We start from the raw sequence: 111,117 nt of genomic DNA, 5'->3' as shown, positions 1-111,117 counted from the left end.
GGTGTTCGTCGCCGGGGACTCGACCGCCGCCACCTACGCCACTGCCGACATCCCGCGGGCCGGGTGGGGGCAGGCGCTGCCGGTCTTCCTGCGGCCCGAGATCACCGTGGTCAACGCGGCGCTGTCCGGTGCGAGCTCCAAGAGCTTCGCCGACCTGGGCCGCCTCGACCTGATCCGGGCCGCGATCCGGCCGGGCGACGTGCTGCTGATCTCGTTCGGCCACAACGACGAGAAAACCGAGGACCCGGCCCGTTACACCGAGCCGTGGACCACCTTCCAGGAATACCTGCGCCGGTACCTCGACGGTGCCCGGGCCCGGCATGCGCGGCCGATCCTGGTCACTCCGGTCGAGCGGCGCCGCTTCCGCACCGACGGCACGCCCTACGAGTCCCACGGCGAATACCCGGCCGCGATGCGAGCCCTGGCCGAGGCGACCGGAACGCCGCTGATCGACCTGACCGCGCTGTCCTTCGCGCTGTGGAGCCGGCTCGGCCCGGAGGCGACCAAGGACTACTTCCTGTGGTCCGAGCCGCAGGGCCTGGCCGACAACACCCACTTCCAGGCCCACGGCGCCATCGAGGTGGCTCGGCTCGTCGCCGCCGCCGGACCGCAGATCCCCGGGCGCGACCGTCATGCCCTGCACGATCCCGCCATCCCCGACGACGTGCTGGTCTGGCCACCCACCCGCCCAGCCGAGAGCTGACCGCAGTTCCGTCCGCCCACTCGTCCGTCCGCCCGGCCGGCTGAGTGCTGGTCCGGCGCCGGCTGCTCGCCACCCACCTCGCTCGGGCAGGAGCGTCCGGCGGCGGCTGCTCGCGACCCACCTTGCTCGGGCGGGAGCGTCCGGCGCCGGCTGCGCGCCACCCGCCTTGCTCGGGCGGGAGCGTCCGGCGGCGGCTGCTCGCTACTTACCTTGCTCGGGCGGGAGGCTGGTCCGGCGGCGGCCGCATGTCTACCTTGGAGTGATGGGGGATCTGAGGCTTACTCGCAGGTTGTTGTTCACTGCCGGGGCCGGCGCGCTCGGCGTGACCGTGCTCGGCTCGTGCTCGTCGTCGTCGCCGCCGGCTTCGTCCACGCCGTCTTCCGCGTCGCCGGAGGCACCGGTCCCGGCGGCCAGCGGTGCGGTGGCGGGCGACTGGCGGCGGGTGGACATCTCCTACGTGGCCGCATACATCCTGGTGCGCGAGGGTGAGGCGGCGATCGTCGACCTCGGCATCCCGGGTTCGCAGGCCGCGATCGAGGACGGTCTCAAGGCCGCCGGTGCCGGCTGGGGCTCGGTCAAGCACATCGTGCTCACCCACCTGCACGACGACCACGTCGGCGGCCTCGCCGAGATCGCCCCGCTGGTCAAGGCGAACATCTACGCCGGGACGGGCGACCTGAGTTCGATCATCTCGCCCAAGCCGCTGAAACCCCTGGCCGACGGCGACGAGGTCTTCGGCATGCGCATCGTCGACACGCCGGGCCACACGCTCGGACACATTTCCGTCTTCGAACCGTCGACCGGCGTCCTGGTGGCCGGCGACGCACTGCGCTTCGCCGGGCGGCTCGAGAACTCCGACCCGCAGTACACGGCCGACCTGGTCAAGGCCGACGAAACCGTCCGCAAGCTGGCCGCCATGGACATCCGGGCCATCCTGCCCGGCCACGGCGAGCCGGTCGTGGCCGGCGCCTCCGCGGCACTCAAGGAGCTGGTCACCCGCCTGCCCTCGTGACCTGAGCGAGGCTAAGGCCTGCTTCATAACTGAGGCGGGGCTGCGGAGGGGCCCAGATCCCGTCTGGCGGCGTCCCGTGGAAGCCCGGTTCCAACACCGGGAGCCGGACTTCCACGGGCCACCACCAGACGAAATCTGGACCCCGCCTCACTCCCACCCCAGTTATGAAGCAGGCCTTAGGGGCCGGGCCGGCAGTCGGCCTGCGTCCGTCGCCCGCGCTATCCGCGCTTCTTGCGGCCCCGGGCCGGGGAGACGGTCAGTTGGTCGGACACGTCGCGCACCCCGGGCGTCTCACGGGCGCGGTCGGCGGCGGCGTCGCACGCCTCCCGCGAACTGAGCGAACCGGACAGGATGGCGACCCCGTTCTGCACCTCGATGTGCAGGTGGCCGCTCTCCACCAGCGGCGCCTGCAGGATGGCTTCGGCCACGCGCTGCGCCAGCGCTTCGTCGACCGTGACGTGATCGTCGTCGGGCGGAGTCGAGCGGCGGGGCGAGTCGTCCCCGTACGGCCAAAACGGGTACATCTGGCGCACCTCCCACCTAGCGCGACCTGGCGTGATCGGTCCAGGCTCGCCGCAAGATGTCGCACGGGTACCGCAGCCCGATGACGAACACATGACAGTCACCGGCGCCGCTACGGGTCAGCGTTGCAGGCGGTGCCGTCCGAGCCGGGGTCCCGTCCCTGATAGAGCAGCTGCAGGGGCGCACGCTCCGACGGACATCGTCTGGTCGGGGTCGGCTCGCACCAGGCCGCCGTGACTGATGTCGTTCGTCCAGGTGGTGTCGCTGTTGGCTTACCCGCGAATGGTCGCGGCCTGCGGCGTCACGTGCCGCCGGCCAACCAGGTAAATGGTCGTGCCGCCGGCGACGAACCGGCGATCGTGCCCGAGCACAGCGGCTGGTCGGCCGACCGGCCGGCGGCGTTGGTGGCGTCGCTCGACGTCTTGGAGACGAAGGTCGTCGCACCCCACTCTCCGGCCGGCACTCGGCGGGAAGCGCCACGCTCGCCGCTGCCGAGACTAGGGCGGGTTGTGTCAGGGCGTCGTCAGCGGTTCGCGAGGACGTCGTCGAGGATCCGCTCGGCGGCGTCGCCCGGCTCCTGTCCGAGTTCGGCCCGCAGCACCCGGACCAGGCCGCGGAGCTGATCCTCGGTCAGGCCGGTGTTGAGGCCGATGGCGAAGTGGGACCTCAACTGGGACCCGGTGCCGGTGAGGGCGGCCAGCGCCGAGATGGTGGCGATCTCGCGGCTCGGCCAGTCGAGGTTGTCGCGGGCGAAGATGTCGCCGAACAGGTGAGTCTTGAGGAACCGGTCGATGGCCGGGGCGAATTCGAACAGGGGCCCGGTGACCGGAGCACCGGACAATGCGGTCTGGTTGCGGGTGCCGAGTTCGAGCATGTCGGTGCCCGCCGGCAGCAGGGCCGGCTCAGGCCCGGTCTCGTCGGAGCCGCCGCGCTCGTCGACGACGGTCATGAAGGTGCCGATGGCGTTGAGCGCGCGCGGGAATCCGGCGTACGCGTACATCTGCACCAGCACCTCCTTGATCTGGTTGACCGTGAGGCCCGCGTCGAGGCCGGTCCGCAGGGCTACGCTCAGCCGGTCGAGGTCGCCGATCGCGGTGAAAGCGCCGATGGTGCCGATCGCGGCGTGCCGCGGGGTGATGTCATCCACGTCGCCACGCTACGACCGGCGCCGCCCACGAGAGATGCCCTGTCAGTACCTGCCAGACCGCGCAGAAGCAGCAGAGCAAGCTCAGTGCAGGCGCAGACTGCCCGCATAGCTCTCGGTCGCCGCCGACTTGAGCAACCGCCCCTGCGTACGAGTGACATCAGCCGGCCGCACCTGGCGCAGCAGCGCGTTGACCCCCGGGTCGAGGCTCCGCGTCACGATCACCGCAGGCGAGATCTGATGGCACACGGCTTTGGCGGCGGGCGTAACCAGCGGCTCGAGGCGCAACCCGGCCAGCTCGGGCGGGATCACCGTAGGCATCGAATGCCAGACCGCCGTGTCGATGTCGCCCGCCAGCACCGCCGCCGGGGCCAGCACGAACGGCACCTGCACGTATTCGGGGGAGGGGGAGCGGTCACCGAACTCCGCCTCGCTCAGCCGCTGGTGGTCGTACGAGTTGCGGTCGATCCCGACCCGCAGCGGCGTCCGCGGCGCACGGGTCGCGTGCGAGACGACGACCAGCGAACCGTGCGAGTAGAAGGTGGCCGGCCCGAGGTCGAGTCCGGTCAGGCCGGGCAGGTCGTCGCGGTGCCGTTCGAGCGCGCCGGCCGACGTCACCGTGGCGTGGACCCGCTCGTGATAGACGTCTTCGAGCCGGGTGCGGGCCCCGGGCCGGAAGTCGGCCACCACCGCCACGCCGAGCCCGGTCAGCGCGGTCTGCACCACCTCGAGGATGCCTTGCTGCTCGACCGGGCCCTGCGGCGGCAGGATCATCCGGAAGTTGCCCAGGGCGGCCGCGTTCCACAACTGGCCCACGTCGCGGCTGGTCACCACCGTGCCCTGGTGGCCGCGCGCGGTCAGGGTCACCGCCCCGGTGTCCTGCAGGGCGCGCAGCACCTTGACGACCGTGCCCGTGCCCGCCCCGGTGCTGCCCTGCAGTTCCTGCACCGTCGGGATGCGCTGGCCGATCTCGCGGGCCAGCAGCACCCGGGCCAGGTGGGCGCGGACGTCGAGTTTGGCGGGGACCGTCATGACCGCGTACCGAAACCGAGTTTTCCGGGGTTGAGGATGTGGTCCGGGTCGAGAGCCTGCTTGACGCGGGACAGCACCGGATAGCCCGTGCCCAGCGACTCCCGGACCCACGGCTGCCGGGCCAGGCCGCCGCCGTGGTGGTGCGAGATCTCGCCCTCGTGCGCGACCACCACCTTCATGGCGCGGGCCCAGATCTCCTCGAGCCGGCGCAGCGCGGTCTCGTCGTCGGCGGCCCGGCCGAGCAGGATCATGTAGAGCGAGGAGCCTTGGTCGTAGACGTGCGAGAAGTGCCCGAGCACCTCGTCGGCCAGCGGCGCCAGTTGTTCCTTGAGCTCGGCGTACATCGGGCCGATGCGGCTCCACAGGTTGGCCACCTCGACCGTCTCGGCGTAGCCGCCGGGCTCGGCGAGCAGGTTTTCCACCGAGGAGAAGTCGTAGCGACGCGCCATCCAGGCGTCCACCGGTGCCGCCCCCATGCTCGCCCCTCCATGCGCCGTCACGATCGCGGTCGCCGCGGCGTGCTCGGCGGTCGCGACACCGGCCAGACCCTCGTGTCCCAGGAACAATACCGGTGCCGTGGCCGGCCTGTCCGGCACTGCGTGGGCAGCCTCGTCGATGTCGTAGAAGCGCACCAGGTGCGGTCGCAGCCCGGCCTGGACGACCTCGCGCATCACGGCCAGGCCGGCCTCGACCGTCGGCAGCGTGAACGCCTCGGTGATCCGGAGTTCGGGGCGGGCGAAGACCTTGAGCGTCACCCGGGTGACGACGCCGAGGGTGCCTTCCGAGCCGAGGAAGAACTCCTTGAGGTCCGGTCCCATCGCCGCCCGCGGGCGCTGGCCCAGGTCGGCCACGGTGCCGTCGGCCAGCACCACCTGATAGCCGACGACCAGGTCCTCGATACCGCCGTAGCGGGAGGAGAACTGGCCGGTGGCCCGGGTGGCGATCCAGCCGCCGACGGTGGAGCGGCCGAGCGACTGGGGTGAGTGGTTCAGGGTCAGGTCCCGCTCACCGAGCCAGGATTCAAGGTCGCTTCCCCGTACGCCCGCAGCCACCGTGACGGTGCGATCCAGCTCGTCGAGTTCCGGCTCGGAGACCAGTCCGGCCAGGTCGAGCACGATGCCCCCGGCCACCGGCAGCGGCTGCCCGGTGACCGAGGAGCCCAGGCCCCACGCGGTGACCGGGGTGCCGGTCTCGCCGGCGATCCGGAGCACCTCGACCACGTCGGCCACGCTGCCGGCCCGCACCACGGCGTCGGGCCGGTGCGGGTGGCGGCCGAGCTTGGCCCACACCGTGGCGACCGGCCAGGTGTCGTGGCTGCGGGCGTCGAGGTCGCCCTCGCCGGTGAGCAGCGCGTCCGGGCCGAACGAGCGGCGCAGCTGATCGATCACCGCGGCAGCGGACATGACGTACTCCCTAGTTGACGTGGAACGATGGCGCTACTCAATCTTCAGAAAGCTGAATTGTCAAGACCGAGAAAACGCCCTGAGCCGGGCTCTTGACACGCTGGAAACATTGCTCTTAGCTTCGATCAACAAGCAGATTTCTGAATTTTCGAGGCCGGCAGGGCGGGGCTTCGAAGCCGGCGAGCCACTGGGAGGACGAGGAGCTGTGACGACGAACGCACTGCTCGAAGCGCGCGGGGTGCGGAAACGCTTCGGCGCCGTCGAGGCGCTCCGCGGGGCGAGCTTCTCGATCAACGCGGGCGAGGTCGTGGCGCTGATGGGCGACAACGGTGCCGGCAAGAGCACGCTGATCAAGACGATCTGCGGCGTGCACAGCCCGGACGAGGGCGAGATCCTCTTCCACGGGCAGTCGATCGCCGGCCGCACGCCCAGCGAGATCCACGGCATGGGCATCGAGACCGTCTATCAGGACCTGGCGCTGGCTCCCGACCTGGACACCGCGGCCAACCTCTACCTGGGCCGCGAGGTGCTGGCCAAGGGTGTGCTGGGCTGGTTCGGCGTGCTCAATCGCAAGAAGATGGCCGGCCACGCGCAGCAGGTGCTGACCGATCTCAACGTGAACATCAAGGACCCGGCGGCGCCGGTGGCCATGCTCTCCGGCGGCCAGCAGCAGAGCGTCGCCGTGGCTCGCGCGGTCACCTGGGCCAACGAGCTGGTGATCATGGACGAGCCGACCGCCGCGCTGGGTGTGCCGCAGACCCGGGCCGTGCTCGACCTGATCCGGCGCGTGCGCGACTCCGGCCGCTCGGTCGTGCTGATCAGCCACAGCCTGCCCGACGTGCTGGCCGTCTCCGACCGCATCGAGGTGCTCCGCCTGGGCACCCGGGTGGCCCGGCTGACCACCAAGGACACCACCGAGGAACAGATCGTCGGCGCCATGACCGGCGCCTTCACCAGCGAGGAAGCGGAATGACCAGCCTGCGACGCCGCCTCCTGCTCGGATCGGCCACCGACATCACCGCGATCCTGCTCGTGATCGTGGCGCTGTTCGCGATCCTCGACTTCGAGGCGTTCTTCACCAGCGCCAACCTGATCAACATCCTGATCAACGCCTCGCTGCTGATCGTGATGGCCGTCGGCGCCACCTTCGTGCTGATCACCGGCGGCGTCGACCTCTCGGTCGGCTCGGTGCTGGTCTTCTCGGGCGTCATCGCGGGCAAGGTGATGATCGCGATGGGCCCGCAGGGCTGGGCCGCCAGCATCGTCGGGATCGTCGTCTCGATGCTGGCCGGCGCCGCCTGGGGCGTGGTCAACGGCCTGGTCATCACCAAGATGCGGGTGCCACCCCTGATCACCACGCTCGGCTCGTTCGGCGCCGCGATGGGCCTGGCCCAGATCATCACCGACGGCAACGACCTCAAGGACGTCCCGAACGAGCTGATCGACACCCTCGGGGTCGGCCGGTTCCTCGGTCTGCCCTGGCTGGTCTGGGTGGCGCTGGTCGTCGCCCTGATCGGCGGGTTGTTCCTCGCACTGACCCGCTACGGCCGTCGTACGTACGCCATCGGCTCCAACGCCGAGGCCGCCCGGCGCGCCGGCATCAACGTCGACCGGCACCTGATCAGCGTCTACGCGATCGCCGGTCTGCTCTCCGGGCTGGCCGGAATCATGAGTTACGCCCAGTTCGGCTCGACCACCCTCAGCGGCCACGGCACCGACAACCTCTCGGTGATCGCCGCGGTCGTCATCGGCGGCACCAGTCTCTTCGGTGGCGTCGGCACCATGTTCGGCACTCTCGTCGGCACCATGATTCCCGCCGTGCTCGCGAACGGCCTGGTCATCGTGGGGCTCAACTCCTTCTGGCGCGATTTCGCGGTCGGCGTCGTCCTCGTCGCCGCCGTGTACCTCGACCAACTACGTCGCCGTTCCCGCACCAAACGATGAAGATTGGACCCCCCATGCGTACATACAAGTGGATGGCCGCCGCGACCGCGGTGCTCAGCCTGACCGCCCTGACCGCCTGTGGCGGCAACGACGACACGGCGGCCGGCGGCGACAAGACCGGCGGCTTCAAGATCGCCCTGATCCCGGGTGTCGCCAACGACGCCTACTACGGCTCGGTCGCCTGCGGCGTGCAGGCGGCGGCCAAGGCCAGCGGCTCCACCGTCGACGTGCAGGCCCCCAAGTCGTTCAGCCCGACCGACCAGATCCCGATCCTTCAGGCCGTCGTGGCCAAGAAGCCGGACGTCATCATCATCGCGCCGACCGACAGCAAGGCCCTCTACGCGCCGCTCAAGCAGGCCACCGCCCAGGGCATCAAGGTCGTGCTGGTCGACACCACGCTCGAGGACTCGTCACTGGCCGAGGCCGAGGTCACCTCGGACAACATCGAGGCCGGCAAGACCGCCGCGGCCAAGCTGCTCGAACTGCTCGGCGACAAGGCGGGCTCGGTGCTCACGGTGAACCTGTCGGCCGGCGTCACCACCACCGACGACCGGTTCAAGGGCTTCGCCGAGGGCCTCAAGGCCAACTCGAAGATCAAGGACCTGGGCCAGCAGTACAGCAACAACAGCGTGCAGACGGCGTCGTCGATCGTCTCGGCCACCGTCGCCTCGAACCCCGACCTGATCGGCATCTTCTCGACCGCCGCGTTCAACACCGAGGGTGCCGTCGCCGCGCTGCGCCAGGCCAAGGACGACCGGGTCACCATCGTCGGCTTCGACGCCAACCCGCCCGGCGTCAAGCAGATCCAGGACGGCGAGGTCGCGGCGCAGGTCGTGCTCAAGCCCTACGACGAGGGTGTGGCCGCCGGCGAGCAGGCGATCAACGCGCTCACCGGCAAGGAGGTCACCAAGAAGATCACCACCGGTGCCGTGGTGGCCACCAAGGACAACCTCGACAGCCCCGAGGTGCAGAAGTACCTCTACAGCTTCACCTGCCCCGCCGCCTGACGACTTTCGAGAAGAGAAGACATGGATTCCCGTACGGGAAAAAAGATCCGCCTCGGACGCCTGCTCAACCCGGTCACCGGCCGATCGGTCGTCATCGCCGCCTCGCACGGCGTGATGAGCGGCCCGCCGTCCGGGCTGCGCACCCGGGCCGAGATCGAGACCGCCTTCGCGCACCTGGGCGCGGCCGACGGGGTGATGGTCTCGCCGGGCATGCTGCCGCTGCTCGAGGACTTCTACGTCGGCCGCGGTCGCCCGGCCGCGGTGCTGCACCTGGACTGGAAGAACCACGGCCGCAAGATCTACACCCCGGGCTCGGACGGGCGTAGCGAAGGCGTGCTGGCCCAGCTCGCCTCGCTCGAGGAGGTGGCCGCGGCCGGCATCGACGCCGTCATGACCTACCTCTACGTCGGTCAGCGGGACAGCACCCTCGAGCGGGCCGAGATCGAGCGCAACGCCCGGATCGTGGCCGACGCGGCCAAGGTCGGCGTCGCGGTCATCATCGAGCCGCGCTCGGCCCTGGAGGCGGAGGGGGAGCACGCGCTCAGCACCGAGGTGCTCAGCCTGTACTGCCGCATCTCCGCCGACATCGGCGCCGACCTGGTCAAGGTCGTGTGGAATGGGTCGGTGGAAGCGTTCGCCCCGGTCGCCTCGACCTGCTACGCGCCGATCCTGGTGGCGGGCGGGCCCGGCGGCGAGGACGAGAAGAGCACGCTGCAACTGGCCGCCGACTCGATCGCGGCGGGTGCGGCCGGGGTGATGTTCGGGCGGCGGGTGTTCCGGGCCGAGCGTCCGGCCGCCGTGCTCGACGGTCTGCGCAGCGTCGTGCACGACGACATGCCGGTCGACGAGGCGCTCGCGCGGCTCTCCGGCTAAGGGACGGGAACCATGTTGCTGATCGTGGGCGAGGCGATCGTCGCCTTCCAACGGGTGGACGCCGAGCCGTACACCGGGCCCTGGCCGAGCGGCTCGCCCGCGATCGCCGCCTACGTCGCCGGGCGCCTCGGCGTACCGACCGTCTTCGTCGGCGGGATCGGGACCGACGAGCACGGCCGGGTGATGGCCGGGGGACTGGCGGCGGGCGGGGTGGACGTCGAGCACCTCGCGGTCATCGACGACGCGCCGACCGCCACCGCGTACATCACCTATCACGGCGCGGACCGCTCGTTCGACTTCCGGGTCGACGGTTCGGCCGCGACCCGGGTCACCGAGCGGCATCTGGGCGATCTGCCCGAGCGGGCCCGCTGGCTGCACCTGTCGGGCTCGGCCCTGATCTTCGGCGAGCCGCTGGCCGGCACCACCCTGGCCGCGGTGCGCCGGGCCCGGGCGGCCGGGGCGACCATCTCGATCGATCCCAACGTACGACCGGACGTGCTGAACGAGACGGCCCGGGACGCGCTGATCGAACTCCTGGGACTCGCGCACGTCGTGCTGCCCAGCGAGGGCGAGCTCGAGGCGCTCGGGGTTTCCGCATCGGCATTGGTGGCCGCGGGCGCGGTCGTGTGCACCACCTTCGGCGAGGGTGGCGCTACGGTGACCGACGCGTCCGGGTCCGTGCACGTCGAGGCGCTGAAGGTGGACGCGGTGGACACCGACGGGGCCGGCGACTCGTTCGCGGCCGGATTCATCGCCGCCGCGCTGGCCGGTGCCGACCCGGTCGACGCGGCCCGGGCCGGAGTGCGGGTGGCGGCCGCCGCCGTCCGCACCGAGGGGCCGATGACCGTCGTACCCGATCGCGGGCTGCTGGCCGGATGAGCGGCCGGCTTCTCGTGGTCGGGCTGGCCACCTCGCTCGACCGTTACGCCTGGCTGCCGACGTTCACGGCCGGGACGATCAACCGGCCGACCGAGGTGCTGGCCCGGGCCGGCGGCAAGGGGCTCAACGCGGCGCGGGCGGCGGCCGGGCTCGGCGTCGAGGTGCGCTCCATCGCGCTGATCGGGGGCGAGACCGGTCGTACGGTGAAAGCCCTCGGCCACCCGTCGGACGTCCGCTTCCTCGACAGCGGCGCCGAGACCCGGCAGTGCCTGTGCCTGCTCGACGCGGCCGGCGTGCTGACCGAGATCTACGAGCCCGTACGGCCGGTGCCGCCCGAGGTGTGGCCGTCAGTGCGCTCCGCCGTGGCCGACGAGCTCGCCGCGGCCGACCTGCTCGCGCTCTCCGGCCGGGTCCCGCCCGGGCTGGGCGACCACGTGCTGGCCGAGCTGGTCGACCTCGCCCATGCGGCCGGCGTCCCGGTCATCGTCGACTCGGACGGACCGGCCCTCGCCGCCGCCGTCCGGCGCGGACCCACCGTGGTCAAGGTGAACGAGGCCGAAGCCGCGGCGGTGACCGGCGGCGGCCCGGCCGGCCTGCGCGCGCTCGGTGCCCGGTCGGTGGTGGTCACCGGCGGCGCGACCGGCGCCCGCTACCTGGGCCAGGACGGCCGGGAACTGGTCGTCACCCACGACGCGATCGACGGTGCCATCCCGGTCGGCAGCGGCGACGCGTTCCTGGCCGGCTTCGCCGCGCAATGGCTGCTCGACCCGGCCGATCACGGCACCGCGTTGCGGGTCGCCGCGGCCGCCGCCCGGGCCAACGCCCGCCACCTGCCGGCGGGCGACATCACGGGGGAAACGGTGCGTTCCGAGCTGCCGGCCGTCCGGGTGTCGTAGCCGCTCAGGTGGTCACCCCTGCGGCCGAAGAGAGCAGTGATGCTGACCTGGATGCGAACCGGGCGGGCGGGTGCCGTGTGCGTACTCGTCTGTGCGGTTCTGCTCGTGGCCCAGCAGGCCTGGTTCTTCGGGGAGTGGGGCGGGCCCGAGGCGGTCACGCTGGTCTCGGACGCCACCTACATCCCACTGGCGCTGGTGTTCACCACGCTCGCCGCCCGGGTGGCGTTCTCGAAACGGCAGGAGCCCCGGACCCGGCGGGCCTGGCGGGTGATCACCCTCGCCTGCGGCTGGCAGCTCGCCGCGCACATCGCCTGGTTCGTCCAGTCGCACGTCCTGTTCACCAGCGACTACCCCTCGGTCGCGGACTACTGCCTGCTGATCTTCTCGCCGTTCATGTTCGCCGGGCTGCTGATGCTGCCCGGTCAGAACCGGCGCCGCCGGGACCGGCAGAAGCTGGCCCTGGACGCGCTGATCGTCGGGGCCGGCGGGTTCATGGCCATCTGGTTCCTGCTGCTCGGCCCGATCCTCAACGCGCCCGGGTTCACGCCGTGGCAGCGGACCTTCACCGCCGCGCTGCCGGTCGGCGACATGCTGCTCGTGCTGGCCATGTCGACCGCCATGCTGCGGCGGCACCAGCGCGAGACGCCGGCCCCGATCCGGCTGCTGGCCGGGTCGATCGCCCTGACCGTGTCGGCCGACGTGTCGTACAGCTGGATCCAGCTCAACGGCGGCTTCACCGGCGGCTCCTGGCCCGACCTGCTGTGGCTGGCCGGCTGCTTCCTGCTGGTGCTGGCGGCCGACCAGCAGTACCGCCGCCCGCGCCATCCCGAACCGAAACGGCGCGATCGCAGTGCGGTTTTCCTTCTCCCGTACGTGGCCGGGGCGGGCGCCTACCTTCTGCTCGCCGTCGAATCGGCCCACCTTCCGATCAACCCGTACGGCGGAATGATCTTCGGCTCGGTCGTGCTCACCCTGCTGGTGATGGCCCGGCAGTCGCACGCCCTGCGGGACAACCGCGAGATCGCGGCCACCGACGGGCTCACCGGCCTGGGCAACCGCATCCAGGTCACCGAGCGCCTGGAACAGCTCGCGGCCCAGCCGCTGCGCCCCGGGCAGCACACGGCGATCCTGCTCATCGACCTGGACCGGTTCAAGCCGATCAACGACACGTTCGGCCACGAGGCGGGCGACGCCGTGCTGCTGGCCGCGGCCGACGCCATGCGCGCCGTGATCCGCGACGGCGACCTGGCCGGGCGCCTCGGCGGCGACGAGTTCGCGGTCATCCTGCAGCACCTGCCCAGCCGCGAGGCCGCCGGTTCGGCCGCCACCCGGCTGCTGGAGGCGCTCCGGATGCCGGTGATCTTCGGCGAGCACGTGCTGATGGTCGAGGCGAGCATCGGCGTCGCCATCCGGGACGACGCCGACGTGTCCGGCGACACCCTGCTGCAGCAGGCCGACACCGCCCTGTACGCGGCCAAGCGCGGCGGCCGGGCCCGGTTCGAGTACTACTCGGACGTGATGGACACCAAGGCCCGCGAGGCCGAGCTGCGCCGGGCCGTGGCCCAGGACGAGCTGGTGGCCTACTTCCAGCCCATCGTCGCGCTGGCCACCGGCGAGCTGCGGGCGTTCGAGGCCCTGGTCCGCTGGAACCACCCGGTCCGCGGCCTGCTCGGACCGGGAGAGTTCATCGACCTGGCCGAGGAGACCGGGGCCGTGGTGCCGCTCGGCGCCTGGGTGCTGCGGGCGGCCTGCCGGGAGGCGGCGGACTGGCGTGCCACTGTTCCGGGCGCCGAACCGCTGCGACTGACCGTGAACCTCTCGCCCAAGCAGGTCGCCCAGGCCGATCTGGTGCAGACCGTCGAGGCGATCCTGGACGAGACCGGCTTCCCGCCCGAGCGGCTCACCCTGGAGATCACCGAGAGCGTCGTCCTGCAACCCGACCCGCTCACCGTGGGCCGGCTGCAGGCCCTGCGCGACCTGGGGATCCAGCTGGCCGTGGACGACTTCGGCACCGGCTACTCGGCGCTGAGCTACCTGCGCCGCCTGCCGGTGACCGTGCTCAAGATCGACCGCTCGTTCGTCACCGGCATCGCCGACGATCCGGAGGCGCGCTCGGTGTGCGAGGCCGTGGTGCACCTGGGTGAGGCGTTCAAGATGAACGTGGTGGCCGAGGGCATCGAGACCGCCGAGCAGGCGAGCGCCCTGATCGACATGGGCTGCGAGATCGGACAGGGCTTCTACTTCCACCGCCCGCTGCCCCCCGACGACGCGACCGCGCTGGTCGGCCGTCAGTTCGCCGACTTGGGGAACACGAACCAGCGGGCCGCCACGTAGACCAGCAGCGCGACGGCGACCGCCGAGGCGAGGCGGGACGTCCAGAACTCGACGCCGATCGCCGACAGGCCCGAGGTCAGGCCGACGGTCAACAGGTAGTCGGCGGCGGCCACCACCGCGTACCGGAGCGACTCCCGGCCCATCGGCGCGTGCGAGCGGAAATTAAAGGTGCGGTTGAGCAGGTAGTTCAGGCCGACCGCGGCGATATAGGCGACCGAGACGGCGGCCGGCACCGGCAGCGGGGTGGTGTGCCGGATCAGCCACAGCAGGGCCAGGTCGAAGGCGAACGTGCCGGCGCTGAGTATGGCGAACCCGATCAGCTCGCGCGAGACGAACCGGCGTAGGGGCGCGGGCAGGCGGTCACTCCACTCGCCGATGTGGCGGTCGGGCCGTGTCTCGGTCGTCATCAGTTCCTACAGGTTGTAGTTGAACGTCATCGAGATTAACGGGCCGAGGATGACAGCCCGGTGAATCGCGCCCGGCGGGCAGGTGGCGATCTTTGCGGGCCGCCCGACCGGCCGGTCTTCAGGGAACGCTCAGGTCCGGGCGGTCAGGATCCGCGGCCATGGCTCTCGCAACCCTGACCTATCCCGAGGCGATCGTCATCGGGCTCCTGCAAGGCGTCACCGAGCTCTTCCCGGTGTCGAGCCTCGGGCACAGCGTGCTGCTCCCGGCGGTGATCGGTGGTCGCTGGGCCCAGGACCTCAACATGAGCGCCGACCAGTCGCCCTACCTGGCCTTCCTGGTGGCGGTGCACGTCGCCACGGCGGTCGCGCTGGTCTGGTTCTACCGGGCCGACTGGGTCCGGATCGTCCGCGGGTTCGTCAGCTCGGTGCGGCAGCGCTCCATCACCGAACCCGACCAACGGCTGGCCTGGCTGCTGATCGTGGCCACGATCCCGGTCGGGCTGGTCGGCCTGGCCCTGGAACACACCGTCCGGACGATGTTCGGGCGTCCCCTCCCCGTGTCGCTGTTCCTCATCCTCAACGGCGTGCTGCTGGCCACGGTCGAACGGCTGCGGAGCCGGCGCCGGGCAGTGCCCGTGCCGGTGGGTGCGGGCGGTGTCTACGCGAGCACGACGGCCGACGACCCCGACCGCCGGATCGCCACCCAGAGCTGGCGCCAGGTGCTGCTGATCGGCTCGGCACAGATCCTCGCGCTGCTGCCCGGCGTGAGCCGCTCGGGCGCCGCGATCGGGGCCGGCCTGGTGCGGGGGCTGTCCCACGAGGACGCTGCCCGGTTCGCCTTCCTGCTGGCCACCCCGGTGATCGCCGCGGCCGGCGTGCTCAAGCTGCCCGAGCTGGCCGGTCCGGCCGGGCACGGCATCCTCGGACCGGTGCTGGCCGGCAGCTTGGTGGCCGGGCTGGCCGCGTACGTGTCGTTGCGCTTCCTCACCCGCTACTTCGAGACGCGGACGCTCACGCCGTTCGCGATCTACTGCGTGCTCGCGGGTCTCGGCGGCATCGCCGTCAGCCTCACCGCGTAACGCCGTGCGGCGTGCGGTGTTGCGGCGTGCGATGTTGCGGCGTTGCGGCGTTGCGGCGTCGCGGTGTGCGGCGTAGCGGCGTCGCGGCGTCGCGGCGTGCGGCGTAGCGGTGTTGCGGCGTGCGATGTTGCGGCGTAGCGGTGTTGCGACGTGCGGTGTTGCGACGTGCGGTGTTGCGACGTGGGACGTTGCGGCGTGCGGCGTGCGGCGTGCGGCGTTGCGACGTGCGGCGTTGCGGCGTGCGGCGTTGCGACGTGGGACGTTGCGGCGTGCGGCGTGCGGCGTTGCGACGTGCGGCGTTGCGGCGTGCGGCGTTGCGGTAGGCCAGGGCGGAGCTCGGGCGTCGCGCCGGCGGGGGCGTCAGGCGACCAGGCCGCGGCGGTAGGCGTACACCACGGCCTGCACCCGGTCGCGCAGGCCGAGCTTGGTCAGGATGCGCGAGACGTACGTCTTGACCGTCTCGTGGCTGATCACCAGCCGGTCGGCGATCTCCGCATTGGACAGTCCGTCAGCGATCAGGCACAGCACCTCGAGCTCGCGCGCGGTCAGTGGCACGTCGGCCGGCACGCCGCCGTCGGCCGGGCGGATCCGGGCCGCGTACCGGCCGACCAGCTGGCGGGTCACCTCGGGGGCCAGCAGGGCGGCGCCGCCGTGGATCGTCCGGATGCCGTGCAGCAGGTGGGCCGGGGGTGCGTCCTTAAGCAGGAAGCCGCTCGCCCCCGCCCGCAGCGCCCGATAGACGTACTCGTCCACGTTGAACGTCGTCACGATCAGAACCTTGGCCGGGTGGGGGACGCCCGCCCCGGCCAGTTGCCGGGTCGCCTCGATGCCGTCCAGGCCGGGCATCCGGACGTCCATCACCACCACGTCGGGCCGCAGGCGCCGGGTCTCGGCGACCGCGGTCAGCCCGTCGCCGCAGTCGCCGACCACCTCGAGATCGGGCTGGGCGCCGATGATGGTGGCGAACGCGGTCCGAATCATCGCCTGGTCATCACAGACCAGCACCCGGATCACGCGACGCTCCCGACTCGGTTCGCGCGGGCGCTCGCGGCTCGGTTTACGGGTGTGCTCGCGGCTTGGTTCGCGCGGGCGCTCGCGGCTCGGTTTGCGGGTGCGCTCGCGGCTCGGTTCGCGTGGGTGCTCCCGGCCCGGATCATGCGGCGCTCTCGGCTCGGTTCGCGCGGGCGCTCGCGGCTCGGTTTGCGGGTGTGCTCGCGGCCCGGGTCACGCGGCGCTCCCGACCGGGATGCGGGCCGCGACCTCGAAACCGGCCGGCGTCTGCGGTCCGGCCCGGAAGTCGCCGCCCAGCGTGCCGATGCGCTCTCGCAGCCCGTCCAGCCCGCGGCCGCTGCCGCCGGGCGACCCGCTGCTCGTGCCGCTGCCGTCGGTGCTGATCCGGACGTCGATCGCCCGCTCGCCGTAACTCACGCTGACTGTGGTGCGGGCGCCATGGTCGTACTTCAGGGCGTTGGTCAGAGCCTCCTGGGCGACGCGGTAGACGGTGACTTCGGCCCCGCCCGGCGCGGCCACCGAACGTCCCTCCTCGACCAGCTCCACCGGTTGCCCGGCCCGCCGCGTCTGAGCGACCAACGCCCGCAACTCGCCGCCGTGACCGGGATTGAGCAGATCGAGCAGATGCCGCAGCTCGGTGATCGCGGTCCGGCCGGTGTCGGTGACCGCGACCAGCGCCTCGTCGAGCCGGTCGGGTGCCGTGGCCAGATAGCGCGCGGCCTCGGTCTGCACGACCATCGCCGTGACGTGGTGGGTGACCACGTCGTGCAGCTCGCGGGCGATCCGGGTGCGTTCGGCCGTCCGGGCCGCCTCCGCCTCCGCCACCCGGCGTTGCGCCTCGATCCGGCGATTCTGCCGCAGGCCGGCCCCGACGGCCCACATCGCGGCCAGCACCACATAGAACAGCGCCAGGTCGGCCACGGGGAGCCGGAGCCGGACGGCCAGGGCGAGATAGGCGACGGTCGCGCCGATCACCACCGTTTTCCGGTACGCCGTCAGGTGCGCGCCCGCGCTGAACAGTGACACCGCCAGCGCGGTGCCGCCGATCGTGTGCAGCCCGAGCAGCTGGTCGAGCGCGAACCCGCCCGACACCAGCACCAGGCTCAGCGCCGGGAAGCGCCGCCGGACGGCCAGCGGCAGGCACTCGAGCCCGATCGCCAGCACGCCGATCCAGTCGAACGGCCGCTCCGGCACCAGGTCGCTGAGCCGGGTGCCGTGCTGATGCCACCCGGGCACCAGCGCCAGTGCGGTGAGCAGCAGCGCGAACGGCAGATCGCGGACGGCGACGTCGAAGCTCCGCCACCGGTCCACCATCGTCGATCCGTTCACCCGGCGAGCCTAGCCGCGGGTGCTTCTTCGTCACGGCGTACGAGGGGAAGGAAGTTGCCTCGGCGGCGGGCCAGCCACAGGAACACCGCGGTGACGACGATCCCGGCCATCAGCGTGGACAGGCTGGCCTCGGGACCGAACGCGCCGCCGCTGATCCAGGTGTTGCCGCTGAGCTCGGAGTCGAGGATCCCGGTCTTGAGGCCGTTGCCAGACACCTCGGTGCCGAAGATCGCCGACTGCGCGTAGTTCCATCCGAAGTGGAGCCCGATCGGCAGCCAAAGGCTGCGCGTGGCGATGTAGGCCGACGTCAGCATGCCGCCACCCGCGATCGCCACGCAGAGCGCGCCCCACAGCGTGGCGTTCGGGTTGAGCAGGTGGACGGCGCCGAACACCAGCGCGGACAGGGCCAGCGCGAGCCACGTGCCGATCAGACGCTCGATGTGCCGGAAGAGCACTCCGCGGTACAGCAGCTCTTCGGTGACCGCGGCTGCCGCCATGAACCCGATCAGCCCCACGGCCGCGATCGGCTCGTCACTGAGACCGAGCACGCGGTAGCCGCCGTTGACCGCGATGTTGCCGATCACGGCCGCGAACAGAACCGTGCCCAGCAATGTGCCCCGGAACAGGCCGGACGCCGCGGTGCCGGCCGAGGCCTCGGTCACCGTGCGTTTCTCGGTGAGCCGCACCGACCAGTAGTAGACGAGCATCGCGACCACGGACGCCGCCAGACCCGCGGCCAGGGCCGGCCACACGGTGCCGGTGGTGGCCGACACCGCCTGCCCGGCCAGGAACGAGATCGCGACGACCGCGACGAGCTGGATGACGAAACGCATGACGACCCTCCGGACCCGCGAGCCCGCCGCGGCTACGGAGAAAGGTACGAATCGCGGCGCCGTCCGTCGTCACCATCGAGCGGACAGTTCCGGTAGCTCGCGCGAGCTACGGCCGTGACCTCCCGGTTATCAGATGAACATTTCCGTGAGACACTCGACCACGCGTGTCAATACTTCTAACCTGACTTCTCGGACAACAGCGGGTGACGAAAGGCAGGCGATGGCCGGTACGAGAGTGGATGTCGACACCAGGCCCGACGGCACGGTCGTCATCCAGCCGCACGGCCGACTCGGCACCGAGGACGCCACCGAACTGCGTCACCTGCTCGTCCAGACCATCCGGCACGATCGCCCGGCCCGGCTGACGATCGACCTGGCCGACGTCACCCGGCTCGACCCGATCAGCCTGGGCACGATCGCCGCCGCCTGCCACCTCGGCGACGACCAGCGGGTGGCCGTCGAACTCGCCAACGTCACGGCCGACGTCGCCACCCAGTTGTTCGCCGCGGATGTCGCCCCCGAGCGGATCCGCCCCCAGGTCTCCGCGGTGCTTCCCCGGCCACGCCCCGGCGACTAAGGCCGCCGCACTCGGGCGTACTTGGCGCGGAACTTCTCGACCCGGCCCGCGGTGTCCGTCAGGCGGGTGCGGCCGGTCCAGAACGGGTGGCTGGCCGCGGAGATCTCGACGTCGATCACCGGGTAGGTGTTGCCGTCCTCCCACTCGACGGTCTTGCTGCTGGTCGCGGTCGAGCGGGTCAGGAACGCGTAGTCGGCACTGCGGTCGCGGAACACGACATAGCCGTACGCCGGATGGATCTCCTTCTTCATGGTCGTACTCCTTTGATCTGGGGAATTCGCTCGTCGTCGAGCGGGAAGAAGCCGTCGAACGGGTCGGGCAGCGTGCGCCACTGATCGGTGCCCTCAGCGAGTTCGGCGTCGGTGAGCAGGCAGCTCCGCAGCAGTGCGGTCATCCGGTCGACATCGAGGTCGAAGCCGACGAAGGACAGTGCGGTGGCGCGGTCGCCGTAGTAGGCATCCCACTGGGCGTCGGCGGCGAGCCGGCGCATGTCGCTCGCCTCGTCCCAGCGTTCGGTGGGCAGCGCGGCCAGCCAGAGACCGAGGTTGCCGAGCATCAGCCCGCCCCCGGAGGATTCCCAGGCCACGGCCACGTCGGGCTGCGAGGCGATCCACAGTTGGCCGCGGCCGCGCAGGGCCTCGGCGGTCAGGTCGTCCAGCGCGTCGTGCAGGCGCTGCGGATGGAACGGGCGCCGACTGTGGAAGAGCATCGCGCCGGCCGCGTCGTCGATTCCGATCGGGTAACCCTCCAGAGCACGTCCAGGCATTCCCGGTACGACGGGGTCGTGTCGCCCGGTCCGCAGCAGCTCGGCGGCCGGCGCCTGGACCGCCCACGGTGCGAGCCGGTGCAGCAGCGAGCTGACCCGATCGTCGGGGCCGTTCCGCAGGACGATCGTGTCGGCGAACTCGATCTGCCGGCAGACCACGTCGGCCACGCCCCGGTGGTCGTTCTCCGCCGCGTGCAGGTCACGGTGGTGCAGTTCGTCGGTGCTGGTCAGATCGTCGAGCAGGGTCTCGGCGTCGACGACGGTGACATAGGAGTCGAACCGCACCACGCCGTCGACCCCGGACGCGGCGCACACGGTGGCGACCGCCTCCGGCTCGATCGCCGGGGGCAGGGCCAGCAGCAGATCGCGGCCGGGATGCCGGCGGGCCAGCCGGACCAGGGTGGGGATGACGTCCTCGCGCAGGGTGCACGACACGCATCCGTGCACCAGCTCGGTGACTCCCTCCTCGAGCACCCGGTCCGCGGTGCGGACGGTGCGGCGGACCACGCCGTCGCGGACGCCGGTCAGGTCGTGCGCGACGAGGATCAGCGAAGGATCGGTGACCAGCAGGCTGCGGGCGACGGCGTCGGTGGCCGCCGGGGCGAAACCGGCGAGCACGGTCACGCGGGGTCGAAGATCGGTCATGCCCCCATCTTGTTGGAAACGGTTTTCATTGTAAAGTGACCCGCATGTCCTTCACCTGTGATGTCACCGGGAAGCAGCCCGGGTTCGGCAACAACGTGTCGCATTCCCACCGCCGTACGCGGAGAAGGTGGAACCCCAACGTCCAGCGGCGCCGCTATTTCGTGCCGTCCGAGGGCCGGAACGTGCGGCTGAATGTCAGCACCACCGGCATCAAAATCATCGACCGGGACGGCATCGACGCGGTCGTCGCCCGGCTGCATGCGCGGGGAGTGAAGCTCTGATGGCGCGCTCGACCGACGTCCGCCCGGTGATCAGGATGCGCAGCACGGGCGGCTCCGGCTACACCTATGTGACCCGCAAGAACCGCCGCAACGACCCCGACCGGTTGGTGCTCAGGAAGTACGACCCGGTGCTGCGCCGGCACGTCGACTTCCGGGAGGAGCGCTGATGGCCCGCCGTGCCCTGATCGAGCGGGAGAAACGGCGGGCCGAACTCAGCGCGCGCCTCTTCGGCCGCCGGGCCGAACTCAAGCGCGCGATCGCGGCGCCGTCGACCGATCCGGCCGAGAGAGCCGATGCCGTACGGCGGTTGGCCGCGATGCCGCGCGACGCGAGCCCCACTCGGCGGCGCAGCCGGGACCTGGTCGACGGGCGTCCGCGCGGGGTGCTCAGCCGGTTCGGGCTGTCCCGGGTGCGCTTCCGGCAGATGGCCCACGAGGGTCAGCTGCCCGGCATCCGTAAAGCTTCGTGGTGACGAGAACGGGTCAGTGTTCGTCGTAGTGGCCTGAGTGGACCGCGTGACGGTGGCCGTCGTGCTCGTAGTCCACGTGGTCTCCATGCGTGACCGCGGTGTGGCCGCAGCCGTCACCGTGCTGGTGGTCGTGCGCCTCGGCCTCGACGTGCGCCTCGGCGTGGCACTCGTCGTAGTGCCCGTCGTGGGCGTGGTGGCGGTGCCCGTCGTGCAGGAAGTCGACGTGCCCGTCGTGCGAAGTGGTGGCGTGACCGCATTCGGCGCCGTGCACGTGCTCGTGGGCGACATGGGTCTCGTGCAATGTGTCTGTCATTTTATTTATCCCTCTCCGGTGGTCGGCGGGCCGAGATTAACTGCTTCTATTCGAATATCGCAAGGCGCGCATATGTGCTGCTCAACACTGGTTTAACCAATGCGCAAATCATTACTTGCGCATCTGTTGAATCGATTTCAGCAACATCTCGCCATTAGTTGATGGGTGGTGACAGCGATTATCGTTCCCGGCACGGCAAAGGGAGCGGGAATTGACTAGATGGACGTGAACCCGGCCGCTCTGCAACGGGCGGCGGCAGCGCTGCGCGGCATGGCCTACGAGCACCGCTTGCACATCCTCGTGCTGCTGCGGGCCGGCGAGACGACCCCGACGGTGCTGGCCGGCGCCCTCGGCGTGCAGCAGACGCTGGTCGCCCACCACTTGCGTCACCTGATCGACGCCCGCCTGGTCTGCCGCCGTCGCCGTGGCCGCAACCTGTTCTACGCCCTGCCCGACGAGCCGACCCGCCGCCTCGTCGACGAGGCGCTGCGCTACATGGCGGACTGAGCCCCGACGCGCAGTCCGAGCGCCGGCCGCGGGTTGAGTGCCGGCCGTGGGTTGAGCGCCAGCCGCGGGTTGAGCGCCGGACGCGGGTTGAGTGCCGGACGCGGGTTGAGTGCCGGGCACGGGCGTGCTGGGCAAGTGAGGCCGGCTGAGGCCGCCCCGCGAGGGGTCAGGGGCCGACCAGGCCGGAGCGGTAGGCGGCGATCACCAACTGGGCGCGGTCGCGGGCGGCGGCCTTGGTCAGCAGCCGCCCGATGTGTGTCTTTGTCGTGGACAGGCTGATGTGCAGGCGGGCGGCGATCTCCTGGTTGGCCAGGCCCTCGCCGACCAAGCGGAGCACGTCGCGCTCGCGGTCGGTCAGGCCGGGCAGCGGCACCGGCGCGGGCTCGGCCGGCCGCCGCACGAAGGCCTCGATGAGCCGCCGGGTGGTCGTCGGGGCCAGCAGCGATTCTCCGGCGGCGACCACGCGGACCGCCTCGAGCAGGTCGGCCGGGCGGATGTCCTTGAGCAGGAAGCCGCTGGCCCCCGCGCGCAGCGCCGCGTAGACGTAGTCATCGATGTCGAACGTGGTGAGGATCAGCACCCGGGTGGCGGCGGTGGCCGGGTCGGCGGTGATGTGCCGGGTCGCCTCGATGCCGTCGAGCACGGGCATGCGGATGTCCATGAGAACGACGTCGGGACGCTGCTCGTGGGTCACCGCGATCGCCTCGGCCCCGGTGGCGGCCTGGCCCACCACCGTCAGATCGGCCGCGGTGTTGATGAGCAGGCTGAAGCTGCCCCGCACGAGCGCCTGATCGTCGGCGACAACGACCCGGATCACGCGACCACCCGGAATCGTGCGGTGGACCGGAGTGGCGCGGCGGCCCGGAATCTCCCCGCCCGGATTCGCGCGACGATCCGGATCATGTGGTGGCCGGTGTGGTTGGCAGGACTGCGGTCACGGTGAAGCCGCCCGACGGCCGGGGGCCGGCGGTCAGGTGCCCGCCGTAGACGGCCAGCCGCTCCCGCATGCCGAGCAGACCGTGCCCGGCGGCGGCGGTGGGCGGGCCGCCGCCGCGGCCGTCGTCGGTTACCTCGATGGTCAGCGCTGTCGGCGCCCACGTCAGCCGGACGTCGCATCGCGCGGTGCGAGCGTGCTTGAGGACGTTGGTCAGGGACTCTTGCACGATGCGGTAGGCGACCTGGTCGGGGCCCGGGGTCAGCTTTGCCGGCGGCCCCACGACGGTCAGCTCGACCGCCAGCCCGGCCGCCGCGTTGCGGTCGACCAACGCCAGGACCGCGGCCAGGCCCGGCGCCGGCTCGGTGGCTTCCTGTCCCGGTGCCGCGGCCCGCAGCAGATCGAGCAGCCCGCGCATCTCGCCGAGGGCGACCCGGCCGGTCTCCTCGATCGAGCCCAGCGCCCGCTGCGCCTCCTCGGGGTGCGAACGAGCCACGTGATGGGCCACCCCGGCCTCGACGGTGATGACCGCCAGGGTGTGCGCGACGACGTCGTGGACCTCGCGGGCGATGGTCAGCCGTTCCTCGGCCCACGCCTGGCGTTCTGCCGTGACCTGCTCGCGGAGGGCCAGCTCGGCCCGTGACCGTTGCTGCTCGGCGGCGTAGCCGGCCGCCCACGCGAGCACGACGATCAGCGCCGGCAGGGCCACCGAAGCGGCCCCTCCGCGGGGCGGGCGCGAGGCCAGGCCCAGGTAACCGTCGGCGGCCAGCAGGGCGGCCACGCCACTCGCGGCGAGCACGGCGACGGCCGGGGCCCGGGGGAGACGCGTGGGCACCAGATAGACCAGGAAGGCGGCCGCCACCACCGCCGCCGGGGCCGGGCCGGACAGGGCGGCCCCGACCGCACCCACGGCGAGCAGCGGTGCCGGTAGGAGACGCCGGACGGCGGCGAGCACCAGGGCGGCCAGCAACAGCACACCCGCAGGCCAGCCTGGCCCGCGACCCACAGACTGCCCCGGCCAGGCGAGAGTGGCCAGCACGGCGACCGCGGTCACCGCCGCCGCATCGATCGCCACCCACCGCTTCATGGCACAAACGCTATCGATGGCGGGCGCTGGGCGCGTCAACCCCAGGTACTACATGGACATCCGGCCTCGGTGCCATGCGGCCGGCCGAGCCGGAGCCCCAGGCCTGACGACGGGACGGTCGCTGCTGCGGGAGCGTCTTCGGGGACGGCGCACGAGGCGCCGCGCACCGAGGAGGAGGCGCCATGACCCCCGTACTCGAAGCAGCTGACTTGGGTAAACAGTTCCGGCGACGCTGGGCTCTACGGGACTGCCACCTAGCCGTCCCGTCCGGCCGGGTGGTCGGGCTCGTCGGACCCAACGGCGCCGGGAAGTCGACGCTGTTGTCCATCGCGGCCGGCCATGTCCGGCCGACAGCCGGGCGGATCCAGGTGCTCGGCGCCGAACCTGCGGCCGGACGCCAACGGGTCGGATACGTCGCCCAGGACGCACCCGTCTACCCCGGCCTGACCGTCGCCGAGCATCTCGGCCTGGGGCGCCGCCTCAACCGGCAGTGGGACGCCGGCCGGGCCCGGAGCCGGCTGGACACGCTGGGCATCGATCCGCGCCAGCGGGCCGGGCAGCTGTCCGGCGGTCAACGGGCCCAGCTCGCCCTCACCCTGGCCGTGTCCAAGGGACCCGAGCTCCTGCTGCTGGACGAGCCGGTCGCCAGCCTCGACCCGCTGGCCCGGCGCGAGTTCCTGACCGCGCTCACCGGCGCCGACGCGGACACCGTCGTGCTGTCCTCCCACGTCGTGGCCGACCTGGCCGCGGTCTGCGACTACCTGATCGTGCTCAGCGCGGCCCGGGTGGTCGCGGCGGGCCCGATCGGTGACCTGCTGTCCACGCACCGCGCGGACGACCTGGAAAGCCTGGTGCTGGCGCTGATAGCGGCGGGCCGCGAAGGCTTGGCGGGCCGCGAGAACCCGGTCGGCCGCGAGAACCCGGCGGGCCGCGAGGGCCCGGTCGGCCGCGAGGGCCCGGTCGGCCGCGAGGACTCGGTCGGCCGCGACGAACTGGAGGCGGCGGAATGATCTGGCTGACCTGGCGCCAGTCCCGGGCGGCCGCCGCCGCGATCGCCGGCTTCCTGAGCGTCGTCGCTGTCATCCTGGCGATCACCGGCCCGGGCCTGCGCGACGACTTCCGGGCCAGCGGCCTGGCCGCCTGCGCCGGCGACGGGTGCACGAACGCCCAGCACCTGTTCGCCGCATCGGTGAACGGCAACCCGGTCGCCGTCGGGGTGTACTTCCTGGCCCTGGTTTCCCTGTACGCGTTGCCGGCCCTGATCGGCATGTTCTGGGGAGCGCCGCTCATCGCCCGGGAGATCGAGTCCCGGACGCTGCGCCTGACCTGGAGCCAGACCGTGACGCGCGGGCGCTGGCTGGGGGTGAAACTCGGCCTGCTCGGGGCGGGCAGTGTCGTCGCTGCGGGCCTGTTCAGTCTCGCCGTCACCTGGTGGGCCCAGCCCTTCGACCAGGCCGCCGAACGACCGGCCCACGACCAGGGAATGGACCTGCCGAACCGGTTCGCCCCGCTCACGTTCGGCGCGCGCGGGCTCGTACCGGTCGGCTACGCGGTCTTCGCCTTCGTGCTCGGCCTGCTCGCCGGGGTCGTGCTGCGCCGGACGCTGGCCGCCATGGCGGTGACCCTGGCCGCGTTGGCGCTGGTCCAGTTGACAGTCCCGGCCACCGTACGTTCGAGCTACAACCGGCCCGTCCGAACCTCGGTAGCCTTGCAGTTGACTCCCGACCGGCCGCAGAACATCCTGCTCGACAACGGGCGGATGACCGTGTCGGAACCGGTCGACATCCCCGGGGCGTGGGTGCTGGCGGTCCGCACGATCGACCGTACGGGCAGCTCCCGGCCGGTCCCGGCGCCGGCCGCCTGCACGTCCACGACCGGCACGATCGCCGACTGCGACGCCGCGATCAACCGGCTCGCTCTGCGCCAGCAGGTCGCCTACCAGCCGCGCACCCGGTTCTGGTCGTTCCAGCTCATCGAGACGGCCGCCTATCTGCTGGCGGCGCTCGCCCTGGGCGGCCTGGTCCGTCGCCGGGTGCGCCGGCTGGACCTGTCCTGAGCGCCCGAGCGGCTGAGCGGCTGAGCGGCTTCAGCGGAGCTTCAGGTGCGGCGGGCTAGCCTCCGCCGCCATGCAGAGCATGCGCTGGCCCGGTGGGGTACGCCTTCGTTCCGCGGTCACCGCGGCGCTCGTCGTCGGCGTGGCCGTTGCCGTCGCGGCAGTGATCTTCACGGCGTCGGTGCGGTCCACGCTCACCCGCAACGCGGAGAGTGCGGCCAAGCAGCGGGCCGACAGTGTCGCGGTCGCGCTTCGGGCCGACGACGAGCTGGACGACGGGCTGCAACCGGGAGTCCCGGGCGCGGTGCAGGTGCTCAGCGGCTCCGGCACAGTGGTGGCCTCCTCGTCGAGCGCGCTTGATCAGGTGCCCCTGACCTCGCTGCGCCCGGTCGCGGGACAGCAGATGTGGGAGGACCGGGTGATCGGCGGCGCCTCGTTCCGGATTCTCGTACGGGGCGTCGCCACCGAGCGCGGGTTGCGCATCGTGGCCGTGTCGCAGTCGATGAAACCCGTGGCCGAGAGCACCGAGGCGCTGGCCCGGGCGCTCCTGTGGGGCACGCCGGCTCTGGTCGTGGTCATCGGGGTGGCCGTGTTCCTGCTGGTCGGGCGGACGCTGCGGCCGGTCGAGGCGATCCGGCGGCGGGTGGCCACGATCAGCGGGCAGGATCTGCGGTCGCGGGTGCCGGTGCCGCGTACGGGCGACGAGATCGCGGCGCTGGCCGAGACCATGAACGCCATGCTCGACCGGCTGGCCACGGCCGCCGACACGCAGCGGCGGTTCGTGGCCGACGCGAGTCACGAGCTGCGCAGCCCGCTGACGACCGTGCAGATCGGGCTCGATCACCTGGCCCGCGCGTCGGGGCCGGGGCAGCCGCAGCTGGACCGGCTGCGGGCCGAGGTCGAGCGCCTGGGTGGCCTGCTCAGCGACCTGCTGCTGCTTGCCCGCCTGGACGAGCGAGAGCTGGCCGAAACAAGAGGCGACGTCGACCTGGACGACCTCGCTTACAGCGAACGGGACCGGCTGCGGGCCCGGCACCCGGGCCTGGTGATCGAGACGCACATCCAGCCCGCGCAGGTGCCGGGGGACGCGTCGCGGATCGAGCGCGCGCTGCGCAACCTGGGCGACAACGCGGCGCGGCACGCCAAGAGCCGGGTGACCCTGACGACCTGGGCCGACGACGCCGGGGGACACCTGGTGGTCACCGACGACGGGCCGGGCATCCCGCCGGCCGACCGGGGCCGGGTCTTCGAGCGGTTCGTGCGGCTGGACGAGAGCCGGGCCCGCGAGGACGGCGGCGCCGGGCTGGGCCTGCCGATCACCCGGGAGATCGTGGCCGGGCACCGGGGCGAGATCACCGTCTCCGACGCCGCCGAGTTCCACATCCGGCTGCCGCTGCGGGTTCAGCCGCCGTCGGCCGCGATTCGGTAGCCGGCGCCACGGACCGTCTCGATGGCGGCCCGGCCGTACGGCTGGTCGATCTTCTTGCGCAGGTAGCTCACGTAGACCTCGACGATGTTCGGGTCGCCGTCGAAGTTCATGTCCCACACGTTCTCGATGATGTCGCGTTTGGACACCACGTCGCCCCGGCGCCGCATCAGGAACTCCAGCAGCGCGAACTCCCGGGTCGTCACGGTGACCGGCGCGCCGCCCCGGGTGACGTGCCGTCGGGCCGGGTCGACCACGAGGTCTCCGGCGCTGAGCACGGCCGGCCGCTGCGGGGCGCCGCGGCGCGTCAACGCCCGGATCCGCGCGATCAGGACCACGTACGAGAAAGGCTTGGTCAGATAGTCGTCGGCGCCCAGATCGAGCGCGTCGGCCAGGTCGTACTCGCCGTCCTTGGCCGTCAGCATGAGCACCGGGGTCCAGACGTCGCGTTCGCGCAGCTGCCGGCACACCTCGTAGCCGTTCAGGCCGGGCAGCATGATGTCGAGCACGACGACGTCGTACGGGTATTCGGTCGCCGCCCACAGCCCGTCCGGTCCGGTCCGTACGACGTCGACCGCGAAGCCCTCGTCGATGAGGGCTTCGCGGAGGGTGTCGCCCAGGGCGATCTCGTCTTCCACCACCAGGATGCGCACGGGACCTCAGGCCAGGTAGAGGGCGCCGCCGGCCATGGCCACCCACAGCAGACCGGAGCCGATCAGGAAGATGTCGGACGTCAGCACCCGTTCGGGGGCCTCGCCGGCGCCGTGCGCGACCAGCAGGCTGTAGCGCATCAGCGCGGCCAGGAACGGCACCAGCGACGCGGCCAGCAGGGGCAGCGCGACGTCGCCCCCGAGGTAGGGGAAGGCCCAGGCCGCGTACGCGAGAACGGTCCCGCTCAGGGTCATCGACGAGATCTGCTGCAGCCACGGCGCCGAGTAGCCGGCCAGCACCCGGCGCCCGGGCGCACCCTGGGCGGTCCGGTTGAGTTCGCCGATCCGCTTGGCGATGACCAGGTAGAGCGAACCGAGCAGGATCACCAGCAGGAACCAGTTGGACGTGGAGGTCGCGGTGGCCGCCCCGCCGCCGACCGCCCGCAGCAGGAAGCCGCCGGCCACGATCAGCACGTCGAGCACCGGCACGTGCTTGAGCCGGGCGCTGTAGGCCGCGGTCAGCGCGAGATAGGCCGCCACGCAGGCGGCGAACGACCAGCTGACCGCCACGGCCAGGCCGAGCGCGGCGATGGCACTGCCGTAGCCGATCCAGCGGGCGTCCGAGACGCCGAGTTCCCCCGCCGCGATCGGCCGGTGGCGCTTGACCGGATGCCGGCGGTCGGCTTCGACGTCGGCGGCGTCGTTGATGAAGTAGGTGCCGACGGCGGCCAGCGTGAACGCGACGAAGGCGAGGAGCACGCCGCGGAGAGCGCCGGTGGTGAACAGGGCTCCCGAGGCGCCCGGCACGGCGACGACGAGCAGGTTCTTGATCCATTGCCGGGGACGGGCCGTGCGCAGGAGAGAGGAGGCCAGTGACGTGTCGGGGAGAACTGCGGTGGCGGTCACGATGCGGCTCCGGCGGCGGTGAGGTAGAGGAAGTCCCGCTGGTCGGGGACCAGGTAGCGGTCGGCCGCACGGGTCATCTCGGGCAGCAGCTTGGTCGGCGTGCTGGTGCCACCGACGGGCTTCCAGGACGAGAAGGACGCCATGCCGGTGTGGATGTCGAGCTGCATGCCCCGGACCACCCCGGCGTCGGCCATCGCGGTGGCGAGCGCGGTCAGGTTCATGTGGTTGCCGGCGACGTAGATCAGGTTGCCGTGCGCGTCCACCCCGAGACCGGAGCGCCAGGTGTACTGCAGCTGGTTGCGCGGCGAACCCCAGCGGCCGAGCGCGTTGACCGACAATCCGTTCACCGGCTGCCCGTTTTCGACGATCAAAGCCAGGTTCTGCCGTACGGCGGCCACGTTCGCGGTCATCTTGACGTCCCGCCCCCACGAGCCGACCGTGATGCCACCCTGCTTGTCGATGACGATCGAGGCCTGCCCGTCCATCAGCGGACGCGCGTAGTTGCCGTCGAGATAGAACCCGCCGCTGATGTCGGCCATCTTGAACCCGGAGTTGAAGGTGGCGACCAGGTTGGGCAGTTCCGAGAAGGGCACCGACGAGCTGCCGGGCCAGGTGCCGCCGGGCTGGGTGGTGCCGGCGACCAGGTGGGCCACGCTGGAACCGGCCCGCATCCACGCGACCCCGGCGACCACGCTCTGATGGGCGGCGTCCGGGCGCAGGTAGCCGGTGTAGATGAGCGGCTTGCCGTTGCGGGCCAGCCGGCCCGCGTGCCAGGTCGACTCGCCCGGCAGCCTGGTGACGCCGGGCAGCAGGGGCAGCGCGGCCGGACCCTGGGTGTCCTTGACCGCGTTCCTGCTCGGAGCCGCCGCGGTCGGCAGCGTGGCCGAGTCGGGCGGGCCGGCGGCGGGCTTCTTGCGGGTGTAGTACCAGTTCTCGATCGCGTTGATCACCGGGTTACCGCCGTGCCCCCGGATCCAGTCCACCGTGCGCATGGTGAAGGTGGCGCTGCCGGGGGCGGTCAGGGCCTGGACGTAGGAGACTCCGGGCACGATCATCACGATGGCCAGGAAGAGGGCGACGAGGCCGAGCAAGCGGCGGCGGCGAGCCTTCATCGGGCACCCCGGGCCAGGTCGGGCAGCATCCGGTACGGGCGGACGCGTACGGGGAAATCGGCCAGGGCCAGCATCGGCCCGTCGGCGCGGCTGTCACCGTAGGCCCAGACGTTGTCGGCGGAATGACCGGCGAGGTAGGCGCTCACGCGTTCGGCTTTGCGCGGCCCGCGGCAGTTCGGGCCGGCCAGCGCGCCGGTGAGGCGTCCGTTGACCACCGTCATGCCGGTGCAGATCAGGTGGTCGGCGCCGAGCGTCGCGGCCAGCGGCTGCAGATAGAAGCTGAGCGAGGCCGAGGCGAGCACCAGCCGGTGGCCCTGCGTCCGGTGCCACTGCCAGCGGCGCAGCGAGTCGGGCCGGATCCGGCGCATGACCTCGACGGCCACGTAGTCGCGGGCCTGACGCTGCACCTCGGCCAGCGGACGCCCACCGAGCACCCGCTGCAGCACGACAGCCTTGGCGCTGCCGCGGTGGTCCGGCCCGGTCGAGCGGGCGAACGCGTCCAGCATGGTGGCGGCGAGCAGGCCGGCTCCGGTGAAGCGGCGCAGGAAGGGCAGCAGGGTGTCGCCGCGGACCAGGGTCCGGTCGACGTCCCAGACCGCGATGGCGGTGCCGTCCTGGGAGTACTCCGCCGGCAGCACTACCGGCGGTTCGACGAGGGTCAGTGGAGCACGCATCTCATGAGGTCCTTTCTTCTGACTCAGACGATGCCGGAGTGATCCTTGGAGCAGGCTTAACGGCGTTGAGCCGCTCGAAGACGGCCGGCGGGAGCAACCGCACACCGGCCATGACGGGACGCAGGACCGCCGGGGCGTAGGCGACGGCCGTCCGCCGCGAGAGCGCTGCGAGCACCCGCGTGGCGACCGCCTGCACGGTGGTGGTGAACGGTGCTTCGGGCAGTCCCCGGGTCATCCGGGTGCGGACGTGACCGGGCCGCACCACCAGCACCCGGGCCCCGCTGCCGCGCAGCTGGGCGCCGAGCCGCCGGGCGTACACGTCGAGGGCGGTCTTCGCGACCCCGTACGTGAGAAGGCCGGCCCGGGTCCGGACGGCCGCCACCGAGGACAGCACGACCAGCGTCCCGTGGCCCTGATCGCGCAGCCGCATGGCGGTGGCGTGCGCGGCCAGCATCGGGCCGAGCATGGTGGTGCGCAGCGCGGTCTCGACGGCCGTGGTGTCCGAGCCGAGCTGTCCCTCGTCGGTCAGCGCCCCGACGCTGAGCACCACCACGTCCAGATCGCCGCAGCGGGCGGTCGCGGCGGCGAGCACGTCGACGACCGTGGCGGCCGCGGCGGTGGCCTCGTAACACATCGTCTCGACGTGCCGGCCGGGCCGCGCGAGGTCGCCGGCCGCCTCCTTGAGCGCGATCGGGTCGCGCCCGGCCAGGATCAGGGTGTCCGGCCGCAGCGCGTCCGCGATCGCCGTTCCGATCTCCGATGTGCCGCCGAGCACCAGCACGGTCTGCGTCCGGCCCAGTCCGTCACGCACGGCCGCCTCCGCTGAGTCCGAGGCGGCGGTCCAGATCGGACACCATCACGCCGTCCGGGTCGAGCAGGGCCCGCTCGGCGCGCCACCGGCCCAGATCCGGATACATGGTCTCGAGCACGCCGGGCCGCAGCCGGCTGTCCTTGACCAGGTAGACCCGCCCACCCGCGGCCGCGACCCGTTCGTCGAGCGCGTCGAGCACCGGGGCCAGGTCGGCGACGGCTGGGAAGTCGAGGGCGAGGCTCCAGCCGGGAATGGGGAACGACAGGAACGCTTCGCTGGAGGCGCCGAACACCTTCAGCACGGCCAGGGTGGCCGGGAAGCCGGCCCGGCGGGTCTCGGTGAGGGCGGCGGCCAGCACGTCCTCGGCGCCGAACGGCACGACGAACTGGTATTGGATCAGGCCGCGCCGGCCGTGCAGGCGCGCCCAGTCGGGCAGGGCGTCCAGGGGGAAGAGCACCTGCGGGAACGACTGGTTGCGGCTGCGGGCGGCCAGCATCCGGGCGCGGTTCAGGACGGCGGTGACTCCGGGCAGGCCCAGACCCGTCGCGGGCAGCCCGGGAAGGCGCAGGCGGCGCTGGGACGGCCGCCCGTACGCGGGTGGGGTCGTTCCGGGCACCGGACGGGACGTGCTCAGCACCCCGCCGCCGAGGTGCCGCCCGCCACGTGTGGCGTCGATCCAGCCGACCGCGTACTCGCTGCCCGGCGCGGCCAGCCGCAGTGCGGTCATCAGCGCGTCGAGGTCGGGTGCGATCGTGTCGGTGGTCCGCCACTGCCACGAGTCGAGCGGGGTCAGGGCCAGCCGGGCCGACTGGATCACCCCGGTCAGGCCGAGCCCGCCGACCGTGGCCCGGAAGGCATCCGGATGCCGCTGCGGTCCCAGCACGAGCTCACCCTGTCCGGGCGTGAGGACCGTCATTTCCCGTACGTGGGAACCGAAGGACCCGGTGTGGATGTGGTTCTTCCCGTGCACGTCGGCCGCGATCGCCCCGCCGACGGTGACCCGGGCCGTCCCCGGGATGACGGGCAGCGTCCAGCCGAGCGGGGCGACCGACCGGATCAGCTCGCCGAGCGAGGTGCCCGCGTCGAGCAGCACCGTGCCGTCCTCGTCCACGAAGAGCTCGGTCAGGTCGTCCCGGTGGGCGGTCAGCGCGACCACACCCCCGGCGTTCTGGGCCGCGTCGCCGTAGCCACAACCGCCGCCCCGGGCGATCAGGCCCCGGGGCCCGGCCGGGCCCAGATCGTCCGGCCACCCGATCACCCGGCTTCGGCTGCTCGTCGCCCGGCCCCAGCCGCGGACTGTCGTCGTCTGCATGGTGGTCTCCCTTTCTGATCGGTTCAGGCTGGCCGGGAACGGCTTAACGCAGGCTGAAGCGGCCCCGGGCCGAGACCGTGCGCGCCGAGCGGGCCCACCTCGAATCCGCGCACCCGGCAGTGGGTGAGGATCGCGGGGAGCGCGCCGAGGGTGGCCTCCCAGGCCCGGGAAGCTGCCGCGTGGTCGCTGTCGTGCAGCAGGATGGTGCCGCCGCCGCGCAGACCCCGGCGGACCGCCCGGAAGACCGAGTCGGGGGTGGCGCCGGCCGTCCAGTCGCGGCCCCAGCAGGTCCACAGCACCGGGGTGAGCCCGAGCCGGCGGGCGCTGAACAGGGCGGCGGTGCTGGCCACCCCGTACGGTGGGCGCCACCAGCGCGGCGTGCGGCCGGTGACCGCGGCGATGGTCTCGCATGCGTGGGCCAGGTCGTCGAACGTCTCGGTCGGCCGTCGTTTCAGCAGCAGCCGGTGGTCGTACCCGTGCACCGCGATCTCGTGCCCCGCGGTGGCGATCGCGCGGGCCACCTTCGGGTGTTCGGCCGCCATCCGCCCGAGCAGAAAGAACGTCGCCCGTACGCCGCCCGAGTCGAGCAACCGCAGCAGCCGCGGGGTGGCCTCCGGGTGGGGTCCGTCGTCGAAGGTGAGCGCGACGTGCCCCGGATCGCCGCGTCCGGCCAGGCCGGGCAGCACCAGCCGGCGCAGCGGTCCGACGGCGGCCAGGGCGGGCGCGGCGTGCGCGGCGGCGAGCCCGGCCAGCGCCGCGGCGGCCTTCATGCGGCCACCGCCAGGGCCGTGATCGCGGGCGCGCCGGCCAGCTCGGCGATGACGTCGGCCGCATCGGGGCCGCCGGCCGGCAGCGAGCCCGTGGTCGTGTTCATGGCACACCTCAGTTCTGAGTTCAGCTCGTCGGGAGTGACGGGCCACGGCGAGAGGCCGGCCTTCTGCAGCACGGCGGCGTTGGCGGTGCCGTGGCCGGGCAGGCAGCGGTAGCTGATCACCGGTACGCCGCTGGCCATCGCCTCGACGCTGGACAGCCCGCCCGCGTTGTGCACCACCACGTCGGCGCTGCGCAGCAGTTCCGGCATGGCGTCGACCCAGCCCAGCGCGATCGCCGAGCCGCTCGCGGCCAGCCGGTGGCGCAGGGTGTCGTTGCGCCCGCACACCACGACCGGCAGGGCCGAGCCGCCGCGCGCGATGTCGGCCGCGGTGGCCGCGACGTCGCCCACACCCCACGACCCGGCGATGACGACGGCGAGCGGTTCGTCGGCGGGCAGGCCCAGGCGGCGCCGGGTGGCGTCGCGTTCGGCCCGGTCACGTACGGGCCGGAACGCCGGATCGACGATGGGGGAGACCTCGACCGCGGGGGCCGCCATGGCGTGGATCTGGTCGGCCGCGCTGCGCCCGGGAGCCAGGTGCAGGTCGACGCCGTCGGCGACGCAGAGCGGGTGCACCGATGGGTCGGTCATCACCGCCGCGACCGGCACGTCCAGGCGGCCGGTGCGGCGCAGGCGCCCGAGCACCTGACTGGCCAGGGGATAGGTGGAGACGACGGCGCTCGCACCGGGTTCGATCGCGGCCAGCATCCGGGTGGTGGCCAGCCCGGCCGACAGCCCGGCCGCGCCGGTCGCCATGCGGGGACCGGACATGGCCGCGAGCAGCCAGCCCCACGACTGCGGGACGGTGCGCAGCTGGCGGGCGTAGCCGTCGCGCAGGGTGGCGCCGAAGCGGGCCGGGAGCATGTCGAGGAAGTCGTGCCGCACCACGTCGAGCCCGTGGGCGGTCAGGCGGCGGCTCAGCTCGCGGGCCGCGCCGTCGTGGCCGGCGCCGATGCTCGCCGAGAAGATCACGACCGGGCCGTTCACCATGACGGCCGGGCCTGGGTGCGGGCTGCTGCGGCGTCGAGCGAGGGACGGTCCCGGCGCGTGATGGTCAGGTAGGCGACCGTGCACAGGATCGTGGCCAGGAACAGGACACTGGTCACCGCCGTTCCGAGGCCGAGACCGCCGTTGGCCGGGGGCTGCGCCAGCAGGTCGCCGAGTGAGGCGCCGAGCGGGCGGGTGGCGATGTAGGCGATCCAGAACGCCGCCACCGGGCCCAGGCCGTTCTTGACGAGCCAGACGGCCCCGATGACCGCCGCGAAGGCGAGGGCCGCGACGCCGTACCCGAGTCCGAGGGCCTCGGCCGCGAGGTCGCCGGCGGCGGTGCCGAGCGCGAAGGTGAACAGGATGGCGAGCCAGTAGAAGGCCTCCCGGCGGGGCGTGTCGATGGTGTGGATCGACAGCGTCCGCTCGTGGGCGTACCAGAGCCCGAAGGTGGCCGCGAGCAGCGTGGCGAACACGACGGTGGCCGACATGAGTGGAACCCCGAAGTTGTCGACCAGGCTGTCGGTGATCAGCGTGCCGACGATGCTGATCAGCACGACGACGAGCCAGTAGAGGGCCGGTACGTAACCCCGTACGCGAAACTGGATCGTCAAAGCGATGGCCAGCAGCGCGCTCATCACCACCGTGGTCAGGGTCAGGCCCAGACCAAGGGTCAGGTTGAGAAAATCGGCGAACGTCTCCCCGACCTTGGTCGCGAGGATCTTGATGATCCAGAAGAAGATCGTCACCTCCGGCACCTTGCTCAGGTAGTGCCGGAACGGCCGTGGCTCCAGGGGTGTCATGACCGCAGACTGGTCACGGCGAGCTAAGGAAACCCTGAAGGCCCGCTCGTTCAACGATTTCTCAGGAAGCCGTCCCTACCTTGCGGTCATGACCTCGTTGCTCGACCCCCAGTCCCTGATCGCCACGGTCGGCCTGATCGGCATCCTGGCGATCGTGTTCGCCGAGTCCGGCCTGCTGATCGGCTTCTTCCTGCCCGGCGACTCGCTGCTGTTCACCACCGGGCTGCTGGCCGCGGGCGGGGTGCTGCTGCACCAGCCGCTGTGGCTGATCTGCCTGCTCGTGTCGATCGCGGCCGTGGCCGGCGACCAGGTCGGCTATCTGTTCGGGCGGCGGGTCGGCCCGGCGCTGTTCCGGCGGCCCGACTCACGGCTGTTCAAGCAGGAGAACCTGGAGCGGGCCGGGTCGTTCTTCGAACGCTACGGCGCCCGGTCGATCGTGCTGGCCCGCTTCGTGCCGATCGTCCGCACGTTCACCCCGATCGTGGCCGGGGCCGGCCGGATGCACTACCGCACGTTCGTGCTGTTCAACGTCATCGGCGGCGTGCTCTGGGGCTGCGGCGTCACGATCGCAGGCTACTTCCTGGGCCAGATCGCCTTCGTCAAGGACCACATCGAGCTGATCCTGATCGGCATCGTGGTGGTCTCGCTGATCCCGGTGGCGCTCGAGCTGCTGCGCGCCCGGCGCCGTCAGCCCTCGTCGGCCAGCCGGTAACCGGCGCCGCGGACGGTCTCGATGGCGTTCCGGCCGAACGGGTGGTCGATCTTCTTGCGGAGGTAACCGATGTACACCTCGACGATGTTCGGATCGCCGTCGAAGTGCGCGTCCCACACGTTCTCGATGATCGCCGTCTTGGTCACCGCCTGGCCGCGGTGGCGCAGCAGGAACTCCAGCAGCGCGAACTCGCGCGGCGTGACCGCGATCGGGGTGTCGCCGCGCAGCACGCGCCGCTCGGCCGGGTCGAGGCGCAGGTCGCCCGCGCTGAGCACGGCCGGCCGCTCGGGGGCGCCGCGCCGGATCAGGGCCCGCAGATGCGCGATCAGCACCACGAACGAGAACGGCTTGATCAGATAGTCGTCGGCGCCCAGATCGAGGGCGTCGGCCTGGTCGTACTCGCCGTCCTTGGCCGTCAGCATGAGGATCGGGGTCCACACGCCCCGGCCGCGCAGCTGGCGGCACACCTCGTAACCACTGAGCCGGGGGAGCATGATGTCCAGCACGATCGCGTCGTACGCCCCGTGCGGCTGCTCGGTGGCGGTCCACAGTCCCTCGGCACCGTCATGGGTGAGGTCCACCGTGAAACCCGAACTCGTCAGCCCGTCGCGGATCGTCTCGGCCAGGCTGATCTCGTCCTCCACGACGAGCACACGCATGCTCTCCACCTTCCGGTCGGCCGCATTTCCGGCCGCGTCCTGGGCCGCTGGTTCGGCCGCTCTTTCGGCCGCGCCATGGTGCCTTGCTCGGGCTGAGGAAACGCTGAACCAGTGCGGTGCGGCGTGGATAGCCTGACCGCCATGCGACCACGTGTCCTGATGATGAGGTTACGGCGACGGCTCGGCGTGCGGATGCGGTCCGCGCTCGCGGCCGGGTTCGTCGTCGCCGTGGCCTCGGTGCTGGCCGGGGGCGTGCTGCTGGTCACCGCGCGCGGCATCCTGGTCGACAACGTCAACACCGCCGCCAACGACCGGATCAACCAGGTCACCGCCGCGCTCACCAGCGGCTCCGGTACGCAGCTGGAGTCGGCGCTGCGCCCGGCCGCCCCCGGCCGTACGGTCGTGCAGGTCCTCGACGCCGGCGGCACGGTCATCGGCGCGTCCGCCGCCATCACCGGGATCGGCCCGATGTCCGGCCTGCGGCCGCGGGCCGGCCAGCGCCAGCAGGAGACCCGGCACCTCGAGGTCGGCCAGGACGCGCCGTTCAAGATCTTCGCGGTCGGGGTCGCCACCTCGGACGGCCGGCGGACCGTGCTGGTGGCCGAGTCGATGGACGCGGTCGACGACGGCACCGAGGCGATCATCGCCGCGCTGCTGGTCGGCCTGCCGGTGCTGGCCCTGGTGGTCGGCGTGGCCACGTTCCTCTTCGTGGGCCGCACGCTGCGCCCGGTCGAGGCGATGCGCCGCCAGGCCGCCACGATCACTGCTACCAGCCTGCACACCCGCCTGCCGCGGCCGCCGGCCGACGATGAGATCGCGGCCCTCGCGACCACGATGAACACGATGCTCGACCGGATCGAGACCGCGTCCGAGGCGCAGCGCCGGTTCGTCGCCGACGCCAGCCACGAACTGCGCAGCCCCCTCGCCACCATCCACGCCAACGCCGACCTGCTGGCCGGGGCGGGCCTGGACGAGGGCCCGGCCCGGTCGGTGCAGCGCATCCACGCCGAGAGCCGGCGGATGGCCCGGCTCGTCGACGACCTGCTGCTGCTGGCCCGGGTCGACGACCACGGGCTGCGCATCCGGCACGACGAGGTCGACCTCGACGACCTGGTCTACCTGGAGCGTGAGCGGATCTCGGTCGAGCATCCGCACCTGCGGCTCGAGGGCGCGGTCGAGCCGGTCCGGGTCGGCGGTGACCCCGACCAGTTGCAACGGGTGCTGCGCAACCTGGTCGACAACGCGGTCCGGCACGCCCACGAGTCGGTGACGATCAGTCTGGCCGTACGCGACGGGTTCGGCGAGGTGGTGGTCGGCAACGACGGGCCGGCCATCGACGCCGCCGACCGCGACCGCATCTTCGACCGCTTCGTCCGGCTCGACGACAGCCGCTCCCGGCAGGGCGGTGGCACCGGGCTCGGGCTGCCCATCGCCCGCGACATCATCTCGGCCCACCGGGGGACGCTCACCGTCGACGACAGAACCGACGGCGCGGCGATGCGGGTCCGGATTCCGCTTTAAACCTACAATTTGTAGGAGAAGCGGACGAAGGAGACATCGTGGGCCGGATCGCGCGTACGGCAATGGCAGTTTCGACACTGGTGATGACCAGCCCCGGAGTAGCGGTCGCCGCGGCTTCTCCGCCCCGGCCCGACCATGTGGTGATCGTGGTGCTGGAGAACAAGCGCTACGACGCGGTGATCGGCGACTCCCGGACGCCGTGGGTCACCTCGCTGGCGGCGACTTCGGCCAACCTGACGAACTTCTACGCCGAGACGCATCCCAGTCAGCCCAACTATCTGGCGCTGTTCTCCGGCTCGACCCAGGGTGTGACCGACAACAAGTGCCCGCACAACCTGGGCAACCGGATCAACCTGGGCCGGCAGTTGCTCGACGCCGGTCATACTTTCGCCGGCTATTCCGAAGACCTTCCCCGTACGGGATGGCAGGGGTGCGGATCGCAGGGATACGTGCGCCGGCACAACCCGTGGGTCAACTTCGCCAACGTGCCGGCCACCGCGAACCGCCCGTACACCGACTTCCCCTCGGACTACCGCCGCCTGCCGACGCTCTCGTTCGTGATCCCGAACCTGTGCCACGACATGCACGACTGCCCCAAGGCCCAGGCCGACGCGTGGCTGAGAAGGGAGTTCGCCGGTTACGTGGCCTGGGCCAAGAGGAACAACAGCCTGTTCATCCTCACCTTCGACGAGGACAACCGGACCGGTGGCAATCACATCGCCACCGTCGTGGCCGGTGCCGGTGTCCGGGCCGGTGCCTATCGCACCCGGCTCGACCACTACGACCTGCTGCGCACGCTGCAGAAGATGTACGGACTGCCGCTCACCGGCGCGTCCCGCTGGCCGGACATGTGGACGCGCTAGCTCCTACAAATTGTAGGGGCTAGAGTCGTGCGATGGACGCGGATCTCGACGACCCACCGACTCTCACCGGCTCACTCAGCCTGAAGCTGGCCGCCCGCGCCGGTGCGGCCTTCGTGCTGCTGACCGTTCTGGTGGCGTCAAACTCGCCGGTGACGACGTTCGACGCGTGGGTCAGCCGCGGTGCGCACGCGCTGGCTCTGGCCGCTCCGCTCTGGCGCCAGACCATGGCGGTGGTGACCAACGCCGGCAGCACCACCATCATCCTGCCCCTGGCCGTCTTCGGCGGCCTGGTGCTGATCGTCCGGGGGCGCTGGCGGCAGGCCGTGTTCGTCGTGGTGGCGCTGACCGTGACGCTGTCGGCCCGCCTGATTGTTCTCGCGCTGGTGGCGCGTCCCCGCCCGGTCGACCAGCTGGCGCCCGCGGCGAACTACGCGTACCCCTCCGGGCACAGCATCGCCTCCGCGGCGGTGGCGCTGATCGTGGTCATGGTCGGCTGGCCCATGCTGCGCCGGCGGGGGGCTCGGATCGCGCTGGCCGTGGCGGCCGGAGTCGTGGCCCTGGCCGTGGGGGTGAGCCGGGTCGCGCTGGTCGTGCACTGGCCGACCGACGTGCTCGGGGCGTGGCTGTTCGTGCTCGCCGTGGTGCCGGCCGTCTGGTGGGTGCTGCGGCGCTGGCTCGGGCCGGCCCTCGTCGGCGCTTCGACCGCCGACCGCTAGGGCCGCGGCTCGGGTATCGGCCGTGGCTTGGGCACCGTCCGCGGCTCGGGTGGTGGCCGTTGCTTCGGTCGTCGGTGCTGGGCGCTCGGAAACCGGCGGCGGACGATCGGGCCACGGCCACAGTGGCCGGCGCTTCGCCGCTCGGGATCCGGCCGTGGCGGTCGTTACGGCTGGCGGCTCGCTGGTCGGGGTCCGGCCGTGGCGGGTGTGCCTGCTACGGCCGGCGACTGGCCGGTTCTCCGTCGACCGCGGCGGTGGGTGTGGCTTCTACGGCTTGTGGCCGGCCGCTCTGGTATCGGCCGTGGCTGGTCGGGGTGCGGTCGCGCGGTGGACGAAGGCGGGTGGCAGGTTGCGCCACACCACCCGGCTGGTGGTCGTGCGGCCGAAGCGCTGCTCCAACTCGGCGGCGAACCGGCGGCCGGGTGGTGTCCAGGCGGCGTGGGCGTACGCGAAGGTGGTGAAGGTGCCGGTGGGTGCGAGCACCTGAGTGACCGCGTCGAGGATGCGGTGGCGGACCGGCTCGGGCATCACGGTCCACGGGAGGCCGGACACCACGGCGTCGACCGGGCCGTCCACGAAGGCGGCTAGGTCGGTGGCGGAACCGTGCACGATGTCGACCGGTTCGGAGCGGTAGCGGTCGGTGAGGCGTACGGCGAAATGGGGGTTGATCTCGATCGCGATGATCCGGGTGCCCGGCCGGATCCGGCGGCGGATCGCCTTGGTGAACACGCCGGTGCCAGGGCCGAGCTCGACCACCGTGCGGGCCTGCTCGAGGCCGATGCCGTCAGTGATCATGCAGGCCAGGGCGGGCGAGCTTGCGGCGACGGCCCCGGTCAGCAGCGGGTGCCGGAGGAACTCGGTGAGGATCGACATGGCCGCCGACGCTAAGCGCCATGATCGTCGCCGCTCGTCCTCCCCGACGGCCGTCGTCGTCATCCCGTGGGAGGACGACCGGGCCGGACCGGGCTGCCTACCGTGGCGCCATGACATGGCGCCGGCTTGTGGTGGCCGTGGTTCTGGTGACGCCCGCGATCGTGGATCCGCCGGCCGGCCGGGCGTTCCCGGTGCAGGCGCTCGTGCTGGCCGGGCTGGTTCTCCCGCTGCTGAGCCGGCGCCGGCCGGTGGCGATGGCCTCGATCGTGCTCGCCGCCGCGTGGGCCGGGCTGATCATCGGCGCCTGGGCGGATCAGCTGCCGATGGCCCACCTGTCGATGGACGCCATGCTCTACCTGCTGGTCGTGGGCGGGCGGCGGCGGACGGCACTGGTGGCGGGCCCGGCGACGGTGGCCTTCTTCGCCGTCTGGTCGCTGGGCGTCGCGCCCGGGCCGGACGCCGGCTGGAGTGTGCTCACCCACCTTCTGCTGCTGGCCTCGGTGTGGTTGCTGGCCGAGTGGGTGCGGGCCCGGCGAAGCTATCTCGAGTCGGTCGAGCGGCGGGCCGAGCTGGCCGACTCCGAACGGCGGGCTTTGGCCCGGGCCGCGGCGGCCGAGGAGCGGACCCGGATCGCGCGGGAACTGCACGACGTGCTGGCCCACAGCGTGAGCGTGATGGTGGTGAACGCCGAGGGCGCGCAGCTGATGCGGGATCGGGACCCCGCCGTGGTGGACCGGACGCTGCAGTTCGTGAGCACGACCGGACGGGAGGCCCTGGCCGAGTTGCGCCGCTTGCTGACCGTGCTGGACGAGCCGGGCGAGGTGGACGACGGCGGACCTTCGCCGCAACCGGCGCTGGCCGATCTGCCCGCGCTGACGGCGGGAGTGGACCGAGCCACTCTGCGGATCACCGGGAGTTACGCCGGCGTGCCGGTCGGGGCGGCGATGCAGGTCTATCGGATCGTCCAGGAGGCCCTGACCAACGTGATCAAACACGCCGGAGACGGCGCGAGCGCTTCGGTCACGGTCGACCTCGGGCAATCCGGTCCACGGCGGCTGGTGCGGATCGAGGTGCGCGACGACGGGAACTCGCAGTCGTCAGGGCGGCCTTTCCCGGGACGGAGCGTTGCCGGGCTGCCCTCCTCGGGGCGAGGGATCGCCGGGATGCGTGAGCGCGTTGCCATGTTCGGCGGCACGCTCGCAGCCGGCCCGCGATCCGGGGGCGGGTTCCGGGTGCTCGCCACGCTGCCTATCGGCGCGGGGCCCTCGCGACGGCAGCCGGTCACAGCGGCTCCTCAGGCGGTCGGCGACACCATGTCCGGATGGCCGAGCAGTCACCGGCGCGGGTTCTGATCTGCGACGACCAGGAGATGATGCGGGTCGGGCTGCGCATGGTGGTGGAGAGCCAGCCCGACCTGACCGTGGCCGGCGAGGCGGCCGACGGGCTCCGGGCGGTCGCGGCCGCTGCCGAGCACCGGCCGGACGTGGTGCTGATGGATGTCCGCATGCCCGTCCTGGACGGGGTGACCGCGGCCGCCCGCATCCGGGCCGCGCACCCCGGTATCCGGATCCTGATGGTCACCACCTTCGACCTCGACGAGTACGCCTTCTCGGCGCTGCGCGCGGGGGCCGACGGCTTCCTCGTGAAGGACGCCCCGGCCGCGGAGATGCTGGTGGCGATCCGGGGTGTGCTGCGCGGTGACCCGATGCTCGCGCCGTCGGTCACCCGGAGGCTGATCGACCGCTATGTCACCGCCGGAAGCGAGCCGCGGCCCGACGACCGGCTGCGGCGGCTGACCGAGCGTGAGGCCGAGGTGCTCGGGCTGATCGCGCGGGGCCTGAGCAACGCCGAGATCGCCGGGCGGCTGTACCTGGGGGAGACCACGGTGAAGACCCACGTACGGCGGATCCTGCGCAAACTCGAGGTCCGGGACCGGATCGGGGCGGTCGTGGTCGCGTACGAGAGCGGGCTGTGCCGTCCCTCTTAGCGGGCTTGGCGGTCGCGGCGGCGGGCGCGCAGCAGCTCGATGCCGATCGGGACGACCGAGACGACGACGATCGCGATCAGGATGAACTCGATGTTGTTCTTGACGAACGGGATCTGGCCCAGGAAATAGCCGAGGATCGTGACGCCGCAGCCCCACAGGGCGCCGCCGATCACGTTGTAGATCAGGAACGTGCGGTAGTGCATGTGGCTCGCCCCGGCCACGATCGGGGTGAACGTGCGGACGATCGGCACGAAGCGGGCCAGCACGATCGAGCGGGCGCCGTACTTGTCGAAGAACTCGCGGGCCCGGGTCAGGTTCTCCTGCTTGAAGACGCGCGAGTCGGGGCGGCGGAACAGCGCGGGCCCGAAGCGGCGGCCGAACACGTAGCCGAACTGGTCGCCGGCGATCGCCGCCACCGAGATCAGCAGGCACATCAGCCACAGCGGCTGGTGCAGATAGGTGCCGTCGGCTACGAGCAGGCCGGTGGTGAACAGCAGCGAGTCGCCGGGCAGGAAGAACCCGATCAGCAGGCCGGACTCGGCGAACACGATGGCCAGGATGCCGATCAGCCCGAACGTGGAGATCAGCCACTCCGGATCGAGCCACGTTGGTCCCAGAGCCGTGGTCATCAAGGTTCCCTTTCCTGCCGGCTGCTTAGTCCTGTCCATGCCCGAGCCGGGCCCGGCCAAACCTACATGCTGTAGGTGCGGGAGGGGGCGATGAGGTCGGAGGGGCGTTGGTCAGGCGGTGACGGGGGTGCGTTTCGGGGCGGGGCGGAAGAACAGAAGCAGCACGACTACGGCGTACAGGAACCAGATTGTCGCCTCGAGAACCGTGGCGACGGGCGTGATGTTGATCGTCGCGGCCAGCAGAGTGCCGTACCAGGAGGCGGGCTCGACGGTGGTGGAGACGTCGTAGGCGAGGTTGGTGCCGCCGGGCAGCAGGCCGGCCATCTGGAAGCCGTGCACGGCGTACTTGGCGATGCCCGCCGCGACCAGGATCAGCAGCACGCCGGTCCAGGTGAACAGGCGGCCCAGGTTGACCCGGGCGACCGCCGCGTACATCAGCCAGCCGAGCAGGACGGCCGCGGCCACTCCGGCGATCATGCCGAGCAGAGGGGCCAGGGTCTCGCTGGCGGCCTGCGCGGCCGAGAAGACCAGCAGCACCATCTCGACGCCCTCACGGATGACGGCGACGAAGGCCAGCGCGGCGACCGCGGTCCGGCCGAGGCCCAGGGCTTCGGTGAGGCGTCCGGTCAGCTCGGTCTTGAGGGTGCGGGCGCTGCGCCGCATCCAGAAGATCATCCACGTCACCATGGCCACCGCGACGAGCGAGGTAAAAGCTTCAAACAGTTCCAGCCGTACGCCGGACAGGAGTGACGTGGCCACATAAGTGAGCACGACGCCGAGCGCGGCCGCGCACAGCACCGCCGCGGCGACTCCGGCCCACAGCGGCCGCAGCGCGTCGCGTCGCTCGGAGCGGGCCAGGACGGTCAGCAGGATGGAGACGACGAGTGCCGCCTCGAGACCGTCCCGCAGGCCGATGAGAAAACTGGCGAAGAAAGCGCCGCCCACGCGAACTCCCTGCTTGGTGAGCCTTACCTAACTCGCCCAAGCTCCTACAGTCTGTCGGAGATGTCAAGCCGGGCGGCGCCCAGGTGGCTGTTCAGCGACTTCTTAGCAACGGCGGGGGAGATTGCCGTCGTGAACTATCACCTCTTCGAACTGATCAACGGCGCGGCCGGCCGGCGCGACGGCGTGGACGACCTGATGGAGTTCGCGGCCACGTGGCTCGTCTACCCGGTCTTCGCGGTGCTCGCCGTGCTGGCCGGGCTGTCGCTGCGCCGGCGTCAGTGGCAGCCGGTGGCTCAGCTCGGGGCGGCGCTGGTCGCCGCGTTCGCCATGGCCCAGGTGCTCGCCCACGTGAGCAACCAGGTCCGCCCGTTCCAGAGCCACCCGGTGCACCAGCTGATCGCGCACGGTCCCGGCGTCTCGCTGCCGAGCGACCACGCCACGGCCGCGTTCGCGATCGCCTTCGGCGTGTACGCGTTCCTCAGCCACCGCTGGGGTCTGGCGCTGACCGGGGCCGCCCTGGTGATCGGATTCGCGCGGATCTGGGTCGGCGTGCACTACCCCGGCGACGTCCTCGCCGGCGCGGTCATCGCGCTGCTGGCGGTACTCGAGGTCCTGACCGCGGTTCGCATGTACGCCGTACGGGGCGACCGCCGCTACGAGCGCATCTAGACGGCGGACGCCGCGGTCAGGTTGCGGAGTGCGCGGGCGCGTCAGCTCGGCTCGCGGGGGCGCGGGCGTCGGCGGGGCCGGGTGCGGCGCCGGCTGCGGGTCGGGTCATTTCGAGTCGCGGGCCCGACTGCCGGGGTCTGGTCGCGGTGTGCGGCGGGTCGCGGGCCCGGCCGTCGGGGTCTGGTCGCGGTGTGTGGCGGCTTGAGCGGGTCGCGGGCCCGGAAGCCGGGGTCAGGCCGCGGGGTTGCGTCAGCTCGGCTCGCGGGTTCGGCCGTCGGGGTCAGGTCGCGGCGTGCAGTAGTTCGAGCAGGTCTCGGGCGGCCTCGAGGGTCCACACGAGGGAGAAGCCGGCCAGGGCGATCGGCAGGATCAGGAGTGACCGGGCGAGACGGCGCCGGCGCGGGCGGAGCAGTTCGCGGACGCGTCGCGGCACCACGCCGGGCTGGTCGGCCAGGTGCAGGCCCGGGCCGGCGCCCGTGCCGGCCAGCGCCGCCGTGCCGACGGCCAGGGCGACCGAGCGGCGGTCGCCGACCGAGACGGCGGCCGACTCGTCGGCGGCGCGCTCGATCAGATAGTCGACCCGGCGGGCCAGGATCCGCAGCAGCGGATGAAGTGCGCACGCGAGCTCGGCCATCCGGGCCAGGCGGTGGTGGCCGCCGCGCAGGTGTTCCCGCTCGTGGGCCAGCAGTGCGGCGATCTGGCGGTCGTCGAGCAGGTCGAGCATGCCGGTGGTGACCACGATGCGGGCGGGCGGCCCCTCGATGCTGAACGCCTCGGGTGCCGGGTCGGGCACGACCAGCACCTCGCGGTCACTGGGCAACCCGGCGAACCCGGCCGCGAACGCGAGGGCCGCGCGGTGGCGGTTCCGCGTACGGAAAAATGCTGTTGCCGCAATGGGAAGAAGCGCCAGCGACAGCCACGACACCCACGGGACCGCGCGAGTGTCGTTGGCCACGACGTCGCTCGACCAGCCGAACACCCGGCCCGCCGCGGGCAGTTCGGCCAGCGCCTTGACCGCGAACAGCACCAGGTTGGCCGTGCTCGCCGCGGCGGCCCCGGCCGCGGACCAGGCCAGCACGGCGGCGGCGCGGCGGGGCGGCATGAAATCGGACGCGAGCAACGCCACGGCGACCGTCAGGGCCGGCACGAGCAGCACCGACCAGGCGAAATGATCGAACATCCGCTCCCACCCGCCCGGCCGTCGGTCTGTGGCTGTTGCTGAAGAGGTTATCCTGACCGCGGAGGGCGGCCACTGTGACGACGAAGGACGGACGGCGAGCGCCGGGCACGCTGGAGGCGTCGGTCATGGCGGCTCTCTGGGCGGCCGGGCGGCCGATGTCCGCGACCGAGGTGCTCGACGAGGTCGGCGGCGACCTGGCCTACAACACGGTGCAGACCATCCTGATCCGCCTGCACGAAAAGGCGGTGCTCGACCGGCGGCGCGAAGGGCGCGGGCACGTCTACTGGCCGGTCGAGGACGCGTCGACCGCGGCCGCGTCCCAGATGCGGGCGGCCCTGGCCAACCGGCCCGACCGGCACGCTGTGCTGCAGCGCTTCGCCGCCTCGCTCGACCAGGCCGACGCCGACGCCCTGCGGCAGATGCTGGCCGAGACCGAGCACAAACGCGGCGCATGAGGTTCGCCGTCTATCTGCCGCTGCTGCTGGCTCTGCCGCTCACTTTGACGGCCCGGCGGATCGCCGCGCGTGGTCGTCCCGGGCCGGCGGCGTGGACCCTGACGGCGGTCGCCGTCGTGACCGCGGCCGCCTCGACGTGGTCGCTCCTGCTGCTGGCGCTCACCATGCTCGACGACGTGCCGCCGCTCTCGGCCCTCGACAACGACCCGGCCCTCGAGCTGCCCGAGCCCGTGCCCGGGCCGGTCGCCCTGCTCGCCGGGATCCTGCTGCTCTGGGCCGGGCTGCGGCTCTGCCGGGCGGTCCGGCTGCGCGTCACCACGGTCCGCGAGTTGCGCGCGATCGGCACGCCGGGCGAGGCGCTCGTGGTGGCCGACCTGACCGTGCCGATGGCGGTGGCCGTGCCCGGCACGATCCGCCGCCGAGGCTGGCTGCTGATGACCACCGGGATCCTGCGGCTGCTCGACGCCGAGGAGAGGCGGGTCGTCCTCGCGCACGAGCGCGCCCACCTCGAACGCGGGCATCACCGGCTCACCGCCGCCGCGGCCGCGGCCGCGGCCGTCAACCCACTGCTGATCCCGGTCCGGGAGGCGGTCGACTTCCTGGTCGAACGCTGGGCCGACGAGGACGCCGCGGTTGAGGTCGGCAGCCGTGAGCTCACCGCCCAGGCAGTGGCCCGGGCGTCGCTCGCCGCCAGTTCCGCGCCCGGGGCCGCGCTGGGCATCGGTGGTGGAGTCGCCGTCCAGCGGGTGCGCGCTCTGCTGGGCCCGCCACCCGGCCGGACCCGTCGCCGGCTCGTCACGCCCGTGCTCCTCGGGGCCGTGTTGCTCGCTGTCGTCGCGGTGACCACCGTCGAGTTCATCGCGCTGGCCCAGGCCTGGATCTGACCGGTTCGTGGCCCCGGGAGTCCGGCCGGCCCGGGACTGGATCTGATCGGTTCGTGGCCCCGGGAGTCCGGCCGGCCCGGGACTGGATCTGATCGGTTTGCGGCCCGTGAATCCGGCCCGCCCGGGACCGGGATCCGACCGGTTCGTTCCGTCCGGATTCCGCATGATCGGCCGGCTCCGGTCAGGCTGAGATCAGCGGATGGGCCGATCGGCAAGTCCGCGCATTCAGCGGACCTTAATGCGCTGGGCGGCAAGGTGAGGGTCCCCAGAGACGTCGACCCGATGAGGTGCCTCGTGACCGAGCTAGCCACCCGTAAACCTCCCGCCGAGCCCGATCCGGCCCGCGTCCGCTGCTCGGACGCCGACCGGGAGCGGGTGTCGGCCCGACTGCGCGACGCCGCGAGCGAGGGCCGGCTGACGATGGAGGAGCTCGACGAGCGCCTGGCCGGTGTCTACGCCGCCAAGCACCACGACGAGCTGAAGCCCCTGATGGCCGACCTGCCGGACGCCGAGCGCACCCGGACCGGCTGGCGGCGGATCTTCGACCTGCTGCGCGCCCAACTGATCATGGAATGGTTGATCCTGCGCGGTCGGGCCGAGGGTTCCAAGGTTCGCCGGTTGGTGGTGGCCGGCGCCCTTGTTCTCTTCGTTCTCTTCCTGCTCGGTAGCGCGGTCGGCGCCTTCGCCGGTGACGGTTTCGAACATCACGGGATCGAGCACAGCGGCGGATTCGAGCGCGGCGACTGATTCTCTTTACCTTCTCCAGCCCCAGGCCTTCTGGCCTGGGGTTTTCTTTGCTCAATGAATGCTTACATAAGAATCTCTTGAGAGCATTCTGCGCCCCTTTAAGAATCGTCGATGCCAGGCTGGTTCAAGGTTCCTGATAGCTCATTCATAGGCTTTCCGGCGATTCTTCGAGAACCAAGGAAATGCCGAACGAGAATCGGGAGAATCGATGCGATCGAGCAAACTGGTCAAGCGCGCGGGACTGGCGGCGGCCGGAGCCGTGGCGGCCGGCGCCTTCGTGCTGGGCGGAACCGCGATGGCCGACGCGGCCACCGGCAAGGCGTCGCCGGGCGCCTCGGCCGGCGCGACCGCCGAGGGCGGCCGGGGCGGCGGGTCCCACACCGCGGTGACCGGGGACGAACTGGTCAAGGTGACGGCGGCGGTTCAGGCCAAGGACTCCGCGGTGACGGTGACGAGCGTGCGCAAGGACGGCGACGGCTCGTACGACGTGTTCGGCACCAAGGCCGGCGCCGCGATCGGCTACGACGTGAGCGCCGACCTGAAGACGCTCACCGAACGGACCGGCCGGGGCGAGGGCAAGGGCCACGGCGGCGGGTCGAACGCCACCGCGGTGACCGGGGACGAGCTGGCCAAGGTGACGGCGGCGGCCAAGGCCCACGATGCCGCCCTCACGGTGACCGGCGTGCGCAAGGACCCCGACGGTTCCTACGACGTCGCCGGCACCAGGGGCGGGACGGAGGTCGACTACGACGTCAGCGCCGACCTGAAGACGTTCACCCAGCGCCAGGAGCGCGGATAGCCGAACGCCGGGGGCCGACAAAGGCCCCCGGCACCAGCACGTCGAGAGGTCTCAGACGCCGTCGTACGTGTTCAGCGTGCCGATCAGAGCGGTCAGCGCGGCCGTCGACTCGGTCTGGGTCGGCTTGCTCGCGCGCAGCGAGGTCAGCACGGTGTCGATCTCGCCGTCGAGCGTGCCCCACTTGGCCGGGTCGCGGGGTTTGAGGCCGGCCTCGGCCGAGTCCCAGGCCACCTCGAGCTCCTTCACGCTGGTCTTGCCGCCGGCCAGGTCGCCCGCGTCGACCTTTGTCTTGACGCCCTCGGCGATCACGACGAAGGAGCTCACGTCGCCCAGCGCCGTCGTCGGGTGCACGGCTGTCGTGGTGCCTGAGGAAACGGACGAACCGGAGGAGCCGGAGGGGGCGGCCATGGTGCTGAGCAGGAAGCCGGCGGCTGCGACGACCACGACCCCGGACGCGGCCCACGCGTAGTCGCTGCGGTAGCCGCCGGCCGGCTCGGCGCCCTTGGCGGTCAGCCCGTGCCGGCTGACCATCACCTGCTCGCGGGTCACCAGCACCAGGATCAGCGCGAAGAACAGCAGGCTGGTCGTGCTGGCCCCGAGGGCCAGGCCGCCGAAGTCCTTCGACTGGGTGAGCAGGTCGCCCAGGGAGGCGCCGAGCGGGCGGGTCAGCACGTACGCGATCCAGAATGTCAGCACCACGCCCGCCCCGGCCCGCTTGGCGATCCAGGTGAGCAGGATCAGCGCGCCGAAGATCAGGGTGCCGTTGCGGAATCCGAGGCTGAGCGCCTCGGTGGCCAGGTCGCCGGCGGCGGTGCCGAGGGCGAACGTGGTGAGGATGGCGCCCCAGTAGAAGGCCTCCCGCCGCGGCGTGTCGATCGAGGCGATGGCCAGGGTGCGCTCCTGGCGGTACCAGGCGAAGAAGACCACCGCGAGGATCACCGCGAAGGCGATCGTGCTGACGTGGAGCGGCACGCCCAGGGTGTCGGTGAGGAAATCGGTGATCTGAGTGCCGACGATGCTCACCAGCACCACGCACAGCCAGTAGATCCAGGGTGTGTATCGGGTGGTCCGGAACTGCACGGCCAGCGCCACCGCGAGCACGGTCAGCATGATGGCGTCGGTCACCAGCGGGCCCAGCCCGACGTTGACCGAGAGATAGTCGGCGAACGTCTCGCCGACCGTGGTGGACAGGACCTTGATGACCCAGAACGTCGCGGTGATCGCGGGAACCTTGGTCAGCCAGGAGGTCGGCATGCGGTGGGTTTCAATCATGACCGGAACGATCACGGTCCGGCGCTGAGCGTTTGCTGAACGACCCGAACGGGTCGAGTTCGGCGAATTCTCAGGTGCGGCGGCCTAGTTTCGCCACCGTGACACATCTGATCGACCTCATCGCCGCGGTTCCGCCCTGGCTGACCTATCTGCTGATCGGTCTGCTGGCCTTCGGGGAGGCGGCCGCGTTCGTCGGGCTCGTCCTGCCCGGCGAGACCGCGCTGATCGTCGGCGGCGTGCTGGCCGCGACCGGGCACATCAGCCTGCCGGTCCTGCTGGTCCTGGCCGTGCTGGCCGCGGTCGCCGGTGACTCGGTCGGGTACGAGATCGGCCGGCACGGCGGTCCGGCGATCATGTCGAGCCGGGCCGGCCGGTTCGTCGGTGCCAAGCGCTGGGCGGCCGCCGAGGCGTTCACCCGCCGGCACGGTGGCTGGTCGGTGTTCCTCGGCCGCTGGGTCGGGCTGGCCCGGGCGCTGACGCCGGCGCTGGCCGGGATGACGCGGATGCCGTACCGGAAATTCCTGCTCTTCAACGCGACCGGCGGGATCCTGTGGTCGGTCGCGGTGGTGCTCGCCGGCTACTTCGCCGGCGCCTCCTGGCCACACGTCTCGGCGCTGCTCGGCAACGTCACCTACGTCGTGGTCGCCGCCGTGCTCATCCTGCTGGCCGTCAAATATCGGAAGAGGCTTTCCCCGTACGTCCGTCCGGTGCTCGCCGCGGCCGCGCTGACCGCCGTACTGGCGGCCGGCGCGGCCCCGATCGTCGTCCCGCGCTGGCCCGCGGAGACCTCAGAGGTCGCGCAGCCGGGAAGCGTCGACCCGGCCGGTCCAGCGGGCTGACGCGGCCGCGGTGACGACGGCTGTGCCGATCACGGCGGCGACGGTCAGCCCGACGACCGTCCACGGCACGATCGGATGCTGCGGCGCCGGGTCGAAGATGCCGTTGAGCACCTTGATCAGCTGCCACGCCACGAGCCCGCCGGTCACCAGCCCGCCGGCGACGCCCAGGGTGATCAGCCACCGCGCCTCGGTCCAGAGGAAACCGGCCCGTTGCCGCGCGGTGGCGCCGAGCACGGCGAGGGCGGTGGTCGCCCGCCGGCGCTGGGTCGCGCCGACCACGAGCACCAGGCCCGCGCCCGCCCCGGCCAGCAGCAGCCCGAACGTCAGGCTCAACCGGGCCAGGCCCGACAGGCTGCCCGCGGCCAGCCCGGACGCCGACGTCACGGCCACCCGCGGCGCGGTGATGTCGTTGACCTGGGCGCCGGTCGGCGGGTGGAGGGCGGCCGCGACCCGGCGCGGATCGTCCGTGCGGACCAGCAGCGTCTCGACCGACGGGCGGCCGGTGGTCTCGGCCAGGTACGACCGGTTGGCCACCACGAAGCTGTCGCGGGGTGCGGTGGCGAACTCCGTGATGACGCCGACGACGTGGAACGCGACGGCGGCGTAGGAGCCTTTCGCCGTACGGAGTCGCAATTGGACTTTGTCCCCAGGATGCAGCTGATAGTCGTGCAGCGTCTCCTGCGACAGCAGCACACCGTCGCGGGTGGTGGCCAGTTTCCGCATCACCGCGTCGATCGAGCTGCCCGGCGTGAAGGCGTCCTCGAGCGGGGCGGCCCGGCCGATCGTGGCCGCGTCGACGCCGTACAGGTCCTGGAGGTCGGGTCCGACGTACACCAGGCGGTGGCTCACCTGCTCCACCGCGGTCACCCCGGGCACCGCGGCCAGTCCGGGGTCGAGCGTGTCGCCGCTGTCGGCCGGCAGGGTCATCGCGACGTCGGAGCCGACGGTCAGCGCGGTGTCGACGCGGGCCTGCCGGTCGTACGTGGTGGTGAAGACGGCGGCCGACACGGTGACCGCGACGGCGACGGCGAGACCGGTGGCACCGCGGGCGATGACGCGACGACGACGCCGTACGACGTCGTGCCGCAGGTCGGCCATCCGACCGGCCGGATCGGCGGTGGGGCGGCGTCCGCGACGGTTCAGCACCAGCGCCGAGATCCGCCAGATGAGCAGGGCCAGGCCGGGCCACAGCAGGGCCGGGGCCAGCAGGGCGGCGTAGTTGACCGACGCCACCGGGATGCCCTCGGGCACCACCACGACCTGGTAACCGCCGCGCGCGGTCAGCCAGAACACGACGGCCGAACCGCACAGCAGGATCACGTCGAGGCCGAGCCGCAGCGGGAGCGGGGAGCGGACCGGCGGCAGCGCGGTCGCCGCATCCTGGACCGTGGGCGAGCCGCCACGCAACAGGCGGGCCACCGGGGCCAGTTCGGTCAGCAACGCCAGCAGCATTCCGGCCGCGACGCCACCGGCGAGCCAGGGCAACGAGACGGTCCCGGCCGCGCGGGCCAGGACGGCACCGACGATCGTGCCGAGCAGCCCGTCGATCAGGGCCACCGCGCCCAGCAGCACGGCCGCGCGCCGGGGCGTCACCCCGCGCAGCCGCAGCAACGCCAGGTCGCGGCGCTGCCGGTCGTTGCGCAGCGAGATGAGCAGCAGGGCGATGGCCGCGGCCAGCACCAGCCCGGGCACGCCGAGCAGCAGGACCAGCAGCCGTGCGTAGATGGCGTCCTCGCGGGCCGCGGACAGGGCCACCTCGAGGTTGTCGCCGATCAGCGCGCCCCCGGCGACCTGGGCCACCAGGTGGTTGGCCTGGCGGGTGACCAGGTCGGCGGCCTTCGCGGGTTCGCTCGGCAGGGCCCGGTGATCGAGCCGGACGTGGAACTGCCGGACGATCGTGGCCGTGCCGGCCAGCGCGCGGAACTGCTGCGGGGCGACCAGCAGGACGTTGTCCGGGGGCGCGCTCGCACCGGATCCGGCGGGCGCGCCGACGACCTGGAAGAAGGAGTCGGCGGCGGACATCTCGACCACGCCGGTCAGGGTGACGTGCCGGCCGGTGCCGACCACGGTGACGGTGGAACCGGGGGCCGCGGCCAGGTTGGCCGCCGTCTGCTGCTGCACCATGGCGCCGGTGGGGGAGCCGACCAGCGTCCGGAGCTCGCCGCGGGCGAACGTCGCGTAGTCCGCGGGCAGCGCGACCACGTAGGCCGCCCCGGTGGTGCGGGTCTGGCCGTCCGGCGACACCGCGGTCAGGCCGGGGACCTTGGCGTAATCGACTTCCCGGAAACCCTGGACACCGGGGACGGAGGCCAGCGCCGTACGGGAAATGGTGGGATCGCTGCCCGGGGTGACCTGGACCTGCCAGTCGACCGGGACCCGGGCGGCGGCCCGCTCGGTGAGCCGGGCGCCGGTGCGGGCGGTGAACGAGCCCAGCGAGATCAGGAAGGCCACGGACAGGGCGACGGCCAGCGCCGCGGTGACCGTCTCGGCGGGACGTCGCCGCACCGCTTCCAGCACATACCGCAGTGTCATTCCACGAGTTCCTTGTCGTCGAGGGCGACCGTCAGCCGCCGGGGGAACCGCGCGGCGACCTCGGGATCGTGGGTGGCCACGACGACGGTGGCGTCGCGGCTCAGCAGAAGGTCGACGACACGGGCGCCGGTGGCCCGGTCGAGCGCGCCGGTGGGTTCGTCGGCCAGCAGCAGGGGCGGGTCGACGGCGAGCGCGCGGGCCAGGGCGACCCGCTGCTGCATGCCGCCGGACAGTTCGGCGGGCAGGGCGTCCTCGACACCGTCGAGACCGAGCGCGCGCAGTTCCTCGCGGGCCCGTTCGTCGGCCGCATCCGGGGCCACGCCACGGATCCGCAGGCCGAGCGCGGCGTTCTGCCGGGCCGACAGTTCCGGGACGAGGGACGGCGCCTGCGGCACGTAGACCGCGGGCACCTTCCGTTCGATCGAGCCGCCGGTGGGCGCGATCAGCCCGGCCAGCATCAGCAGCAGGCTGGTCTTCCCCGATCCCGACCGGCCGGTGAGCGCGAACCGGTCACCCTCGGCCAGCTCGATCGAGAAACCTTCGAGCACAAGCCTTTTCCCGTACGCGAGCTTGAGGTCCGCAGCCGCAAGAAGAGCTCCTGGACTCATGCGATGCGCCCGTCGACGAGGTGCACGACGCGATCGGCACGGTCGGCTACCACGGCCGAATGGGTGACGATCACGGTCGCGCCGGCCGGTGGGCGCCAGCGGTCGAGCAGGTCGAGCACGGTGTGTTCCTCGTCCGTGCTGACCTCGGCCGTCGGTTCGTCGGCGAGCAGCACGCTCGGCGACCCGGCGAGCGCCACGGCCAGCCCGGCCCGCGCGGTCTCCCCACCGGAGAGGGTGCGCGGCGCCGACCCGCGCACGGCGCTCAGGCCCAATGCCTCGATCAGCTCGTCGCCGCGGACGCCGCTCGCCCGGCTCAGTGACTCGGCGAACCGGACGTTCTCCCGCACGGTCAGGTGGGCGAAGAGCGCGCTGCCCTGGGTCAGCACGCCGATGTGCCGGGCCCGGAGGCGGGCGGCGGCCGCGGGCGTACGGTGGCTCAGCCGTTCACCGGCCACCCGCACCACGCCGCCGTCCGGGTCGTCCAGGCCGGCCAGCAGATTGAGCAGCGTGGACTTGCCGGATCCGGAGGGTCCGGTCACCGCCACCATCTCGCCCGGGTGGCAGGTCAGCGTGACGTCGAGCAGGGCCGGCACCTCGGTGTCGCCGCGGCGGAAGAAGCGGTGCAGCCCGTGCGCGTCCAGCGGCGGCGTCACAGCAGCCTCAGACTGGTGATCATCGTGCGGTACGCGTCGACGTTGTCCGCGCCGACCGGGCCGTAGAGCTCGACGATCACCTCGCGACCGCCCGAGACGAGCTCGTAGCGCTCGACCTCGTCGCGGTACTGGCGGCCGGTCACCTGGTCGGGGGCGGAATTGCGGCGGTAGACGATCTTCACGCCCGAACCGCCGGGCACCGTCGCGGGCTTGACGCTGCGCAGCTCGAACGCGGCCTGGGTGCGTTGCAGGGCGGGCACGGCGGTCTTCTCGGTGTCGCTGACCGTCGGCGCCGTGGTGGCCGGGCCGGTCATCGCCTGGACGCCGTTGAGCTTGTCGGTGAACGTGACCGTGCCCGACTGGGTCCGCTCGGCCCAGCCCTCGGGGTGGGTGAACCGGTAGCGCCCGGTCGTGTTGGTGTAGGCCACGAAGGCGACGTTGTCGGGGATGTCGCCCGGCGGATTCGACTCGGCCGGGACCGCCTTCTGCTGAGCCGGCGCCGCCGACTCCCCGGCGGACGCGGACGCCGTTGCACTTGTTGTCGTGGTTGCGGGCGGCGGGCTCGGCGTGACGCCGGTCGAACCGCATCCGGCGAGCAGCAGGACCGCCGCCGGCAGGATCATGCGTCGTCTCATGGGCCGGACGCTAGAGAGGGACCGGCCAGCAGCCCGCCAACGCCGGGTTAAGCGGGCGTTTGCCTTGCCCGGCCTACCGTTCGAGCATGAGTATGCGCCGTCGGGTGCGCAACGCGATCGTGCTGGTCGCGGTGCTGGCCCTGATGTTGTTCGGAGTTCCGCTGGCCGTCGTGCTCGATCGGCTGGCGACCAGTCAGGCGCTGACCACGTTGCAGCGCGACGCGACCCGCGGGGTGGCCGCGGTGCCCGACAACGTGCTCGAGGCCGGTTCCCGCGTACGCGTTCCGGCCGGCAGCCGCGGCATCCGGATCGCGGTCTACGACGCCCGGGGCGGCCTGGTCGCCGGCGCCGGTCCCGACCAGTCGGCGCTGGCCGCCCGGGTGACCGACGGCCGGGAGCACGACGGCCGCGACGGCGGCGATCTGAGCGTCGTTGTGCCGGTGCTGTCCGACACCACCATCGCCGGCAGCGTCCGCGCGGCGGTCCCGCTGGCCCGGCTGCGCGCCGCGACGTATCGGATGTGGGCCCTGCTGGCCGGTCTGGCCGGGCTGGTGCTGGGCATCGCCGTCCTGCTGGCCCGGCGGTCCGCCCGCCGCATCGCCGAACCGTTCGAGCGGCTCACGGTGGCCGCGCGCGGGCTGGGCGACGACCGCTACGACGTCGAGCTGCCGCGTTCGGGCATCGCCGAGGCCGACGCGGCCGGGGACGCGCTGCGCGACAGCGCCCGCGAGGTCGACCTGCTGCTGCGACAGGAGCGCGATTTCGTGCGGCACGCCTCGCACCAGTTGCGGACGCCGCTGTCCGGGGTGCTGCTGGCCCTCGACCGCCCGGCCCCGGACGTGCCGGCCGCGCTGGCCCGGGCCCGCGACCTGGAGACCACGATCGCCGACCTGCTGTCGTTGCGGTCGCGGACGGCGGGCTCGTGCGACCCGGGTGACATCGCGGCCGAGGCGGTGCGGCGCTGGACCACCCCGCAGCGCCCGATCGAGCTGCGCCGGGACGACACCGGTGACGTCGCGATCGCCGAACCCGCGTTGCGGCAGAGCCTGGACGTGCTGCTGGACAACGCCGTGCGGCACGGGGCGGGGGCCGTAACGGTGACTGTCGAGCCGTACGGGGAAACGGTTTTGATCGAAGTGGCCGACCGCGGTGCCGGCTTCACCGCCTCGGCCACGCCCGGGACCGGGCTGCGGCTGGCCGAGGGTATCGTGGAGCGGGCCGGCGGCTCGATCGTGATCCGGCAGCGGGCGCCCTATCCGCGGGTGGCGCTGCTGGTACCCGCCGCTCAGCCCGGCTCCCAGTCCGGCCCTCACTCCGGCCTTCAGCCCGGCTCTCAGTCCGGCTCTCAGTCCGGCTCGAACCGGTAGCCGAAACCGCGCAGCGTGGCGATCCGGTCCCACCGGTCACCGGCGTCGGCCAGCTTGCGCCGCAGGTTGGCCACGTGCACGTCGAGGGTCTTGGTCGAGCCCGACCAGAACTCGTCCCACACCTGCTCCATCAGGAACTCGCGCCGCACCGCCGAACCGGCCGAGGCCATCAGCACGGCCAGCAGTTCGTGCTCCTTGGGCCGCAGACCGACCTCGGCCTCGCCCACCCAGGCCCGGCGGGAGCGCTGGTCCAGACGGATCGGACCGGCCCGCAGCTCGGGCGGTCCCGAGTCGGCGCGGCGGCGCAGGTGGGCCCGCACCCGGGCGAGCAGCTCGACCGGCCGGAACGGTTTGGTCACGAAGTCGTCGCCGCCACCGTCGAGGGCCCGTACGGCGTCGGCCTCGTCGGTGCGGGCGGTCACCACCACGACCACGACGTCGGCGTCCCGCTCGCGGACGGCGGCGCACAGGGCCAGCCCGTCCTCGTCGGGCAGGCCGAGGTCGAGCAGGATCAGATCCGGCACGGCCTCGGCCAGCGCCGCCCGGGCCCGCGCTCCGGTGCGGGCCCAGCGCACCTCGTGACCGTCCGCGGCCAGCACGCCGACCAGCCCCGCGCCGACGCTCGCGTCGTCCTCCACCACCAGCACCCTGGTCCTGCTCATCGCCGCAGGCTAGGTCGCGGCTCCTGAGAAACCGTTGAACGTCACAGCAGCGTGGTGATGACCTCGCCGTCCGGGTCGTTGAGCACGTCGGCCACGCCGCAGAAGCGCCACTTCTTGTCGGTGCCCAGGATCAGGGTGATCTTCAGCGCGGTCGGCGGCAACTGGGCCTGGTCGGACAGCACGACCGTCTTGGTCGCGGTCTTGCGGTCCAGCACCTGCTCGGCCGGCCGCGAGGCCTGGATGTCGACGGTGACCTGCGAGCCGGCCACGGCCGGGGTGGAGCTGACCGGGCCGGAGACGGAGGAGAGCACGGGGGCGCTCGTCTTCATGTAGGCACCCTGGTCGACCAGCGACTGCAGCGAGCCGATCAGGGCATTGGCGCTGGCGCAGCCGGGCTCGGTGATGGTCGTGGCCAGGGCCGGGTTCGGGTTGGCCTCGAGCCACTGCCCGTACGCGATCATCGACCCGATCACCTTGGGCCAGGCGGTGCCGGTGTTGGTCAGGGCCGGGGCGCCGCTGCTGGGCTTGGCCGGCGTGGCCGCGGCCGTGGTCCACGCGGCTGGGTGGGCCTTCGCCGGCTGGGCCGCCGGGGTGCTGGTGGTGGCCACCGCACAACCGGCCAGGCCGGCCAGGGCGGCGGCACCGGCCGTCGTCAGCACGATGAGGCGTCTGATCATTTCGACTCGCTCCGGTGGTCGGCATCGGGAGTGTCGCGAGCCAGAATCGGCGGTCCCCGTGACGGGTTGAGGTTTCCGCCGTTACCACGGGTGACCATTACCTACATGTTGTAGGAGTAACTGTGAAAAAGTTGCCCGAAATCACTGTCGCCTTCTGGATCATGAAAATCGCCGCCACCACCCTGGGCGAGACGGCCGGAGACCTGTTCGCCCAGACGCTGAAGCTGGGCTACTTCCTGACCACCGTGGCGCTGCTGGCCATCTTCGTCGTCACCCTCGTCGTCCAGTTGCGGTCACGGCACTACAACCCGTTCTTCTACTGGACCGTCATCCTGACCACCAGCACGGCCGGCACCACCGTCTCCGACTTCATGAACCGGGACGCCAGCGGCGAATACCTCCCGGCCGGCACCACCTCGCTCGGCTGGGGCCCGCAGGGTCTGGGCCTCGGCTATCCGGCCGGCGCTACGATCCTCGTCTCGCTGCTGCTCGCCGTCTTCGCGGTGTGGAAGCTCAGCGGGCTGCCGTTCGCCCTGAACGACATCGACACCTTCCGGGGCGAGGTGCTGTTCTGGGTGGCGATCCTGGTCTCCAACACGCTGGGCACCTCGATGGGTGACTTCCTGTCGGACAGCTCCGGTCTCGGCTACGCCGGCGGCGCGGCCCTGATCGCCGGTCTGCTGGCCGTGCTGCTGGCCCTGAAATACGTGCCGTCGGTGCCGAACGTCCTCCTCTTCTGGGTGGCGTTCGTGCTCACCCGGCCGCTTGGCGCCACCGCGGGCGACTTCCTGACCAAGCCGATCGCCAAGGGCGGCCTGGCGCTGGGCACGCTCGGCTCGTCGGTCGTCCTGCTGGTCGTGCTGGTGGCCTTCATGGCGGTTACGGCCCGGCGGCAGCATGCTCTTCAGCATTCCTTCAGGCACGCGTTGCGACGCTGATTGCCCCGGTTGCGCCCGGTACCGCTATTGCCGCGGCGGCACCGGGCGGCCAGGCGGGGCGGCCGCAACGAACTACCTCTCGGCCCGGCCGCCCCGCTCTGCGCCGACCAGCGCGGCCGCCTCGCCGCTCTGCGCCACGCGGTGCGGTCGCTTTACTCTGCGTCACGCGGCGCGGGTCGCTTTGCTCTGCGCCGCGCGGCGTGGGTTGCTTTGCTCTGCGTCACGCTGCGCGGGTCGCCTTGCTCTGCGCCGGTCGCCTCGCTCTGCGCCGGCCGGCTCGGCCGCCCGCCTTGTGAGCGCGATCCCGGTCAGCCCGGCGGAAAAGTCGGGTGGTGACCAGGGTTCGGGCGTGCCGATCAGCCTGGCCCGGGACGTGGGTGGTGACCACGGCTCGGCCGTGCCGGTCAGTCCGGCGGTATGCGGGTGGCGAGCGCTATCCCGGTCAGCCGCAGACCGACCGACGTCCCCAGCTCCGGAACCAGGTGGGCCGCGCATCGGGCGGTGACCTCATTCTCGCCGTTCCGAAGGCGGATCAGGCCGTCGTGGCCCCGGAAGTCGGTGCCGGTGACGGTGGCGCGCGCCGGCGCGGCCTCGTCCACAGTGATCTGCTCGGGCCGGACGAGCACGAAACCCGCACCGAAGGCAGTCTGCGGCAGGGGCAGCGGGCCCAGCGCGGTCGACGCATGATCCCCGAGCAGCTTGGCCGGAATTTCGCAGACCTCCCCGGTGAAGGCGGCGATCGCGGCGTCGGCCGGCCGCAGATAGAGGTCGGCCGGTTCACCCACCTGGGCGATCGCGCCGTCCCGCAGCACCGCCACCCGAGTGGCCAGCGACATCGCTTCCGGCAGGTCGTGCGTGACCAGGATCGTCGTCGTCGACGTGGCGGCCAGAGCGGCGGTCACCGCCAGCCGGGTGCTCACCCGGATCGCCGGGTCGAGCGCCGAGAACGGCTCGTCCAGCAACACAGCGTCGGGTCGCGGAGCCAGCGCCCGGGCCAGCGCGACGCGTTGCTGTTCCCCACCCGACAACTCATGCGGATAACGGTCCGCCAACCCAACGTCCAAACCGACAAGCTCGAGCATTTCCCGTACGCCGTCCCGCGCGCGCCGCCGCCTCCACGGCAGACCGAAAGCGACGTTCCCGGTCACCGTCAGATGCGGGAACAGGCTGCCCTCCTGGGTCACGTAGCCGACCCGGCGGCGTTCCGGCGGCAGCGCCAGCGCCGGTCGCCCGCCGACGGTGATCGTCCCGCGGTCCGGCCGGTCGAAGCCCGCGATCAATCGCAGCAGCGTGGTCTTGCCCCCACCGGACCGGCCGATCACCGCGGTGAGCTCCCCGTGCGGCACGCTCAGATCGAGTCCGTCCAGCACCCGAACGCCCGCGTGGGCCTTGCCGAGCCCGGTCACCTCTACGCCGCTCGCTCGCGCCGCGCCGCCGCCATCGCCGGCCGCACCGCTCGCTCGCGCCACCGGCCGCGGGTCCGCGCTGCTCATGCGCGGCGGACCAGGAGCCAGGCGGCCGGGGCCGAGATCAGGATCATCAGCAGCGCGTACGGGGCGGCGGCGCCGTAGTTGATTTCGCTTGTGGCGTTCCAGAACTGGGTGGCCAGCGTGCGCGTGCCGATCGGTGCCAGCAGCAGCGTCGAGGTCAGCTCGGTCACCACGGCCAGGAAGACCAGCACGAAGCCGGCGCCGAGGCCCCTGGCGATCAGCGGCAGGCCGACGCGCAGCAGCACCGCGTGTGGCCGCACCCCGAGCGAACGCCCGACGTCGTCCAGCTCCGGCGGCGCCTGCTGCAAGGCGGCCCGCAGGCTGACCATGGCCCGGGGCAGGAACAGCAGCCCGTACGCCGTGAGCAGCATCGCGGTGCTCTGATACAGCGCGGGCAGCCAGCGGATCCCGGCCGTGATCAGGGCCAGCGCCACCACGATGCCGGGCAGGGAGTTTCCCACGTACGTGCTGCGTTCGATCACCGTGCTCAGGCGCCCGCGTCGCCGCACCACGAGCCAGGCCACCGGCAGGGCCAGCGCCGTGGTCACGGCCGCGCCGCCGAGCGCCAGCATCAGCGTCGTGCCGGTTGCGCTCAGCAGCGGCCCGGCCGGGAAGGCGGCCGACGTGCTGGTCAGCAGCCAGTGCACCAGGGTGCCGATCGGGACCCCGAGGGCCGCGAGCGGCAGCAGAGCCAGGGCGACCACCCAGAGCGGACGGGCCGGCAGCGGGTGCCGTCGTGGGGGACGGGCGGTGCCTGAGCCCGTACGGGAAAGGCGGGTTTGCCGGTTGAAAGCCAGCTCGCCGCCGAGCAGCAGCAGGCAGAGCAGCACCAGGACGGCGGCCAGGGCGGTGGCGGCCGAACCGTCGAAGGTGGACTGGTACTGGTCGTAGATGGCCGTGGTGAAGGTGTCGTAGCGCAGCGACTGCAGGGCCCCGAACTCGGCCAGCAGGTGCAGCCCGACCAGCAGGCCGCCGCCCAGCACGGCGGGGCGGAGCTGGGGGAGGGTGACGCGGACGAACGTACGGGAAATGGTGTGTCCCAAGGATCTTGCGATCTCCTCGTGGGCCGGGTCGCCGCCGCGCAGCACTGCGGCCACGGGCAGATAGACCAGCGGGTAGTAGGAGAGCGTGGTGACCGTGAGCGCGGCGCCCAGGCCGGAGAAGGACGGTCGGAGCGAGAACCAGCCGAAGCTGTTGACGAAGGCGGGCACGGCCAGCGGCGCGATCAGCAGGGCGGTCCACAGCGGGCGGCCGGGCAGGTCGGTCCGCTCGACCAACCAGGCGGCCGCCGTTCCGATCAGCACGCAGGCGGCGACGCCGAGCACGACCAGCACCACCGTGTTGGTGAGGAGTTCGCCGACGCGCGGCCGGAGGACCAGCGACGCGGTGTCGCCACCGGCCTCGATCAGGCCGGTGGCGACGTAGGCGAGCGGGAGCAGGGCCAGCAGGCCGACCGCGACGGCGGCGGCCCGCTGGGTTCCGGCGAACCAGGTCACAGCAGGCCGACCCGCTGCATCTCCGTGACGATCCTGGGCCCGTTGAGGGCGTTGTTGTCGACCTTGGGGGCGTTGAGTTCGGCCAGGGGAGTCAGTGCCTTGTTGGCGGCGACGCCTTTGCCGACCGAGTACTCCAGTGCCTTGCTGTCGGAGAGCAGCTTCTGGCCCTCGGCGCCGGTCATGTAGGCGAGGAACTGCTGGGCCTCGGCCGTGTGCTTGCTCGATTTGAGCACCCCGCCGCCGGAGACGCTGACGAACGCGCCGGCATCCTGGTTGCCGAAATACTTGAGCTTGGTCTTCGAGCTGTTGGCGCCGCCGTCGGCCTGATCGCCGTACCAGTAGTAGTGGTAGATGACGCCGCCCGGCACCTCGCCCGCGTTGGCCGCCTTCATGATGGTGCTGTTGCCGCGGAAGACCTTCGCGTTGGCCTTGACGCCCTCGAGCCACTTGGCGCCCTCGGCGTCGCCCTTGAGCGCGTAGACGGCGCTGACGATGGCCTGGAAGTCGGCCCCGCTCGGCGAGATACCGAATTTGCCCTTCCAGGCCGGCTGGGCCAGGTCGAGGATCGACTTCGGCAGCTGGGCCTCGGGCACGAGCGTGGTGTTGTAGACGAAGACGGTCGAGCGGGCGGCGACGCCGACCCAGTCGCCCTTGCTCGACGAGTACTCGGCGGGCACCTGGTCCTTGGTGGCCGCGTCGACCGGGGCGAACAGGTCCTTGCTGGAGACCAGCGACATGGCCGGCGAGTTCTCGGTGATGAACACGTCGGCCGGGGAGGCGGCGCCCTCGGCCACCAGCTGGTTGGCCAGCTCGAAGTCGCTGCCGTTGCGGACCTCGACCTTGATGCCGGTCTTGGCGGCGAACGCGTCGGCCCAGGCCTGGCCGACCTCCTCGTGCTGGGCGTTGTAGAGCACCAGCGACGCCTTTTCGGCCGATGCCGTGGTGCCGGCCGGTTCGTCACCGGATCCACAGGCGGCGAGAAGGGTGGTCGCGGCCAGGGCGGTCAGGAAGATGCGGGCGTTTTGCGGTTTCACGAGCGAAGGTTAGGCTGGCCTTACTTCCGATCAGGTGCCCAAATTTGGGGGTGGACGATGCGCCGGCCGGTGCTGCTGGTCGACGACCACCGGGTTCTCGCCGACTCGCTGGCGCTGAGCCTCGATCTGCAGCCGGACCTGTGCTGCGCCGCCGTCGCCCACACCGCGCGCGACGGCCTGTCGATGGCGGCGGCTATCCCGTACGCGGTGGCGGTGGTCGATCTGCAACTGCCCGACGCCGACGGGCTCGACGTCGTCGCCCGGCTGCACGAGGCCCGCCCGGCCGCCCCGATCGTCGTGCTCACCGCCCACCCCAAGGCCGACCTGGCCCAGCGCGCGCTGGCGGCGGGCGCGGCCGCGTTCCTCGGCAAGGATCTGGGACTGGCCGACATCCTGGCCGCGATCCGGTCGGCCGACCCGGCCCGCCCGCAGGTGCAGCCCGGACTGCGCCCGTCGCCGGTCGCGCTCACCCATCGTGAGCTCGACGTGCTCCGGCAACTCAGTCAGGGCCGCGACGCCAGCCGGACCGCTTCGACGCTCGGCATCTCGCTGAACACCGCCCGCGGGCACATCAAATCGGTGCTGGCCAAGCTGGGTGTGCAGACCCAGCTCGACGCCGTGGTGGCGGCCGAGCGGCTCGGGCTGATCACCGTGGGATCGCGGTACTGACCGGTGCGCGCCGTCCTCGTCCGCAGCCTGAGTGTCGCCGTCGCGCTTGCTCTGCTGATGAGCGTCACCGTCTGGCGGCTGGCCGACCGTGACGCGGGCCGGTTCGCCGAACAGCTCGCCCGGCGGGTGGCGACCGCGCTGCTGGTGCCGATGGCGGCGCAGAGCTTCCAGCAGCCCGGCGGCTTCGACCGGGCGGTTCTGCTGGATCGCCTGCAGCCGTTCCTGGCCGGTGGCGTGGTCGAACGGGTCAAGGTCCTGGCCGTACGGGGTGACCGGGCGACCGTCGTCTTCTCCGATGAACCGCGCGCCGAAGGTCTCGCGGAAGGCCTTGGCCGCCCGTCGGTGGCCGGGGTGCCGCGCGACGCGAGTCATCGCTACGAGCGGTCGCTGGCGGGGTCGGCCAAGGAGGTGTTCTTCCCGTTCCGGGATGCGCACGGCCAGGCGAGCCGGCTCGAGCTGTACGTGCCGGTCGACACCGCGCGCCCCACGATCGTCGTCGTGCTGGCCGTGCTGCTGGCCGGGCTGATCGTGCCACTGATCCACACCCGGTCCCGGCGTCCCGCGTTCCCGGCCGGTGAGCTCGCCCGCCGCGACCTGGCCCGGCACCTGCACGACGGCGTCATCCCCGAGCTGGCCGGCGCCCGCATGCTGGTCGACAACCTGCGCGACGCGGGCGACGCCGACCTCGCCCGGGCCGGCGTGACCCGCGGTGAGCTGGCCGACCGCCTGCACACCGTGCTCAGCAGCGAGATCGGGCAGTTACGGACGCTGCTGACCGAGCTGGTCCCGCCCGAGCCGGTCGGCGTCCACCTGCCTTCGGCGGTCGACGGCCTGGTCGACCGCCTGCGGCCGGCCTCCGCCCTGGTGATCACGACATCCGTGCCGGTGCTGCCCGGCCTGCCCGCCGCGGTCGCCCCGGTGCTGCTCAGCGTGGCCGGCGAGCTGCTCCGCAACGCGATCCGGCATGCCTCGGCAACCGCGGTCCACATCGCCGTCACGGCCGCCGCCGGGCGCATCCGGCTGACCGTGGCCGACGACGGGATCGGCTTCGACCCGCACGCACCCGTGCCGGCCGGGCACGTCGGCCTGCGCCTGGTGCGCGACCTGCTCCGCGAGCACGGCGGAGTCCTGGCTGTTGCCCCCTCTTCCGGCGCCGGCGCGACATTGACGGCGACCTGGGTCATGCCTAGACCTACACGTTGTAGTATTTTGCCGGGACGACTCCAGCTCTGCGGGAGGAACTCTTGGCTGAAAATGCGGGCGACCCGAGCCAGCTCGTCGGCATGTACCTGCGGATCATCCTCGAGTGCGAGGAAGAGGGCCTGCTGCCGCTGAGCGCCCGCATCGTCGAACGGCTGGGCCGCCGCGCACCCACGGTCCACAAGACCATCTACCGCATGCAGGAACACCGCCTGATCACCATCGACGAGCGTCGCCACCTGCTCCTGACCCGCACCGGCCGGCGGCAGGCGGTCGCCGTGATGCGCCGCCACCGCCTGGCCGAGCTGCTGCTGGTCGACATCCTCGGCGTCCCCTACGAGCAGGCCCACCCGGAAGCGGACCGGCTGCAGCACGCCCTCAGCGACCACGTCGAGCAGGTGATCTTCCGCAAGCTGGGCTATCCGATCCGCTCGCCCTACGGCAACCCGATCCCCGGCCTGACGGCGATCGGCGGCCCTCCGGCCCCGCGGCGCCGGCCGCGGAGCGAGATCGCGCTGACGTCCGCCACCCCGGGCGGCACCTTCGTCGTCGACCGCCTGGGCGAGTGGGTCCAGACCCTCTTGCTGGCCGAGCTGACCGCCGCCGGTGTAGTTCCGGGCCGAGTCGTAACCATCACCCACGAGCCGAACGCCGTCATCGTCAGCGGCGTCTGTGTCCCGGAGCCGCTGGCCCACGGCATCATCGTCACGGCCGACCCCGACCCTGACCGCCGCTGAAAGGCGGCCGACCCCGGCGGTGTGGCGGTGGGTCGGGCTGGATCGGCACGCGCCGGGCGGAGAGACGGCAAAGTCGCGCCGGCGCGGTGAGGTGGAGCGGATAGCGTCGTCGGCATGACTAAGGAAACACATCGTTCGGTCGAGCTCGAGCGGTCCGGCAGCGGGCGGTTCGTGGTGCGTAACGTCCGGGGTGGGGAGATGCCGCTGGGCTCCGGCGAGGACGACGCCTTCACGCCGGTCGAGTTGCTGCTCGCGGCCATCGGTGGGTGCACCGGCATCGACGTCGATCTGGTCACCGGCCGGCGGGCCGAGCCGGTGCGGTTCGTCGTGCGGGTCAGCGGCGAGAAGATCAAGGACGATGCGGGCGAGAACCGGATGGACGATCTGCGGGTCGAGTTCGACGTCGCCTTTCCCGACGGGCCCGACGGCGACCGGGCGCGTGCGGCCCTGCCCCGCATCATGCAGCAGTCGCACGAGCGGCTCTGCACTGTCTCCCGCACGGTCGAGCACGCCAGCCCGATCACCGTCTCCCGCGTGAGGGAGGACGGCGATCGGGCGGCGTGAGGCCCGTCAGCGGGCGTACGCCTCGAACTCGTAGATGCGCGCCGCCCCACCCGTGTTCTGTTGCGGGGTGAGGACGTTGAGGCGCAGGTAGCGTCCGCTCGTGCCGGCCGGAGCGGCGTGTGTCGACACGTTGGCGGTGTTGCCGCGCGCCTGCACGACCGTGGTCCACGCCGTGCCGTCGGGCGAGACCTGGATGTCGAAGTCGCGCGTGTTCCACGTGGCCGTCTCGCCACCGGCGGCCGCGTGGCGCACCGTGAACGAGCCGATCGCGGTGGTGGCGCCCAGGTCGACCTGCAGATACTTCGTGGCCGCGGTCGAGCACCACTTGTCGGCGACGCTGCCGTTGACGGCGAGCGGCGGCGTCTCGTTCGCGTTGCACGCGGTCGACCCGGTGGCCGGCTTGCCGAGCGCCACATTGGACGAAACTGTGTCGAACGAGGGCGGCGCGTCCGTTCCCCACGAGGGGTTGGCCGTGCCGCTCAACGTGAACGCCAGCGAACCGCCGCCGGCGACAAAGGACTCCGGCAGCCAGGCCCGGTTGGTCGCCGCACCGTTGACCGACAGGCTTTGCACGTACGGGGAACTGGTCGCGCCCGGAGCCGAAAGGGAGAGTGTGGGCCCGTTGCCGCGCTTGATCGTCACCGACGGGAACAGCGGGCTCGACACCAGCAGCTCGGCCCGGCCGGGGGTCAGCGGTTGCAGGCCCATGGCCGACCAGACGTACCAGGCCGACATGGCGCCCAGGTCGTCCTGCCCGGGAATGCCGGTCGGGGTGGGCGCCCACAACGTGTTCAGCACCTGCCGGACGGTCTGCTGAGTCTTGTCGGCCCGCCCGGCGTAGTTGTAGAACCACGGCGTCCAGATCGACGGCTCGTTGTCCAGGGCCGACTTGGTGCCGCCGGCGTTGCGCAGCGCCCAGGTGCCGTCGCTGTTGTGGAAGAACGAGTCGAGCCGGCTGATCGCGGTGGCGTTGCCACCCATGCGGTCGAACAGGCCGCGGACGTTGTGCGGCACCATCCACGTGTATTGGGCGGCGCTGCCCTCGGCGAACCCGCTGCTGCTGGCGGGATCGAAGGACGGCCATGTCCCGTTGGCGTTGCGGTTCTGGATGTAGCCGGCGTTGAACACGTTTTTCCAGTACTGCGCCCGCTCGCCGAACTGCTGGGCCGTGCTCGCGTTGCCGAGGCGCTGGGCCAGCTGCGACAGGCCGAAGTCGGCGATCGAGTCCTCGAGGGTCTCGCCCGCGCCACCCCACGCGTTGCCGTCGGCCGGGATGTAGTGCAGCGACAGCCACTTGTCGAGCGACGGGCGTTCGCCGACCACCATGACGTTCCAGCCGTCGCGGCTCAGGTCGGCCGCGGTGACGGTGGTGGCGGCGCGGACCATCGAGGTGAGGGCGGCCGACGCGTTGAAGCCGGTGCCACCGAACGCGTAGATGCTGGGCAGCGCGGCGTGGGCCGGGTCGCCGGTCATCACGTGGGTGCCGCCCTGGTTGTGGGTCCAGCGGTCCCAGACGCCGTTGTTCTGGTCGGCCTGGTTGAGCAGCGACTGCGCGATGTCGGCGCCGACGTCGGGCCGTAGCAGCGTCACCAGTTGCAGCTGTCCGCGATAGACGTCCCAGCCCGAGAAGTTGGCGTACTGCGCCTTCTGCCCGCTCGTCAGGGTGTGCACCTGCTGGTCCATGCCCATGTACTGGCCGTTGACGTCGTTGAAGACGTTCGGGTGCAGCAGTGAGTGGTAGAGCGCGGAGTAGAACGTCTGCGTCTGCGCGGTCGTGCCGCCGTTCACGTCGATGCGGCCGAGCTCGGTGTTCCACGCGTCGGTGGCCCGCTGGCGGATCGTGTCGAACGTGGTCCCGGCCGGGTTCTCGGCGGTCAGGTTGGCCTGGGCGTTCGATGCGCTCACGTACGAGATGCCGACGCGCGCGTTGACGGTGGCGCCGCCGCTCGTGTCGAAGGTGACGTAGCCGCCGGAACCCTTGCCCGCGACCGGCCAGCCGTCGGTGCCGTAGGTCGTGCCGCCGCTGCTGCTGGTCCCGCCCGCCGTGACCGTGCTGTCCTGCCAGGTGCCGGTGGAGGCGAACGGCTTGTCGAACACGGCCGTGAAGTAGAGCGTGTAGTAGCTGCGCCGGGCCACGGTGTTGATGTAGCCGCAGAAGTTGCCGCTGGTCACCGAGCCGCTGATCGTCCGGGTGGCCGCGTTGATGCTGAGCTGGGCGGCGCTGCTGCCGACCTCCGAGTTGGACGTGCGCACCAGCATCGAGGCGGTCTGCCCGGCCGGATAGGTGAAACGACCGGCCCCCGTACGCGTCGACGTGGTGAGCTCGGTGTTCACGCCCGAGTCGAGCTTGACCTGGTAGTAGCCGGCTTTCGCGGTCTCGTTGGCGTGGCTGAACGTACTGGCGTAGACGGCGTCGGTCCGGTCGGCCGAGGGGGAGGAGGACACCGTTCCCGCGTACGGGAAGAAGGGAATGTCACCCGATCCACCCGCGCAGCCCGTGCCCGACATGTGGGTGAGGCTGAACCCGCGGATCTTGGTGGTGTTGTAGCCGTAGCCACCGGGGCGCACGGTCCGGGTCTGGTTCCCGGCGGTGTTCTCGGGACTCCACTGCATCATCCCGTACGGGGTGACAGCGCCCGGAAAGGTCTCACCGCCCTGCGTGCCGACGAGCGTGTTGACCGAGTCGGCGGGATTGGTCACGGCGAGCGCGGGGGAGGCGGATGCTACCGGCACGAGGACAGTAGCGGCCAGAACGGCGGCGGACACGAGCGCGCGGCGGCGAGGCCGGCTCGGTGCCTGGGGGTGGCGGGGTCGGGACATGGATCCCTCACTCTCGGCGAGCGGGTCGGCCCGGGGAAAGGCCGATGACATCGTTGTCAGTGGATTCTTGACGTAGACGATTGTCAATACCTGCGGTCGCGTCTGCCCCTTCGAGCACGCGAGCCGAGATCCTCTAGCCGGAACGCTGTCCGTCAGTTGTGCGATGGCGCGGTGCGAGCCGGTCGGTCATTCTGAGGGCATGGATTGAGGGGGTCATGGTGCGCCAGCTGCTTCTCGACCGGGTCACTCCTTATCGCTCGGCGGTCCTGGTCCTGTTGGGCGTACCGCTCCCGGCCGCCGCCGTCCTGGCGATCGACGGCCGCCCAGGAGTGTCCGTGCTGCTCGTGGTCGCAGCCGCTTACCTCCTCGGCGCCGCCGGCTGGTACGTCTCGGATCAGCTGCGTCACGCCCGGCCGGCCGCACCGTCCAATCTGCCGCCGCCACCCACCTCGATGGTCGGCCGGGAGGACGATGTCGACCGGCTCTGTGATTACTTGACCGGGGACGAGCACGATGGGCGCTGGGACGGCCGTCGCCGGATCGCGCTGGTGTCCGGAGAAGCCGGCGTCGGCAAGACCGCCTTCGCGCTCTATGTGGCGCACCGGGTGGCGCAGCAGTTCCCCGGTGGGGAGCTGTTCGCCCAGTTCGACCCGGACATGGCGCTCGAGAAGTCAGTTCGAACAGTGCGGCGAAGATTCGTGCATGCCCTGGCTGGCCCGGATCGGATGGTGCCGCCCAAGCCGGCCCGGCAGGAGGCGTTGTACCGGCGGCTGGCCCGGCGGCTCTCGGCCCGGCGGCGGCTGCTCGTGGTCTTCGATGACGTCAGCAGCGCCGACCTGGTCCTGCCCCTGCTCCCGGACACATCCTGGTGTTCCGTCCTGATCACCGCGCGGGCCCCGCTGCCCGAGCTGGAGACCTTCGACATCCCCTTGGCGGAGCTCGAACCGGAGCCTGCCGTCCGCATGCTGAGCGGGATCATCGGGGCCGAACGGGTGGAACGGGAAAGGGACACGGCGCTGTTGATCGTCTCGGCCGCGGCCGGTCATCCGCTGGCGATCCAGTTGGTCGGCATGGCCCTGGCGGCCCGGCCGAACACACGTCTCTGGGCGGCGCTGGGCCGGATGCGGCAGGGCGGAACCTTCGATGCCGCCCTCAACGTCAGCTACGCCATGCTGGCCAGTCCGGAGCAGGAGGCGCTCACCCGGCTCGGGTACATCCGGAACCGCCAGTTCGAGCCCTGGGAACTGGCCGCGGTGCTCGGCGGCGAGGAGTCGGAGGCCTGGCTGCTGTGCGACCGGCTGACGGATGCCGGCCTGCTCGAGCGCTTCACCCGCGATGCGGCCGGCGTGCAGTTGTACCGCATCCTCGAGCACGTGCAGGGTTATGCCCGCCAGCTGGCGGACCGGCGGGGCCCAGCGCCGGAGGGAGAGGCGGAGCGCGCTCTGCAGGCGAGCCGGGACCGGCGGATGTCGTCGCCGATCGCCGACGACCTCTTCGAGGTGATCCAGGGGCGTGTGCACCAGGGGGAGCTGGCGGCCGCCTTCGACGCGACCCGTCATGTCATCTCGCACGCCCGCGATCTGCGCGACACCGCCGCCGAGGCCGAGGCCACGGCGATGCTGGCCGAACTCCACAGTGAGCTGGGCGGTCTCGACGAGGTCGACGACCTGCTGAGACTGCCGATGCGAAGTGGTCACCCGCGGTCGATGATCCGGGCCTGGCGGATCGACGCCTGGCGCCACCGCCGGCTGCGGCACCTCGGCCGGGCCCGCCGGTCCCTGCGGGAGGCCCGCCGGCTCCTGGACGGAACACCCGACCGGATCGAGAGCATCCGGACGCTACGCGAGGCGGCCCTGGTCGAATCGATCAGCTCGCACGCGTCGCGCGGACACCCGCTGCTCGACCGGGCGGATCAGCTGTGCCGAACCGAGCCGCGGCAGCGGGCCGGCCTCGCCTACGCCCGGGGCCGGGTCCTGCTCGCCGAGCGCCGGAATCAGCAGGCCGAACACTGCCTGGCGGTCGCCGCGGCCGAGGCCGCCGAGCTGGGGCAATCGCTGTGGGTGGGGTGGCTGAACTATCAGCGTTCGATCACCGCCCGACACGACGGGCGGTACACCGACGCGCTGGACCTGGCTCTGTCCGCCCTGGGGCACTTCGACGAGATGAGCCATCGCTACGGGCGGGCCCACTGTCGGCAGGAGGCCGGCAAGACGCTGACCCGGCAGGGTTATCACGACGGGGCGGCGCTGTTTCTCAGTGAGGCTCTGGAGACCTTCCACAGTTGCGGCGACCCCTGGGCCGAGGCCGGCGCCGCGGAGGAACTCGCCCGGGTGCAGGAACTACGCCACGAGGACGACCATGCCGTAGACCTCCTCCGGTCGGCCCGGCGAATGTACGCGTCGATCGGTGCGGACTGGGGAGCCATGCGGGTCCGGCGCCGCCTGAACCGTCTGCAACGGCGCCCCGATCCCGTCGCGGCGGCCACCTCATGAGAGGGCGGATCGCGGTGGTGATCGCGCTGGTGGCGGCGGCCGGGCTGACGCTGGCTCGGGCCGGAGCCGGAACCTTCGGTGCCGTTCTGCTGCTGACCGTGGCGGCCGCTGTCGCGGGCGTGATCCTCGCCGAACGGGCCCTGCATTGGCAGCCCGGGCACGGGCTGATCGGCGCCGAGCCGATGCGCCTGCCCACGTTCCGGGGTCGTACCGACGACCTGGAGGACCTCCGGGCCCAGTTGCGCGCGCTCAGCCAGCCGGAAGCGTCCAACGGCGCGATCATCCTGGCTATCCACGGCATGCCCGGAGTCGGCAAGTCGGTGCTGGCCCAGGAGCTGGCGCGATCGATCGCGGACGACTTTCCGGACGGGCAGTTGTACGCCAACCTCGGCAAAGCCGGCAGCATTCGGGCCGAGAGCGACGTCCTGCTGCGCTTCCTCACCGTGCTGCGGCCGGGAGAGCGTCTGCCCCGGGCCACCGTGGAACGCTCGGCACGATTCCGGTCGCTGACCTCGAGCGCCCGGATACTGGTCATCCTCGACGCCGCCCGTGATCACGACCAGGTGTCGCGGTTGCTGCCCAGCGGCGCCAAGTGCGCGGTCATCGTCACCAGCCGCCGTGACCTCGGGCCGGCGCTGGGCGTGCGATCGCATCACCTCGGCCCGTTGAGCACGGTCGATGCGCTGGAGATGCTGTACGCGGTCAGCGATGAGCAGCCCTCGAACACGCAGGAACTCGCCGTGGACATCGTCGACCGTCTGGGCCGGCTGCCCCTGGCGATCGAGGCACTCGGCAATGTGATCGTGGAGACGAAGGCCCGCTCGCCGCAGAGAGCCGCGCAGTTGCGGGTTCCCGACCCGGAGGGCCGCGAGAGTGCGATCGTGCGCGAACGGATCGAGAGCGAGTACGCCCGGCTGACCAGCGTCGAGCGACTCTCCTTCCAGCTGCTGTCGCTCATCGAGGCCGACAGTTTTGTGCCCTGGGCGCTGGCGCCGCTGCTGGATCTCCGCGCCGACGACGAGCAGATCGAGACCGAGAAGATCGTCAGCCGCCTGGCCGAGCGGCAACTGCTCGAGCCGGCCGGGTCCGACCAGCTGACGGGCCTGGATCGCTACCGGTTCCACCCGCTGTTCCGGGCGTTCTCGGTCCATGCCCGGCAGGGCCGCGACCGCGAGGCTGACGCCGCCGCGATGGACCGGTTCGACGAGGCCTACCTCGAGATCATCGACCTGGTCCTGGTCGAGCACGAACCGGGATACCGTTCCGGCTTCCGCACCGGGGACCGCTCGTGGTTCCCGCGCGACTCCAGCCTGCCCAAGCTCATCGCGAATCTGTCCGATCGCTGGGTCCGGGCCGAATACCGCAATCTTCTGCGGTGCGTGCAGGCGGCTCACCGGCGCGGGCACTACGAGATGTGCTGGCGGATCGCCGCCCGATTGGGCGACTGCATGCCCGACGGGGTCGACCGCCGACAGGTTCTGGGCGTTCTGGATCTGGCGCTGGCGTCGGCCCGCGAGCATCGTGACGAGCGGGCTGTGGTGGCGGTGCAACTGGCCCGGGGCGGCTTCCTGACCCGCCTCGGCGGCTACCGACCGGATGCCGCGCAAAGCCCACTGCCGGGCTGGGCCGAAGGCTTCGCCGCGTTACGCGAAGCCGCCGTCACCGCGAACGGACTACGGTTGTGGCGGGCCCGTCGCCGGCCACCCGAGGGAGCCGAGGTGTTCTCCCCGCAGTCCGCCGAGGCCGAGGTCCGGCGTCGCCGAGGTGAGGCCTACCTGCGTCTGGGCGCCTACCGCTCGGCCGCCTGGGAGCTCGATCGCGCGGGGCTGCTGGCGGCCGACGGTGCTGATCGGAGGCTGCAGCGCGTGGTGGCCCTGATGCGTGCGCCCATACTGCCGACCGAGGAGAACCTGGATCCCGGCGAGGCGGACGAGGACAACGAACTGGCCTACTGGCTCGGGCTGGCCCTGGCCGACCGGGCCCGCCGCGAAGGCCGGTGGAAGGCCGCCGTCGACCATCTGTGGTCGACCCGGCGGCGCTTCGCCGACGACGCGTCGCGGTCGGCCTGGCTGCTGCGGCGCGTGGTGGAGACCAGGCTCGAACAGCTCACAGCCGAGCCGCCCCGGGATCCCGGCGGGTTGAGCCGCTGGGTGATGTTCCGGGCGGCCGAGACGGTGCATCGGTATCAGAGCATGCACGACTACGCCGGCGTGGCCCTGGCCCGGTGCCTGTTCACCCGCGCCCTGACCGTGGACGGACGGACCGACGAAGCGCGCGCACAGATCGACCAGGCGGAAGCACAGTGCGACAGCCTCGAACAGCTCCTGGCCCACGACCTGTCACCGGTCCGGGCATCACTGTGGCGGGCCCGGGGAGAGTTGGAGGTGGCGTGCGGGCAAGTCGGTGCCGGCCGCGGCCGACTGCTGGCCGCCGCGCAGGTCTATCGCGTACACGGTGACGACCAGGGGGAGCAGGGCACCCTGCGTTCGGCCGGGCTCAGCCCGGAGCCGGCCCTGGCCCGGACGACCGGTCCGGGGCGCCGGCCTTTGACACGGAACTTCCCCGCCGGTGGGCTGCACCCCGGAGCGCCGTTCGAGTTCGCCTGCGGCATCGGCTCCCCGTCCCTGAGCGTCGACCTGCCACCGCCGGGCGAGGAGTATCTCGACATCAAGCTCGTCTCGGTGGGGGCCGAGGTGACGCCGGCGGTGTGCACCGTCCGTCTGGACCCGTGGGCGCCGCTCGCCCCCCAGGTCTTCACCGTCGTACCCCGCCAGGCCGGGCCACTGCCGATGAAGGTGCTCGTCTTCGCGTCCGACACCGGCCGCCTTCTGCAGCAGTCCGACCTGGAGCTGCCGATCGACCCCGACAGCGCCGCCGTATGACCGGACCTGACTCCCGGGACGAGTTCATCGATGATCTGTTTGACCTGACCTCCGCCGATCCGCACGCGTGTGAGGTCCACAAACGAACAATCAAGATCCAGATGCGACGCGACGGTGCCGGATACCTGGTGCACGTCTGGGGTCCCGCGGTGGACCTCCACCTCCCCGGAAAGCTGGAGGCCCGGCTGCCCAGGGACCGGCCCGAGATCCGTGGCTGGATCAGCGATCTCTACCGGGTGTGGCAGCGCAGCCTGGTGACGTGGCAGGACCTGCAGGCCTGGACGCCCGGGTCGGTCTTCCAGTACCCGTTGGCCGACCAGGCCGACCTGAGCGGCACGGAGCTGGCCGGCCCGGTGGAGCGCATGTTCGACGATCTCGCCCGCGCCGGGCACCAACTGTTCGAGCACCTGTTCGACCACGACGGTGGTCTGCGCGAGATCGGCGATGTGCTGGCGGCCGCGTTGTACGAGGGTGGCCAGGTCATAGGCGCGATCGACGAGGATCTGGTGGTCCCGTGGTCGATGCTCTATGTCCCGCAGCAGTGGAACGAACCGCTGCCGGCCGGCGCGGTGGATCGGACGGCCTTTGTCGGCTATCGCAATCTGGTCGAGCATCGTTTCGACTTCGGCCCGGCCGTCGGCACCGGCATCCCGCTCGACGGACAGCTGGACGCGGGCGTCTACTTCGATGCCCGCCTCGACGAGCAGCGTGAGCAGCCACCCCGGGCGGCCCGGACGGTGGTGCAGCCGGTCATCGAGGAGCTGACCAAATATGGCACAGTGCATCCGGCCACCTCGGCCCGCGACATCGAGCTGCGGCTGCGCACCGACGGCGCCGACGACCAGCTGATCTACTTCTGCTGTCACTGCACGGAAGCCGACGACGATCGGCGGCTTACCCTGCACGTGGGCGACCGGGATGTGATCAGCAGCGGGGACGTCGACAGTTGGCTGCGGCGCCGCCGGCTGCGCAATCTGCCGCTGGTGCTGGTCAACTCCTGCCGTGGTGGCGAGACCGACCACCAGGTCGGCGGATACCTGAGCCGGGTGCTGCTCGAGCGTGGCGCCGGCTGCATGATCGGGCCGACGATCATCATTCCGGTCCGCTACGCCAGCCGGTTCGCGACCGAACTGCTGCCGCACCTGATCGAGACCCGCGAACCGGTCGGCGAGTCGATGCGGCAGCTGATCTCGCGGCACATCGACCAGTTGCACAATCCGCTCGGTCTGTCCTATGCCCTCTACAACGGCATCGACAGTCACTTCTGCGAGAGGAGTGAGCGCGTTGCCGACCCCGTTGCCGCGGGCTGACAACTTCGCCGCCTATACAACCGTGCGGCTGGACCGTCGTGGCGCCCTCCTGAACGGCCGGGATCCGGTGCCGCCGGCTCAGGTCGCCTCCTGGCTGGCCGGCCACCTGTCCGTTCCCGCGGCGATCACCGACATCGTGGTGTTCGTGCACGGCTGGCAGAACAGCCACCGGCGCGCATCCGCCTCGTCGCGCCGGCTGTTCGCTGGGCTCTGGTCCGGATACTCCCCGGACCGATATCCGCGGTTGTCGCCGTTCCGGCCGATGTTCGTATCGGTGCAGTGGCCGTCGCGCAGCGACCCGCTACCGGCCGGGTACAAGCGCATCCGTGATCGTGCGCACGCGATGACCACCACCGGGTACGCCGCCCACGTCATCGCCGCCCTGCTCGGCTATCTCGACGCGAGCCGCAACCGGCCACACGGTCCCGACACGCTGCGCACCTCCGGCGGGCAGTACCTGCACTGCGTCGGACACTCCTTCGGCTGCCGTTTCCTCGGCGAGGCCATCTCGTACGCGGCCGATCCGCCGGACGCGCCGACGCTGGGGTGGCCGTGGCATTCACGCGAGCCCTTCTCCGTGGACACCTTCCTCGGCCTGCAGATGGCGGCCCGTCCGGACATCTTCCAAGAGCAGTTCCGTGCTCTTGTTGACGGGACCGCGCCGATATCGGGACCGGTCGTGCTGACTGTCTCGCCGCACGACAAGGCGCTGGCCACGTGGCACCCGTTCACAGAGAAAGTCCGCGGCCTCGGAGCTGTGGGCGCAGACGGCGCCCCGACGGTTCCCCTGCGCGCAACCGCGGAGACTTATGCGTCGACCGATTTTCAGCGCCTGACGAATGTCGACGCGTCGTGGCGTTATGGCGGCCACTCCGACTTCTGGTACCCGGAGACCATCCACCTGATGCTGTCGCTGATGGAACTCGGCCGCTGAGCCTGCGTCGCCCATCCGCACCGCATTTTGCCTGTTCGGGCACGAGTGTTTACGCATCGACACGGCTCGATTACGATCGGGTTTCCCCGGCGTTCGCACATGAATCCCCACATTCGAACGCCTGCTGTCATGCCAGGAGGCAGACGTGCACCGACGATCCGTTCTTTCCGGCGCGGCCGCGATCCCCGCCGCGGCCGCCGCGATGTGGCTCACCGACGGCCCGGCCGCCGCGGCGGCCCCCGGCTACGTCACCAATCGGGCGCCCCTGCGGCCCGACGCGTTCATCCGCCTCGCCCCGGGGGCGGTCAAGCCCGGCGGCTGGCTCTCGACTCAGCTGAACTACCAGCTGGCCGGCATCAACGGCCGGATGACCGAGATCTCGCACTTCCTGCAGTACAACAACACCGGCTGGATCACCCCCAGCCTCGGCGGCTGGGAGGAGTTGCCGTACTGGCTCAAGGGCTACAGCAGCCTGGGCTACGTGACCGGCAACGCCACCGTGCAGCAGCAGACCGCCCGCTGGATCAAGGGCGTGATGGCGACCCAGGCGTCGGACGGCTACTTCGGACCGACCGCGTTGCGCACCAGCCTGAGCGGCGGACCGGACTTCTGGCCGCACATGCCGATGCTGCACGCCATCCGGACCTACCAGGAGTACACGAACGACGCCGCGGTGATCCCGTTCTTCACCCGGTTCTTCCAGTACGTGAACCGGGCCCCGCTCAGCGCCTTCAATCAGAGCTGGGGCGCGCAGCGGTGGGCCGACACCCTCGAGGTCGTCTTCTGGGTCTACAACCGTACGGGCGACGCGTTCCTGCTCGACCTGGCCCGCAAGATCCACGCGAATTCGGCCAACTACATGAACAACCTGCCGACCCTGCACAACGTGAACCTGGCCCAGGGCTTCCGCGAGCCGGCCGTCTACGGCATGTTGTCCGGCGACAACGCCCACACGCAGGCCAGCTACAACAACTACAACACCATCATGACCACGTACGGGCAGTTCCCCGGTGGTGGCTTCGCCGGCGACGAGAACGCCCGGCCCGGGTTCGGCGACCCGCGCCAGGGCTTCGAGACCTGCGGCATCGTCGAGTTCATGCTGAGCCACGAAATCATGGGCCGGATCACCGGCGATCCCGTGTGGGGCGACCGCGTGGAGGATCTCGCGTTCAACAGCCTGCCCGCCGGGCTCGACCCGAAGCAGCAGGGCATCCACTACGTGACGAGCGCGAACACGATCGCGCTGCTGGACCGGCCGGGGCACTCGCGGCAGTTCGACAACACGTTCGCGATGCAGGCCTACATGCTCGGCATCGACAACTACCGGTGCTGCCCGCACAACTACGGCATGGGCTGGCCCTACTACGTCGAGGAGATGTGGGCCGCGACCCCGGACAACGGGCTGGCCGCGCAACTGCACGGGCCGTCGACGGTGACCGTGGCGGTCGGCGACGGCACGGCGGTCACGATCACGGCCGCGACGACCTACCCGTTCGGCGACACCATCACGTACACGATCAGCACGCCGAAGGCGCTCGCCTTCCCGCTCTACCTGCGCATCCCGAAGTGGTGCACCACGCCCTCGCTGACCGTGAACGGTGCCGCTGCTTCTGTCGCGGCCGGTCCGACGTACGGGAAAATCTCTCGCACCTGGAACAACGGCGACAAGGTGGTGCTGCGACTCCCGATGCAGGCCAAGGTCCGCACCTGGACGGCGATGCACAATGCGGTGTCGGTCGACTTCGGCGCGCTCACGTTCTCGCTGGCGATCACCGAGAACTGGAGCCGGATCGGGGGCAGCGACGCCTGGCCGACCAGCGAGGTGCGGCCCGGCTCGGCCTGGAACTACGGTCTGGCGCTGGACGGCTTCTCGGTCACGACCGGGCTGGGCAACGCCAACGACCCGTTCACGCCGGCCAACGCGCCGGTCCGGATAACGACGAATGCACGGAAGATCCCGAACTGGAAGGCCGACGCGGACACCGTCGTGACCGTGCTGCAGGACAGTCCGACGCCGTCGGCCGAGCCGGTCGAGCGGGTCACGCTGATCCCGATGGGTGCGGCCCGGCTGCGCATCACGTCGTTCCCGCGCATCGGTGACGGCAAGCCGTGGACGGCGCCGGCCGCCGCGTTCCGGATCCAGAACCAGAACTCCGGCAAAGTGCTCGGCGTCGACCAGATGTCACTGAGCGACAGCGCGCGGGTCGTGCAGTTCGGCGACACCGGCACGGCCGACCATTTGTGGCAGATCGTGGACAACGGCGACGGCTGGGTCCGGATCGTCAACGTCAACTCGGGCAAGGTGCTCGGGGTCGACGGCATGTCGACGGCCGACTCGGCCCAGGTCGTGCAGTTCAGCGACAACGGGACGGCCGACCACCTGTGGCAGGTGCTCGACAACGGCAACGGTTACGTGCGCGTCAAGAACAAGAACTCGGGCAAGGTGCTCGGCGTGTCCGGCATGTCCACGGCCGATTCGGCCAACGTCGTGCAGTTCGCCGACAACGGCACGGCCGACCACAACTGGCGGTTCATCCCCGACGGCACGGTGAAGCTGCAGGTCACGCACACCAACCAGGTGCTCGCGGTGAACAACATGGCCACCACCAACGGCGCGCAACTCGTGCAGTATCCGCCGACCGGCACGGCCGACCACGTGTGGAAGTTCGTCGACGTCGGCAGCGGGTACTTCCGGATCGTGAGCAGCATGGTCGACCGGTGCGTCGACATCGCCGGGCAGTCGACGGCCGACGGCGCGCTCGCTCACCTGTGGGACTACCTGGGCACCGGCAACCAGCAGTGGCGGCTGGCCTGGAAGGCGGCCGGGGTGTTCGCGATCGTGGCCCGGCACGACGGCAAGGTGCTCGAGGTGCAGGGCGGATCCACCGCCAACAGTGCGACGGTCGGCCAATGGGCCGATGCCGGACTGGCCCACCAGAGGTGGCGGATCATCCCCGGCTGAGCTTTCCTTGCATGATCAACAGCGTCACGGCACCGGCCGCACCCGGCAGAACCTCGTGGGCCGGTGTCGTCTCGCTGAGTCTCGGTTTCTTCGCCTTCGTCATGTCCGAGTTCCTGCCGGCCAGCCTGCTCCCGCGGATCGCCGGGGAACTCGGCGTGTCACCGGGCACCGCCGGGCAGACGGTCACCGTCACCGCGGTCGGTGCCGTGCTGTCCGGCCTGCTCCTGCCGGCCTGGCTGCGCCACGTCGACCGGCGGCACGTCACGCTCGGGCTGACCGTCGCCGCGATCGTCGCCAACCTGCTGGTGGCCGTGGCACCCAACCTCGCGGTGCTGCTGGCCGCGCGCCTGCTGCTGGGCGTCGCGCTGGGCGGCTACTGGGCGCTGGCCATCGCGATCGTGACGCGGCTCGTCCCCGACGACCGCCTCGGTCGTGCGGTCACCGTGATCAACGCCGGGGTCTCGGTCGCCACCATCGCCGCCGTCCCGCTCGGCACCTGGCTCGGCGAACTCTGGGGCTGGCGGGCGGTGTTCCTGCTCGGCGCCGGGGCGGCCGTGCTCGCCCTGGTCGTGCAGGTGGTGACCCTGCCCCGCGTCGCCCCGGAGTCGGTGGGCGGGCTGCGGGCCCTCGGCTCGGCCCTGCGCTCGGGCGTCCTGCTGCTCGGCCTGACCGCGATCCTGCTGATCGCGGCGGGCCAGTTCACCGGCTTCACCTACATCCGGCCGGCCGCCGAGAGCGTGTCCGGCATCGACGCGGGTGGGCTGGCCGTCCTGCTGCTCGTCTACGGCATCGCCAACGTGCTCGGCACCGCCCTCAGCGGCTTCCTGGTCGACCGCGCGATGCGGGTCGCCGCCGTCGGGTTCCCGGCCGTGTTCGGGGCCGGCATGCTCGCGATGGTCGTGCTCGGCGGCTCGACCATCGGGTTGTTCGCCGCCGCCGCGCTGTGGGGTTTCGGGTTCGGCGGCGTTCCGACGACGACCCAGACCTGGGGCGCCCGCGCCGATCCGGAACGCCTCGAGCAGGTCGGCGGGCTGACCGTGGCCGTGTTCCAGATCGCGATCGCGCTCGGCGCGGTCGTCGGCGGTCTGCTTGTGGACGGTGCCGGGGCGACCGCGGCATTGATCACCGGCAGTATCGGAGCGGTGTCAGGCGGTATTCTCCTTGCGGCCGCCCGACGGCCGACCTGAATACGTCGCTTCGGGCGAGCCCGACCGGGTTACCGGCCTTCGCAATGCGGTATCCCCGTCGTAACGTCGCGGGAGGGGGTTCACGTGTCCGCAAACGAGGTGCCGATCATCCACGCCGCCACGGAGTCCCGTGACTTCGAGGAAGTGCGCGATCTGATCACCCGGCGGTATGTCGACCACATCCCGATGCTCGACGGCAGCGGCCACGACTTCGAGTTCCGGTCGCGCATGATCTCGGCCGGTGGCCTGATCATCGACCGCCCCCGCTACCTGGCCCGGATGAGCTTCCGCACCGAGCCGTTCCCGACCTTCCTGACCTCGTCCGTGCTCTCCGGCCGATATTCCGTGGCGACCGGGCGGCTCCACGGCCAGGCCTCGGCCGGCGAGGTCATCCTCTATCCGCCCGGTGCCGCGCTCGACCTGGTGCTGGACCGCAGCGATCAATACATCCTGCAGCTGCCGATGGAGGCGGTGAACCGGGCCGCGGGCCGGCTCGGGGTCAAGCCGGGCGACCTGAGCTTCGACGGGGTGACACCGATCAACGCGGCGGCCGGCCGGCGCTGGGCCGACACCGTCGTCTACCTGATCCGGATGCTCACCGTGCCCGGCGAGACCGCGATCCACCCGCTGATGCTCAGCACCCTGATCGAGACCGCGGCCGCCACCGCGGTGACGGTCTTCCCGAACACGTCGATGACCATGGACTACGTCGCCGGCCCGCACCCGACCGCCCCGGCCGTGGTGCGCCGTGCGATCGACTATGTGGAGGCGCACGCCGCCGACCCGATCACGCTGGAAGACATCGCGGCCGCGGCCGGAGTCGGGGTGCGCACCCTGCAGGCCGGCTTCCGCCGCTACCTGGACACCACCCCGATCGGCTACCTGTTCCGGGTCCGGCTCGACCACGCGCACTACGCCCTGCAGGCCGCCGACCCCACCGTCGAGACCGTGGCCACCATCGCCCACCGGTGGGGCTTCACCCATCTGGGCCGGTTCTCGGCCCGCTACCGCAGCACGTTCGGCCGTCGTCCCAGCGAGACCCTGCGTTCCTAATTTTCCGTACGGACCACGGCGACATTTTCCGTACGGACCACGGCGACCGGCCCGGTCGACCGGTGCAGCAGCGCCTGGCTGGTGGATCCGAGCAGCAGGCCGGTCAGCGGGGTGCGGCCACGCGAGCCGACGACCAGCATCGCGGCGTCGGTGGTCTCGTCCGGGACGACCTCCTCGGGGTGCCCGGTGACCAGTCGCTCGTGCACGATGACCTGCGGGAACGCCGCCCGGCCGGCGGCTACCGCGGTGGCCAGCACCGCGAGCGCCGCGTCGGGCAGATAGCGGGTGCTCGTCATGACCCCGGTGCTGCCCGCTCCGGAGGGCAGGGCGGGCACCGGCCAGGCGTGCACCGCGTGCAGTTCCCGGCCCCGCCGGGCCGCCTCCTCGAACGCGAACAGCACGGCCGCGTCGCTGGTGCCGGCCGCGTCGACGGCCACCACGACCGGGCCCGGCGGATCGACCTCCTCGCGGACCACCACGACCGGGCCCGCCGCGGCCACCGCGACCTGCCCGGACACCGACCCGAAGAGCGCGGCGGTCAGCCGGCCCCGGTCGCGGGCGCCGAGCACCAGCAGGGTGCTTCCGGACGACGCCTCGACCAGGGCGGCCACCGGCTCCGCATCCGCGTGCAGCACCCGCAGCGGCACGCCCGCCGCCTCGGCGTACCGGCCGGCCCACCGCTCCGCGGCCCGCGACTCCACCGAGTCATCCACTCCCACGACGACGTTCGTGATGGTCATACCTGCTCCCTCCGATGGTTCCGGTTGTCTCAGGTATGCCCACCGCGTTTGTCGAGGGGCACGCAACGCCGTGACGGTTGCGTGACCGTTCAGTCCTTGTCCAGCGGTTGTGCACGGCCCCCGCCCTAACCTCCCGGCACAAAGGGAGGAAACAGATGACGATTGTTCTGGTACACGGGGCGTTCGCCGACAGCAGCGGCTTCACCGCGATCATCGAGCGGCTGACCGCCGCCGGTCACACGGTGGTGGCCGCCGCCAATCCGCTGCGCGGGCTCACTTCCGACGCCGCGGCTCTCTCGGCGCTGCTGGCATCCATCGACGGGCCGATCACGCTGGTCGGGCACTCGTACGGCGGGGCGGTGATCTCCACCGCGGCGACCGGCAACACCCAGGTGAAGGCGCTGGTCTATCTGGCCGCGTTCGTGCCCGAGCTGGGCGAGAGCGCCCAGTCGCTGGTGGAGAAGTTCCCCGGCAGCACGATCGGCGAGTCGCTCAAACCGGTGCCGCTGGGCGATGGGCAGGTCGACCTGTACATCGATCCGCGCGTGTTCCACCCGAACTTCGCGGGTGACCTGCCCGCCGGTGCAGCCGCGCTCTTCGCGGTCACGCAGCGGCCGGCCACCGGCGCCGCGCTCGGTGAGCCCGCCTCGACGCCACAGGCCTGGCACTCGATTCCGAGCTGGAACCTGATCAGCGGCGCCGACCGGATCATCCCGCCGGCCGCCCAGGAGTTCATGGCCGAGCGGTCGGGGGCCCGGGTCCGGGTGATCGAGGGGGCATCGCACATGGTCTTCGTCTCACACCCGGACGAGACCGTCGCCTTCATCGAGAGCGCCGTCCGGGAGTCGAAATGAAGACGGGGCAGACTGACACCGCGGTCCGGTGGGGACTGTGGTCGCATGCCGCCTGGTACGTCCTGGCCAACGTCGGTCAGGTCTTCACCTGGTACTACGCCACGCCGGAGAAGTTCTTCTGGCCGTTGTGGTCGATCGTGGGCTGGGGCATCGGCCTGCTCATCCACTTCTGGGCGGCGCGGAGGCTGCTGCGGCGCTGACCATGGCCGTCCGATCGAGGGTGTACTGCCGTTGCAGCAGGATCGCCACGATCATCAGCGCGGCCGGAATCAGCGTGAAGCCGTAGCGGACGGCGCCGAGCGCGGCGGGGGACTGGGTGACCCGCGCGCCGGCGTCGCTCGCCAGGATCTGCAGCCGCACCACAGGTGCGGATACTCCGAGAACCTTCAGTCTTCGTCAAGTGCCGATTTCTAGCCTGCCGTCATGGAAGAGCAGTACGACGTCGTCGTCATCGGATCGGGTGTCGGTGGGCTGGCCGCCGCCCGCGCCCTCGCGCAGTTCGGCGGCCACCGGGTGCTGATCCTGGAGCAGCACTACCTGCCGGGCGGCATGACCCACGAGTTCACCCGCGACGACCGGTTCGTCTTCGGCACCGGGCTGCACTACATGAGCGCCGACGCCGGACCGTTCCTTGATTTCCTCACCGACGGCCGGGTGCAGCTGACTCCGCTGCCGGACGACTACGACGTCCTCCACTTCCCGGATTTCGACTTCACCGTGCCGGGCTCGGGCGAGCGGTTCCGCGAACGCCTCAAGACCGGGTTCCCGGACGAGGCGGTGGCGATCGACCGCTTCTTCCGCACCACTCGCCGGGCCCTGACCGGTCTGGTCGCGCGCAACATCCTCGCGTCGTTCCCGGCGCCGGTCCGGTCGGCCGGGTTCGGCCTCGTCCGCCGCATGTTCCCGTCGGCCTACCGCTCGGTCACCGACCAGCTCGCCCGCTCCTTCACCGATCCGCGGCTGCGGGCGATCATCGCGGCTCGCTGGGGCCTCTACGGGCAGCCGCCGCCGTCGAGCGCGTTCGGCTATCACGCCTCGGTGCCGCTGACCTTCTTCCTCGAAGGCACCTCACACCCGGTCGGCGGTCCACGCGAGATCGCCGCCATCGCTTCGGAGACCCTTTCCCCGTACGGCGTGGAGCTGCGCCTCAACCAGGAGGTGCGCCGGATCGTGGTCGACCGTGGCCGGGTCACCGCCGTCGACGTGGTGGAACGGGCCACCGGCCGCCGGTACCGGGTTCGCGCCGGCATCGTGGTCTCGGCCGGTGGGGTGCGTAACACGTACGCGTTGCTCGGCGACCAGGCCCGGCCGGAGTGGAACCGCGAACTGGACGACCTGACCGGGGAACCGTCGGCGCTGATGCTGTTCCTCGGCCTGGACCGCTCGCCGGACGAGTTCGGCCCGAGTGGCGCGAACCACTGGTTCATGCCCGGACTCGACGACTACGACGGCACCCTGTACGTCTCGTTCGCCTCGCTCAACAATCCGGCCGCCCGCTTCCACACGATCGAGATGCTGGAACTGGTCGATCCGGCCGTCGTCGAGCAGTGGCGGGGCACGACCGAGGGGGATCGGCCGGAGAGCTACCACGCGTTCAAGGCCGCGGCGACCCGGCGCCTGATCGATCGGCTCGACGCGCAGTGGCCCGGGATCCGGGAGTCCATCGTGTACGCCGAACTGGCCACCCCGCTCACGTACGAGAACTATCAGCACAGCGTGCGCGGCTCGTTCTACGGGCTGCCGGCGACACCGGCCCGGCTGCGGTCGGGGCGGGCCGGAAGCCGTACACCGGTAAAGGGGTTGATCGTCGCCGGACAGGACGCGTGGGGCCCGGGCGTGAACGCGGCGCTGGCCGGCGGCATCATGGCCGCCAACTCGGTGCTGCGGCCGGCGCAGATGTCGAAGATGTGGCGCACGATCCGGGGGCCGCGGCCGAAGCGGACCGGACCCTGGCGCGGTTTCCTGCGGGTCGGCGGCATCGAGGAACTGACCCCGGCCGTACGGCGGATCCGCCTCGAACCGCTGGACGGCGGCGCTCTGCCGTTCGCGTTCCGGGCCGGCCAGTACCTGAAGGCCGACCTGCCGATCGGGGCCGAGCCGATCGAACGGTCCTACTCGATCTGCAGCGGGCCCGGCGCCGACGGGTACGTCGAGATCGCGGTCAAACGGGAACCGCTCGGGCTCGGCTCGACCTTCCTGCACGACGATCTGCGCGAGGGGCTGGCGTTGCGCGTCTCCGGCCCGTACGGGGAGTTCACCTGGGACGGCCAGCCCGGGCCGATGCTGCTGATCGCCGGGGGCATCGGCGTCACGCCGTTGATGAGCGTGCTGGCTGCGGCCGCCGATCGGGTGCCGATCACCCTGCTGCTGGGGTGCCGGAGTGCGGCCGAGGTGCCGTTCGACCGCGAGCTGAAGGCTGTGCCCGGCCTGACCACCGAGCTCTACCTCACCGAGCCCGGCGGACGCGGCCGGATCGGACTCGAAGCGTTGCGGCCGCACGTCGCCGGCGTCGCCCGCGTCCACCTGTGCGGACCGGCCGCGATGATGCGCGACGTGCTCGGCGCGCTGGCCGAGCTCGGTGTGCCCCGCGACATCGTGCACACCGAGGCCTTCGTCTCCGCCCGCAGCCGCGAGACCCGGCGCGAGCGGGCGCACGCCGTCGCGCTCGCTGCCGCCGAGGCCGGGGTGTCCGGCTACACGATCCGGACGGCCGCCGCCTCGTTCCCGTGCCGCCCGGGCCAGACCCTGCTCGACGCGGCCGTCGACGCCGGGGTGCCGATCCCGCACGACTGCAGCGAGGGCGTCTGTGGCACGTGCCGGGTGCGCATCCTGGCCGGCGCCTACCGCACCGACGACCGTGGCATGTTCGCACCCGCCGAACTCGACCAGGGGTGGCGGCTGGCCTGCCAGACCCTGCCCACCGAAGACCTGACCCTCAGCTGAGGAGGAACCGGTCCTCATCGATTCCTGACATCTGATCTTCAGACTTCGAGGCTCCACGCGGGCGAACCGCGTTCGCGTGGAGCCGGAGGTGAAGATGATGTCCAGTCGGCGTGCGCTGCTCTCACTCGGTGCTCTGACGCTGCTCAGTGCGTGCGCGAAACCGACGCCGGCCCCGGTCTCCGCGCCGCCTTCCTCGTCACCGTCACCGCCACCTCCGCCGCCGTCCCCCTCGCCATCGCCGTCCCCGACCGGGCTCCCGCCACTTCCCGTTCAGAAGGAGCCGCACTACGTGGTGAAGGCCGGCCAGGGCCCCAAGGTCGTGGCGCTGACCTTCGACGACGGGCCCCACCCGGCATATACCCCGCAGGTGCTCACACTGCTGCGCAAGCACCACATCAAGGCCACCTTCTTCGTGATCGGGCAGCAGGCGGCCGGCCACCCCGACCTGATCCGGGCCATCGTCGCCGACGGGCACACGGTCGGCACGCACACGTGGTCGCATCAGGATCTGCACCGGATGAAGGCCGGCCCGGTCCGGACCGAGGTGGCGCGGGCCGTCGACAAGGTCGCCGCCGTCACCGGCGAGATTCCCGAGCTCTTCCGGGCCCCGTACGGCGCCTGGTCGCGCACGGTCTTCGAAGTCTGCGCAAAGCTGGGCCAAACGTCCATCGCCTGGGACGTGGACCCGCGGGACTGGGACAATCCAGGTTCGGGACGGATCCGCTCCAGAATCCTCGACCAGGTCGGCAACCGGTCCATCGTGCTGACGCATGACGGTGGCGGCGACCGGGCACAGACCGTACGGGCGCTGCGGGGTGTCCTTCCCGTGCTCCTCGATTCCGGCTACCGATTCGTGGGGGTGTGACGCGATGCGCCGACGCTGGAAACTGGTGCTGTCCATCGTGCTGTCCGTGCTCGCCATCGGCGTGGTCGGCGCGGTCGCCGGCACGCGGGCGCTCTCCCACCGCTACGAGGCCGCGGTCGACCGGGCCGATCTGCTCCCGCCCGCGCCGTCCCGGCCGGCGGGCGCTCCGACCGAGCCGCCCAAGGTCCGCGGGCCGATGAACCTGCTGCTCATCGGGTCGGACAGCCGCACCAAGGGGGAGCCGGGCGACGGGCGCAGCGACGTCGTCATCCTGGTGCACATCCCCGAGTCGACCGGTCACGCCTACGTGATCTCGATCCCGCGCGACACGTACCTGCCGATCGCCACCGCCGAGGGGGATCGCGGGCCCCGCAACAAGGTCAACGCCGCCTACGCGTGGGGTGGTGCGCCGCGGCTCGTGCAGACGCTGAACCAGTTCACCGGCGTCACCGTCGACTGGCCGGTCATCATCGACTTCGCCGGCATCCGCAAGCTCACCGATCTGGTCGGCGGCGTCGACGTGGTGATCGACAAGAAGAGCGTCGACCGGTACCGCTTCCTGCCCGACGACAGCCCGTACATGTCGGCGCCGTGCACCGACCCGCAGGGCCGGTCCCGCCGCTGTGTGGCCTTCCCGGCCGGAAAGGTGCACCTCGACGGGCAGCTCGCCGAGTACTACGTCCGGCAGCGGCGCGGCCTGCCCAACGACGACTACGACCGGTCCAAGCGGCACCAGCAGTACCTGCGGGCGCTGGCCGAGAAGCTGGGCGACCAGAACTTCCTCACCGATCCGCGGAAACTGGACAACCTCGTCCGTACGGCGGCGGGAATGCTCACCGTCGATCGCCGCATGCCCGTGCAACGACTGGCGTTCACGCTGCGGCACCTGCGCGCGAAGGATCTGACCTTCATGACGTTGCCGATCGCCGAGAACCGGGACGTGCCCGGGGTCGGCGCGGTGATGGTGCCCGACGCGGCGCGCTGCCGTGAGCTGTTCGACGCGCTGCGCGGTGGACGGCTCGACGCCTACCTGCGCGAGCACCCACCGAACGACGTACGGCACGGGCGTTAGCGCGCCGCGTCGGGCTCCTGCTACGGCAGGTCGATCGGGCGCAGCACCCGGTCGATGCCGTGCGCGATCTGCTTGTTGCCCTTGTTGATGTCGAACTTGATCACGCGCGGGTTGCGGTCGTTGCGGTCGGCGTCGATCAGGGCGATCCGCTTGACGCACCAGCCGTACACGTCGACCTTGATGGACGATCCGGCGGCGGTCTTCAGGCTCGCGCCGTCCGACTTGAGGGCCGCCTTGCTGGTGATCGTGGCGCCCGGGACGACGTGGTAGAGCAGCACCGACTCGACGGTGTTGATGCCCAGGCCGGCGACGGCGGTGAAGGCCGCCTTCTCGCCGGGCAGCCGCTTGGTGTGCTGGATGTCGGCCACCAGCCGCTCGAAGGCGAGATCGTTCGGCAGGAACGCGGTGAGCGCGGTGTTGCCGTCGGCCAGCACCTTGACCGGGCTGGCCGGCTTGGCCTTCAGCACCGCCTGCACGGCCGCGGTGAGGATGTCGTAGTCGTGACCGTTGCGGTCGAAGCCGCTCTTGTCCGCGGTCAGCACGGCGGCCAGCGACCTGGTGCCTAACGGCTTGCTCGTACCGTGCGCGGAGGCGGGCACGGCGGTCAGTGCGGAGGCGACGATCGCGGCGGTGGCGACCACGACGGCGCGGGTGATCCTCATGACAAGGCTTCCTTTCCCGTACGGGGTGACGGCCTCGATGCCGCCACCCCGTACTTCGCGTGAAGCCGGTCGATTGGATGCAGCTAACTCGTCAGAGTTCCGCGCAGCAGACTGTGGCCGGAGTGGGCGGCGTTGCCGTCGTGCGGTTCGTCGCTGACGTCGACCAGGCGGTACCGGGCCAGGTCGGTGCCCGGCGGCACCGGCAGCAGCGTCGGCCGGTCGGCCAGGCTGCCGAGGGCCACCATCTTGGCCGGATCTTCCGGGTCGAGCAGCCACACCTCGTGGAAGCCGGTGGTCAGCGGCAGGTTGTGCACGTCGATGCGCAGCCGGCCGTCGGCCAGGACCCGTACGTCTCCGCCGGCCGTCGGCGGCACCGTGCCCAGGGGCGTCAGGGTGGCCCGCGCCGTGATCTGTTCGGCCGGCGCGCGGACGACGACGATCACGCCGACGACGGCCAGGACCACGGCCGCCACCGCGGCGACCAGCCATTTCCGCCGGCGCGCGGGCGGTCCGGCCACCTCGGCCTCGATGGCCTGCCAGACGTGCTCGGGTGGGGCCGGCAGGTCCCGCAGTTCCTGCCCTTCGGCGCCGACGCCGGCGACGTGCCGCAGCACCGCGATCTCGTGGCGGCAGTGCTCGCATCGGGCCAGATGGCCGGATTCGGTCAGTTCCTCCAGCTCCTCAGCGAAGGCGAGTTCGATCAGCCGATCGGGATCCAGATGGGGCACCGTCCACCTCCCAACGTCGTCGCAGGGCGGCCATGCCGCGCCGGATGTGACTCTTCACCGTGCCGAGCGGGAGCCCGGTCACGGTCGCGATCTGGGGATGCGTCAGATCGTCGAAGAACGCCAGCTCCAGTGTGCGCCGTTGGTCGGTCGGCAGCCGGGCGAGCTCATCGGCGACCACCAGCCGGTCGACCGTGCGCTCCGGTGTCTCGCCCGCCTCCACCGGGGCCGGCCGGGCCTGGACAGCCTCGGTGGCCCGCTGCTCGCGGGCCGCCGACCGCATCCGGTCGGCGGCCTTGCGCCGGGCGATGCCGAGCAGCCAGCCCAGCAGGGTGCCGCGCTCCGGGTCGTAGCCGTCCCGGCCGTTCCAGGCGGCCACGAAGGTCATCTGGGTGACGTCCTCGGCGTCGGCCCGGTTGCTCAGCAGCCGCTGGGCCAGGTAGAGCACCGCGGCGCCGTGCCGGTCGTACGCCAACCGCAGGGCTGTCTCGTCGCTCGCGCGCAACCGCTCGGCGAGCTCGTCGTCGGAGCTCATCGACCTCCCTCCCGCGCATGGGTTCCTCCCTTCCTTCGTTGCACGGGGGCTCGGCGATTGGATCGAATTTTCGCCTCTTCGATGCCTCAGTAACCGATCGCCGCGGCCGACGCGTTGCGCAGGCCGGGTGCGGTGGTGCTGTCGCTGTCCACATAGAGGTTGGGGACGGCGCGGGGCGAGGTGCGGAAGACGATCCCGTACAGGGTGGCGGCGTTGAGGTAGATCGCGCGGCCGTGCGGGTGCTTGCCGTCGGCCACGATCAGATAGGACGACCCGTTGGCGGCGATCAGCGGCTCGAAGGTGTCGCTGACCGGGGCGACCAGGTTGGGCCGGGGGAGCCGCGCCGACAGGACGGCGTAGTTGGTGTTGATCGCCGTGACGTAGGCGGCCCGCGAGGCGAACGGAGCCGGGTCGACGGTGGCCCAGTTCTTGAACAGCACCACCTTGCCGCCCGGTTTGAGCACGTTGGTGAGGGCCGGGGCGTACGTGTTCAGCAGGGTGCCGCTCGCCGACGCGAGGTTGGTCGCGACCAGGTTGCTGTACTCCTGCAGCACCACGTAGTCGTACTTCTTCGAGCCGTTGACCGCGGTCGCCACCTCACCGGCGTTCCAGGTCTGCTGCAGCGTGTTGCCGAAGTGGATGACCTTGGTGACGGTGATCGTCCGGCCGGTCGCCGAGGCCATGCTCTGCAGCACCTGCGGGGTGTCCTGGCCGGTGGAGACGGTCGGGGTGCCGATCAGGCTGTTGCCGACGAACAGCACGTCCACGGCCGGCTGCGCGACCGCCGTCGCCGACACGCTGAACCGGATCGTCGAGACCGATCCGAGCGCGCTGCCCCCGGCGTTGGCGCCCGAGAAGGCCTGCACGGTCAGCGTGTAGCTGTCGGCCGTGGCCAGCAGCGGGCAGTCGACGTAGTCGTTGCAGAGGAAGTAGGGCGCGGTGTTCTCGACGCGCGTCCAGTTGGTGCCTTTCGCGCCGGTCAGCGCGAACCGGACACTTCCGGCGGTGGCCCCGTCGACCAGGTCGGCGCGCAGACTGAGGTTGCGGTTGGCGAGCCGGGTCAGGTCGACCACGGTGCCGTCGAGGACCGGGCTGACACCGAGGATCGGCTTGCGGGACACGTCGTTGATCAGCGAGATTCCGGCGATCGGCGACGACGTGGCGGCCCGGGCGCGCGGGGGAGACGCGACCAGAACCGTCATCAGGACGGTGAGCAGGGGGATCAGGGCAGTTCGGAGCGATCGGGACATCGGGGGAACCCTCTCCTGGGGATGGTGTGGCTCATCGTCGCCGCGCGCTGACCCGGGTCCGAAGCTTCTGGTCGTTCTGTCGACGGTTCCGCAACTCGTTTCCGCCGGCCGCGGGTATTTTCGGGCAGCGACAGACGTCAATGGTTTGACCCATTGATCTTGGTCGTGATAGCTCTGGACCTTCACAGGGGACGCACTCGAAGGAGTTTGGGAATGCGGAAGATGTTCACTCGGCTCGCCGTCGTCGGCGTGGTCGCCGCGGTCGGCGTGTCCACTCTGCCGCAGGTCGCGCTGGCGGCCGGCAGCAGCAACACTTGTTCGTTCCGGACATGCAGCACCACCGGGCGGAATTTCCCGGGCGGCACGATCTCGATCGACGCCGACGCGGGCGGCACCCTGGGCGGCAGTGACACCGGGCACTGGGGGTTGAGCGACGCCGGATCGCCGATCCGCTGCCAGGCCGACTTCCCGGTCACCGGAGGACTGCGCTCGTGGACGTGCACCGGCGTGCGTGCCGGCACGGTCACGGCGACCGTGGTCGGCCCGGCGCCGCTCAAGATCGGTGTTCGCTGGTAAAACGCCGGCGCGACCGTTGAACCGGTGAATTGAATGGTGCGGAAAAGCCCCGGCCGACATCGGCCGGGGCTTTTCCGGTTTTCCGTGAGCATGAATCGCGCGGCGGTCGCCGGAATTCGGTGATCGGCGGCGGTGTGGGTCGCCGGCTTGGCACACGCCGCTCATTGCCGGGCCCGGATACGACTCTTACCGTCGTCAATAGACGCCCGCCGCATCATTGAGGATCAACGGCGCGATGGCGTCCTTTCTCAGCCCTTTCCGGTAAAGGCCTGGTTTCCGCATGCGCAATTTCCGCGTACGTGCCCTCGCGCTGGTCGTTCTGCTGGTTCTCGGTTCGCTGCTTCCGGCCGCGCCCGCGCACGCCACCCCGCCCACGCTGGCGAGCCGGATGTCCGCCGTCCTGGCCTCGAAGGCGATCAACTACTACCCGTCGAACGCGGGCTGGACGAACATGTGGACCAACTTCGACCCGGTGCGGATCGACACCGACCTGGCCAAGGCGGCCGCGCTCGGGGCGAACACCGTCCGGATCATCGTCTTCCCGCAGACCTTCGGCTATCCGTCGCCGAGCAGCGCGTACACCCAGAAGTTGAGCCAGTTCATCGGGATCGCCGACGCCAACGGACTGAGCGTCAAGCTGACCCTGTTCGACTGGTGGGGTGCCTACGCCGACGTCAGCAACAGCATTCTGTGGGCGCTCAGCGTGCTGAATCCGTACGGGAATGACTCCCGGGTGATCGCGGTCGAGCTGAAGAACGAGATCCAGCCGAGCGACGCCAACGCGATGGCCTGGGCCCGGCAGATGATCCCGGCCGTCCGCGCGTCGCTGCCCGACATGCCGCTGACCCTGAGCGTCGACGGTGGCAGTGGGGCGGCCGGCCTGGCCGGCATGAAGTCGCAGCTCGCGACCACGCCGCTCGACTACTACGACTTCCACTTCTACGGCTCGTCCGAGCGGTCCCTGGCCGAGATCCGGCGCGCGCAGACCGCGGTGGCGCCCGACCCGATGGTGATCGGCGAGACCGGGCTCAGCACCCAGTCGAGCAGCGAGGGCGAACAGGGGGCGTACCTGGCCCGGGTCTATCGCGCCGCCCAGACGGCCGGGGTCGGCTCGGTGGCCCCGTGGACCCTGAACGACTTCGCCACCGGCGCGATCCCGGCCAACTCGACCGTCGCCACCCAGCCCGCCCAGTACAAGTTCGGCCTGCACCGAACGGACGGCACCGCGAAGTTCGCCGCGTCGGTGGTCAACGGCGCCTGGACCAGCGGTTCGACCCCGACCAGCCTGCTCAACCTGGGCTTCGAGGCGCCCGCGACCAGCTCGCCGTGGCGGCAGTACCAGCCCCAGGCCGGTGCGGCCACGATCACCACCGACAATCCGCGGACCGGCGCCCAGTCGGCCCGGTTCTCCGGCACCACCCGGTCCGGCAGCAACCTGCCCTCGCTGCTCACCTCGCCGATCACGCCGGTCCAGCCCGGCAACGCGTGGCACGCCGAGGCCTACGCCCGGGGCACCGCGGCCACCGGGATCACCGAGATCGCGCTGAGCTGGTTCGACATCAACGGCACGTGGATCAGCCAGAACACCTCGAACCGCCTGCCGGTCGGCACCACCGGCTGGACGCTGCTGTCGGTCGACGCGACCGCCCCGACCGGCGCGGCCGGCGTCCAGCTGCACCTCAAGTCGGGCGACAACACGGGCACTGTCTGGTACGACGACGTCGCCCTGACCTGACCCACCTATCCGACCACGAAAGCCCCGCCGGTGGTGGTGCCACCCTTGGCCGGCGCGGCTATGCAGTGCAGCAGCGGGACGTCGCCGCCGGGCAGGGTCATCGGCCAGGCGTCCCGCTCCCAACCCCGGGTCGTGTCGGGGTCCTTGCTCCGCGAGCCCATGACGGCCGCGGAGCAGGCGTTGGCGATCTGTTCACGGCCGATCAGCGAGTCCTGGCGCACGTCGACGGCGTCCGCGGGCACCTCGAGAGCCACGAACGTCTCCCAGTTGTGGGCCTCGGCGCAGTCGACCCGGGACGGTGGCTGGGCCCGGCCGTTGACCGCCGTCATGCCGCCCCAGCAGAGCGGCTGGAGCGGGCAGAACCCGGTGCCGCACTCGCGGAGCAGCCCGCCGGCGGCCACCATGGCCTCCTTGGCGGGCGTGGTCGTCGCCGTCGCTCCCGGTCCGCTCGCGTCGGCGCTCCCGCCGATCTTGCTGATGCCCCACCCGACTGCGCCGCCGATCACCACCAGAGCGGCCAGCACGGCGAGCAACATTCGCACGCGAGCGCGCCGGGCCGGGGCCGCCGCGGCCGGGCCGGCCGGAGCAGCGGCGGCGGGAGGCCGGGAGGGGGCGACGGGGGCGGGGCCGGTGGCGGCGCGGGCGGCTTCGGCCAGGGCGGCGGCGGTCGGCCAGCGGTGCGCCGGGTCGGTGGCCAGGGCGCGCTCGACCACGCCGAGGATCGGGGCCGGCAGGTTCACCCCGATGGTGCGGGGCGCCGACTGGATGCGTTGCAGGGCCACCGCGTACGGGTTCTCGCCCTCGAACGGCTTCTGCCCGGCCAGGCACTCGTACGCGGTCAGCCCGAGCGAGTAGACGTCGCTGCGGGCCGTCGCCGGTTGACCCAGCACCTGCTCGGGCGACAGATAGGTCGGCGTGCCCAGGATCGCGCCGGACGCGGTCAGCCGGCTCGCGTCGTGATGCCGGGCGATCCCGAAGTCGGTGATCAGCACCGCCCCGTCGCGCCGGATCATCAGGTTGGCCGGCTTGATGTCGCGGTGCACGATGCCCTGGTCGTGGATGGCCTGCAGACCGTCGGCGGCCTGGGCGATCACCCGCATGGTGTGCTCGGGCGTCATCCGGCCCGAGCGGGCCAGCGCCCGGTCCAGCGACTCGCCCTCGACGAACTCCATCACCAGGTAGGTGACGTCGTGGCTGCGGCCGTAGTCGTGGATCGACGCCACCGCCGGATGGTTGACCCGGGCCATCGCGGTCGCCTCGGCCTGAAACCGCCGGGCGAAGTCGGGATCGTCGGCCACCATCGCCAGCATCGCCTTGACCGCGACGGGCCGGCCGAGCACCTCGTCGACGGCCCGCCACACCTCACCCATGCCGCCGGCGCCGATCCGGTCCACCAGCCGGTAACGGTCGCCGAGCCGGAAGCCGATCTCGAGCATGCCGCAGAGCATAGGGCCTGCATTTCGCCCCGTCCGGGCCGGTCCGCGGGTGTTCCGGACGCTGGTCGTCCGGAACAGGTGCGAGGCTGACGTCATGACCATCTCGATCACCTGGGCGCAGGCGCTGGCCTGGCGGCTGGAGCGGCATCTGCTCGATCCGGTGGACGGCGGTCCGGTCGCGGCGGTGGTCGGCCGGCTGGGCGCGGTGCCCTCGATGGACGAGTCGGCGGCCGAGCTGGCCGTGCGTACCCGCAGGTCGTCGCCGGACCCGCGCGGGCTCGCCGAGGCCCTGGCCGCCGGGGAGGTGATCAAGGCGTTCGCGTTCCGTGGTGCCGTCCACTACCTCGATCCGGCCGGTGGCGCCGACTTTCTGGCCCTGCGGGCGTCCGGCCGGCAGTGGGAGCTGCCGAGCTGGGTCGAGCACTATCGGCTCGCCGCGGCGGACTGGCCGGACTTCCGGGCCGCCGTGCGTGCGGCCCTGAGCGGGGGACCGCTGACCGTCACCGAGCTGGGCGAGGCCCTGGCCGGGCAGCGCGCGTACCGGCACCTGAAACCGGTCTTCGACGACGGCGCGGGCACACTTATCAAGCCGCTGTCCTGGCAGGGCGACCTGAGCATCGGACCCGCGCGCGACGGGAAGCTCACCGTGCAACGGCTGGACGACAACCCACGCTGGCCCGGCATCCCCGATCCCGACGAGGCCGGGCCGCGGGCCGTGCTGGCCTATTTCCGCACGTACGGGCCCGCGCCGCTGGAGAACCTCCGCTACTGGCTCGGCAGCGGTCTCAGCGCGGGCGGCCGCCGGCTCACCTCATGGGTCAGCCGCCTCGACGACCGTCTGGTCGAGATCGACGTCGACGGCAGTGCCGCCTATGTCGCGCGGGAGGATCTGGACGCCGTACGGGCGGCAAAGCCCTCGGACGCAGTGCGATTTCTCCCCGGGCACGACCAGTGGGTGATGGGCCCGGGCACCAAGGACGCCCACGTGACCCCTCCCGCGCTGCGCGACCTGATGACCCGCAAGGCCAACCCGGTGATCGCCGGTGGCGTGGTCAGCGGCACCTGGGCCCGCACGGGCGACGAGCTCACCGTGACCTGGCTCGGCGACCGGCCCGCGCCGCGGCGGGCGATCGAGCGGGAGGCTGAGCGGCTCTCCGGCGTACTGGAAAAGGATCTTCGCCTGATGCCCTTGACTGTGCCCTGACGACACACTTTCTACTGGCCGGATGTTCGATCAATGGCGCCGGCGCCGGGCCATCCAGCGCATCAAGCCCGGAGACGGGCGTCCGCTGAAGCGTTTCCGCTGGTGGCAACCGCTGTCCCGGTCGTTGTTCTTTCTTCCGCCGGACGCCTCGGCGGGCCGGCCGATGGTCTATGCCGTCGACGTGCACCACCTGAAGGGCAACGACAACGGCGACACCGAAGCCCACCTGTACCGCGACGGACGCCGCTACGAGCGAGCCCGGCTGCCCGCCGTCTTCCCGATCGAGGGCGGCGCGATCGAGGTGGTGACGTCGGCCTTCGGCGTCCGCCGGTGCCACTTCGTCGCCGACGACGGCCCCGAGCAGCAGCTCGTGCCCGACCCGCGCTCGGCCGAGGGACGGCGCGCCCGCCTCGACCGTGAGCGGCCTGCGCTCAGCCGGTGGATCGGGGCGCTCGCCATCGTCCTGCTCGTCGTGCCGCTGCTGCTCGGCCTGCCGCAGACCGTCGAATCGCTCTCCCGGATCCCGCCGCTGGCCGAGCGGCTCGGCGTCTTCGAGTCCCCGATCGACCTGCCGGTCTGGGCCAACATCACGCTCGCGCTCAGCGCCGCGGTCGGCAGCACCGAGCGAGCCCTGCGTCTGCGCTACAGCAGTTGGCTCGACGCGGTGGCGAACTGACTCTCACGCGTTTTTGCTCTTGATCGCTGGAGGCTTCCATGAGTGATCCGAATCCGCGCGCCTGGACCGAGGCCGAGCGGGCGGCGCTGGATCGGGCACCGCTGATCCGCGTCGCGACGCTCCGGGTGGTCCCGCTCGCCTGATCCGGGCGTCAGTGCGGCAGGAACGCGCGGAACAGCCGGCCGGACTCGGCGATCATCAGGGCACCGAGGGGCAGTTCGATCAGCAGGGCGCTGGCCAGGGCCCGCGGCAGGTCGGCGTCGTTGCTGGTCAGTAGGTCGAAGCCGGCGTCGCAGATGAGCAGCACGCCAGTGGCGAAGCCGATTAGCACGGCCAGCCGGTGGCGCCGCAGCCCGAGCACCGCGGTCGTCGTGAACAGTGCCAGCAGGAGCAGGTCGAAGCCGACCCAGACCGTGTTCCAGTTGTCGACCGTGTAGCTCTCGGGCACCGTGACGGCCAGATAGACGATCCAGGGCACGAGCGCGACCGAGCAGACGATCAGCGCGCCCAGGTGCAGTTCACGCAGACCGAACCGGCGGCGGGGGATCGCGGCCGGGGGCGGGGCGGCGGCGAGCCGGGCGATCAGGGCCCGCCGCTGATCGCCCGACATCGCCGCGATGTCGTCGTCGGAGATCACGATCGAATACTGCCACCGCCGGCTGTGAGCGGTGGCCGTTCACCCGACCGGGGCCCGATCGGGCAACCCGTTGTCGACTCCGGGCAGCGAGAATGCCGTCTGAGAGAAAAATTCATATTTTTATCTGTGTCGATCCTGTGACGTTTTACACTCGCCCCGGCCCGACGATGATCGAGCGAGGGAGTACCTATGACAAGACTGCGCAAATTGGCCGCCGGCCTCCTGGCGCTCGGGATCACCGGGGGGCTGGCCGTGCCCGCCGCCGCGGCCCCGGCCTGGACGCCGGCCAATGACCTGGAGGGCGTGTGCGCGACGCTCCAGGTGTTCGACGGCACGACTTCCCGCGGCTATGTGCGGCGAGACTCGGTCGGTTACGGCTTCACCGGCACCGCTGCGGGGGCCGAGCCGTTCCGGTTCGAGGCCAGCCAGCTCGGCCGTTACCTGTTACGCGACAGCACCGGCAAACCGCCGTACCAGAGTGTGCTCGGCTGGGTGTGGGCCGGTGATGCGTACGGGGAAAGGGCCGATTGGACGGTCAGCGCGGCCGACGGGCGCTACCGCTTCGTGTCCACCGCGACCGGTCAGCAGATGGGCGTCTATCTGGGCGGACTGGGCGCGGGGAACAGTGCCTCGACCATCGCGCTCACCCCGGCCGGCGGCTGCGCGGCGATCCCGGACATCGCGACCGGCGTCAGCGGCACCCCGGCGCCCGGTGTCGACGCCAACGGCAAGCTGGTCGGCTGGATCGACGCGCACGCACACATCACCGCGGCCGAGGCCTTCGGCGGATCACTGCACTGCGGTGACCCGTACGCCCCGGGCGGCGCCCCGGTCGCTCTGAAGGGCTGCCCCTCGCACGCGACGCTGGGCTGGGGCGCGCTGCTCGAGGCGATCATCGCCGGCACCGACCCGATCAACTCGGCCGAGGACGGCTGGCCCACCTTCGGCGACTGGCCGCAGTACGACACGATGCTGCACGAGGCGTCCTACTTCCGCAGTCTCGAGCGGGCCTGGAAGTCCGGCCAGCGGGTGCTCAACCAGCTGCTGGTGGCCAACCGGGTGATCTGCGGACTGACCCTCGAGCACACCTCGTGCGACGAGATGGACCAGATCCGTGCCCAGGCCACCTACCTGCGCAAGATGCAGGACTACGTGGACGCCCGCAGCGGTGGTCCCGGCAAGGGCTGGTTCCGGCTGGCCACCACCCCGGCCCAGGTGCGCCAGATCGCGGCCCAGGGCAAGCTCGCCGTCACCATGGGCGTGGAGAACTCCGAGATCTTCGGCTGCCGTGAGGTCAACGACGTGCCGCAGTGCACCAAGGCCCAGATCGACGCCGGTCTCGACGAGCTCACGAGCCTCGGGGTGAGCGGCATCTACCCGATCCACAAGTTCGACAACGCGTTCGGCGGCACCCGCTTCGACGAGGGCGTCACCGGCGCGGCGGTCAACGTCGGCAACCTGATCTCGACCGGGCACTGGTGGCAGGCGACATCGTGCACCGGGCCGTCCGACAACGAGCAGCCCATCGTCAGCGACGACTTCGCCAAGCTGCTGCAGCTCGGCGTCGGTCTGCCCGCCGGGGCGATCCTGCCGGTCTACCCGAGCGGCAAGATCTGCAACGTCCGCGGGCTGACCGACCTCGGCCGTTACCTGATCCAGAAGATGATGGACCGCGGCATGATCATCCACATCGACCACATGAGCGTGAAGGCCGCCTCCACCGTGCTCGACATGGCCGAGCAGGCGAACTATCCGGGTGTCGCCTCGGTGCACAGCTGGGCCGACCCGACCCTGATCAACCGGACGCTGGGCGTCGGCGGGTTCGTCGCCGGCTACGCGTTCTCGGCCTCGGACGACGGTCAGGGCAACCCGACCTTCCTGCAGGAGTGGCGCACCAACAACGGCCTGGCCAACGGCTCGAAGATCACCGGGTACGGCATCGGCACCGACGTCAACGGCCTGGGTACCCAGCCCGCGCCGCGCCTGAACGCCGGGTCGAGCCCGCTGGTCTACCCGTTCACCGCGACCAACGGCACCCAGGTGAGCAAGCAGGTCTACGGCACCCGCACGTTCGACCTCAACACCGACGGCGTCGCCCAGTACGGGCTCTATCCGGACTACATCGTCGACCTGATCAACCAGGCCGGCCCGGACGGCGCTCAGCTCCGCCGGCAGTTGCTCAACGGAGCCGAGGCGTACACCGTGATGTGGGAAAAGGCCCGTTCGTAACGGCTACAGCGGCGAGGCGAAGTTCTGCGTCCAGTAAAGAGTGCCCTTGCCGGACTTCGCCACGCCGACGCCGATGTTCTTGTAGCCGCAGTTCAGGATGTTCGCCTTGTGCCCCGGGCTGTTCATCCAGCCCTCCATCACCGAGGCCGGGGTCTGGTAGCCGGCCGCGACGTTCTCGGCGACGCCGCCCCAGCGGTAGCCCTCGGCGGTGACCCGGTCGCCCATCGAGGCCTCGCCGGGCAGCTCGTGCGACATCGTGTCCTGGTCGGCCTGGCGGTCGGAGTGCTTCTGGGCCGACCGGTGCAGGCGCGAGTCGCCGGTCAGGTTGCCGCAACCGGCCGCCTTACGCTCCACGTTGACCAGCCGGATCACCTCGGTGACGGTGGACGAGCTGCCGCCGCCACCGGAGGACGGGGGCTTGGTCGTCTGGGTCGGCGCCTTGGTGGTCGGCTTCTTCGTCGGCGTCTTGGTCGGCCGCTTGGTGGGGGTGCTGGTCGCCTTCGCCGACGCGCTGGGCGTCGCCGACGCCGAGGGGGTCAGGCTGGGCGACGGGCTCGGGGTGCCGGAGGAAGCCGGCGGTGTCGGCTCGGCGGCCAGGTCCTCGACGCTCAGGTTGGAGTCACCCGCGGTGCCGGGGGAGGTCGCGTCGAGGGGCGTCGACGAGGTCAGCCGGGCCGTGCCCTCGTCGGACGAGGAGCGTGCCACGGTGATGCCGGCGTAGCTCACACCGATCACCCCTACCGCGACTGCGGCGATGATGAGGGGGCGGAAGCTGCGGCGGGCGTGGGCGGGCACAGAGAACTCCTCGGATGGGGGGTGGCGGCCCAAACTATCCATATCCGTACCCGGTCCGGCGTTGTCCTAAGGAACCCTTAAAGATCCGAACAGCCGATCTTCAAGGAGATAGGGTCGGCCGTGGTGAAGTCCTTCCTCGCGGCGCGGGCCGACCACTTCGCGCGAACGCGTCCGCAACTGGTGGACCGTCTCGTCGCGCTGACCGCCTGGCTGCTGACCGCAGTGCCCGGTGCCTGGGTCACGGGAACGACCGGCCTCCTGATCGGAACGGCCACGGTTCTGCCACTGGCCTTCCGGAGACGATTTCCCCGTACGGTCCTAGCCGTATCCGCCGTGACCTTCGCGCTGCAGTTGTCGCTGCTGGCGGTCCCGTTACCGGCCAACCTGGCTCAGGCGATCATCGTCTACACCGTCGCGGCGCACGTGCCCTCCCTGGCCGCCCGGCTCACCGGGCTGGGCCTGGCCGTCGCCGGATGCCTGGTGGCCGGCTTCCGGTGGAGCACGCCGCCGCTCTACCTGGCCAACGCCATCGGCATCGGCGTGTTCCTGGCCGTGCTCTCGGTGCTGCTGTGGGTGACCGGCAACCTGGTCCGCGGACGGGCGGCCAACCTGCGCGCGCTCGCCGAGACCCGCCGGCAGAACGAGCGCCTGGCCGCCGCCCGCGAGATCCACAACCTGGTCGCACACTCGCTGACCGTCGTGGTGGTGCAGGCCGACGCGGGCGCGTTCGGCGACCCGCGCGCGGCCCTGACGGCGATCGGTACGACCGCACGCTCGGCACTGGCCGACGTCCGCGAGGTCATCGAGACCCTCCGCGAGCCCGCACCGGTCGCCGAGCCGGGGGTGGCGCTCGACGACGTGGAACGGATCGCCGACCTGGTCCGCGCGGCCGGCGTGCCGGTCCGGGTGTCGGCCGATCCCGGCGCCCTGACTCGCCTGCCCCCAGCTCTGCTGCGGGTGATCCGAGAAGCCTTGACCAATGTGGTCAAACACGCCGGCCCGGGCGCCGCAGCCACCGTGGACATCAGGCGCGCAGCCGGAGCACTCCGAATCCAGATCGACGACGACGGGTCAGGCGGTGACCGGCCGAGCGGCGGTGACTGGTCGGGCGGCGGTGACAGGTCAGGCGGTGACTGGTCAGGCGGTGACTGGTCAGGTGGCGGTTACGGGTCGGGCGGGCCGGTTGACGCGGCGACGGGTGTGGGGATTGCCGGGATGAGTGAGCGGTTGCGCGAGCTGGACGGGACGTTGCGCGCCGGGCCGTTGCCGGGGCGTGGGTTCCGGGTCGAGGCCGTTGTGCCGGCGGTGTTCGGGTGATCCGCGTCTTTCTCGTCGAGGACCAGGAGTTGGTCCGGGCCGGCTTCGCGATGATCATCGACGCCGCCGACGACCTCCGCGTGGTGGGCCAGGCCGCCGACGGGCGCACCGCGCTCACCATGCTGCGCACCCCCGAGCGCCAGGCCGACGTGGTGCTGATGGACATCCGGATGCCCGGCCCCGACGGCGTCGAGACCACCCGGCGCCTGATGGCGGCCGTCAACCCGCCGCGGGTCGTCATGCTGACCTCGTTCGACGACGACGAACTGCTGGTGGCCGCCCTGCGCGCCGGAGCGTGCGGCTATCTGCTCAAGGACGCCGGGCCCGCCGAACTGGTGGCCGGGATCCGCTCGGCCGTAGCCGGCGATGCGCCGGTCTCACCCCGCCTGACCCGGCGCCTGATCGACTCGTTCGTCCGTCCCGTGCCGGTGGCCGCCGAGCGCAACCCGGCTCTCGACCGGCTGACCGCCCGCGAACGGGAGATCCTGGCCGCCGTCGGCCTCGGACTGACCAATGTCGAGATCGCCGCCCGCCTGCACGTAGCCGAGTCCACCGTGAAGACGCACGTCGGCGCGATCCTGCGAAAGCTGAACCTGCGCGACCGGGTCCAGGCCGTCATCCTCGCCCAGTCCGCCGACTGACCAGCCCGTCCCGCCGGTCGCCGAGGCCGGCGTGGGCACCACCGAGGCCGGCTCGCTGGGTGACGATCACCGCGAATACGGCCGTGCCGATCAGGACCAGCAGTCCGGTGTCCCCGGCCAGGTATTCGTGTACCAGGACCGGGTGGCTCGTCTCCAACGCGTAGCTCGCCAGCAGGGCGAACGTGGCGTTGTGGGCGAAGTGGGCCAGGACCGCGGGCCACATGCTTCCGGTCTGCTCCCGCAATGCTCCGAACAGGACCGAGAAGGCCAGCACCGATCCACTGAACAGGGTCAGGACGACGACCCGGTTCCCGTCGGCGTGGTAGTCGGGGGTCAGCAGGATGTAGGGCAGATGCCAGGCGATCCACACCGCGCCGACGGCGAGCGAGGAACGCAGCCGTGGTTGCAGGTAGCCGCGCCAGCCGATCTCCTCGGCGAACGCCAGCACCGGCCCGGCCACGCACATAGCCAGCAGGTCGGTGAGCCACGGCCCGTGCGGCGTGGTGAACCGGGCGAATCCCAGCAGGACGACTCCGGCGGCGGCCGGCACGCTGACCCCGGCCGTGGTCGCGATCGCCACCGGCCAGCTGCGGACCGCCGCCCGGCCCAGGCCGAGCCGCCGCCACCCGGCCCGCGACCAGCCCTCCCGGGTCACGACCAGCATCATCAGCAGCACGACGAGCAGCGGCGAGAACGCGAGGTTCAACCCGCCGGCGACCCGGGCGGTGCCCAGCGACACCGCGAGAACAAGGACGACGAAGACGAGCCCGGAAGCCCGATCGGAAAGCGCTCGAAACATCGCCCCAGTCTCGGCACACCGACCGGCGCAAACCTCCACCCGAAAGCGGAGATCCCCGCCGGTCTCCCACCCCAGGACTAGGCCCATCGCCCACGGCCACCGCCCACGGCCACCGCCCACGGCCCAGGGCCCACGCCCACGGCCCGACGGCGCACGCCTGCGGCCGACGTCTTCGGGTCGAGGTTGCGCGTTCGGCGCGAGAGGGGCCGTGGGCGGTTTGGGGTAAAAGGGCAAGATCCATCGAGGGGCATTGACCCGATCTGAGCGGATCGACCACTCTCACGTTTCGAGAGCGCTCCCCGAGCGCCGAACCTATCCCCGTCAGCGCGGCCGCGCCCGGCCCCCCGGATCTGGGTGCGTGACTCCGCGCGGAGAAGGACAATCCATGCCCCGCCCGCCTCTCCAGGCACTCGTCGTCGGCGCCGTTGCTCTGGCCGCCGTCGCTGTCACACCGTTCGTCAGCTTTGCCGGTGACGAACCGGCCCAGGAAGCCGCCCCCACCGCGGCTCCGCTCGAGCTAGACCTGGCGCCCGGCATGCTGGCCGCGATGCGCCGCGACCTCGAGCTCGACGACGAGAAGATCGCCGACCGGCTCACCACCGAGGCGGCCGCGCCGGTGGTCGAGAAGCGGCTGCGCGCCCAGCTCGGCACGACCTTCGCCGGTGCCTGGATCCCGGCCGGGTCCAGCCGCCTGACCGTCGGTGTGACCACCGAGGCGGCCGCGGCCAAGGCCCGCGCGGAAGGCGCCGACGCCAAGGTCGTCAAGCGCTCGGAGGGCTCGCTCGCGACGGCCCGCACCAAGCTCGACCGCAACGGGGCCAAGGCGAGCAGCAAGATTCACAGCTGGTACGTCGATCCCGCCACCAACTCCCTCGTGGTCACCGCGGCCAAGGGTGCGGAGGCCGCCGCCAAGAAGTTCGCTCAGGACAGTGGGGCCGGCGCGGTCACCGTGAAGACGAGCGAAGCCGCTCCCCGGCCGATGGCCGACATCCGCGGCGGTGACCAGTACGTTATCAACGGCAACACGCTCTGCTCGGTCGGCTTCTCGGTGGCCGGCGGCTTCGTCACGGCCGGACACTGTGGTGCCACCGGCAGCCCGACGCTCGGCGTCAACGGGCAGGCGCAGGGCACGTTCGCCGGGTCCTCGTTCCCGGGCAACGACTACGCGTGGGTCCGTACGAACGGCGACTGGACCTCGCAGCCGTGGGTGAACAACTACTCGGGCGGCAACGTGCTGGTCTCCGGTTCGCAGGAGGCGGCGATCGGCAGCTCGATCTGCCGTTCCGGCCGCACCACGGGCTGGCGCTGCGGCACCCTGCTGGGCAAGAACGAGACGATCAACTATCCACAGGGGTCGGTCTCGGGCCTCAACCGCAGTGACGCGTGTGCCGAGGGCGGCGACTCGGGCGGTTCCTGGATCTCGGGCAACCAGGCCCAGGGTGTGACCTCGGGCGGCACCGGCAACTGCACCTCCGGCGGCACCATGTGGTTCCAGCCGGTCAACGAGATCCTGCAGGTGTTCGGCCTGTCGCTGACCACGACCGGCGCCACCAACGGCAACGGCGGCGGGACCGGTACGGCGATCGCCAGCAACTGGAACAACAAGTGCCTGGACGTGCCGGGCGGCAATTTCTCGGACGGCGTCCAGGTGCAGATGTTCCCGTGCAACGGCGAGGCCCCGCAGAAGTGGAACGCGGTCAACGGCACACTGCAGACCGGCAGCAACAAGTGCCTGGACGTGCCGATGGGCTCGACCGCGAACGGCACGCTGATCCAGATCGTCACCTGCAACGGCAACCCGGCCCAGCAGTGGGTGCTCAGCGCGGCCGGCGACCTGGTCAACCCGCAGGCGAACAAGTGCCTCGACATCAAGGACTGGGACGGCAACGACCGGGCCAAGCTCCAGCTGTGGGACTGCGCCGGCACCGCCAACCAGAAGTGGCGCCGCGCGTAAACATCTAGTTCCGAAACGCCGACCGCGCCGGGCGCGGTCGGCGTTTTAGTGTCCGTTTCAGGAGGTAAAAGCACGAATAACGACGTTAGGAAAAACCTGCTCGTAATATTTGTACGTACAGTCTCGACATGAAGTACGGGTCGTGCTTAAAGTCACGTCATCAAGTCGTGAGCCCCCTGCACCGCCCCATTCAAGGAGAGACCCCGATGACGCGAACCCCACGAGCCCGCCGTGCCATAACGGCTCTCGCCGCCGCCGGCACCCTGGTGGTCGGCCTGGCCGCCTGTGGTTCCGGCTCGACGGACGCCGGCTCGGCCGGTGGCTCGGACAAGGCCAAGGTGACGCTGATCCTCAAGGACCTGCAGAACCCGTTCTTCACCGCTCTCGCCGACGGGGCCAAGGCCGAGGCGGCCAAGGACGGCGTCGAGCTCACGGTCGTGGCCGCCAAGAAGGACGGCGACGAGCAGGGCCAGATCGACGAGATCGAGAGCGCGGTGCTCAAGGGCCAGAACGGCATCCTGATCCTGCCCAGCGGCCCCGCGGTCAACAAGGCCATGAACGACGCCCGGGCGCAGGGCGTCACGGTCATCGCGCTGGACACCCCGCCCGACCCGATCGACACCGCCGACATCACCTTCGCCACCGACAACTTCGAGGCCGGCAAGCTGATCGGCGAGTGGTCGAAGGCGTTCATGGCCTCCAAGCCCGCCACGATCGCGATGCTCGACCAGTTCAGCGACCGGACCATCCAGACCGACCTGAACCGTGACCAGGGCTTCCTCGAGGGCATGGGCATCGACCTGGCCGACAAGACCAAGAAGGGCGACGAGGCCAAGACCGGCACCTACGGCGACGGCGGCACCTACACGATCGCCTGCCAGGAGCCGACCACCGGGGCCGAGGACGGCGGCCGGACGGCCATGGAGAACTGCCTCACCAAGAACAAGAACATCAACCTCGTCTACACGATCAACGAGCCTTCGGCCGCCGGTGCGTACAAGGCGCTGCAGGCCGCCGGCCTGCAGGACAAGGTCACGATCGTGTCGATCGACGGCTCGTGCGCCGGTGTCGAGAACGTGAGCAAGGGCGTCATCGCCGCGACCTCGCAGCAGTACCCGGTCAAGATGGCCGAGCTCGGTGTCAAGGCGATCGCCGACAAGGTGGCCGGCAAGGCGCTGCCCGCGGTGACCGACGGCCTGAACTTCTACAACACCGGCACCGCGCTGATCACCGACAAGGCCGAGGACGGCGTCAAGTCGATCACGACCGCCGACGGCTCGAAGATCTGCTGGTGACATGACCGCCACCCAGACCTCGACGAAGGGTCCCGCGGCCGGCCGCCGCGGGGCCACCCCGGTTCAGCGCGCCCAGCACATCCTGCACGAGCACACCTGGGTCAGCCCGCTGGTGCTGCTGGTGCTCTCGATCGCCGTGTTCACCGTGCTGAACCCGGCGTTCGCCCAGCCCCGCGCGATCTCGCTGCTGCTGCAGCAGACCGCCGTGGTCGCCGCCCTCGCGGTCGGCCAGACCCTGATCATCCTGACCGGCGGCATCGACCTGTCGGTCGGCGCGGCCGCGATCCTGGCCTGCATGTCGTCGGCCCTGCTGGCCACCAACGGTGTGCTGCCGGCCCCGCTGGCGATCCTGACCGGTGTGCTCATCGGCGCGATCTGCGGCCTGGTCAACGGGGCCCTGGTGTCCCGGATCAAACTGCCCCCGTTCATCGTCACGCTCGGCACGCTCAGCGTCTTCACCGCGATCACGCTGATGCTGACCGGCGGCTCCACCATCCAGGGCACCGCGATGCCGGACTGGATGACCGCGGCCGGCACCCGGGTCCCGTTCTTCGGGCTCGACCTGAACGTCGGCATCATCGTGGTCGGCCTGATCTACGTGGCGGTCGGCTACGCCCTCGGGTTCACCGCGTGGGGCCGGCGCGTCTTCGCCGTCGGCGACGCCCCCGAGGCGGCCCGCCTGGCCGGCATCTCGGTCAACCGGGTGCTGCTGAGCGTCTATCTGGTCGCCGGTCTCATCTACGGCATCGCCGCGTGGGTGCTGATCGGCCGGGCCGGCGCCGCGTCGCCCAACGGTGTCGTGGACGCCAACCTGGCCAGCATCACGGCCGTCGTGATCGGCGGCACCAGCCTCTTCGGTGGCCGGGGCGGCGTGATCGGCACGGTGCTCGGTGCCCTGATCGTGCAGAGCTTCGCCATCGGGCTGACCCTGGTCGGCCTCGACGACGAGTACCGCGTCCTGGCCGTCGGCATCCTCGTGATCGCCGCCGTGGCCGCGGACCAGTGGATCCGGAAGGTGCGCTCATGAGCAACAAGAAGCAGACGGGTGCCGCCCAGTGGACTCGGAAGGTGCGCTCATGACCGACACCGACACGAAGCAGAAGAGCGCGGTGCTGTCGGCCCGCGGGCTGCGCAAGACGTTCGGCAAGGTGGTCGGGCTCAACGGGGTCGACGTCGACGTGTTCCCGGGCGAGGTCCTGGCCATCATCGGCGACAACGGCGCCGGCAAGTCGACGCTGATCCAGTGCCTGACCGGCGCCCTGGTGCCGGACGAGGGCACGCTCGAGCTCGACGGCGAGCTGGTCTCGTTCAAACGGCCGCAGGACGCCAAGGACGTCGGCATCGAGACCGTCTACCAGTCGCTGGCCATGTCGCCGGCCCTGGACATCGCCTCGAACATGTTCCTGGGCCGCGAGATCCGCCGGCCCGGACCGCTCGGTTCGGTGCTGCGGCTGCTGGACAGCAAGGCCATGCGCGACCGGTCGATGGAGGCGTTGCAGCAGCTCGGCATCCGCACCATCCAGAACCCCAGCCAACGGGTCGAGACGCTCTCCGGCGGTCAGCGGCAGGCCATCGCCGTCGCCCGCGCGGCCGCGTTCGGCTCCAAGCTGGTGGTGCTCGACGAGCCGACCGCCGCCCTCGGTGTGCGGGAGTCGGGCCTGGTCATCGACGCGATCAAGGCGCTGCGTGACCGGGGACTGCCGGTCATCCTGATCAGCCACAACATGCCGCACGTGTGGGAGATCGCCGACCGCATCCACATCCAGCGGCTCGGCGGGCGGGCCGGCGTCATCACGCCGTCCAGCCACGACATGACCGAAGGCGTCGCGATCATGACCGGCGCGGCGACGCTCTGACCCCGTACGGGAAAAGGAAGGTTTTTCATCATGGGCCTGGTCAGTGGGCTGGAAGTCATCGACGAATGCGTGTCCCGGGGATTGGTGGCGGGCGCCTTCAACACCACCAACATCGAGACCACGATGGGCATCGTCCAGGCCATCGAGAACACCGGTGTCCCGACCTTCATCCAGGTCGCGCCGACCAACGCGGTGCTGTCCGGTTACGACTACATCTATGACATGGTCAGCCGGCGGCTCGCCTCGGTCGACGTGCCGGTGGCCCTGCACCTCGACCACGGGCGCACGCTGGACGACGTGAGCGAGTCCCTGGCGGCCGGCTTCACCTCGATCATGATGGACGCCTCCGGGTACGAGTACGACGAGAACGTCGCGCTCTCCCAGCAGGCCCGCGGGCTCACCCCGGCCAAGTACGCGCTCGAGGTCGAGCTGGGCAGCATCGGCGGCAAAGAGGACGACCACGGCCCGGAGCTGGAGTTCACGACCGACCCGGCCCAGGTGGCCGGCTTCGTCGAGGCGACCGGCTGCGAGATGCTGGCGGTCTCGGTCGGCAACGTGCACGGGTACGCGCCGAACGTCCGCGTCGACATGGACCTGCTGCGCAAGGTGCAGGAGGCCAGTGCCGTACCGCTGGTGCTGCACGGCGGATCGGGTCTGCCCAGCGAGCAGCTGGCCCGGCTGCACGAGTTCGGGGTCGTCAAGGTGAACGTGGCCAGCGACCTGCGCAACGCCATGATCCGGACGTTCGGTGAGGCGTACGTGGCCAACCCGAACGAGTACTCGCTGATCCGGGTGTCGCGGCAGGCGGTCACGGCGATCACCGACGTGGTCGAGGCGCGGATCCGTACCTTCAATCCCAAGATCTCATGAAGCCGACCATCACCATCGACATCGGCACGACCCGGGTCAAGCTCGGCTTCTTCGACGCCGAGGGCAACCAGCTGGCGTCGGACAAGCAGCCCACGCCCAACGTGACCGACTCCTGGGGTGTCGTCTACGACGTGGACGCGCTGCTGGCGATCATCGGGCGGTTCATCCGGAACCTGGATCCGGCCCACAAGGACACCGTCGAGCGGATCGCCATCGCCGGGGTGGGCGAGTCGGGCGGCCTGGTCGGACCCGACCTCCAGCTCCACTCGCCCATGATCCTCTGGCACGACCAGCGGGGTGCCGCCCTGATCAATGTGCTCAACGGCAGCCAGCGCTCGCTGATCTACCGGAGCACCGGGCTGCCCGCCAACGCCAACTACTCGCTGTCGAAGGTGGCGTGGGCGGTCGCCAATGCCACCGAGAACAGTGGCGACCTGCGCTGGCTGAACGTTTCCGAGTACGTGGCGGCCTGGCTCACCGGCCGCCGGTGGGCCGAATACTCGCTGGCCAGCCGGACCATGGCGCTCGACCTGCGGGCCGGCGAGTGGTCGGACGAGATGTGCGAGCTGGCCGGCGTCAGCCCCGAGCTGTTCCCCGAGCTGCGGCACGCCGACCAGGGCCAGGAGATCTCGAAGGAGATCGCGCACGAGACGAAGCTGCCGCCGTCGGTGAGCGTGCACGTGGTCGGGCACGACCACATGGTCGGGGGAGTGGGCGCCGGCCTGCGCAAGGGCGAGGTGCTCAACTCCACCGGTACGACCGAGGGCGTGCTGCTGCTGAGCGACGAGCCGAGCCTGGACGACTACTCGGCCCGCTCGATGCTGGCCAACGGGCTCGCCTGCGACGGCTCGGGCTACACGCTCTTCGCCTCGATCCCGACCGGCGGTTCGGCCTTCGAGACGCTGCAGCGGATGCTCGGCATGTCCGAGTCGATGCTGGCGACCACGGTGGCCGCGCTGAGCGAGCGCTATCTGTCCGGCAAGATCGACCTGGCCACCATTCCGGTCGTGGTGCCGCAGTTCCGGGGCAGCCCGCCGCCGGAGAAGTCGTCCAAGGCGCGCGGGCTGATCGCCAACCTGAGCAGCGACGTCCGGGCCGAAGACATCGTGTTCGGCTGCTTCCTGGGCCTGGCCATCCAGTTCAGCAAGGTCCTGGAGCTGTTCCGCACCGACGCCACCACCATCAAGGTGATCGGCCCGGCCAGCGA

Annotated in this window: 110 protein-coding genes and 1 pseudogene (2 of these 111 only partly in view); 61 read left to right on the top strand and 50 right to left on the bottom strand. The window is 71.3% G+C overall.

The features are described 5' to 3' along the window. Together KOI35_RS31435 and KOI35_RS31430 are read left to right on the top strand one after the other, a co-directional pair. Positions 1–703, top strand: the 3' portion of a protein-coding gene (locus KOI35_RS31435) for a rhamnogalacturonan acetylesterase (protein ID WP_215792284.1). 104 nt of this gene lie to the left of the window's left edge; the window shows 703 of its 807 coding nt (coding positions 105–807); its start codon lies off the left edge, out of view; the stop codon is at positions 701–703. Between the two features lie 262 nt (positions 704–965). Beyond that, positions 966–1,715 carry an MBL fold metallo-hydrolase gene (locus KOI35_RS31430; RefSeq protein ID WP_215792283.1) on the top strand — a complete coding sequence of 250 codons (750 nt, stop codon included), beginning with the start codon at positions 966–968 and terminating at the stop codon, positions 1,713–1,715. A 218-nt stretch (positions 1,716–1,933) separates the two neighbouring features. Here KOI35_RS31430 and KOI35_RS31425 read toward each other — a convergent pair whose 3' ends face one another. The 6 genes and pseudogenes from KOI35_RS31425 to KOI35_RS31400 all read right to left on the bottom strand — a co-directional run bounded on the left by KOI35_RS31425 (position 1,934) and on the right by KOI35_RS31400 (position 5,816). Continuing rightward, positions 1,934–2,239, bottom strand: coding sequence for a BON domain-containing protein (locus tag KOI35_RS31425; protein ID WP_215792282.1), 306 nt, complete (start codon positions 2,237–2,239; stop codon positions 1,934–1,936). A 110-nt stretch (positions 2,240–2,349) separates the two neighbouring features. Continuing rightward, positions 2,350–2,523 (bottom strand): annotated as a pseudogene (locus KOI35_RS31420) (non-reducing end alpha-L-arabinofuranosidase family hydrolase); the annotation flags it as partial. Positions 2,524–2,538: 15 nt separating this feature from the next. Then, the gene (locus tag KOI35_RS47810) at positions 2,539–2,700 is read right to left on the bottom strand and encodes a non-reducing end alpha-L-arabinofuranosidase family hydrolase (RefSeq protein ID WP_215792281.1); all 162 of its coding nucleotides are present in this window, start codon (positions 2,698–2,700) and stop codon (positions 2,539–2,541) included. Between the two features lie 60 nt (positions 2,701–2,760). Continuing rightward, on the bottom strand, positions 2,761–3,384 hold the full coding sequence (locus KOI35_RS49085) for a carboxymuconolactone decarboxylase family protein (RefSeq protein ID WP_215792280.1): 624 nt from the start codon (positions 3,382–3,384) through the stop codon (positions 2,761–2,763). 81 nt (positions 3,385–3,465) lie between these two features. Beyond that, positions 3,466–4,413, bottom strand: a complete 948-nt coding sequence (locus KOI35_RS31405; protein WP_215792279.1) for a YhfZ family protein — start codon at positions 4,411–4,413, stop codon at positions 3,466–3,468. Further along, positions 4,410–5,816 (bottom strand): FAD-binding oxidoreductase, encoded by a 1,407-nt coding sequence (locus tag KOI35_RS31400; protein WP_215792278.1) that lies wholly within the window; start codon positions 5,814–5,816, stop codon positions 4,410–4,412. The genes KOI35_RS31405 and KOI35_RS31400 overlap by 4 nt, the downstream gene beginning before the upstream one ends. A 205-nt stretch (positions 5,817–6,021) precedes the next feature. Here KOI35_RS31400 and KOI35_RS31395 point away from each other — a divergent pair, with 205 nt between their 5' ends. From KOI35_RS31395 to KOI35_RS31365, 7 genes are read left to right on the top strand one after another with little or no spacing between them, the layout of a single operon-like run. Further along, a complete protein-coding gene (locus KOI35_RS31395; protein WP_308121232.1) occupies positions 6,022–6,789 on the top strand; it encodes an ATP-binding cassette domain-containing protein in 768 nt (255 codons plus the stop codon). Continuing rightward, positions 6,786–7,760, top strand: coding sequence for an ABC transporter permease (locus KOI35_RS31390; RefSeq protein WP_215792276.1), 975 nt, complete (start codon positions 6,786–6,788; stop codon positions 7,758–7,760). The genes KOI35_RS31395 and KOI35_RS31390 overlap by 4 nt, the downstream gene beginning before the upstream one ends. Positions 7,761–7,774: 14 nt before the next feature. Then, positions 7,775–8,767 (top strand): ABC transporter substrate-binding protein, encoded by a 993-nt coding sequence (locus tag KOI35_RS31385; RefSeq protein WP_215792275.1) that lies wholly within the window; start codon positions 7,775–7,777, stop codon positions 8,765–8,767. Between the two features lie 21 nt (positions 8,768–8,788). Continuing rightward, positions 8,789–9,640, top strand: coding sequence for a class I fructose-bisphosphate aldolase (locus KOI35_RS31380; protein ID WP_215792274.1), 852 nt, complete (start codon positions 8,789–8,791; stop codon positions 9,638–9,640). Positions 9,641–9,652: 12 nt separating this feature from the next. After that, positions 9,653–10,519 carry a carbohydrate kinase family protein gene (locus tag KOI35_RS31375; RefSeq protein WP_215792273.1) on the top strand — a complete coding sequence of 289 codons (867 nt, stop codon included), beginning with the start codon at positions 9,653–9,655 and terminating at the stop codon, positions 10,517–10,519. Then, positions 10,516–11,415, top strand: a complete 900-nt coding sequence (locus KOI35_RS31370; RefSeq protein WP_215792272.1) for a 1-phosphofructokinase family hexose kinase — start codon at positions 10,516–10,518, stop codon at positions 11,413–11,415. The genes KOI35_RS31375 and KOI35_RS31370 overlap by 4 nt, the downstream gene beginning before the upstream one ends. A gap of 39 nt (positions 11,416–11,454) precedes the next feature. Further along, positions 11,455–13,749, top strand: a complete 2,295-nt coding sequence (locus KOI35_RS31365; protein WP_246614063.1) for a putative bifunctional diguanylate cyclase/phosphodiesterase — start codon at positions 11,455–11,457, stop codon at positions 13,747–13,749. Here KOI35_RS31365 and KOI35_RS31360 read toward each other — a convergent pair. Further along, positions 13,704–14,156 carry a GtrA family protein gene (locus KOI35_RS31360; RefSeq protein WP_215792270.1) on the bottom strand — a complete coding sequence of 151 codons (453 nt, stop codon included), beginning with the start codon at positions 14,154–14,156 and terminating at the stop codon, positions 13,704–13,706. The two genes, KOI35_RS31365 and KOI35_RS31360, sit on opposite strands and share 46 nt — an antisense overlap. A gap of 158 nt (positions 14,157–14,314) precedes the next feature. On the opposite strand from KOI35_RS31360, the gene KOI35_RS31355 reads away from it, so the two are divergent. Next, the gene (locus tag KOI35_RS31355) at positions 14,315–15,235 is read left to right on the top strand and encodes an undecaprenyl-diphosphate phosphatase (RefSeq protein WP_215792269.1); all 921 of its coding nucleotides are present in this window, start codon (positions 14,315–14,317) and stop codon (positions 15,233–15,235) included. A 360-nt stretch (positions 15,236–15,595) separates the two neighbouring features. On the opposite strand, the gene KOI35_RS31350 is transcribed toward KOI35_RS31355, so the two are convergent. The 3 genes from KOI35_RS31350 to KOI35_RS31340 form a co-directional block, all read right to left on the bottom strand. Beyond that, positions 15,596–16,249, bottom strand: coding sequence for a response regulator (locus tag KOI35_RS31350; RefSeq protein WP_215792268.1), 654 nt, complete (start codon positions 16,247–16,249; stop codon positions 15,596–15,598). Between the two features lie 210 nt (positions 16,250–16,459). Continuing rightward, positions 16,460–17,560, bottom strand: a complete 1,101-nt coding sequence (locus tag KOI35_RS31345) for a sensor histidine kinase (protein WP_215792448.1) — start codon at positions 17,558–17,560, stop codon at positions 16,460–16,462. 11 nt (positions 17,561–17,571) lie between these two features. Continuing rightward, positions 17,572–18,408 (bottom strand): CPBP family intramembrane glutamic endopeptidase, encoded by an 837-nt coding sequence (locus tag KOI35_RS31340; RefSeq protein WP_215792267.1) that lies wholly within the window; start codon positions 18,406–18,408, stop codon positions 17,572–17,574. Positions 18,409–18,628: 220 nt separating this feature from the next. Between KOI35_RS31340 and KOI35_RS31335 the strand changes: the two genes are divergently transcribed. Further along, positions 18,629–18,985 (top strand): STAS domain-containing protein, encoded by a 357-nt coding sequence (locus KOI35_RS31335; RefSeq protein WP_215792266.1) that lies wholly within the window; start codon positions 18,629–18,631, stop codon positions 18,983–18,985. Here the strand turns inward: KOI35_RS31335 and KOI35_RS31330 are convergent. Then, positions 18,982–19,236: a type B 50S ribosomal protein L31 gene (locus tag KOI35_RS31330; protein WP_215792265.1), complete on the bottom strand. Its 255-nt coding sequence runs from the start codon at positions 19,234–19,236 to the stop codon at positions 18,982–18,984. The genes KOI35_RS31335 and KOI35_RS31330 overlap by 4 nt on opposite strands. Next, complete coding sequence (locus KOI35_RS31325) at positions 19,233–20,396, bottom strand: CobW family GTP-binding protein (protein ID WP_215792264.1); 1,164 nt, start codon at positions 20,394–20,396, stop codon at positions 19,233–19,235. The genes KOI35_RS31330 and KOI35_RS31325 overlap by 4 nt, the downstream gene beginning before the upstream one ends. Positions 20,397–20,440: 44 nt before the next feature. Here KOI35_RS31325 and rpmB point away from each other — a divergent pair, with 44 nt between their 5' ends. Genes rpmB through rpsN form a run of 3 tightly spaced genes read left to right on the top strand, consistent with a single transcriptional unit; the run spans position 20,441 to position 21,149 of the window. Beyond that, entirely contained in the window at positions 20,441–20,677 is a 237-nt protein-coding gene (rpmB, locus tag KOI35_RS31320) for a 50S ribosomal protein L28 (RefSeq protein WP_215792263.1), read from the top strand. Beyond that, positions 20,677–20,844 carry a 50S ribosomal protein L33 gene (gene rpmG, locus KOI35_RS31315; protein WP_215792262.1) on the top strand — a complete coding sequence of 56 codons (168 nt, stop codon included), beginning with the start codon at positions 20,677–20,679 and terminating at the stop codon, positions 20,842–20,844. Before rpmB ends, rpmG begins: the two co-directional genes overlap by 1 nt. After that, on the top strand, positions 20,844–21,149 hold the full coding sequence (gene rpsN / locus KOI35_RS31310; RefSeq protein WP_215792261.1) for a 30S ribosomal protein S14: 306 nt from the start codon (positions 20,844–20,846) through the stop codon (positions 21,147–21,149). The genes rpmG and rpsN overlap by 1 nt, the downstream gene beginning before the upstream one ends. A 10-nt stretch (positions 21,150–21,159) precedes the next feature. Here rpsN and KOI35_RS31305 read toward each other — a convergent pair whose 3' ends face one another. Next, on the bottom strand, positions 21,160–21,459 hold the full coding sequence (locus KOI35_RS31305) for a hypothetical protein (RefSeq protein WP_215792260.1): 300 nt from the start codon (positions 21,457–21,459) through the stop codon (positions 21,160–21,162). Positions 21,460–21,678: 219 nt separating this feature from the next. Between KOI35_RS31305 and KOI35_RS31300 the strand changes: the two genes are divergently transcribed. Beyond that, positions 21,679–21,966 (top strand): ArsR/SmtB family transcription factor, encoded by a 288-nt coding sequence (locus tag KOI35_RS31300; RefSeq protein ID WP_215792259.1) that lies wholly within the window; start codon positions 21,679–21,681, stop codon positions 21,964–21,966. Positions 21,967–22,132: 166 nt separating this feature from the next. Here the strand turns inward: KOI35_RS31300 and KOI35_RS31295 are convergent, their stop codons facing one another. Both KOI35_RS31295 and KOI35_RS31290 read right to left on the bottom strand, forming a co-directional pair. Beyond that, positions 22,133–22,783, bottom strand: a complete 651-nt coding sequence (locus KOI35_RS31295; protein WP_215792258.1) for a response regulator — start codon at positions 22,781–22,783, stop codon at positions 22,133–22,135. An 82-nt stretch (positions 22,784–22,865) separates the two neighbouring features. Then, positions 22,866–23,987 (bottom strand): sensor histidine kinase, encoded by a 1,122-nt coding sequence (locus KOI35_RS31290; RefSeq protein ID WP_215792257.1) that lies wholly within the window; start codon positions 23,985–23,987, stop codon positions 22,866–22,868. A 209-nt stretch (positions 23,988–24,196) separates the two neighbouring features. Between KOI35_RS31290 and KOI35_RS31285 the strand changes: the two genes are divergently transcribed. The 3 genes from KOI35_RS31285 to KOI35_RS31275 all read left to right on the top strand — a co-directional run bounded on the left by KOI35_RS31285 (position 24,197) and on the right by KOI35_RS31275 (position 27,469). Continuing rightward, positions 24,197–24,997 carry an ABC transporter ATP-binding protein gene (locus tag KOI35_RS31285; protein ID WP_308121231.1) on the top strand — a complete coding sequence of 267 codons (801 nt, stop codon included), beginning with the start codon at positions 24,197–24,199 and terminating at the stop codon, positions 24,995–24,997. Further along, positions 24,994–26,043 (top strand): ABC-2 membrane transporter-related protein, encoded by a 1,050-nt coding sequence (locus tag KOI35_RS31280; RefSeq protein WP_215792256.1) that lies wholly within the window; start codon positions 24,994–24,996, stop codon positions 26,041–26,043. The genes KOI35_RS31285 and KOI35_RS31280 overlap by 4 nt, the downstream gene beginning before the upstream one ends. A gap of 70 nt (positions 26,044–26,113) precedes the next feature. Then, a complete protein-coding gene (locus KOI35_RS31275; RefSeq protein ID WP_215792255.1) occupies positions 26,114–27,469 on the top strand; it encodes a sensor histidine kinase in 1,356 nt (451 codons plus the stop codon). On the opposite strand, the gene KOI35_RS31270 is transcribed toward KOI35_RS31275, so the two are convergent. From KOI35_RS31270 to KOI35_RS31230, 9 genes are read right to left on the bottom strand one after another with little or no spacing between them, the layout of a single operon-like run. Further along, the gene (locus tag KOI35_RS31270) at positions 27,442–28,119 is read right to left on the bottom strand and encodes a response regulator transcription factor (RefSeq protein ID WP_215792254.1); all 678 of its coding nucleotides are present in this window, start codon (positions 28,117–28,119) and stop codon (positions 27,442–27,444) included. The two genes, KOI35_RS31275 and KOI35_RS31270, sit on opposite strands and share 28 nt — an antisense overlap. 6 nt (positions 28,120–28,125) lie before the next feature. Then, positions 28,126–29,022 carry a decaprenyl-phosphate phosphoribosyltransferase gene (locus KOI35_RS31265; RefSeq protein WP_215792253.1) on the bottom strand — a complete coding sequence of 299 codons (897 nt, stop codon included), beginning with the start codon at positions 29,020–29,022 and terminating at the stop codon, positions 28,126–28,128. Then, the gene (locus KOI35_RS31260) at positions 29,019–30,134 is read right to left on the bottom strand and encodes a phosphodiester glycosidase family protein (RefSeq protein ID WP_215792252.1); all 1,116 of its coding nucleotides are present in this window, start codon (positions 30,132–30,134) and stop codon (positions 29,019–29,021) included. The genes KOI35_RS31265 and KOI35_RS31260 overlap by 4 nt, the downstream gene beginning before the upstream one ends. Beyond that, positions 30,131–30,808 (bottom strand): HAD-IB family hydrolase, encoded by a 678-nt coding sequence (locus KOI35_RS31255; protein ID WP_215792251.1) that lies wholly within the window; start codon positions 30,806–30,808, stop codon positions 30,131–30,133. Before KOI35_RS31255 ends, KOI35_RS31260 begins: the two co-directional genes overlap by 4 nt. 1 nt (position 30,809) lies before the next feature. Continuing rightward, the gene (locus KOI35_RS31250) at positions 30,810–31,619 is read right to left on the bottom strand and encodes an SDR family NAD(P)-dependent oxidoreductase (protein WP_215792250.1); all 810 of its coding nucleotides are present in this window, start codon (positions 31,617–31,619) and stop codon (positions 30,810–30,812) included. Next, positions 31,612–32,931, bottom strand: a complete 1,320-nt coding sequence (locus KOI35_RS31245; RefSeq protein ID WP_215792249.1) for an FAD-binding oxidoreductase — start codon at positions 32,929–32,931, stop codon at positions 31,612–31,614. The genes KOI35_RS31250 and KOI35_RS31245 overlap by 8 nt, the downstream gene beginning before the upstream one ends. A gap of 23 nt (positions 32,932–32,954) precedes the next feature. Then, positions 32,955–33,701 carry a polysaccharide deacetylase family protein gene (locus tag KOI35_RS31240; RefSeq protein ID WP_215792248.1) on the bottom strand — a complete coding sequence of 249 codons (747 nt, stop codon included), beginning with the start codon at positions 33,699–33,701 and terminating at the stop codon, positions 32,955–32,957. After that, complete coding sequence (locus KOI35_RS31235; RefSeq protein ID WP_215792247.1) at positions 33,698–34,792, bottom strand: glycosyltransferase; 1,095 nt, start codon at positions 34,790–34,792, stop codon at positions 33,698–33,700. Before KOI35_RS31235 ends, KOI35_RS31240 begins: the two co-directional genes overlap by 4 nt. Beyond that, a complete protein-coding gene (locus KOI35_RS31230) occupies positions 34,786–35,592 on the bottom strand; it encodes a COG4705 family protein (protein WP_215792246.1) in 807 nt (268 codons plus the stop codon). Before KOI35_RS31230 ends, KOI35_RS31235 begins: the two co-directional genes overlap by 7 nt. Positions 35,593–35,680: 88 nt before the next feature. Between KOI35_RS31230 and KOI35_RS31225 the strand changes: the two genes are divergently transcribed. Then, positions 35,681–36,304 (top strand): DedA family protein, encoded by a 624-nt coding sequence (locus KOI35_RS31225; protein WP_215792245.1) that lies wholly within the window; start codon positions 35,681–35,683, stop codon positions 36,302–36,304. Here KOI35_RS31225 and KOI35_RS31220 read toward each other — a convergent pair. Further along, entirely contained in the window at positions 36,280–36,963 is a 684-nt protein-coding gene (locus tag KOI35_RS31220) for a response regulator transcription factor (RefSeq protein WP_215792244.1), read from the bottom strand. The genes KOI35_RS31225 and KOI35_RS31220 overlap by 25 nt on opposite strands. 141 nt (positions 36,964–37,104) lie before the next feature. Between KOI35_RS31220 and KOI35_RS31215 the strand changes: the two genes are divergently transcribed. Genes KOI35_RS31215 through KOI35_RS31205 form a run of 3 tightly spaced genes read left to right on the top strand, consistent with a single transcriptional unit; the run spans position 37,105 to position 40,063 of the window. Continuing rightward, complete coding sequence (locus tag KOI35_RS31215) at positions 37,105–38,484, top strand: sensor histidine kinase (protein ID WP_246614060.1); 1,380 nt, start codon at positions 37,105–37,107, stop codon at positions 38,482–38,484. Between the two features lie 38 nt (positions 38,485–38,522). Beyond that, positions 38,523–39,347, top strand: coding sequence for an alkaline phosphatase family protein (locus tag KOI35_RS31210; protein ID WP_308121230.1), 825 nt, complete (start codon positions 38,523–38,525; stop codon positions 39,345–39,347). A gap of 32 nt (positions 39,348–39,379) precedes the next feature. Next, entirely contained in the window at positions 39,380–40,063 is a 684-nt protein-coding gene (locus KOI35_RS31205; protein ID WP_215792243.1) for a phosphatase PAP2 family protein, read from the top strand. A 267-nt stretch (positions 40,064–40,330) separates the two neighbouring features. Here KOI35_RS31205 and KOI35_RS31200 read toward each other — a convergent pair whose 3' ends face one another. Continuing rightward, the gene (locus tag KOI35_RS31200; protein WP_215792242.1) at positions 40,331–40,936 is read right to left on the bottom strand and encodes a class I SAM-dependent methyltransferase; all 606 of its coding nucleotides are present in this window, start codon (positions 40,934–40,936) and stop codon (positions 40,331–40,333) included. Positions 40,937–41,046: 110 nt separating this feature from the next. Between KOI35_RS31200 and KOI35_RS31195 the strand changes: the two genes are divergently transcribed. Beyond that, complete coding sequence (locus KOI35_RS31195; RefSeq protein ID WP_215792241.1) at positions 41,047–42,288, top strand: sensor histidine kinase; 1,242 nt, start codon at positions 41,047–41,049, stop codon at positions 42,286–42,288. Further along, positions 42,258–42,923, top strand: coding sequence for a response regulator (locus KOI35_RS31190; protein WP_215792240.1), 666 nt, complete (start codon positions 42,258–42,260; stop codon positions 42,921–42,923). The genes KOI35_RS31195 and KOI35_RS31190 overlap by 31 nt, the downstream gene beginning before the upstream one ends. Here KOI35_RS31190 and KOI35_RS31185 read toward each other — a convergent pair. Together KOI35_RS31185 and efeU are read right to left on the bottom strand one after the other, a co-directional pair. Then, complete coding sequence (locus KOI35_RS31185; protein WP_215792239.1) at positions 42,920–43,552, bottom strand: DedA family protein; 633 nt, start codon at positions 43,550–43,552, stop codon at positions 42,920–42,922. The two genes, KOI35_RS31190 and KOI35_RS31185, sit on opposite strands and share 4 nt — an antisense overlap. A 111-nt stretch (positions 43,553–43,663) precedes the next feature. Then, positions 43,664–44,497 carry an iron uptake transporter permease EfeU gene (gene efeU, locus KOI35_RS31180; RefSeq protein WP_215792238.1) on the bottom strand — a complete coding sequence of 278 codons (834 nt, stop codon included), beginning with the start codon at positions 44,495–44,497 and terminating at the stop codon, positions 43,664–43,666. A 129-nt stretch (positions 44,498–44,626) separates the two neighbouring features. Between efeU and KOI35_RS47795 the strand changes: the two genes are divergently transcribed. After that, positions 44,627–45,166 carry a phosphatase PAP2 family protein gene (locus tag KOI35_RS47795; RefSeq protein WP_215792237.1) on the top strand — a complete coding sequence of 180 codons (540 nt, stop codon included), beginning with the start codon at positions 44,627–44,629 and terminating at the stop codon, positions 45,164–45,166. A gap of 280 nt (positions 45,167–45,446) precedes the next feature. Here the strand turns inward: KOI35_RS47795 and KOI35_RS31170 are convergent, their stop codons facing one another. Continuing rightward, complete coding sequence (locus KOI35_RS31170; RefSeq protein WP_215792236.1) at positions 45,447–46,346, bottom strand: M56 family metallopeptidase; 900 nt, start codon at positions 46,344–46,346, stop codon at positions 45,447–45,449. A gap of 74 nt (positions 46,347–46,420) precedes the next feature. On the opposite strand from KOI35_RS31170, the gene KOI35_RS31165 reads away from it, so the two are divergent. From KOI35_RS31165 to KOI35_RS31150, 4 genes are all read left to right on the top strand, one after another. Beyond that, positions 46,421–46,801 carry a BlaI/MecI/CopY family transcriptional regulator gene (locus KOI35_RS31165; protein ID WP_308121229.1) on the top strand — a complete coding sequence of 127 codons (381 nt, stop codon included), beginning with the start codon at positions 46,421–46,423 and terminating at the stop codon, positions 46,799–46,801. Further along, positions 46,798–47,685: a M48 family metalloprotease gene (locus KOI35_RS31160; protein ID WP_215792235.1), complete on the top strand. Its 888-nt coding sequence runs from the start codon at positions 46,798–46,800 to the stop codon at positions 47,683–47,685. The genes KOI35_RS31165 and KOI35_RS31160 overlap by 4 nt, the downstream gene beginning before the upstream one ends. A 294-nt stretch (positions 47,686–47,979) precedes the next feature. After that, entirely contained in the window at positions 47,980–48,432 is a 453-nt protein-coding gene (locus KOI35_RS31155; RefSeq protein WP_308121228.1) for a DUF1707 SHOCT-like domain-containing protein, read from the top strand. A 208-nt stretch (positions 48,433–48,640) separates the two neighbouring features. After that, positions 48,641–49,231, top strand: a complete 591-nt coding sequence (locus tag KOI35_RS31150; protein ID WP_215792233.1) for a hypothetical protein — start codon at positions 48,641–48,643, stop codon at positions 49,229–49,231. A gap of 51 nt (positions 49,232–49,282) precedes the next feature. Here KOI35_RS31150 and KOI35_RS31145 read toward each other — a convergent pair whose 3' ends face one another. Further along, on the bottom strand, positions 49,283–50,503 hold the full coding sequence (locus KOI35_RS31145; RefSeq protein ID WP_215792232.1) for a COG4705 family protein: 1,221 nt from the start codon (positions 50,501–50,503) through the stop codon (positions 49,283–49,285). 98 nt (positions 50,504–50,601) lie between these two features. On the opposite strand from KOI35_RS31145, the gene KOI35_RS31140 reads away from it, so the two are divergent. Beyond that, positions 50,602–51,342 carry a DedA family protein gene (locus KOI35_RS31140; RefSeq protein ID WP_215792231.1) on the top strand — a complete coding sequence of 247 codons (741 nt, stop codon included), beginning with the start codon at positions 50,602–50,604 and terminating at the stop codon, positions 51,340–51,342. Here KOI35_RS31140 and KOI35_RS31135 read toward each other — a convergent pair. Genes KOI35_RS31135 through KOI35_RS31120 form a run of 4 tightly spaced genes read right to left on the bottom strand, consistent with a single transcriptional unit; the run spans position 51,292 to position 55,770 of the window. Continuing rightward, positions 51,292–53,874 carry an FtsX-like permease family protein gene (locus tag KOI35_RS31135; protein WP_215792230.1) on the bottom strand — a complete coding sequence of 861 codons (2,583 nt, stop codon included), beginning with the start codon at positions 53,872–53,874 and terminating at the stop codon, positions 51,292–51,294. The two genes, KOI35_RS31140 and KOI35_RS31135, sit on opposite strands and share 51 nt — an antisense overlap. Then, a complete protein-coding gene (locus KOI35_RS31130; protein ID WP_215792229.1) occupies positions 53,871–54,482 on the bottom strand; it encodes an ABC transporter ATP-binding protein in 612 nt (203 codons plus the stop codon). The genes KOI35_RS31135 and KOI35_RS31130 overlap by 4 nt, the downstream gene beginning before the upstream one ends. After that, positions 54,479–55,135 carry an ABC transporter ATP-binding protein gene (locus tag KOI35_RS31125; protein WP_215792228.1) on the bottom strand — a complete coding sequence of 219 codons (657 nt, stop codon included), beginning with the start codon at positions 55,133–55,135 and terminating at the stop codon, positions 54,479–54,481. Before KOI35_RS31125 ends, KOI35_RS31130 begins: the two co-directional genes overlap by 4 nt. Then, positions 55,132–55,770 carry a hypothetical protein gene (locus KOI35_RS31120; RefSeq protein WP_215792227.1) on the bottom strand — a complete coding sequence of 213 codons (639 nt, stop codon included), beginning with the start codon at positions 55,768–55,770 and terminating at the stop codon, positions 55,132–55,134. Before KOI35_RS31120 ends, KOI35_RS31125 begins: the two co-directional genes overlap by 4 nt. An 86-nt stretch (positions 55,771–55,856) precedes the next feature. Here KOI35_RS31120 and KOI35_RS31115 point away from each other — a divergent pair, with 86 nt between their 5' ends. Continuing rightward, positions 55,857–57,137, top strand: a complete 1,281-nt coding sequence (locus KOI35_RS31115) for a sensor histidine kinase (protein ID WP_215792226.1) — start codon at positions 55,857–55,859, stop codon at positions 57,135–57,137. Here KOI35_RS31115 and KOI35_RS31110 read toward each other — a convergent pair. Both KOI35_RS31110 and KOI35_RS31105 read right to left on the bottom strand, forming a co-directional pair. Then, complete coding sequence (locus tag KOI35_RS31110) at positions 57,116–57,799, bottom strand: response regulator transcription factor (protein WP_215792225.1); 684 nt, start codon at positions 57,797–57,799, stop codon at positions 57,116–57,118. The genes KOI35_RS31115 and KOI35_RS31110 overlap by 22 nt on opposite strands. 41 nt (positions 57,800–57,840) lie before the next feature. Further along, positions 57,841–58,476 carry a hypothetical protein gene (locus tag KOI35_RS31105; RefSeq protein ID WP_215792224.1) on the bottom strand — a complete coding sequence of 212 codons (636 nt, stop codon included), beginning with the start codon at positions 58,474–58,476 and terminating at the stop codon, positions 57,841–57,843. Between the two features lie 122 nt (positions 58,477–58,598). Here KOI35_RS31105 and KOI35_RS31100 point away from each other — a divergent pair, with 122 nt between their 5' ends. After that, entirely contained in the window at positions 58,599–59,414 is an 816-nt protein-coding gene (locus tag KOI35_RS31100) for a COG4705 family protein (RefSeq protein WP_308121227.1), read from the top strand. 404 nt (positions 59,415–59,818) lie between these two features. Here KOI35_RS31100 and KOI35_RS31095 read toward each other — a convergent pair whose 3' ends face one another. The 3 genes from KOI35_RS31095 to KOI35_RS31085 are packed head-to-tail and all read right to left on the bottom strand — an operon-like array spanning position 59,819 to position 63,434. Beyond that, the gene (locus KOI35_RS31095) at positions 59,819–60,907 is read right to left on the bottom strand and encodes an ABC transporter ATP-binding protein (protein ID WP_215792223.1); all 1,089 of its coding nucleotides are present in this window, start codon (positions 60,905–60,907) and stop codon (positions 59,819–59,821) included. After that, positions 60,904–62,400: an ABC transporter permease gene (locus KOI35_RS31090; RefSeq protein ID WP_215792222.1), complete on the bottom strand. Its 1,497-nt coding sequence runs from the start codon at positions 62,398–62,400 to the stop codon at positions 60,904–60,906. Before KOI35_RS31090 ends, KOI35_RS31095 begins: the two co-directional genes overlap by 4 nt. Further along, positions 62,397–63,434, bottom strand: a complete 1,038-nt coding sequence (locus KOI35_RS31085; protein ID WP_215792221.1) for an iron ABC transporter substrate-binding protein — start codon at positions 63,432–63,434, stop codon at positions 62,397–62,399. Before KOI35_RS31085 ends, KOI35_RS31090 begins: the two co-directional genes overlap by 4 nt. 57 nt (positions 63,435–63,491) lie before the next feature. Between KOI35_RS31085 and KOI35_RS31080 the strand changes: the two genes are divergently transcribed. From KOI35_RS31080 to KOI35_RS31065, 4 genes are all read left to right on the top strand, one after another. Next, positions 63,492–64,103 carry a response regulator transcription factor gene (locus KOI35_RS31080; protein WP_215792220.1) on the top strand — a complete coding sequence of 204 codons (612 nt, stop codon included), beginning with the start codon at positions 63,492–63,494 and terminating at the stop codon, positions 64,101–64,103. A gap of 3 nt (positions 64,104–64,106) precedes the next feature. Then, entirely contained in the window at positions 64,107–65,438 is a 1,332-nt protein-coding gene (locus KOI35_RS48530; protein ID WP_215792219.1) for a sensor histidine kinase, read from the top strand. Next, positions 65,387–66,040 (top strand): metal-dependent transcriptional regulator, encoded by a 654-nt coding sequence (locus KOI35_RS31070; RefSeq protein WP_215792218.1) that lies wholly within the window; start codon positions 65,387–65,389, stop codon positions 66,038–66,040. Before KOI35_RS48530 ends, KOI35_RS31070 begins: the two co-directional genes overlap by 52 nt. A 114-nt stretch (positions 66,041–66,154) precedes the next feature. Beyond that, positions 66,155–66,604, top strand: coding sequence for an OsmC family protein (locus KOI35_RS31065; RefSeq protein ID WP_215792217.1), 450 nt, complete (start codon positions 66,155–66,157; stop codon positions 66,602–66,604). 6 nt (positions 66,605–66,610) lie between these two features. On the opposite strand, the gene KOI35_RS31060 is transcribed toward KOI35_RS31065, so the two are convergent. Continuing rightward, a complete protein-coding gene (locus tag KOI35_RS31060; protein WP_215792216.1) occupies positions 66,611–69,424 on the bottom strand; it encodes a GH92 family glycosyl hydrolase in 2,814 nt (937 codons plus the stop codon). Between the two features lie 215 nt (positions 69,425–69,639). Between KOI35_RS31060 and KOI35_RS31055 the strand changes: the two genes are divergently transcribed. From KOI35_RS31055 to KOI35_RS31025, 7 genes are all read left to right on the top strand, one after another. After that, entirely contained in the window at positions 69,640–71,916 is a 2,277-nt protein-coding gene (locus KOI35_RS31055) for an ATP-binding protein (RefSeq protein WP_215792215.1), read from the top strand. Then, positions 71,913–74,798 (top strand): NB-ARC domain-containing protein, encoded by a 2,886-nt coding sequence (locus KOI35_RS31050; RefSeq protein ID WP_215792214.1) that lies wholly within the window; start codon positions 71,913–71,915, stop codon positions 74,796–74,798. The genes KOI35_RS31055 and KOI35_RS31050 overlap by 4 nt, the downstream gene beginning before the upstream one ends. Positions 74,799–74,899: 101 nt before the next feature. Continuing rightward, positions 74,900–76,108: a hypothetical protein gene (locus KOI35_RS31045; RefSeq protein ID WP_215792213.1), complete on the top strand. Its 1,209-nt coding sequence runs from the start codon at positions 74,900–74,902 to the stop codon at positions 76,106–76,108. After that, the gene (locus tag KOI35_RS31040; protein ID WP_215792212.1) at positions 76,083–77,042 is read left to right on the top strand and encodes an alpha/beta hydrolase; all 960 of its coding nucleotides are present in this window, start codon (positions 76,083–76,085) and stop codon (positions 77,040–77,042) included. Before KOI35_RS31045 ends, KOI35_RS31040 begins: the two co-directional genes overlap by 26 nt. Positions 77,043–77,187: 145 nt before the next feature. Then, positions 77,188–80,004, top strand: coding sequence for an RICIN domain-containing protein (locus KOI35_RS31035; protein WP_215792211.1), 2,817 nt, complete (start codon positions 77,188–77,190; stop codon positions 80,002–80,004). Between the two features lie 11 nt (positions 80,005–80,015). Beyond that, on the top strand, positions 80,016–81,191 hold the full coding sequence (locus tag KOI35_RS31030; RefSeq protein ID WP_215792210.1) for an MFS transporter: 1,176 nt from the start codon (positions 80,016–80,018) through the stop codon (positions 81,189–81,191). A gap of 84 nt (positions 81,192–81,275) precedes the next feature. After that, a complete protein-coding gene (locus KOI35_RS31025) occupies positions 81,276–82,244 on the top strand; it encodes an AraC family transcriptional regulator (RefSeq protein WP_215792209.1) in 969 nt (322 codons plus the stop codon). Here the strand turns inward: KOI35_RS31025 and KOI35_RS31020 are convergent. Continuing rightward, a complete protein-coding gene (locus KOI35_RS31020) occupies positions 82,241–82,984 on the bottom strand; it encodes a universal stress protein (protein ID WP_215792208.1) in 744 nt (247 codons plus the stop codon). The genes KOI35_RS31025 and KOI35_RS31020 overlap by 4 nt on opposite strands. A 155-nt stretch (positions 82,985–83,139) precedes the next feature. Between KOI35_RS31020 and KOI35_RS31015 the strand changes: the two genes are divergently transcribed. Both KOI35_RS31015 and KOI35_RS31010 read left to right on the top strand, forming a co-directional pair. Then, positions 83,140–83,838 (top strand): alpha/beta fold hydrolase, encoded by a 699-nt coding sequence (locus KOI35_RS31015; protein WP_215792207.1) that lies wholly within the window; start codon positions 83,140–83,142, stop codon positions 83,836–83,838. After that, on the top strand, positions 83,835–84,038 hold the full coding sequence (locus KOI35_RS31010; protein ID WP_215792206.1) for a 2TM domain-containing protein: 204 nt from the start codon (positions 83,835–83,837) through the stop codon (positions 84,036–84,038). The genes KOI35_RS31015 and KOI35_RS31010 overlap by 4 nt, the downstream gene beginning before the upstream one ends. On the opposite strand, the gene KOI35_RS31005 is transcribed toward KOI35_RS31010, so the two are convergent. After that, on the bottom strand, positions 83,998–84,201 hold the full coding sequence (locus KOI35_RS31005) for a hypothetical protein (RefSeq protein WP_246614059.1): 204 nt from the start codon (positions 84,199–84,201) through the stop codon (positions 83,998–84,000). The two genes, KOI35_RS31010 and KOI35_RS31005, sit on opposite strands and share 41 nt — an antisense overlap. 60 nt (positions 84,202–84,261) lie before the next feature. On the opposite strand from KOI35_RS31005, the gene KOI35_RS31000 reads away from it, so the two are divergent. The 3 genes from KOI35_RS31000 to KOI35_RS30990 all read left to right on the top strand — a co-directional run bounded on the left by KOI35_RS31000 (position 84,262) and on the right by KOI35_RS30990 (position 88,718). Next, positions 84,262–86,781: a 2Fe-2S iron-sulfur cluster-binding protein gene (locus KOI35_RS31000; protein ID WP_215792205.1), complete on the top strand. Its 2,520-nt coding sequence runs from the start codon at positions 84,262–84,264 to the stop codon at positions 86,779–86,781. 289 nt (positions 86,782–87,070) lie between these two features. Then, the gene (locus KOI35_RS30995; protein WP_215792204.1) at positions 87,071–87,646 is read left to right on the top strand and encodes a polysaccharide deacetylase family protein; all 576 of its coding nucleotides are present in this window, start codon (positions 87,071–87,073) and stop codon (positions 87,644–87,646) included. Positions 87,647–87,650: 4 nt separating this feature from the next. After that, positions 87,651–88,718: an LCP family protein gene (locus tag KOI35_RS30990; RefSeq protein ID WP_215792203.1), complete on the top strand. Its 1,068-nt coding sequence runs from the start codon at positions 87,651–87,653 to the stop codon at positions 88,716–88,718. Positions 88,719–88,738: 20 nt separating this feature from the next. Here KOI35_RS30990 and KOI35_RS30985 read toward each other — a convergent pair whose 3' ends face one another. The 4 genes from KOI35_RS30985 to KOI35_RS30970 all read right to left on the bottom strand — a co-directional run bounded on the left by KOI35_RS30985 (position 88,739) and on the right by KOI35_RS30970 (position 91,890). Beyond that, a complete protein-coding gene (locus tag KOI35_RS30985; protein ID WP_215792202.1) occupies positions 88,739–89,380 on the bottom strand; it encodes a fasciclin domain-containing protein in 642 nt (213 codons plus the stop codon). An 83-nt stretch (positions 89,381–89,463) separates the two neighbouring features. Further along, positions 89,464–90,108 (bottom strand): anti-sigma factor, encoded by a 645-nt coding sequence (locus KOI35_RS30980; protein WP_215792201.1) that lies wholly within the window; start codon positions 90,106–90,108, stop codon positions 89,464–89,466. Beyond that, positions 90,062–90,640: an RNA polymerase sigma factor gene (locus KOI35_RS30975; RefSeq protein WP_215792200.1), complete on the bottom strand. Its 579-nt coding sequence runs from the start codon at positions 90,638–90,640 to the stop codon at positions 90,062–90,064. The genes KOI35_RS30980 and KOI35_RS30975 overlap by 47 nt, the downstream gene beginning before the upstream one ends. A gap of 86 nt (positions 90,641–90,726) precedes the next feature. Continuing rightward, on the bottom strand, positions 90,727–91,890 hold the full coding sequence (locus KOI35_RS30970; RefSeq protein WP_215792199.1) for a hypothetical protein: 1,164 nt from the start codon (positions 91,888–91,890) through the stop codon (positions 90,727–90,729). A 213-nt stretch (positions 91,891–92,103) separates the two neighbouring features. Here KOI35_RS30970 and KOI35_RS30965 point away from each other — a divergent pair, with 213 nt between their 5' ends. Continuing rightward, positions 92,104–92,466: a hypothetical protein gene (locus KOI35_RS30965; protein WP_215792198.1), complete on the top strand. Its 363-nt coding sequence runs from the start codon at positions 92,104–92,106 to the stop codon at positions 92,464–92,466. Positions 92,467–92,746: 280 nt separating this feature from the next. Further along, positions 92,747–94,201, top strand: a complete 1,455-nt coding sequence (locus tag KOI35_RS30960) for a cellulase family glycosylhydrolase (protein ID WP_215792197.1) — start codon at positions 92,747–92,749, stop codon at positions 94,199–94,201. 5 nt (positions 94,202–94,206) lie between these two features. On the opposite strand, the gene KOI35_RS30955 is transcribed toward KOI35_RS30960, so the two are convergent. Further along, the gene (locus KOI35_RS30955; RefSeq protein WP_215792196.1) at positions 94,207–95,637 is read right to left on the bottom strand and encodes a serine/threonine-protein kinase; all 1,431 of its coding nucleotides are present in this window, start codon (positions 95,635–95,637) and stop codon (positions 94,207–94,209) included. Between the two features lie 94 nt (positions 95,638–95,731). Here KOI35_RS30955 and KOI35_RS30950 point away from each other — a divergent pair, with 94 nt between their 5' ends. Further along, a complete protein-coding gene (locus KOI35_RS30950; protein ID WP_215792195.1) occupies positions 95,732–96,841 on the top strand; it encodes a DNA glycosylase AlkZ-like family protein in 1,110 nt (369 codons plus the stop codon). 22 nt (positions 96,842–96,863) lie between these two features. After that, the gene (locus tag KOI35_RS30945) at positions 96,864–97,517 is read left to right on the top strand and encodes a hypothetical protein (RefSeq protein ID WP_215792194.1); all 654 of its coding nucleotides are present in this window, start codon (positions 96,864–96,866) and stop codon (positions 97,515–97,517) included. 151 nt (positions 97,518–97,668) lie between these two features. Here the strand turns inward: KOI35_RS30945 and KOI35_RS30940 are convergent, their stop codons facing one another. Beyond that, entirely contained in the window at positions 97,669–98,154 is a 486-nt protein-coding gene (locus KOI35_RS30940) for a hypothetical protein (protein WP_215792193.1), read from the bottom strand. A gap of 189 nt (positions 98,155–98,343) precedes the next feature. On the opposite strand from KOI35_RS30940, the gene KOI35_RS30935 reads away from it, so the two are divergent. Then, the gene (locus tag KOI35_RS30935) at positions 98,344–100,383 is read left to right on the top strand and encodes an amidohydrolase family protein (RefSeq protein WP_215792192.1); all 2,040 of its coding nucleotides are present in this window, start codon (positions 98,344–98,346) and stop codon (positions 100,381–100,383) included. 3 nt (positions 100,384–100,386) lie between these two features. Here the strand turns inward: KOI35_RS30935 and KOI35_RS30930 are convergent, their stop codons facing one another. Continuing rightward, complete coding sequence (locus KOI35_RS30930) at positions 100,387–101,178, bottom strand: CAP domain-containing protein (RefSeq protein WP_215792191.1); 792 nt, start codon at positions 101,176–101,178, stop codon at positions 100,387–100,389. A 123-nt stretch (positions 101,179–101,301) separates the two neighbouring features. On the opposite strand from KOI35_RS30930, the gene KOI35_RS30925 reads away from it, so the two are divergent. Further along, entirely contained in the window at positions 101,302–102,495 is a 1,194-nt protein-coding gene (locus KOI35_RS30925; RefSeq protein ID WP_215792190.1) for a sensor histidine kinase, read from the top strand. Further along, the gene (locus tag KOI35_RS30920; RefSeq protein ID WP_308121226.1) at positions 102,492–103,136 is read left to right on the top strand and encodes a response regulator; all 645 of its coding nucleotides are present in this window, start codon (positions 102,492–102,494) and stop codon (positions 103,134–103,136) included. The genes KOI35_RS30925 and KOI35_RS30920 overlap by 4 nt, the downstream gene beginning before the upstream one ends. Here KOI35_RS30920 and KOI35_RS30915 read toward each other — a convergent pair. Then, the gene (locus KOI35_RS30915; RefSeq protein ID WP_215792189.1) at positions 103,111–103,935 is read right to left on the bottom strand and encodes a CPBP family intramembrane glutamic endopeptidase; all 825 of its coding nucleotides are present in this window, start codon (positions 103,933–103,935) and stop codon (positions 103,111–103,113) included. The genes KOI35_RS30920 and KOI35_RS30915 overlap by 26 nt on opposite strands. A 385-nt stretch (positions 103,936–104,320) precedes the next feature. Here KOI35_RS30915 and KOI35_RS30910 point away from each other — a divergent pair, with 385 nt between their 5' ends. The 6 genes from KOI35_RS30910 to KOI35_RS30885 form a co-directional block, all read left to right on the top strand. Next, entirely contained in the window at positions 104,321–105,889 is a 1,569-nt protein-coding gene (locus tag KOI35_RS30910) for a S1 family peptidase (RefSeq protein ID WP_246614056.1), read from the top strand. Positions 105,890–106,095: 206 nt separating this feature from the next. Next, the gene (locus KOI35_RS30905) at positions 106,096–107,184 is read left to right on the top strand and encodes a substrate-binding domain-containing protein (RefSeq protein ID WP_215792188.1); all 1,089 of its coding nucleotides are present in this window, start codon (positions 106,096–106,098) and stop codon (positions 107,182–107,184) included. Position 107,185: 1 nt separating this feature from the next. Then, positions 107,186–108,211 (top strand): ABC transporter permease, encoded by a 1,026-nt coding sequence (locus tag KOI35_RS30900; RefSeq protein WP_215792187.1) that lies wholly within the window; start codon positions 107,186–107,188, stop codon positions 108,209–108,211. A 49-nt stretch (positions 108,212–108,260) separates the two neighbouring features. After that, complete coding sequence (locus tag KOI35_RS30895; protein WP_215792186.1) at positions 108,261–109,040, top strand: ATP-binding cassette domain-containing protein; 780 nt, start codon at positions 108,261–108,263, stop codon at positions 109,038–109,040. Positions 109,041–109,070: 30 nt separating this feature from the next. Continuing rightward, positions 109,071–109,910: a class II fructose-bisphosphate aldolase gene (locus KOI35_RS30890; RefSeq protein ID WP_215792185.1), complete on the top strand. Its 840-nt coding sequence runs from the start codon at positions 109,071–109,073 to the stop codon at positions 109,908–109,910. Beyond that, positions 109,907–111,117, top strand: the 5' portion of a protein-coding gene (locus KOI35_RS30885; protein WP_215792184.1) for an FGGY-family carbohydrate kinase. Its footprint extends 235 nt past the window's final position; only the first 1,211 of its 1,446 coding nucleotides appear in the window; its start codon is at positions 109,907–109,909; its stop codon lies beyond the right edge, outside the window. Before KOI35_RS30890 ends, KOI35_RS30885 begins: the two co-directional genes overlap by 4 nt.

This window comes from Paractinoplanes bogorensis (genome assembly GCF_018829635.1).
GTDB classification, from domain to species: domain Bacteria; phylum Actinomycetota; class Actinomycetes; order Mycobacteriales; family Micromonosporaceae; genus Actinoplanes; species Actinoplanes bogorensis.
The sequence above is the reverse complement of the archived record's forward strand: the minus strand, read 5'-3'. Positions and strand labels throughout refer to the sequence as shown.

Coding starts and splice junctions, on each gene's coding strand:
- KOI35_RS30890 (WP_215792185.1), top strand. CDS start 109,071: ATGGGCCTGGTCAGTGGGCTGGAAGTCATCGACGAATGCGTGTCCCGG.
- KOI35_RS31220 (WP_215792244.1), bottom strand. CDS start 36,963: ATGCGTGTGCTCGTCGTGGAGGACGAGATCAGCCTGGCCGAGACGATC.
- KOI35_RS31305 (WP_215792260.1), bottom strand. CDS start 21,459: ATGACAGACACATTGCACGAGACCCATGTCGCCCACGAGCACGTGCAC.
- KOI35_RS31145 (WP_215792232.1), bottom strand. CDS start 50,503: ATGATTGAAACCCACCGCATGCCGACCTCCTGGCTGACCAAGGTTCCC.
- KOI35_RS30990 (WP_215792203.1), top strand. CDS start 87,651: ATGCGCCGACGCTGGAAACTGGTGCTGTCCATCGTGCTGTCCGTGCTC.
- KOI35_RS31110 (WP_215792225.1), bottom strand. CDS start 57,799: ATGAGCAGGACCAGGGTGCTGGTGGTGGAGGACGACGCGAGCGTCGGC.
- KOI35_RS31245 (WP_215792249.1), bottom strand. CDS start 32,931: ATGCAGACGACGACAGTCCGCGGCTGGGGCCGGGCGACGAGCAGCCGA.
- KOI35_RS31020 (WP_215792208.1), bottom strand. CDS start 82,984: ATGACCATCACGAACGTCGTCGTGGGAGTGGATGACTCGGTGGAGTCG.
- KOI35_RS31340 (WP_215792267.1), bottom strand. CDS start 18,408: ATGCGTTTCGTCATCCAGCTCGTCGCGGTCGTCGCGATCTCGTTCCTG.
- KOI35_RS31255 (WP_215792251.1), bottom strand. CDS start 30,808: ATGCGTGCTCCACTGACCCTCGTCGAACCGCCGGTAGTGCTGCCGGCG.
- KOI35_RS30975 (WP_215792200.1), bottom strand. CDS start 90,640: ATGAGCTCCGACGACGAGCTCGCCGAGCGGTTGCGCGCGAGCGACGAG.
- rpmG (WP_215792262.1), top strand. CDS start 20,677: ATGGCGCGCTCGACCGACGTCCGCCCGGTGATCAGGATGCGCAGCACG.
- KOI35_RS31000 (WP_215792205.1), top strand. CDS start 84,262: ATGGAAGAGCAGTACGACGTCGTCGTCATCGGATCGGGTGTCGGTGGG.
- KOI35_RS30960 (WP_215792197.1), top strand. CDS start 92,747: ATGCGCAATTTCCGCGTACGTGCCCTCGCGCTGGTCGTTCTGCTGGTT.
- KOI35_RS30900 (WP_215792187.1), top strand. CDS start 107,186: ATGACCGCCACCCAGACCTCGACGAAGGGTCCCGCGGCCGGCCGCCGC.
- KOI35_RS31015 (WP_215792207.1), top strand. CDS start 83,140: ATGACGATTGTTCTGGTACACGGGGCGTTCGCCGACAGCAGCGGCTTC.
- KOI35_RS31405 (WP_215792279.1), bottom strand. CDS start 4,413: ATGACGGTCCCCGCCAAACTCGACGTCCGCGCCCACCTGGCCCGGGTG.
- KOI35_RS31055 (WP_215792215.1), top strand. CDS start 69,640: ATGGTGCGCCAGCTGCTTCTCGACCGGGTCACTCCTTATCGCTCGGCG.
- KOI35_RS31425 (WP_215792282.1), bottom strand. CDS start 2,239: ATGTACCCGTTTTGGCCGTACGGGGACGACTCGCCCCGCCGCTCGACT.
- KOI35_RS30895 (WP_215792186.1), top strand. CDS start 108,261: ATGACCGACACCGACACGAAGCAGAAGAGCGCGGTGCTGTCGGCCCGC.
- KOI35_RS31355 (WP_215792269.1), top strand. CDS start 14,315: ATGGCTCTCGCAACCCTGACCTATCCCGAGGCGATCGTCATCGGGCTC.
- KOI35_RS31105 (WP_215792224.1), bottom strand. CDS start 58,476: ATGATCAGACGCCTCATCGTGCTGACGACGGCCGGTGCCGCCGCCCTG.
- KOI35_RS31045 (WP_215792213.1), top strand. CDS start 74,900: ATGCGACGCGACGGTGCCGGATACCTGGTGCACGTCTGGGGTCCCGCG.
- KOI35_RS30945 (WP_215792194.1), top strand. CDS start 96,864: ATGTTCGATCAATGGCGCCGGCGCCGGGCCATCCAGCGCATCAAGCCC.
- KOI35_RS31190 (WP_215792240.1), top strand. CDS start 42,258: ATGGCCGAGCAGTCACCGGCGCGGGTTCTGATCTGCGACGACCAGGAG.
- KOI35_RS31185 (WP_215792239.1), bottom strand. CDS start 43,552: ATGACCACGGCTCTGGGACCAACGTGGCTCGATCCGGAGTGGCTGATC.
- KOI35_RS31130 (WP_215792229.1), bottom strand. CDS start 54,482: ATGAGTCCAGGAGCTCTTCTTGCGGCTGCGGACCTCAAGCTCGCGTAC.
- KOI35_RS31430 (WP_215792283.1), top strand. CDS start 966: ATGGGGGATCTGAGGCTTACTCGCAGGTTGTTGTTCACTGCCGGGGCC.
- KOI35_RS31260 (WP_215792252.1), bottom strand. CDS start 30,134: ATGAAGGCTCGCCGCCGCCGCTTGCTCGGCCTCGTCGCCCTCTTCCTG.
- rpmB (WP_215792263.1), top strand. CDS start 20,441: ATGTCCTTCACCTGTGATGTCACCGGGAAGCAGCCCGGGTTCGGCAAC.
- KOI35_RS31235 (WP_215792247.1), bottom strand. CDS start 34,792: ATGGTGAACGGCCCGGTCGTGATCTTCTCGGCGAGCATCGGCGCCGGC.
- KOI35_RS31010 (WP_215792206.1), top strand. CDS start 83,835: ATGAAGACGGGGCAGACTGACACCGCGGTCCGGTGGGGACTGTGGTCG.
- KOI35_RS31385 (WP_215792275.1), top strand. CDS start 7,775: ATGCGTACATACAAGTGGATGGCCGCCGCGACCGCGGTGCTCAGCCTG.
- KOI35_RS30910 (WP_246614056.1), top strand. CDS start 104,321: ATGCCCCGCCCGCCTCTCCAGGCACTCGTCGTCGGCGCCGTTGCTCTG.
- KOI35_RS31200 (WP_215792242.1), bottom strand. CDS start 40,936: ATGTCGATCCTCACCGAGTTCCTCCGGCACCCGCTGCTGACCGGGGCC.
- KOI35_RS31360 (WP_215792270.1), bottom strand. CDS start 14,156: ATGACGACCGAGACACGGCCCGACCGCCACATCGGCGAGTGGAGTGAC.
- KOI35_RS31050 (WP_215792214.1), top strand. CDS start 71,913: ATGAGAGGGCGGATCGCGGTGGTGATCGCGCTGGTGGCGGCGGCCGGG.
- KOI35_RS31080 (WP_215792220.1), top strand. CDS start 63,492: ATGCGCCGGCCGGTGCTGCTGGTCGACGACCACCGGGTTCTCGCCGAC.
- KOI35_RS31230 (WP_215792246.1), bottom strand. CDS start 35,592: ATGACACCCCTGGAGCCACGGCCGTTCCGGCACTACCTGAGCAAGGTG.
- KOI35_RS30950 (WP_215792195.1), top strand. CDS start 95,732: ATGACCATCTCGATCACCTGGGCGCAGGCGCTGGCCTGGCGGCTGGAG.
- KOI35_RS31330 (WP_215792265.1), bottom strand. CDS start 19,236: ATGAAGAAGGAGATCCATCCGGCGTACGGCTATGTCGTGTTCCGCGAC.
- KOI35_RS31280 (WP_215792256.1), top strand. CDS start 24,994: ATGATCTGGCTGACCTGGCGCCAGTCCCGGGCGGCCGCCGCCGCGATC.
- KOI35_RS31160 (WP_215792235.1), top strand. CDS start 46,798: ATGAGGTTCGCCGTCTATCTGCCGCTGCTGCTGGCTCTGCCGCTCACT.
- KOI35_RS31390 (WP_215792276.1), top strand. CDS start 6,786: ATGACCAGCCTGCGACGCCGCCTCCTGCTCGGATCGGCCACCGACATC.
- KOI35_RS31030 (WP_215792210.1), top strand. CDS start 80,016: ATGATCAACAGCGTCACGGCACCGGCCGCACCCGGCAGAACCTCGTGG.
- KOI35_RS30965 (WP_215792198.1), top strand. CDS start 92,104: ATGCGGAAGATGTTCACTCGGCTCGCCGTCGTCGGCGTGGTCGCCGCG.
- KOI35_RS31120 (WP_215792227.1), bottom strand. CDS start 55,770: ATGAGACGACGCATGATCCTGCCGGCGGCGGTCCTGCTGCTCGCCGGA.
- KOI35_RS31275 (WP_215792255.1), top strand. CDS start 26,114: ATGCAGAGCATGCGCTGGCCCGGTGGGGTACGCCTTCGTTCCGCGGTC.
- KOI35_RS31215 (WP_246614060.1), top strand. CDS start 37,105: ATGCGACCACGTGTCCTGATGATGAGGTTACGGCGACGGCTCGGCGTG.
- KOI35_RS31115 (WP_215792226.1), top strand. CDS start 55,857: ATGAGTATGCGCCGTCGGGTGCGCAACGCGATCGTGCTGGTCGCGGTG.
- KOI35_RS30935 (WP_215792192.1), top strand. CDS start 98,344: ATGACAAGACTGCGCAAATTGGCCGCCGGCCTCCTGGCGCTCGGGATC.
- KOI35_RS31345 (WP_215792448.1), bottom strand. CDS start 17,560: ATGGTGGACCGGTGGCGGAGCTTCGACGTCGCCGTCCGCGATCTGCCG.
- KOI35_RS31170 (WP_215792236.1), bottom strand. CDS start 46,346: ATGTTCGATCATTTCGCCTGGTCGGTGCTGCTCGTGCCGGCCCTGACG.
- rpsN (WP_215792261.1), top strand. CDS start 20,844: ATGGCCCGCCGTGCCCTGATCGAGCGGGAGAAACGGCGGGCCGAACTC.
- KOI35_RS31375 (WP_215792273.1), top strand. CDS start 9,653: ATGTTGCTGATCGTGGGCGAGGCGATCGTCGCCTTCCAACGGGTGGAC.
- KOI35_RS30915 (WP_215792189.1), bottom strand. CDS start 103,935: ATGTTTCGAGCGCTTTCCGATCGGGCTTCCGGGCTCGTCTTCGTCGTC.
- KOI35_RS31335 (WP_215792266.1), top strand. CDS start 18,629: ATGGCCGGTACGAGAGTGGATGTCGACACCAGGCCCGACGGCACGGTC.
- KOI35_RS31070 (WP_215792218.1), top strand. CDS start 65,387: ATGTACCTGCGGATCATCCTCGAGTGCGAGGAAGAGGGCCTGCTGCCG.
- KOI35_RS30970 (WP_215792199.1), bottom strand. CDS start 91,890: ATGTCCCGATCGCTCCGAACTGCCCTGATCCCCCTGCTCACCGTCCTG.
- KOI35_RS31135 (WP_215792230.1), bottom strand. CDS start 53,874: ATGACACTGCGGTATGTGCTGGAAGCGGTGCGGCGACGTCCCGCCGAG.
- KOI35_RS30985 (WP_215792202.1), bottom strand. CDS start 89,380: ATGAGGATCACCCGCGCCGTCGTGGTCGCCACCGCCGCGATCGTCGCC.
- KOI35_RS31095 (WP_215792223.1), bottom strand. CDS start 60,907: ATGAGCAGCGCGGACCCGCGGCCGGTGGCGCGAGCGAGCGGTGCGGCC.
- KOI35_RS31370 (WP_215792272.1), top strand. CDS start 10,516: ATGAGCGGCCGGCTTCTCGTGGTCGGGCTGGCCACCTCGCTCGACCGT.
- KOI35_RS31195 (WP_215792241.1), top strand. CDS start 41,047: ATGACATGGCGCCGGCTTGTGGTGGCCGTGGTTCTGGTGACGCCCGCG.
- KOI35_RS31300 (WP_215792259.1), top strand. CDS start 21,679: ATGGACGTGAACCCGGCCGCTCTGCAACGGGCGGCGGCAGCGCTGCGC.
- KOI35_RS31290 (WP_215792257.1), bottom strand. CDS start 23,987: ATGAAGCGGTGGGTGGCGATCGATGCGGCGGCGGTGACCGCGGTCGCC.
- KOI35_RS30905 (WP_215792188.1), top strand. CDS start 106,096: ATGACGCGAACCCCACGAGCCCGCCGTGCCATAACGGCTCTCGCCGCC.
- KOI35_RS31150 (WP_215792233.1), top strand. CDS start 48,641: ATGCGATCGAGCAAACTGGTCAAGCGCGCGGGACTGGCGGCGGCCGGA.
- KOI35_RS30955 (WP_215792196.1), bottom strand. CDS start 95,637: ATGCTCGAGATCGGCTTCCGGCTCGGCGACCGTTACCGGCTGGTGGAC.
- KOI35_RS31400 (WP_215792278.1), bottom strand. CDS start 5,816: ATGTCCGCTGCCGCGGTGATCGATCAGCTGCGCCGCTCGTTCGGCCCG.
- KOI35_RS31225 (WP_215792245.1), top strand. CDS start 35,681: ATGACCTCGTTGCTCGACCCCCAGTCCCTGATCGCCACGGTCGGCCTG.
- KOI35_RS31380 (WP_215792274.1), top strand. CDS start 8,789: ATGGATTCCCGTACGGGAAAAAAGATCCGCCTCGGACGCCTGCTCAAC.
- KOI35_RS31060 (WP_215792216.1), bottom strand. CDS start 69,424: ATGTCCCGACCCCGCCACCCCCAGGCACCGAGCCGGCCTCGCCGCCGC.
- KOI35_RS31205 (WP_215792243.1), top strand. CDS start 39,380: ATGGACGCGGATCTCGACGACCCACCGACTCTCACCGGCTCACTCAGC.
- KOI35_RS31240 (WP_215792248.1), bottom strand. CDS start 33,701: ATGAAGGCCGCCGCGGCGCTGGCCGGGCTCGCCGCCGCGCACGCCGCG.
- KOI35_RS31065 (WP_215792217.1), top strand. CDS start 66,155: ATGACTAAGGAAACACATCGTTCGGTCGAGCTCGAGCGGTCCGGCAGC.
- KOI35_RS31365 (WP_246614063.1), top strand. CDS start 11,455: ATGCTGACCTGGATGCGAACCGGGCGGGCGGGTGCCGTGTGCGTACTC.
- KOI35_RS31325 (WP_215792264.1), bottom strand. CDS start 20,396: ATGACCGATCTTCGACCCCGCGTGACCGTGCTCGCCGGTTTCGCCCCG.